This is a genomic window from Sulfitobacter sp. GN1-4, assembly GCF_055693825.1.
The window spans coordinates 56,794-169,641 of sequence record NZ_JBVFUQ010000003.1 but is presented as its reverse complement, the minus strand read 5'-3'; the positions used below and the strand labels follow the sequence as shown (position 1 = coordinate 169,641).

Genomic DNA, 112,848 nt, shown 5'->3' with positions numbered 1-112,848 from the left:
TGGACCAGGGGCTGCCCGCCAACCGCGAGATTGCAAGCGCAAAGCTCTACGCCTCAGAGGCGCTTGCCCGTGTGACCGACACCACGTTGCAAATCTTTGGCGGCATGGGCCTGATGGATGATTTCCCCATCGAACGCTTTTGGCGGGACGCGCGGGTAGAACGTATTTGGGATGGAACGTCAGAGATCCAGCGCCACATCATCTCTCGTGATCTGTTGCGCCCACTGGGGGCGTGATGCGCGATCTCTCACGTCTTTTGCGCCCGAAATCCATTGCCGTCGTCGGCGGCGGGACATGGTGCGCCAATGTGATTGAACAGTGCCAGAGGTTTGGCTTTTCCGGCCCAGTTTGGCCCGTTCACCCCACGCGCGACACGGTTGCGGGCCTGCCGGCCTTTGCCAGTATCAATGATCTGCCCGCCGTTCCCGATGCGACATTCATCGGCGTGAACCGCAACGCCACGATTGAGGTGGTGGCCGCATTGGCCACAGCGGGTGCAGGGGGTGCGGTGTGCTTTGCGTCGGGCTTTGCCGAAGCGGCGGCAGAGGATGCAGAGGCAGACAACCTGCAAGACACGCTGGTCCAGGCGGCGGGCGATATGCCCATCCTTGGGCCAAACTGCTATGGTTTTGTCAACGCGCTCGACACCTCAGTGATGTGGCCTGACCAGCATGGGTGCACACCTGTTGCGCGTGGCATCGCCCTGCTGACCCAAAGCTCTAACGTTGCCATCAACCTGACCATGCAGCAGCGCGGTTTGCCCATCGCCTACGCAGTGGCCTGCGGGAACATGGCGCAAACCAGTCAGGCACAGATCGCGCGCGCCCTTTTGGATGATGACCGTGTCACCGCGATCGGTTTGCATGTCGAAGGGTTCGGCAACGTAGCGGAGTGGGAGGCGCTCGCCCGCGACGCCCATGCCAAAGGCGTGCCTCTGGTCGTGCTCAAGGCGGGTGTGTCCGAACAGGCGCGTGCAGCCACAGTTTCGCATACCGCGTCCCTTGCAGGCTCTGACGCAGGCGCGCAGGCGCTGCTGGACCGGCTGGGCATTGCGCGCGTGGCCTCTCCCGCTGTGCTGTTGGAGACGCTCAAACTGTTGCATTGCAATGGTCCGCTGGCCGGCAACCGGCTGGCCTCCATCAGCTGTTCAGGCGGAGAGGCGAGTTTGGTCGCAGACCTCGCCACGGCCCGTGATCTGCACTTCCCACCGCTGGACGGCGGGCAACAAACCGGCCTGCGTGAGGCGCTTGGGCCCATGGTCGCGCTCAGCAACCCGTTGGACTACCACACCTATATCTGGGGCGACGTGCCCCGCATGACCCAAGCATGGTCCGCCATCAGCACCCCAAGCATCGACCTGACAATGAGCATCGTGGACTATCCCACCACGGATGATCGCGCCTGGCGGTGCACGGTCGATGCCGCGCTGGCCGTACGTGCGCAGACGGGCCGCCCCTTCGCCATTGTCTCCAGCCTGTTTGAGCTGATGCCACTGCACATCGCAGCGGAGCTTATGGCAGGCGGTGTCACGCCACTGAACGGCCTTGAAGAAGCGCTTGCCGCTGCCGAGGCTGCAACGTGCATTGGCGCGCCACATGACCTGCCTGTCGCCCCCGCTCCGGCCCTGCCCCATACGCGCACCTTGACCGAAGCGCAGGCCAAAACCCGCCTTGCCCGCTGTAACATCATGATCCCGTGGAACTGCCGTTTCCGTGTAACAGAGGACGGGTTCGATGCCCTCGCGGACCCGGACAATGACCATACCGGCGATGCATTCCATGCCGATACCTATGCCATCAAAGGCGAAGGCATGGCGCATAAATCTGAGGCAGGTGCCGTGCGCCTTGGGATCGCTAAGGACAATTGGGAGGAAACCGCACGCGACATCGGAACGCCAACCGTCCTGGTTGAGGCGATGGTAACAGGTGGCGCGGCCGAACTCCTTGTCGGGATCACACGTGACCCCGCCCATGGCTTTGCGCTGACCCTTGGCGCGGGCGGCATCATGACAGAGCTTTTGCGCGATACGGCCACCCGCCTTTTGCCAGTGTCAGAGCGTGATATCCACGACGCGCTAAAATCCTTGCGCATCTATCCCCTGCTCACTGGGTTCCGCGGCAAACCCGGCGCTGCGCTTAATCAGATCGAACAGACCATCCTTGCCCTTCAGGACTATGTCCTTGCAGGCCCCGACACAGTGGGCGAGGTTGAGATCAATCCGTTGATATGTACGCCCACACACGCCGTCGCCGCCGACGCGTTGATCACAGTGAAAGATGAACCATGACCGACAGCCCCATCAAAACCCACCGCGATGGCGCGGTCTTGCAAGTCACGCTGGACCGGCCCAAAGCAAACGCAATTGACCTCGCGACCTCGCGGATCATGGGGGATGTCTTTGCCGGGTTCCGCGATGATCCAGAACTGCGGGTGGCCATCATCACCGGTGGGGGGGACAAGTTCTTTTGCCCCGGTTGGGATCTAAAAGGCGCGGCAGATGGCGACGCGGTCGATGGCGATTATGGCGTTGGCGGATTTGGTGGGCTGCAAGAACTGCGCGACATGAACAAACCCGTGATCGCCGCCGTGAATGGCATCTGCTGCGGCGGTGGGCTTGAACTGGCCCTGTCTGCTGACATGATCCTTGCCGCAGATCACGCCACTTTCGCGCTGCCCGAAATCCGCTCTGGCACAGTGGCGGATGCAGCCTCGGTTAAGCTGCCCAAACGCATCCCCTATCACATCGCAATGGAATTGCTTTTGACAGGCCGATGGTTTGACGCAGAAGAGGCGAAGGGGTGGGGATTGATCAATGAGATCACGCCGCCAGATCAGCTGATGGACCGCGCCTGGGAACTGGCGCGATTGCTCGCCTCTGGACCGCCGCTGGTTTACGCCGCGATCAAAGAAATTGTGCGCGACGCCGAAGACAGCAAATTTCAGGATGCGATGAACCGTATCACCAAACGTCAGCTGCGCACCGTGGATGTGCTTTATGCCTCCGAAGATCAGCTGGAAGGTGCCAAAGCATTCGCCGAAAAACGCGACCCTGTGTGGAAAGGGCGCTGAAGAACAGCGCGCGCGGTCCCGGTTTAGGTGTTTGACGCTTTGGCTTCTTCCTTGGGGCCGTCCGCTTCGGCGTCTGACACAAGTTCCGCTTCTTCAATGTCTTCCACTGTGGCGGGCAACGGCTCATCCTCGGCTGGGCCGACAATCAGCGGCAACATCTGCGCGGTAGAAGTCATGCCCGCATCCCCATCCGGCGTGCGTTTCCACGTCAGTGTATCAAAGCCACCGTCTGTCACCGGCACCCACTCAGGATAGGCTTTGCCATCTACTTCGCAGATCCATTGCGGGCCACGTGGCGCCGTCACGGCGCGCGCCAGCCAGCCGCGCACAACGCGGTCCTCTGCGCCCTCGCCCCGTTCGATTGCGGCCATAATCGTAAGCGACCGCACAGTCGGATCCGTCTCCACCAGATCACCCAAAGCGCGCCGCGCGGCTGGAAAATCCTCATCCGCGATGTGCAGTTCGGCGTTCAGCATCTTGGTTTCGGGGTCATCGGGCTGTGATTTGGTCAGCGCACGGAACCGCTTGACCCGTTCGCTTGGCGTTTCATCTGGCGCGATGGCGGCAAAGGCCGCTGCAAGGTCGGGATGCGGCTGCGCCGTCCAGGCTTTGGTCAGGATCCGCGCGGCATAGCGTGGCTTGCCCTTATCAATATAACCCTGCGCTGCCATCACAGCCGCTGGGATCAGATCGGGAGACAGGCGGTTGGCCTCAATCGCCGCTTCGCGGGCTGTGATGTCATTGTCGTCGTCAATCACATCCTTGGCCTCAGACAGGGCCAGCACCGCATCGCGGCGGCGGTGGACATCACGCGGCAAATGGCCGTTCTTCAACTTAGCGCTCAGCGTTTTGCGCGCCCCGCTCCAGTCGCCTTTTTCGGCCTGAAGCTGCAACAGAACGTCACTTGTTTCTGCATGCTTGGGTTTCAGCGCAAAGGCTTTCTCGGCCAGCATCAACGCAGTTTCCGTATCCCCTGCGGCCAACTTTTGCTTCATGATCCCGCGCACGCCGACAAATCGTGTCGGCTCATGCTCAACCAACTTGCGGTAGGTGGCTTCCGCCGTCTGCTTATCCCCCGCCAGTTCAGCCGCCTGAGCCGTCAGCAGGTTGGTCAACGCAGGTTTGTTCAGGTATTTGTCCGCCTTCTGCGCCTTGGCCATCGCCACGCGCCCTTCGCCCGAGGCAAGCGCCATCAGACCGTCTGCCAACGCCTCATAGCCTTTGCGTTCACGGTTGCGGTCAAAATAACGCGACAGGGCCGTTTCATCCCCATTGAGGAACCGCCAGGTGGCCACCAGCAAGGTCATCAGCTTCAACAAAATCCAAAGGGCGACCACCAGAACGATGATGCCAATCACGGACTGGAGCGGTCCAAAGCTGTACTCTGTCCCCATCACAGTGACCTGAATGCCGCCTTCGCTTTCCAGCAGAAATCCCGCGCCCCAGGCAAGGGCCGCCACCGCAGCGACGAAAACGATAATCTTAATCAAGGACCACAACATAACTTCACATTCCTCAGTTTGCCGTCAGGCGTTGAGAGAGTTCTTCAACAGCCGCCTGGGCATCTGCCCGCGCTGCAGCCTGTGCCCGCCATGCCGCTGTGGCATCTTGAGCAACCTCTGGCAGAGCTTCCATTTCGCTAAGCGCCGTTGGGATATCCCCGCCGCGCACGGCAGCTTCGGCGCGTGACAGAACAGCATCTGGGTCATCCCCTTCGCGCGGCGCGACCGAGCGCGCGCCAAGTTGCCGTCGCAAGAACCCACCCAAGCCAGCCTCACCACCGTCTCCACCAACTGCGCGGGCGGCAGCAAGGGCATCGCGCGCCACATCCGGGAAATCAGATTGCAGCGTTTGCAAAGCCGCCACGCCGTCATCAGCAGAGGCCCCAAGCGCTGGTGGAAGATCCGCAACACCGCTGGCTTCCAACTCAGCCATCGCCGCCGCATAGCTGCTGCCATCGCTGATGGCTGCCGTGATTTTGGCCAGGGCTGTTTGCGCTGCCGCTGCACGGGCAGCACTTGCGGTGGCTTCTTCGACGGTTTGTGCATTCTCCAGCAGGCGCGCAATTTCAGCGCTTTGCGTGGCAACCGAACTTTCCAGCTTTGCCAGTTCCTCCGCATAGGATGCTGACGCGCCATCATCGGTGACAATAACAGGCCGGGCTTCCAACTCGGCCAGACGTGCCTCAAGCGCTGAAAGCGTGTCTTCAAACGCAGCCAAGGTGGTTTCGATGCCGCTAAGATCCACCTCAACTGGGGCTGGCTCTGCGCTTTCAAGTTCAGCCAGACGCGCCTCTTGCGCGGTCACCGCTTGTTCCAAGTCGGCCGTATTCTCACGGCTGTTGAGCAAGTTCATTTCTGAGGCCACGAACCCCAGCACCGCAGCCACAACGCCACCCAGAACCAACGGCCAGAAACCACTGCTTTTGGGCTCCGGTTGCACAGGCGCTGGCGCTGCAGCGGGTGTTGGCTGCGCGGCAGCTGGCTTTGGCTCCGGCTTTTCAGGCGTGGCCTTGCTGTCAGGGGTCGCCTTCACAGCGTCTGAGGCAGGCTTTGTCGCGCTGTCCTTGGATTTAGCATCCTTAGCGGTAGCCGCAGGCTTTGACGCAGCAGCGCTCGCCGCTGATTTCGCGGGTTCTGCCGCCGGTTTACTCTCAGCTTTTTCGGCTGTTTTCGACGCAGGTTTGGCAGATGTTGCCTTCGCGTCCGGCTTGGAATGGGACGCCTTTGCGCCCTTCGACTCCGCGCTTTTGTCAGAAGTGGCTGCAGCCTGAGAGGCAGAAGGCGACGCCTTCGATTTCTCGGGCGTTGAGGTGTCAGTTTCTTTTAACACCTTGTCGTCCGAAGGCGCGGATTTCTTCGCCGCAGTCCCAGGTTTAGTTGTTTTAGCCACTCCGCTGACCTTTCTGATTCTGGTTGCTGACCGGATCAACCCGTCAACCTTACCTGTCAACATGCCCGTCCTTCAAGGCAAGCTATGGCCACGCAACAGTATTTCAACGCCCTGACGCATCTGATCTGCCGTGGGTGCCTGCGCGACGTGCAGGGCCGCGGTTTGCACCTTGCCGAACGGTTCGGCCGCCGCTGCGCTGATGGCCAGGACGTGGGCAGACGACAGCTGCGGGGCCGTCTGCGCAAGATGCAGCGCCGTGCGGGGGGAAAACACGGGGATAATGACTGCTTTGCTCCCCTCCAACAGCGCGCAAGCCTCCTCCGAAAGGGGCAGGAGCGCCTGTTCATAGACCACCCTAAGGGACGCAGACAGCGCGGCTTGGGACAGGCGCTCTACAATGTCGCCCCGTCTATGCGCACCGGACAGATGCACCATGTGCTGATCGGGCCTCAGCCGCACAAGATGGCTCACCAACGCGTCTGCCGTCTCAGCGATATGTCCAATTTGCCAGCCTGCACCCCCGGCCGCAGCCGCCGTGCGCGCGCCCACGCAAAAGGCCACCCGCCCACGCCCTTTTTGTGCAAAAGGCACAGCACTTGCTGAGGTAAAGATCGCCGCGTCTTTGGGCCCAATCGCCGCCTCAGACTGCAAACTACGGATTTCAATCAACGGAGACAGGCAAACATCGCGCCCCTCCAAAAGCCTGGCATCCACTGCGCCCAAGAATGCCTCAGCGCTTTGGCGTGGACGGGTCAGCAGCAGCGCAGGCGTTTCATCAGAGGTCTCAGCATTGTTTGCCATGGGAGTTGGTGTTACCTGCGGATCAACACTCTGGCAATGGAAAGCACAATGCCGCAGCCGCGCCTTTTTCTGGGACTGGAAAGCAGTTGTGATGATACAGCTGCCGCCGTTGTGCGGGTGTCTGAGGATGGCCCGGCATCGGTCTTGTCCTCCATCGTCGCCGATCAGTCCGATCTGCATGCTGCTTTTGGTGGCGTCGTCCCTGAAATTGCGGCCCGCGCGCATGCTGAAAAGCTGGATACCGCCGTAAAACAGGCTCTAACTCAGGCAGATGTGGCGCTTTGCGACATTGATGCCATCGCCGTCACCGCTGGACCTGGGCTGATTGGTGGAGTGGTTTCAGGCGTTATGTGCGCCAAGGGTCTTTCCGCCGCGACGGGCAAGCCGCTTTACGGCGTTAACCACCTCGCAGGCCATGCGCTGACGCCTCGGCTGACGGATCAGGTGCCCTATCCCTATCTGATGCTGCTTGTCTCCGGTGGGCATTGCCAATTCTTGCGGGTGGAAGGGCCGGACAGGTTTCACCGGCTGGGCGGCACAATTGACGATGCCCCGGGTGAGGCGTTTGACAAAGTAGCCCGGCTGATTGGCCTGGGCCAACCCGGCGGGCCCGCAGTTGAAAAGGCCGCGAAGACGGGCGATCCCAAGCGATTTGCCTTTCCCAGACCGCTTTTGGATCGGGCAAGCTGTGACATGTCCTTTTCAGGTCTCAAAACAGCCGTGCTACGCGCCCGGGACGGGCTGGTGACGGCCCAAGGTGGTCTGACGGTACAAGACCAATCCGATCTGGCAGCCGGGTTTCAAATCGCCGTGGCAGATGTGCTGGCGGCCAAGACACGTCGGGCATTTGAAACATATCCCCCAGATGCCACGCGAACCCTGTGCGTGGCGGGGGGCGTTGCGGCAAATCAGACCATTCGCGGTCAGTTAGAGACTGTTTCCGCGCAGAATGACGCTGCATTTATCGCACCCCCTCTTGCGCTGTGTACCGACAACGCCGCCATGATTGCCTATGCCGCAGCAGAACAATCGCATGTGCGACCGCCCGATGATCTGACCCTTTCAGCCCGCCCGCGCTGGCCCTTGGACACGTCGCAGCCCAGCATGTTGGGCAGCGGCAAAAAGGGGGCCAAGGCATGAGCATCGCTGTTTTGGGCTCCGGTGCCTTTGGCACCGCCTTGGCGATTTCGCTGGGCCGCAAGGGGCCGGTCACGCTCTGGGCACGGAACGTTGGGGATATGGCCTCCGCACGGGAAAACAAGGCGCGTTTGCCGGGGTACCCGTTCCCGCAAGGCATCAGGGTCACCGCAGATCTGAGCCAAGCGGCGCAAAGCACGATCCTTCTGGTGGCGGTTCCGACACAGCAGCTTCGGGCGTTTCTGGCTGAAAATGTGGCTCTAATAAGCACAAAAACCCTTGTCGCCTGCTGCAAGGGGATCGAAATTGGAACCGGAAAAGGCCCTGTTTCCGTGATCGCTGAGACTGTGCCAGACGCCGTTCCGGCCATCTTGACCGGTCCCAGCTTTGCCGCCGACATCGCCAAAGGTCTGCCCACTGCGCTGACGCTTGCTTGCGGCCTGCCTGATCATGGTAAGGCACTGCAATCAGCGCTCACCACGGAAAACCTGCGGATTTATCGCACCACCGACACGATTGGCGCTGAGTTGGGTGGCGCGCTGAAGAACGTTGTGGCCATTGCCTGCGGCGCTGCCATGGGCGCGGGCCTGGGCGAAAGCGCGCGGGCGGCCGTTATGACGCGCGGATTTGCGGAGATGCAACGCCTTGCCAGCCATCTGAGCGCCGATCCACGCACCTTGGCCGGGCTGTCAGGGTTTGGCGATCTGACGCTGACCTGCACCTCGACCCAGTCCCGGAACTACCGGCTGGGTCTGGCGCTGGGCCAAGGCACTGACTTTGCCGACAGCATCACCGTCGAAGGTGCTGCAACCGCGCGCGCTGTGGACCAACTTGCCCAGCGCAGCGGCCTGGATTTGCCGATCACAGCAGCGGTTGCTGCGCTTTTGGATCACCGATTGGATGTGTCTGCCGCGATGCAGACGCTGCTTACCCGACCTCTAAAGGAAGAATGACATGTTTGTAGCATTGATGGCTCATGACAAACCCGGCGCGCTTGCGATCCGGCAGGAAAACCGCCCCGCGCATCTCGAATATCTCAAATCGACGACACAGGTGGCACAGGCCGGGCCGCTGCTGGATGCAGAGGGTGCGATGATCGGGTCTTTGATCATTCTGGAGGTCGAAGACATGGCGCAAGCCGAAACCTGGGCCGCAAATGACCCCTACGCCAAGGCGGGGGTTTTTGCGTCTGTTACGCTGACCCACTGGAACAGGGTCATTGGCTGATGGCGTATTGGTTGTTCAAATCTGAGCCCAACACCTGGGGCTGGGATGATCAGGTGGCCAAAGGTGCCGCTGGTGAAGAATGGGACGGCGTGCGCAATTACCAGGCCAGGAATTTCATGCGTCAGATGAAGAAAGGCGATCTTGGTTTCTTTTATCACTCGATGAAGGAAAAGTCCGTTGTCGGCATTGTTGAGGTTATCGCAGAGGCACACCCCGACAGCACCACAGAGGATCCGCGCTGGGAATGCGTGGATATTATGGCCAAGATCCCCTTTGTAGAGCCTGTTTCCCTGGATCAGATCAAAGCCGAACCAGCGCTGGCGGATATGGTGCTGGTTAAAAGTTCGCGCTTGTCTGTGCAGCCCGTAACAGAAGCGGAATGGCAGATCATCTGCGCCATGGGCAAAACCAAACCATAGCCAGAAAGCCGTTCCCGCGTCATACTTCCCCCGTAGCCAAATGGGAGGAAGATATGAGTTTCTTGGCTGTGATCGTCGCGGCAATTGCCGGGTTTGCCTTTGGCGCGGCGTGGTACATGACCTTGCAAAAACCATGGGTCGAAGCATCCGGCATCGAAGTAGATGAAAAGGGCCAACCGGTTAATCCATCCGTCACGCCCTTCCTGATGGCGGGGGTTGCGATGATCCTGGTGGCGGGCATGATGCGGCACACCTTTGTGCTGTCCGACATTGATACGCCGATGAAAGGTCTGATATCCGGGCTTGGCATCGGGCTGTTTTTCATCAGCCCCTGGATCATGATCAACAATGGATACGGACAGCGGCCGTTCAAGCTGACCGTGATTGACAGCGGCTATGCGACCTTTGGCTGTGGCGTGATCGGGTTGGTTCTGACACTTTTCTAAAGCGGGCGGTGGTCCCGCTTAGGGACCATCACGCAACTCAAGGCCGGCTTTGAATACAGGCCGGGGTTGCGACCGAAGGCGCGAACATCCTGCGGAAAAGCTCAAATAAAAAGAGGGTCCCGGCACCCGTGCCAGAACCCTCTTCACCCCGCGTGCTCCACATCCACCACACACGTTCGAAACCTGTTCTGGCCATCCTGGCCGCAAAGGTGGGGATAGCAGATCATGCCGCACGCCCCAAGCTTTTCATGCGCGCAAGTTATCTCAAAAGCAAAGCGCCCCTCTGAACATCAGACGGGCGCATCGCAACTTGCATGGCAAAGGATCAGCCGTAAACGGCTTCTTTGCCGAAGTGCTTTGTCAGCATGTAATAGACAACCGCACGGTACTTGTTCCGCTCGGATTTGCCGTATGTTTCGATCACAGAGTTGATCGCTTCCATCAACTCAGGCCCGTCAGCCAAGCCCAGCTTCTTGATCAGGAAGTTGTTCTTGACGGTCTCAAGCTCACTTTCCTGCCCTGCGGCAACGGTTTGTGCGTCTGCATTATAAATGGACGGACCGCAACCAATGGTCACCTTTGTCAAAAGGTCCATGTCTGGCGTCATGCCGCATTTGTTTGTCAGATCGTCCGCGTATTTGGCGATCCATTCATCTCTCTTGCCCATAAGCTTTCTCCCACCTGTTGGCTGATCAGAAGGTTCTGACCTCGGACCGGAGCCTACTGGCAATTTTACTGCCGACAAAGGGAAAATTTGGCGGGCCTTTCCCCCCAAGGCGACAAGGTGCCAACAGCGCAAAAACACCACCCCCTCCGCCGGGTTGCAGTTGTGCTGGGTGCACGGGAATGCAACATACCGGCAGATCATTTGCCCCACAGGACATCCCATGAAAATCGCGATCGGCACAGACCACGCAGGCTTTGCGTATAAGGAAAAAATCAAAGAGCTGCTCTCAGACCAAGGGCATGAGGTTGAGGATTTTGGCACATTCTCTGATGCGTCATGCGACTATCCTGACTTTATCTTTCCCGTCGCCCGCGCCGTGGCCGCAGGCACCTATGAGCGTGGCATTGTTCTGGGTGGCTCTGGGAACGGAGAGGCGATGGCCGCCAACCGCGTTGCTGGTGTACGATGCTCTTTGTGCTGGAATGTGCTGTCCGCAGAAATGGCGCGCCGGCACAACGATGCCAATGTGCTGTCCTTAGGCGAACGGATGATCCCAGAGGACACCCTGGCCGATATCGTCACAACTTGGCTGACCACCCCCTATGAAGGCGGGCGCCACCAACGACGGATTGAGAAAATCGACGGCCTTTAACGAGGCACCAGGGCCAACGTGCGCGCCGGTGATCTAGAAACGCTACGTCAGTTTGCCAAAACTGGTCCTGTTGCGGAATGTTGTTCCGGTCTGCGGTATTGGCAGCCCCAAGTGATCTGCCTAGTCTTGCCCAAAGGGCGACCCCGCTGGGGAGAGCGGGTGCCCGTTGGGAGGATTTATGCAATTTGACGTTAGTAAGCTGTGACGGCGATGACATCCGATGAGGCCGTCCGCCATGTGCTGGCAAACGATCCCACCTTCGCGGTGTCGGACGTTCAAGTGCGCGGTGTGACGGTCAAAGCGTTCCAGAACATCCCCACCAGCGTGCCTGGGCTTTTGACGGCAGGGTGGGCGCGTCACGGAGACGGCCAGCTTGAATACCTTGCTTTCGGCGCGGAAAGCCTGACTTACGCCGAATTCACAGCGGAAGTGTACCGCATGGCCCACGTCCTGCAGGATGACTTTGGCCTGAAGCCCGGCGCGCGGGTGGCCGTTGCGATGCGGAATTACCCTGAGCTTTTGGCGCTGGTTCTGGCCATCTCTGCGATGGGAGGGGTCGCTGTATTCCTGAACGCCTGGTGGACCACGGAAGAGCTGCGGTATGCCCTGGAAGATAGCAAAGCGGATGTGGTTTTTGCCGATGGCCCCCGTCTGGAACGACTGCTCCCCCTGCAGGCACCCCTTGGCCTTACCCTGATCGGTGTGCGCGACGGCGAAGGGACGGTTCAACACAGCTACGCTTCGCTGCGGGATGGTGCCAGATCAGACACCGCACCCGAGGTTGCCATTGAAACCGATGATGATTTTGCAGTGATGTATTCCTCAGGCACCACGGGCCATCCCAAAGGCGTGGTGCAAACCCACCGGGGGGCCGTAAATGCTGTGTTCTCCTGGTTGTTGCAGGCCGCCATCCAGCCGCTGGTAGATCCACCCGCCCCCGGCGCGCCCGAAGCCCCGCGCCCCTCGGCGCTGGTGGTGACACCGTTGTTTCATGTCACGGCGACACACCCTCTCTTTCTGCTCAGCTTGCCTGCCGGGGCCAAGCTGACGCTGATGGACAAATGGGATGCTGAGGTGGCTGTGCGTCTGATCAAAGATCACCAGATCACGCGCTTTCTTGGAGTGCCGACGCAATCTGCCGAACTGATGCAAGCGGCCAAGCGTCTGGGTGAGACCTTGCCCAGCCTTGATTATCTGGGCGCAGGCGGGGCCAAACGGCCCGCAGCCCAGGTTGAACAACTCGCAAAGGTGTTCCCCAATGCGGGCATTGCCACGGGCTGGGGCATGACGGAAACCAATGCGCTGGGTCTGGGTCTGATCGGCGATGAATACAAAGACCGCCCCGATACCGCAGGCAAGCTGCATCCCCCTGTGCAAGAGCTGGCGATCCTGGATGACGCCGGCCAAGCGCTGCCAAATGGCACCATGGGCGAGATTGCCGTCAAAGGTCCGCAGATCATGCGGTGCTACCTCAACAAACCCGAGGCCACCGCAGAGGTGTTGCAGGACGGCTGGCTGCGCACCGGTGATCTTGGGGTGCTGGATGACGACGGTTTTGTCACCATCCTTGATCGCAAAAAGAACATCATCATCCGGGGCGGTGAAAACATCGCCTGCTTGGATGTGGAAGGTGCGCTGCACCGACACCCCGATGTGCTGGAAGCAGCGGCTTTTTCGGTCCCCGATGAACGGCTGGGAGAGGCGGTCGGCGCCGCCGTCCAAATGCGCCCCGGCGCGACGGTGGATGCCACGGATATCACCACCTTTCTGTCCCAGCACATCGCCAGTTTCAAAATTCCCGCGCATCTTTGGATGCAGTCAGATCCTCTGACGCGCGGGGCAACGGATAAGATTGACCGCCGCGCAATCCGTGCGGCCTGTTTAGAAGATGAGAAGGCCAAAGCATGACAGCAACAACAGAAGAAATCGGTGCCTATATCGCAGCCGCGGGGGCTGCGGCCTGGGACGTGCCGAACTTGCCCGAAGGCTTGGCGCACCGACCTGTCAAAAGTGTCGGCATCATCGGCGCAGGCACCATGGGCGGCGGCATTGCGATGAACTTTGCAACCGCGGGCATCCCGGTGAAAATTGTCGACGCCACCCAAGAAGGTCTGGACCGAGGGCTGGCGGTTGTGCGTGGCAATTACCAACGTTCCGCTGACAAGGGCCGCTTTCCCCAGGATGAGGTTGAGGCCAGGATGGGCCGGTTTACCGGCACCTTGTCCATCGCAGATTTGGCCGATTGCGATCTGATCATTGAAGCCGTGTTTGAAAACATGGAGCTCAAGCGCAAGATCTTTTCTGAGCTGGACGAGGTCATGAAACCTGGTGCGATCCTGGCCACGAACACCTCTGCGCTGAATATCGACGAAATCGCCGCCATGACAAAACGCCCTGCGGATGTCATTGGCCTGCATTTCTTTTCCCCGGCCAACGTGATGAAGCTGTTGGAAATCGTCCGCGCCAAACATACCGCCGATGATGTTGTCGCAACCTGCATGGCGCTGGCCAAAGACATCAACAAAGTCGCCGCTTTGGTCGGGGTATGCCCCGGATTTGTGGGCAACCGCATGTTATTTGCCAGGCAGGATCAGGCGGGCAAACTGCTGCGGCAGGGGGTGATGCCTTGGGACGTGGACGCGGCCTTTAACGCTTTTGGTCACAAGATGGGGCCGTTCCAGATGATGGATCTGGCCGGGCTTGATATCGGTTGGTCAAAGGGCGCGAAAACGAACGATCCGGTTCGGGATGCGCTTTGCGAAATGGACCGGCGCGGGCAGAAGACCAAGGCGGGGTATTACGATTATGACGATGCCCGCAAACCGATCCCTTCAGACATAACCGCTGGCATCATCAAAGACATCACCGGTGCCAAACCTACGACGATGAGCGCGGATGAGATCATTGAGATCTGCATCTATCCCATGATCAACGAGGCGGTGAAAATCCTCGAAGAAAACAAGGCCCAGCGCCCCTCTGACGTCGATGTGGTCTGGCTGAACGGATACGGCTGGCCTGCCGACAAAGGCGGGCCGATGTTCTATGGCGATATGGTTGGCGCCAAGGCCGTGCTGAACCGGATGGAAAAACTGGGCGCAGAGGATGCCAAATTCGCGCCAGCTGACACCCTGCGGGCCCTGGCCGCGTCGGGTGGCAAATTCACTGAGATTGATACCGGAGGGCTGAAAGTATGAGCTACGAATTCATCACCGCAGAGAAAAAGGGCCACATCCTTGTGGTCACCATGAACCGGCCAGAGGTCTACAACGCGGTGCATGTGGATATGCACAACGAAATGTCCGATTGCTGGGATGACTTTGCCGCAGACCAGGACCTGTGGGTCGCGGTGCTGACGGGTGCGGGCGACAAGGCGTTCAGCGCGGGCAATGATCTCAAGGCAACGGCATCCGGCGCGACGCCCAAGCGCCCCATGCCAGAGACTGGTTTCGCGGGGCTGTCTTCCCGGTTTGACCTCAACAAACCCATCATTGCGGCGGTCAATGGATTTGCCATGGGCGGCGGGTTTGAAACCGCACTGTCCTGCGACATCATCCTGGCCTCTGAGAATGCAAAGTTTGCGCTGCCAGAGGTGAAGGTGGGCTTTTTCGCCGCCGCCTCAGGCGTGCAGCGCTTGTCGCGCTATATCGGGCGGTTGGCCGCCCAAGAGCTGATCTATACCGGACGCACGTTTTCAGCTGCAGAGGCGTTGGAGCTGGGCTGCGTCACATCCGTGCACCCGCATGACGCGCTGATGGACAAAGCAATGGCCAAGGCCGAAGAACTGTGCGCTGTGTCCCCTTCAGCGGTCAAAGCCTCCAAACGCGTGCTGAATGACATGTATCTGCGCGATGGCATGGCCGAAAGCGTGGGCTTTTCGCGCGAGGTTCTCGATGACCTGCGCAAAACCGAAGACTTTAGTGAGGGCGTGAACGCCTTTGTCGAAAAACGTGCGCCCCAATGGGTGAACAAGTAAAGGAAGCTGTAAAAGATGTCTGACATACAACCGCTCGAACTCAATAACCTTGAGATGTCGGAGAAGTCCAAGCCGCTTCTCAACGCCGTCATCAAACATGTCCGCGAAAACGTGGACCCAATCAGTGATGAATTCCACGCCCTGGGCGCGGCACAAGAAGACCGTTGGTCTTATCACCCGCGCCAGTTGGAATTGCTGGAAGGCGCCAAACAAAAGGCCCGCGAATCCGGTCTGTGGAACTTTTTCCTGCCCAATGCGGAAACGGGGGAGGGGCTTGCAAACCTCGATTACGCCTATATCGCCGCTGAGCTTGGCAAAAACCCCCTGGCATCTGAAACGCTGAACTGTTCCGCCCCGGACACCGGCAACATGGAGGTGCTGGAACGCATCGGCACCCCTGAGCAGAAAGAGCAATGGCTCAAACCCCTGCTGGCGGGTGAGATCCGCTCTGCCTTTGCCATGACAGAGCCTGACAAAGCCTCATCTGACGCCAAGAACATCGGCATGACAGCGGTGCTGGAAAACGGCGAATGGGTCATGAACGGTGAGAAATACTATATCTCAGGCGCGGGCGATCCGCGCTGCAAGATCATGATCGTCATGGTCAAAACCTCACCCGATGCCGAACCCTTCCGCCAGCAAAGCCAGATCCTGGTGCCGATGGACACCCCTGGCGTCGAAATCCTGGGGCCAATGCATGTCTTTGGCCATGATGATGCACCGCACGGGCATATGCACATCCGCTTCACAAACGTGCGCGTCCCTGAAAGCAACATCCTCTGGGGTGAGGGCAAAGGCTTTGAAATCAGCCAGGTGCGCCTGGGGCCTGGCCGCATCCACCACTGCATGCGCTCCATCGGGCAGGCGGAAAAGGCGCTTGATCTGATGATCGAACGCGGCCTGTCGCGCGTGGCCTTTGGCAAAAAGATCGTGGATCTGGGTAAGAACATGGAAACGATCAGCCGCGCCAAGATTGAGATTGAATCCATGCGTTTGCTGGTGCTCAAAGCGGCCAAGGCGATGGACGTGCTGGGCAACAAAGAAGCCCGCATTTGGGTGTCGATGATCAAGGCCAAGGTGCCAGAGCAGGTCTGCGACATCATCGATCAGGCCATGCAGGTCCATGGTGCCACAGGCATTTCGCAGTGGTCCCCGCTGTCTGGGATGTACGCCCAGCAACGCACCCTGCGCTATGCGGATGGCCCGGATGAGGTGCACCACCACGTCATCGCCCGCAATGAGGTCAACGTCTACAAAGCCAGCAATGAACGCCAGGCCGCAGCCAAGGCAGAGATCCTGACAAAGCCCGTTGGCGGGTTCATGGGGTAGCCACAAGATGGAGATCAAGGACAAGATCTGCGTCATCACGGGGGCGGCCAGTGGTATTGGCCGCGCCCTGTGCATTGCGTTTCATGATGCAGGGGCCAAACATGTCATCTGCGTTGACCGCAACGGCGAAGGTGCCTTTGCCACGGCGCAAACCGTGGGCGGGACGGCCTATGCGGTAGATGTCTCTAACGAAACGCAGATCACCGATATGATCGACAGCGTGGAGCAAACCATCGGTCCCATTGATCTGTTCTGGTCCAACGCCGGGATCGCCGTTGGCGGCGGCATGGAAACCCCAAACGACGATTGGCAGCGCGTCTGGGACGTCAATGTGATGTCCCATGTCTGGGCCGCCCGCCATCTGGTGCCGTTGATGGCGGCGCGGGGCGGTGGCTATCTGTTGAACACTGCGTCAGCGGCCGGATTGCTGAACCAGATCGGCTCTGCCTCTTATGGGGTCAGCAAACATGCCGCCGTGGGACTGGCGGAGTGGATCGCGATGACGCATGGGGATCAGGGCATCAAAGTATCCGTGCTTTGCCCTCAGGCCGTGCGCACCGAAATGACCCGCGGACACGAAGACCACGTGGCCGCCATTGACGGCATGTTAGAGCCTGAGCCCGTCGCCCAGATGTGCATCGACGCCATCCGCGAGGAAACGTTCCTGATCCTGCCCCACCCTCAGGTGCTGGATTACATGCGGCACAAAACAGCAGATTATGACCGCTGGATCGCTGGGATGCGCAAACTGAACCGCCAGTTTGACCCGCTACCGGACTGAACAAAGCCAAAGCGCCGCCGAAAAAGCGGCCTCAACCACACTTTGAAAGGGAGGAGCCAATTATGATCGGTTATGTGACCATCGGCACCAATGACATTGAGCGTTCCAAGGCGTTCTATACGGACCTGTTTGCAGAAAAAGGTGCCAAGATCATCACCGACCTGGGGCGCATCGCCTTTATCTCAGTTGCGCGGGATCAGCCCATGCTGGCCGTGTGCAAACCCTATGATGAAGGTGATCCGCATCCCGGCAACGGCACGATGATTGCCTTCACCGCCAAAAGCAAAGAAGACGCCGACACCATGCATGCCCGCGCGCTGGAACTTGGTGGATCAGACGAAGGGGCCCCCGGCCAGCGCATCCCGGATCGGTTTTATGGCGCATATGCGCGCGACCCGGATGGCAACAAGATCTGCTTTTTCGTCTTTGGATGATGCCTTGCGGTGGTGGCGCTAATCTGCGCAACTAGGCTCAGATATCGCTCCGCTCCCGCTGTTTCATGTACCGACTGACACTCATTCTGGTTGCCCTTATCGGCCTTATTGCCTGCACACCGCGGGGTGATATCGGCTATGCTCAGCCAGATGCCCAAAGCACGGTGCACGATATTTGGGTGGCAAAGTTTCGCGCCACCCAACCGCCGAGTGACGGTCAACGCCTGCCCCCACGGCCAGACAAAATAACCTTCGAACGCTACGATGTCGCTGTGCCGCCCACCCATCAAACCGGACAGATTGAATGGCCGGATGGTGCCGCTGTGGCGCGCACCGATTTTGTCACCGTGGGGTCCGATACCTTTGGCTCAGCGCAGCAGTTTGCGCGCCAGGTCGCGCGCGCCGATACGGCGCGGACCGGCACCACGATGCTTTTTGTGCACGGGTATAACTACACCCACGGCGAAGCGGTCTATCAGATGGCGCAAATCGCCCATGACTTTGATGTCCCTTCGCCCACTGTCTTGTTTTCATGGCCATCCGCCAGCACGCCGCAGGGATACCTTTATGATCGGGACAGCGTGCTGATCTCACGCGATCAATTGGAGCAGGTGATCATTGCCCTGACCCGTGAGCCTGGGCGCAAGATTGAGATTTTGGCCCATTCCATGGGCAGCTTTCTGGTGATGGAAACGCTCCGCCAGATCGAAATCTCAGGTTCAGTGGACGTCGGCCAAAAAATCGCGGGCCTTTTCATGGTCTCGCCCGACATAGATGGGGAGCTGTTTTATACCCAGGCTTCCCGGATCAAGACCTTGCCTACCAACACAGCAATCCTCGCAGCTGAGCAAGATCGCGCGCTGCGCCTTGCAGCGCTTTTGACGGGGCGCACCAACAGGTTAGGGTCTGAGACAGACCGCAAAGCGGTCAAAGATCTGCCCGTTATTGTGATAGATACCAGTGATCTGTCCACCGGCGGCAGCAGCCATAACGTGCCTTTCACCTCACCCGATGCGATTGCGATCCTGAAACGGCTTGGGCAAGGCCAAGGGCCGCCGCCCGGCGTGCGCCGCTTTGATGGTGTGGTCAATCTGGCTGGGTTCAGGTGAGCGCGGCCCGCTCAGCCCTTAGGCTTTAGGCTTTAGGCTTCAACGGCCGCATCAACCCTTCTTGCGCCACGCTGGCCACCAATTGGCCATCCTGCGCATAAATCGCGCCCCTGTTAAATCCGCGCGCGCCCCCGGTCCACGGGGCGTCCAGATCATAAAGATGCCAATCCGAAAACTCGATAGGCGCGTGAAACCACATCGCGTGATCAAGGCTTGCTGTCATGACCTTGCCCTGAAACCAGGTCAGCCCGTGTGGCCGCAACGATGAGCCCAGCAAGTTCATGTCAGACGCATAAGCCAGCAGACAATGCTGCATCTCGGGGCTTTGCCCCCGTGCGGCCTCCATGCGGAACCAAAGCTGGTTGTCGTCACTGGCCACCTCAGGATCAAAGAAATCACGCGGCGCAACTTCACGCAGCTCAATGGGGCGCTTACGCATGAAATCTGCGCGGTGCTTTTCGGGAAAACGATCGGCATGCTGGGCGCGCAGCTCTTCGCGGTTTGGCCACTCCTCAGGTTTGCCCACATCCTTCATCGGGTGCTGATATTCCCAGCCGTCCTCTTGCACATGAAACGACGCGGACATGTTGAAGATTTGTTTGCCATGCTGAATGGCCACAACGCGGCGGGTGGTGAAACTGCCCCCGTCTCGGGCGCGGTCGACCTGATAGATCACCGGGATGGCAGGATCACCGGGCCGGATGAAATAGGCATGCAGCGAATGGCACAGCCGCCCCTCAACCGTGCGGTAGGCGGCCATCAGCGCCTGGGCAATCACATGCCCCCCGAAAATCCGGGTTGAGGTTTCACCGCCGCCGCCCACGCCACGGAACAGATCCACTTCAAGTTGTTCAATATCGAGCAGGTTCAGCAGTTCTTCGGCAGGGGTCATTCCGATCCTCTTTCTTGAGGTTTAGGGCCACAGGCAGGTGGCTATGCGGCGTTCATCACATCAATGCGCCGTGCACAAGCGCCTTCAACTGCGGGCGCCCAGGATAGGATGAGCTGGGGGACAATTGGGTAAAAAACACCACGCTTAACGCTTGGGCAGGATCCACCCAGAAAAAGGTCGACGCCATGCCGCCCCATGAAAAATCGCCTACAGATCCGGGGCAGCGGGCCCGGCCCGGATCCAGCACCACCGCTCCGCCAATGCCGAACCCCATGCCTTCCATCGGTTGTTCGGCAAAGCTTTGCGGTCCCATTGAGGCGATGTCACCGGGCAGATGATTGCGCATCATGAAGCGCAGAGTTGCGGGCGACAGAAGGCCTTTGCCACCGGTGCGCAGCATCTCAGCAAACTTGGCGTAATCATCAATTGTACCCACAAGCCCGCCACCGCCTGAATGCATCGTCGCAGTCAGATAAGGCGACTGGGACGGATGATCTGCCAGGCGCAATGTCTCCCCGTCTTCTTTAGGCGCATTGAGGTTCATGGGGTCGCCATCCAGCGGAGTATAAAGCGTGGCAAAACGATCAACGGCCCAGGGCGGCACGGCAAAGCGCGTCTCAGACATGCCAAGCGGATCAAAGATTTCCGAGATCAGGAAGTTTTCCAGCGTCTGGCCCGATACAACCTCAATCACCCGGCCAATAACATCAATGCCGACCGAATATTCCCAACGCTGCCCCGGCTGAAAGGCAAGCGGCAAAGCGGCCAACTGATCGGTCATCGCGGCCAGGCTCGGGTCTTTGGGCCCGAACACCAATTCCGGCTTCTGCATCGCCTGGCCCAGCACACCGGGGTTGAACGGATAACTCAAGCCCGACGTATGGGTCAGCAGCTGATGCAAGTTTGGTGTCGGCGCGCGTTCCGTTTGCGAAATATCCGTGGCACCCGGGACCAACGCATGACAATCGGCAAAGGCGGGAATGAACTCTGACACCGGCGCTTCCAAATGAAACAGCCCTTTTTCGGCCAGCATCATCAGAGCGACAGAGGTAATTGGCTTGGTCATGGAGTAAATGCGCGCAACCGTATCCCGTTCCCATGACAGCCCTTCCGCTACATCCCGCAGGCCGTGCTGGCCGTAATACGCCTCAGCTCCGTCTTGCAAAATCAACGTGGAACAGCCAGCAAAGCGGCGCCGATCAACATAGCTTTGCATCCAGGTGTCGATGCGGGACAAACGTTCAGGATCTAGACGGGCCATGGCAGGGCTCCTGTAAGGGACTTGGTCAATGGAACGCGGGATCACTGATGAGGTCAAGCAATCCGGCAAAGCAGTCTTGGTAGCCCGCCTCAGCTGCGTGCGCTTAGGGCCTGCGCCGCCCTGATCAACATGGGGGCATAAACGGTTTCCAACTGCTTTTTCTTTACCTCAAACGCGGGTCCGCCCACGTTCAATCCGTAGACCATCCCGCCCGCGATGGAATGCACCGGCACTGCGATCCCGTTCACATCACTGCGCCAGGTCCCGTAGCCCGAGCAAAACCCTTTGCTCTGGAACTCAGCAAGTGCCTCGGCAAACTCGCGGCGGCCTTCCGCTTCGGTCTCTGTGCCCATATGGCGCGCGTTCTCAAAAACCTCTTCGCGCTGCGCCTCGGTCATGCCAACCAGAATTGCGCGTCCAACTGCTGAGGTAAAAAGCGGCAATCTGGATCCCACTTGGATGGCCAGCGTCACACCCTCACGGGAGGCCGATGTCGCCAGATACACCGCATCAAGCTGATGCCGCTCAGCCAGCGCAACTGTGATGTAGGAATTGGGTCCATCCCGAAGGCGCTGCATCTCAAGCTTGGCCCGTTCCCCAATATCCACGGATGCCAGCACCGAAAACCCAAGCTGCAGCACGCCCGCGCTCAGACGGTAGGTACTGCCCCGCGCATCGGTGGTGAGGTAATCCAGCTTCGACAGCGTGTAAGTCAGGCGGGAAACGGTCGCCTTGGGCAGGCCGGTACGCTCCGCAATCTCGCTGTTGCTGAGCGCGGGTTCGTTTTCCCCAAAACAGCGCAAGATATCCAGACCACGGGCCAGAGCCGTGACAAAGTTGCGGTCTTTGCCTTCGACCTCATCAGGGGCATGGTCATCCAACTGATCAACCCCTATTCAACGCATCCAGGCCATGCTGCGCAAAGACTGGGACAAACGCCCCCAGCTTCAACGCCCGTTCCGGGTTTGACGCATTGCCGTCCAAACCGCGCTTCAGCACGCCCTGCACGATGCCCGCCATGCGGAAAAAGCAAAAGCTGAGGTAGTAGCCGAAGTTGTCGATGCCCGGCAGGCCGCGCCGCTCACAATATTTGGCAATAAACGCCTCATCCGTTGGCAGGCCCAGCGCGGCCCGGTCCAACCCAGCCATGCCCCGCCCTTCGCGGCCTGAGGGCAATTGCCACTGCATGATCACCGCCGCCAGATCCGCAAAGGGATGGCCAATGGTGCTCAGCTCCCAATCCAGGATCGCGCGACAATCGGTTGTCTCCGCGTCGTAGATCATATTGTCGAGCCGGTAATCCCCGTGCACCAGCGTGCGCTGACCATCATCAGCGGGGCGTTCCTCCACAAGCCGTTCCATCAGCGCATTCATCGCTGGGATATCTTGCGTTTCAGAGGCTTTGTATTGCTTGGACCAGCGGCCAACCTGACGTTCGAAATAATCACCCGGCGGTCCATAATCGCTGAGACCCACGGTGTTGATGTCCACATCATGCATCGCTGCCAGAACGCGGCCCATCTCATCAATGATCTTCCCCCGATCGGCGGGTGCTACACCGTCCATGGACGGCTCATTAAAATTCCGACCCGGCACAAAATCCATTACATAAAACATGGAGCCGATGACCGCATCATCTTCGCAAAGCACATGCATCTTTGAGACAGGCACATCGGTATGCTCCAACGCCTTTTGCACCCGAAATTCCCGGTCCACAGCATGGGCTGATTTCAAAAGCTGCCCCGGCGGTTTGCGGCGCAAAACATAGGATTTGGCAGGCGTTTTCAAAAGGAACGTCGGGTTTGACTGGCCGGTCTGAAACTTGGTGACGTCAATGGGGCCTTCGAAACCTGGCAGGTGGTCATTGAGATAGGCGGTAACAGCCGCTTCATCCAAGGTTTGTGTATCCGCGCTCATTCCTGTCCCCTCAACTATAGCTCAGCAGTGCTGCACCTTGCGGTGTCATAAAATGCGGTGTGGCGTTGAACTCATGCAAGGACCAACGGTCCCCCTTGAACATGAAACGGGTCATCGCCGTGTTCTTGATCTGCAGGTTTAGTTCCATCATATGCCGATTGTCTGCGCCCAGGGCGCTGCGCGTCAACTGACCGATCACCCCGCCGGATGAAATCACCAGCACCCGCTTGGCATCCGTATCACAGGCAAAGGCGCGTGCGGCCTCAACCCGGGCTTCAAACGCGGCAAAGGTTTCTTTGGCACCGTCAAAGGCGGCGTCTTGCCAGTCAAAGACCGTTTCGCGCAGCGCGCGAAAGTGGGCTTTGCGATCCCCCTTGACCAGATCCGGCACCGCCCCTTTGAACCGGGCCTGCAACAGATCACCGAAATCATACTCGTTAAAGCCTGCATGCTGCTCAGCGGGTGCGTCAAAACCCATCGACCGCAGCGTATCAATCTGGCGTGTCAGCGTCCCGGTCACCAACCGGTCTGGCACCCAGTTCAGCGCGCGCAACACCGCACCAACGGCCTGGGACTGGCGGTGGCCCAGGTCGGACAGCACATCATAATTGTCCTGCCCAAAGGACGCCTGCCCATGCCGGATGACCAACAGCTCAGCCACTTAGGCCCCGCCCACCGGACGGTTGCCCCGGCTTGTAGCGCGCGCGCAGATCACGAAAACGCAGCCGCCAGTTTTTTGCCCGCAGCAAGGTATTCCGCTTCCATGCGGTCCACGATGTTCTGCGCCGGCCCCACCGATTTGATGGCACCAATACCTTGGCCTGATCCCCAGATGGTTTTCCAGGCCTTGGGCTTTTCCCGGTCCTGACCGAAATTCATGGAAGAGGCATCTGCGGTGGGCAGGTTATCAGGGTCCATGCCCGCAGCCTCAACCGAGCCTTTCAGGTAGTTGCCCCAGACCCCCGTAAAGAGTGAGGAGTAAACGATGTCCTCCGCGCCTGATCCCACGATCATGTCTTTGTAGGCCTGATCAGCGTTCGCCTCATCCGTGGCGATAAACGGCGATCCGGTATACCCCAGATCAGCCCCCATCGCCTGCGCTGCCAGCAGGCTTTCGCCCGTGGCAATGGCACCCGACAAGGCGATAGGCCCGTCAAACCATTCGCGAATTTCCCGCACCAGTGCAAAGGGCGATTGCTGTCCCGCATGCCCGCCCGCACCTGCGGCAACAGCAACCAGCCCATCTGCACCTTTTTCGACAGCCTTCTTGGCAAAGGTGTTGTTGATGATGTCGTGCAGCACCACACCCCCCACGGAATGCGCCGCCTCATTCACTTCAACCCGCGCGCCCAGAGAGGTGATCCAAATCGGCACCTCATGTTTGACGCAAATCTCCAGATCACGTTCCAACCGCCCGTTTGACCGGTGCACAATCTGGTTCACCGCATAGGGGGCTGCGGGCCGATCAGGGTTGGCCTGATTGTGACGATCCAGCTCTTCTTTGATCTCGGTCAGCCAGGTGTCCAGCAGCGGATGCTCGCCCTCACCTTCCCGGGCATTCAGCGCCGGGAAAGAGCCCACAATCCCGGCTTTGCACTGCGCAATGACCAACTTAGGGACTGAAATGATGAACAGCGGTGATGCAATCAGCGGAATGCGCAAACCCTGCAAGGCTTTGGGCAAATGTGAATCGTCGCGTGGCATGGTGCCTCCCATGTTAACTGTCAAAGGGCGGGAAAACCCGCCCCGTTTGTTCGCAAATCTCATGCCCTATGCAGGATCACAGAACCTCAAACAGGCCCGCAGCGCCCATGCCGCCGCCAACACACATGGTGCAGACAACATATTTGGCACCGCGGCGTTTGCCTTCGATCAGCGCATGGCCAACCATCCGCGCGCCTGACATGCCGTAAGGGTGGCCAACGGAAATGGCGCCGCCATTCACGTTCAGCAAATCGTTTGGAATGCCCAGAACATCGCGTGAATAAAGCACCTGCACCGCAAAGGCTTCGTTCAGCTCCCACAGACCGATGTCATCCATGCTCAGACCGTTCGCCTTCAACAGCTCTGGCACCGCATAGATCGGACCAATGCCCATCTCATCAGGCTCCAACCCCGAGGCCCAAACACCCACGTAGCGGCCCAGCGGCTCAAGCCCGGCTTTCTCCGCCGCTTTCGCTTCCATCACCACACTCGCCGACGCGCCGTCAGACAGCTGAGAGGCGTTGCCGGCGGTGATGAACTTGCCTTCCTTAATGACCTGGCCGTCTTTGAACACAGGCTGCAGCCCCGCAAGGCTCTCTGCGGTGGTGCCGGGACGGTTGCCCTCATCTTTTTCCAGCGTGACCTCATGTTCAGAGATCTCTTTGGTCTCTTTGTTCTGGATCAGCATCTTCGAGGTCAGCGGCACGATCTCATCGTCAAATTTACCCGCCTCCTGGGCCAAATGGGTCCGCTCTTGGGATTGTGCGGCATAGGCGTCTTGCACTTCGCGGCTCACGTTATAGCGGGCGGCAACCGTTTCGGCGGTTTCCAGCATGGTCATATAGACCTCTGGCTTGTTTTCCTTCAGCCAAGGATCGGCTTTGACGCGCATCTCAGGGGTCTGCACCATTGAGATACTCTCAACCCCGCCACCAACAACAACATCCATGCCATCCATCACCACCTGCTTAGCCGCTGTAGCAATCGCCATCATGCCAGAGGCACACTGCCGGTCCAGCGACATGCCCGCCACCGTCACCGGCAATCCGGCGCGCAACGCCGCCTGGCGTGCGATGTTGCCTGAGGTATGGCCCTGCTGCAAAGCGGAGCCAACGATCACGTCTTTTACCAATGCAGGGTCTACACCCGCGCGGCCCACGGCATGTTCAATGGCGTGCCCCATCAGGGTCTGAGGTGTCGTGTTGTTAAAAGCCCCCCGGTAAGCTTTGCCAATGGGGGTCCGGGCGGTGGATACGATGACGGCGTCACGCATGTGATTTCTCCTGAGTTATGACCACGACAGCTTTAGCCCACGGGCCTCGGCTGCATTGAATGTGTATTTCTTCGTCTGGCTAAAGGCGTCAGGCAGTTCTTCCTGCCCTTGGGTCGCCAGTATTTCATCAAAACGGGCGGCCACGGTTTCTGGCGACAGATCATCACCCGTCAACGTAATGCCTGGGGTTTCATGCACCTTGGTCACCGCAAAACTGCCTGCCCCGGCGCCCAGAATGGTGCGCGATGGTGCATCTTCGCTCACCAGATACAAAAGCCCCGGTGTGATGGTTTCAGGCGCCAAAAGCTCAGCCGCCTCCGCGGGCAACAGCTCTTCTGTCATGCGGGTGGCGGCCGTGGGGGCCAGCGTGTTGACGCGAATGTTGTCGCGCGCGCCTTCCATGTGCAGCACGTTCATTAGCCCCATCATGGCCGCCTTCGCCGCACCATAGTTGGACTGCCCGAAGTTGCCATAAAGGCCCGAGCCGGAGGCGGTAAAAACGATGCGCCCATACTTTTGTTCGCGCATGATGGGCCAGCAGGCATGGGCCACATTGGCCGACCCGATCAGATGCACATCAACCACCTTGCGAAAGTCTGCCATCGACATTTTGGCAAATGTCTTGTCGCGCAGAATGCCTGCGTTGTTCACCACGATGTCAACACGTCCCCAGGCGGCAATCGCCTGGCTGACCATGTCGATCACACCGTCTTCGTCGGACACATCACAGCCGTGGGCCATCGCCTCACCGCCCATGGCCTCAATCTCGGCCACGACAGCGGCAGCGGCCTCGGATGAGGCACCAGAACCGTCGCGCCCCACACCCAGATCGTTGATCACCACCTTCGCGCCACGCTGCGCCAGACCTAAGGCGTGCGCGCGGCCCAGCCCGGTGCCAGCGCCGGTGACAATGGCCACACGATCATCAAAACGGATCTCAGACATCAGTGCAGCGCCTGTTCAAAAATGTTGGGGCCGGACATCACGTTGATGCCGCCGCTGACCGGCACGATGGATCCGGTGACATAGGCACCGCCCTTGCCGCAAAGAAACAGCATGCAACCAGCGATGTCTTCATCCCGGCCCACACGCCCCAACGGCACGTCCTTGCCTACCTTGTCGCGGATGTTTTCATCCGCTGTCGCAAAGGCCGTCATCCGGGACACAAAAGGCCCAGGTGCCAAAGCGTTCACCGTCACATGTTTGCCCGCCAGCTCTTTGCCCAAGATCCGGGTCATGTGATGCACCGCGGCTTTCGACATGGAATAGGAATAAGCGCCATCGCCCATTTCCCGCTCGCCCATCACTGAACCTACGTTGACCACGCGCGCGGGATCATCTTCTGAGGTTGAGGCAATCAGCAGCGGCAACAGCTTTTGCGTCAGGTCAAACATCCCCGCCACATTCACGTTCATGACCTTTTCCCAGGCATGATGCGGAAATTTCCCCAAAGGCTCACCCCAGGTGATGCCTGCGTTGTTCATCAGGATGTGCAGGCTGTCCGTCCGCTCTTTTACCGCCGCGACCAGCGCATCAATGCCCGCCTCCGTGCCGACATCGCCGACAAAACCAATCGCCTTGCCGGGCGCGCCCAGCGCGTTCAGCTCTGCGGCAACGGCCTCGCAAGCGCCTTCCTTGCGCGAGGCCATCAGCACCGTGGCCCCCGCACGCACCAGCGCTTCGCAGGCCATGCGGCCAATCCCGGTGGCACCGCCCGTGACCAGCGCCACCTTGCCATTAAGCCCGAATAGAGACTGAATATCCATCTTAGAACCCTCTCGCTGCAGCGACCTTTTCGGCGTGATAGCTGTAATCACCCAGCCACTCCGCCCCGACGCGCGCACGTTTCATGTAAAAGCCCATGTCATAGGCATCGGTCATCCCGATACCGCCATGCATCTGCACGCCCTCAATCACCGCCAGCTTGGCGGTTGCGGTGGCTTTGGCCTTGGCCAGCGATACGGCAAGACCTGCGTTCTGAGGATCTTCATCCAGCATCCGGCCTGCATTGAGAATGGCAGAGGCGGTCACCTCCGTTTCGCACCACAAATGCGCCGCACGGTGTTGCAGTGCCTGAAAGCGGCCAATCTCAACCCCGAATTGCTTGCGCTCTTTCAGATAGCCCACGGTCATCTCAAACGCCCCTGCCGACAGCCCCGCCATTTCAGCGGCCAGGGCGGCCTGCCCGGCCTCTAGCGCGGGTTTCAGCACCGTCATTGCCTGATCCACGGTGCCCAAGACGTCATCGCCCGTGGCCTCTACATCGCTAAATTCGATCCGCGCGCTATCGCGGGCGTCGATCATCTGAGTGGCGGTGCGCTCAATCCCGGCACGATCTGCGGGGATGTCAAAAAGGGTCAGACCGTTTTCCGTCTTGGCCAGCACCAGCAGTCGGTCGGCCAGGGCACCATCCACCACGAACTGTTTTTTGCCCGTCAGCCGGAACCCGTTGCCTTCGGCCTTCGCCTCAAGCGCGGTCATTTCGGGATCAAACTTGATCCCCTCATCCACGGCCAAGGCATAGGTGGCCTCACCCGCTGCGATCCGGCCCAGCGCCTCTTTGGCGCGGGCGTCGCTGACCTGGCGCAGCGCCGTTGCGGCAATCACTGCTGTTGAGATGAAAGGCGATACCGCCAGCGTTTTGCCCATCTCGCCCGCGATCACATTCGCCGCCGCATAGCCCATGTCAGAGCCGCCATCGGCCTCGGGCACCAAAACACCGGCCCAGCCCATATCGGCCATCTCTTTCCACAAAGCGGCATCATGGGTCTGCCCCGCATCGCGCATTTCACGCAGTTTAGAGACGGGTGCGGCCCCATCCAGAAACCCCCGCGCCATATCGGCAAGCATGACTTCTTCTTCGGTTTTCACAAGTTTTGCCATCTCGCTTACCCCGGCAGCCCAAGCACACGGCGCGACACGATGGACAGCATCACCTCAGATGTGCCGCCTTCGATGGAGTTGGCCTTGGTCCGCAGCCAATCGCCCGCGCGGTTGCCCAGCGGCCCATCCCATTCCAAGGCATCCGACCCGCCCGCAGACATCATCAACTCATGGCGTTGCTTGTTCAGCTCTGTGCCCATGTATTTCAACATCGCTGAAGCATCGCCCGCCCCCTGACCTGCCTCGGCCTGGTCTTTGTACCGCTCCAGCGTCAGCCCGATGGCCAGCGTATCAATCTCGCAGGCCATGGCATCAGCACGCAGGGTTGCGTCCATCTCTGGCATCGTCTCACCCAGCACAGCACCCAGGGCACGGCCCGTTCCGGTCAAACCACCTGCCCCGCCCGAGATCATCTCACGCTCATGGGTCAGCAGGTATTTTGCAACGTCCCAGCCTTTGTTCTCTTCGCCCACGATCTGGTGCTTGGGGATCACCGCATCGGTAAAGAACGTCTCGCAGAAGGGCGAAATGCCTGAAATCATCTTGATCGGACGGGTCTCTACACCTGCCTGATCCATGTCGCACAACAGGAAGGAAATGCCCTTGTGCTTGGGCGCATCACGGTCGGTCCGCACCAGCGCAAAGATCCAATCAGCCTTATCGGCATAAGAGGTCCAGATCTTTTGCCCGTTCACCAGCCAATGATCGCCCTTATCCTCGCCCTTGGTCTGCACATTGGCCAGATCAGAGCCCGCCCCCGGTTCAGAATAGCCCTGACACCAGCGGATTTCGCCGCGCGCGATGGGCGGCAGATAATGCAGCTTTTGTTCATGAGAGCCAAAGTGCAGTAGGGCAGGCCCCAGCATCCAAATGCCAAAACTCTCTAGCGGAGAGCGCGCGTTGATGCGGTCCATTTCCTGCTTAAAAATCTTTTCCTGATCGCGGTTCAGCCCAGCCCCGCCATAGTCCACAGGCCAGGTCGGCACGGTGTATCCTTTGGCCGCGCAACGCTCCAACCAATCCTTCTGGGCCTGGCTTTGGAACACCCAGGTCTTACCCCCCAGCAAATGCCCTCTTCGGTCCGCAGACCATCACGCATCTCTTCGGGACAGTTTTCCTCAAGCCACGCGCGCAGCTCCGCGCGGAACGCTTCCAGTTCCTGCTCACTCATCTGCAATCCTCCCTAGCGACGTCGCGTCATTTTGCGGACATCCATTCCGCTGTGCAGAATGAGCACGGGAATCGCGATTGACAAGATGCGACGCCACGTCCCAACTGCACGAAATTTTATTTCAAAGAGGCCATCATGAAAGCAATGCTAAGCAACGACGTCGGTGGGCCAGAAACGCTTGAACTGACTGAAATGGAGGATCCGACCCCCGGCAAAAAGCAGGTGCGCATCCGCGTTCATGCCGCAGGCGTCAACTTTCCCGACACGCTGATCATCCGCGATATGTACCAGATGAAGCCACCCCGCCCCTTTGCGCCGGGCGGCGAAGTTGCAGGTGTCATCGACGCTGTTGGCGAAGGCGTTGAAGGGTTGCAAGAAGGCGACCGTGTCTTGGGCATGTGCGGCTTTGGTGGCTTTGCCACGCATCTGGTCATGGATGCCGCACGGGTGATGAAAATCCCCGACGCGATGCCCTTTGATGAAGCCGCTTGTTTCGTGCTGACCTACGGCACATCCCATCACGCGCTGAAAAACCGGGCTGAGATCAAGCCAGGTGAAAGCCTGCTGATCCTGGGCGCCGCTGGTGGCGTAGGCGTGGCCGCGATTGAACTGGGCAAGGCAGCAGGCGCCAAGGTGATTGCCGCTGTCTCTTCTGAGGAGAAGGCAGAGTTCTGTCGTGACCTGGGGGCGGATGAAACGCTGATTTACAGCCGGGACATGTCGGACCGGGCTGCGCAAAAAGACTTCTCCACCCAAATCAAAAAACTGTCAGGTGGCGAAGGCGTTGATGTGGTCTATGACGCAGTTGGCGGCGATTACGCCGAACCTGCGGTGCGGGCCTTGGCGTGGAAAGGCCGCTATCTGGTGGTTGGCTTTCCGGCGGGCATCCCGAAAATCCCCCTCAATCTGACCTTGCTGAAGGGCTGTCAGATTGTTGGCGTGTTCTGGGGCGCGCACACCATGCGTGAGCCGCAGATGCATATCGAAAACATGGGCGATCTGCTGGGGCTGTACGCCCAAGGCAAGATCAAGCCGCGCATCTCTGCCAACTATCCGCTTGAGCAGGCCGCCGATGCGCTGCACCTGCTCTCAGACCGCAAGGTCTTGGGCAAGGTTGTGGTCACGATGTAGGGTGCGCAGAGCTTGCGCATCCTCCCCACATCACATCGACCGGGGTTAAAGATGGCTCACGTCATTGAACGCCCGCAGCCGGATGAAATCCGGCCCCACCACCAACCGGCTGATGGATCCGTTGTCCGCGCCGATAAACGTGAAGGACGGCGCGCCCGTGGCCCGGGCCAGTGCGGCGGCAATCACGCCGCCATGTACCACCACCGCGACCAGCTCATCAGGATGCGCTGCAGCCACCCGTTGCAGCCCGCGCCACACCCGCGCCTCCAAGGCAGCGGTGGTCTCCGCCCCCGGCAGCTCACCCCACTCCTGGTTTTCCATCGCGCGTTTGATAGCCGGATCACCTTCGGCTTGGCGAAAGCGAAACTCGCCCCCGTCCCAGTCGCCCAGAAACACCTCACGCAGGTCCGGTTCCACCCGCGGCTGCATCCCCAGATGCGCAGCCAGCGGGGCCGCCGTCTGATGCGTACGCTGCATCGTGGTGACGTAAATCGCCTTGATAGGCTCTGTTTTCAGCCGCGCGCCCACGGCAAGCGCCTGTGCCTCACCTTCCGCGCGCAACGCCGGATCGCCCTGCCCGTCAACCATCGGAAAGCTCTCACCCCGAACAGCCGCCTGTGTTTCGCCGTGACGGATCAGCAAAAGATCTGCCGCGCCGGGCGGCAGCTGAAACCGATGTTGCCGTGCTTCTTTCATGCCCCATCTCCTTGATGAACCCTATAAGGACACAACCCATGCCAAACCGCCAGATCACCGTCGCCGAATTGCCCTCCGGGCCGCTCAACGCGGATACCTTCGCCCTGTCAGAGGCTGAGATGCCAGTGCCCGCTGCGGGCGAAGTGCTGTTGCGCGTGGTCTTGATGTCCATTGATGCGGCGAACCGGTCCTGGATGAAGGGCGCAACCTACCGTGCGGCGGTACAGGCGGGCGATCCCATGCCCACCTACGCCATCTGCGAAGTGATGGAGAGCCAAAGCCCCAAGCTGGCCCCCGGTGACATCGTCGCCGCTGAGGCGGTTTGGTCCGATTACATCACCGCACCGGCGCACAAAGTGCAGAAACTCCCCAAAGTAGAGACGCTTTCTCATCTCATGTCGGTCTACGGCATTGCCGGTAAAACGGCTTTTCACGGGCTGATGTCCATCGGCACACCCATGGCCGGCGAAACGGTGTTGGTGTCCGCCGCTGCGGGATCTGTTGGGGGATACGTCGGACAAATCGCCAAGGCGATCGGGTGCCATGTTGTCGGCATCGCTGGTGGGCCAGAGAAATGCAAATGGGTGGAAGATGAGTTGGGGTTTGACGCCTGCATCGACTACCGCGAAGCGGGGTTAAGCAAGCGCATCGCCGCAGCCTGCCCCAATGGCGTGGATGTCTATTTCGACAACGTCGGCGGCAAGATCCTGGAATCCGCCCTGAACTTCATGAACGAACGGGGTCGCATCGTCTGCTGCGGTGCCATCAGCCAATATGACACCGACGCCGTTATGGGCCCGCGCAATCTGCCGGGTGTGTTGGTGGTCAAGCGGCTGCGCATGGAAGGCTTTATCGTCATGGACTTTGCCCATAACGATGACAAATGCCTGCGCGCGATGCAGCATTGGGTCAGCACCGGCCAGATCAAAGTACACGAAGATATCGTCGACGGGCTGGAAAACGCACCCAAGGCCCTGATGGGCCTGTTGGCGGGCGATAACAAAGGCAAACGTCTGGTCCGTGTCGGCCCGGACCCAAGCTAAGGAGCGCAGATATGTCATCCCTCGCCAAAGCGATTGAAAACGCCAAACCCCTCATCGGCACCGAAGTGGGCGTGTCCAACTGGATCACCGTGGATCAGCAAATGATCGACGATTTCGCCAAAACTACCCATGACGAACAATGGATCCATGTCGATCCAGAACGCGCGGCGCGTGAAACGCCCTTTGGCGGTGCAATCGCGCATGGATTTTTGACGCTCTCGCTGGCCAGCCGCTTTGCCTATGACTGTTTTGACATGCTGCCGGGCCAGGTGATGGGCATCAACTATGGCATGAACAAAATGCGGTTTCTGATGCCGGTGAAAGCGGGGGCGCGGGTGCGGGGGCGCTTTACGCTCATGGCCGCTGATGCGCGCGACGCCACCAGCATGCTGCGCACCAACACCCTGACCATTGAGATTGAGGGCGAAGAAACGCCAGCGGTGGTTGCCGAATGGCTCGGCCTCGCCATCTTCTCAGACTAAGCTGCGAAAGGATCGCTGATGCACGCTGATTACCTGATTTCCGGTGCGGGGGCCTCTGCGCTGTCGTTTCTGGATGTTCTGCTTTCCGAAACGGACGCAACTGTGGTCATCGCAGACAGGCGCGACGCGCCAGGGGGGCATTGGAATGACGCCTACCCCTTTGTCCGGCTGCACCAATCGGCAAGCTTTTATGGTGTGAACTCCAAGCACCTCAGCGCCAAACGCACAAAAGAAGATGATCCAACGCACCCCACCTATGAGCTTTCCACCAAGGCTGAGATCCTGCACTACTTTCATGACCTGATGGAGAACACCTACCTGGCCACAGGCCGTGTCACCTATCTGCGCAACACAGAGCATCTTGGCAGGGGCAGGCTCAGGGATCTGATCACCGGCCAAGAAACCCAGGTTGAGGTCGGCAAAAAGATCGTCAACGCGGGCCTCTGGGGTGATCTCGGCAGCATCCCGGCCACCCATACGCCCAAGTTCAGCATTGCTGAAGGCGCAGTTTGCGTGCCGGTGAACGACCTGCCGCAACGGGCGAAAGATCACCGTCAGTATTGTGTCATCGGCGCAGGCAAAACCGGCATGGATGCCGCCGTCTGGCTGCGCGAAAAGGGCGTTGCGCCTGAAAACATCACTTGGGTGCGCCCAAATGACTATTGGCTCTTTAACCGCAACCAGATCCTGAACCATCCTGCCCGGTTCAGCAAAACCATCAGCTCATTTTTGACGGAGTTTGAGCTTTTAGGCTCTGTTGCGTCAGTTGATGCCTTCTGCGCAGGCATGGAGGCAGCAAAAACCTGGTGCCGGATAGACCCTGATGTCACGCCCACCAAGTTCCACGCGGCAACCTGTTCGCCCCGCGAATTAGATCTTTTGGCAAGCATCAAAAACGTGATCCGAAAGGGCCATGTCCAAGCCATTGAACCCGGGCGTCTGATCCTGGCGGAGGGCACGCAGAAGATGCCAGCGGATACCCTTTATGTTGATTGCTCCGCCTCTGCCGGGGTGGTCGCGCCCGCCGGCCTGCCGCCCGTCTTTGACGGAGACGAGATTAACCTACATATGATCCGCCCCTTCCAACCTTTGTTTGGGGCCGCCTTGATCGCGGTGCTGGAAGCGCATGTGCCAGACGCCGCCACGCGGGCCGCCTGCACGCATATCGTCAACTTCCACGACACGCCTGCGCAATACATCGCTGAAATGATGCCCGCCCTCATGAACCAGGGGGCCTGGTCAAAAGTGCCCCCCGTAAAGGCCTGGATGGACCGGACCCGACTGCAAGCGATGAACCACATCATGGCCGGGTTTGATCCCACGGATACCGAGAAGGTGGATTTGCTCAGCCGGTTTGGTCCGGCCACCAAAGCAGCGGTGCAAAACATTCCGGCCATTTTGAAAGCAGGTTAGCCCGGCTGGGGTTTCGCACCCCGCTAAGTTCAGTGCCCGTAGCAACGGTTGGATTGAAGTTATATTGGAAAGATGAAGCGAAACCGTCCCGCTTCATCTTTCCAATATAACTTTCCATCAGCGGCCCCAAGCGGCGGGCCTTGCGTTCAATCAGATCAGCGTTGCCAATTTGCTGACCGCTTTGGTTGCTGTGCGAAAATCACCACCCTCGGCGCGTTTTTGCGCCAGATCCCAGACCGCCGCGATCTTTGCAGCCTTGGGGTGGCCTGCGGCGGTGATCTCTTCAATTTGCTGGGCCATGGGCCCGCTCAGCGCCTCATAGCGTTCTTGGTCTGAGGGTGCCTCTGCGGCGGCGGGCGCTGCATTTTGCGCCTCCTCCTCTTCCTCAGCTTCATCGGGCAGGGGGGCCACTTCTTTGACCAGCTCCACCTTATAGCTCAGCCGCATCAATTTGAGGTACTTCTTGACCGCTTTGGTCAGACCCGACGGCACGCGCCCTTCGCAGGCCAGTTTGAGCGTGCGGTCTTGCATTTCCATCATGCCCTTGGCGACGCGCATTGTGGTGCCTTCGGCTTTCGCTTCGCGCGCGCAGGCGATGGGTTTGTTGCGGCGGTGCATGACCAGCACCGTCTCTTCGGGCTCTTCTCCGATGCAGACGCCAAAGTTCAGCGTGCGCTTTCCGGCGACTTTGATCAGCGCTCTGATCTCTTCCTTTTCGCCTTCTGAAATCATCTGGGATCCCCTTCAGCTCTGGTCCAAGCCTACGCTCAAGGGCCAATTCTGACAACTCTGCCGCCAATTCATTTGTCACAAGGCCCTATTGCTGGCATTATTGCCGTTGAAAAGGAGACAGATATGTTCCCTGCCGCCCGGCTGACCGATCCTTTGACGCACGACATGCTTGTCCCCAGCGGGCTGATCTCCATGCCGCAGCCTGGGCGCATTCCGACCGTGATGATTGAGATGATGCCAGCCGCCGTGATGGGTGATTTTGTCGCCTGCACCGGGGCCACCAGCGCGGGCCCTGCGCATCCGCCACAGCTTGGCCCGCCGCCCGCGTTCACGCCGCCCCTGCCGATGGTGCCCATCGTCAAAGGTTGCCCGACGGTGATGGTGCAAAACCGGCCACTGGGCCGCTGGATCATGGACAGTGCAGGCTGCGGCACGTTTCTGGGCGATCCCAAACTGATGGCCGCACGCACCGTCACGGTTGGCCCTTAGACGCGCATCCGCGCGATGACCCAAACCGTCGATGCGCCCACCGCCGCGCAAAGCGCCAGCTTGCTGATCCATTCCATCGTGCCATCGATCAACAGTGCATGACCAACGGTGCCTGTCACGGTGATGGCGGCCAGTCCGGCATGACAGATCCGCCAGACGCGTGGCCGCCAGCCCAAAGGGCGGCGCAGCAGGGCCATAAGGGCCGCGGCAATCACCGCCCACATCGCGATGACCCCCCAAAGCGCAAAGGGTGTGGGCGAGCGGAAGAGCAGAACGTCAATCACATCGGGGGGGCTGGTGATCCACAGGCCAACCACATGGCCCGCCACACAAAGCACCAGCGCCACCCCAACCGCCCTGTGGACCCGGCGCGATGGGGCAAGGCGCATCCCCGGCAACAGCCCGCCGGCCAACAACGGCTGCAGTAACATCAAGGCCAGGCCCAGAACACCAGCAAACCCCGCCGCGATATAGACAGGCTCACGCCAGGCCAACAGCGGCGACAGACCCGCCGCGATCAGGGGCACCAGACGAACCAGTCCCACCGCAGCCCAGATCATGCCCTGCCGCATGCCAGACGCCCTCAGACGGGGACCAGGACGAAATCGACGTGCAACCGCGTATCTGACGGGCTGGCCATCAAGGGGCGCAGGAACACCGTTTCAAACGCATCACTGTCATAGGCCAAATGCCCGTGTGCCTGCCCAAAGGCTGGCACGATCTGCGGCATGTCCATCGTGAAAACACCATTGGCGTTCGTGAGCGTGGCACCGTGGCTTTCGGGGTCGCGCTCATGTCCTTCGGTGGTATGTGCCCAGATCTGAATGCGTTGGCCGGGCAAGGGCATCCCATCGCCTGCACGGCGCACCGTGCCTGTCATGGTAAATCCACCGCCGCCGATCCGGTCCACAATCGGCGCGCCGGGACGATAGTTATTGGCCCCACCGCGCATCGTCGGCGTGGGGGCCAGCCCTTGGGCGCGCGCGGGCGTTGTCATTTTGCCCAGCCCCACCGCGCTCACCAATCCGGCACCACCGGCCAACATCAAACGGCGGGACATCAATTTGGTCTGTTTCATGGATCATCTCCTGTCGTTGCACGGGGTGGGGTCATGGTCGTGCCTGTTAATATAGCCCCTCTGCCCGGTTTATTCAGGGACATATCCCCGCATCTGCACATCGCTGCGGTCACGCCTGCGTGAAGGCGCGCACTTAACCCGCCGCCAAAGGTGCCAGCAACCGGCAGTCTTTTGCACCCGAACCCATATTTCTGTGGCAGGCCTCCGGACTGCCCCCATATGATGAAAGAGTTGCAGTCTGCGTTCAAACCTGTTGAAGGATCCTGATGGCGCGCATCCCCAAATCCACCACCCCCTCTGCTATCGCAGATTCTTTGCGATCCGAAGAGCTGGCGGCGCAGAAAATCGCCACCATCGCGCGCACCATCGCGCTGGCCTCTGTGGTGCCCTTGGTCACCTATGTCACGCCCTGGCCCTCGCCGCTGATGATCTACTTTTATTTGCTGCTGTTTGCTGCGTTGGGGTGGGGATCCTATTTGGTGGCCAAATCCTCATGGCGCAGAAAATGGCACCTCTATGCTTTCGTTTCAGCCGATGCTGCGCTGATGGCGCTGATCATTCTGCTGCCCAATCCGCTGTCGCCCTTTACGCTTCCCGTGCAGTTCGCCTTTCGGTTTGAAACCTTCATCTACTTCTTCATTCTCATCGGCGGGTTGGCCTATGCCTATCAGCCACGGCTGGTGCTTTGGGGCGGGTTTTCTGCCGCCGTCGCCTGGACAGTCGGGGTGATCGCTATTTTGCGGTTGCCCGACACCATCTGGGGCCGTCCCGGGCCAAATGATGACTTCATCGATTTCGCGCTACAGCCTACCTACGTCGATGTGGACGTGCGCGCACAAGAAGTTGTCGTGATCCTAATCGTCTCGGGGCTGCTGGCGCTTTCTGTGCGCAGATCGCGCAAAATGGTAGAGCGGCAAGCCCGTCTGGCACAGGAGCGTGAAAACCTGGGCCGCTATTTCCCGCGTAAAACCGCGCAGATGCTGGCAGAGCGGTCGGATCCGTTCTCCGACCCGGCTGAGCATAAAGCGGCCGTGATGTTTGCCGATTTAGTGGCCTTCACCAGTTGGTCTGAACGGCATTCCGCCCGCGAAACCATTGCGCTGTTGCGCGATGTACATGGCACCCTGGCGCGGGTTGTCTTTGATCACCGTGGTACCTTGGACAAATTCATCGGCGATGGGATCATGGCCACGTTTGGCACGCCCGAGCCATCCCAAACCGATGCCTCAGATGCGCTGGCCTGCATGATTGAAATGCAAAAGGCCTTCGACAGTTGGAAAGCCAAGCAATCTGACGAAAGCGTGCGCGCGCTGAAGCTTGCTATTGGGGTGCATTACGGCCCTGTGGTGATCGGCAACGTGGGCTCAGATCAACGGCTTGAATTTGCGGTGCTGGGCGACAGCGTGAATATCGCCAGCCGACTTGAAACCGCAACCCGAGAAGTGGGATGCAGTTGCCTGGCCAGCGCTGAGTTGATCGAGGCCGCTCAGGCCGAAGGCCAGGACGGCACCGCGCATTATCTTGACCAGCTGCGCGAAGAAGGCGCCCTGACGCTCAAGGGGCGCAACGGCAAAATCCAGATCTTCGCCCATTAAAGAGCGCAGACCGCTGCCCGTTTTTTGGGCAGGCTTACTTTCTTTGCCGAAACGCTATGCTATGTCACGCTCCAGAATAAAGGAGTTCACATGCGCGATTTTCACCTGCCAGGCCGGTCCCCGATTTATGCCGCGAACGCCGCTCTTGCCACCTCCCATCCGATGGCAACTGAGGCCGGGCTTGCCGTTCTCAAATCAGGAGGCAATGCGGTGGATGCCGGTGTCACCGCCGCGGCGGTCCTGGCCGTGGTTGAACCCGCAATGACAGCCATTGGCGGCGATTGCTTTGCGCTGATCTCAAAACCGGGCGCGGCGCTTTACGGCTTGAACGCCTCTGGCCGGGCCGCCGCCGCCCTCAGCACGGAAATGCTGCTGGCCGAAGGCTGGAGCGCGATGGATCTGCTCAGCCCCCATTCCGTGACTGTGCCGGGCGTTGTGAAAGGCTGGGAAAGCCTGCTGGCCTCGCACGGGACCTATGATCTGGGCAAAGCGCTGCAACCGGCAATCGCCGCCGCCGAGGATGGTTTTGTGGTCTATCCCAAGGTCTGGGCAGACTGGACCGACAGCGCCAACAAACTCGCCAGCCAAGGGGCGGGCGGACGGCACTATCTTGTGAACGGGGCCGCGCCCACCTGTGGCCGCATCCACAAACTGCCCGCACTTGCCGAAACTCTCAAAGTGATTGCGCGCCAAGGGGCCAAAGGATTCTACGAAGGTCCCGTTGCCGCCGATATCGTTGCAGAACTGCACGCCCGTGGTGGGGTGATGACAGAAGAAGACATGGCCGGCATGACCGCTGACCCTTGTACCCCCATCACCTCAGGTTACCGCGACATTGATCTGGCCGAACTGCCGCCAAACGGCGTCGGCCTGACCGCCCAGATCATCCTCAATATCCTCGAACGCTTTGATCTGGCAGGCCTCGATCCCCATGGGGTGGACCGCTACCACCTGGAAATCGAAGCCGCGCGCATTGGCTATGCCATCCGCGACGCGCATATCGGTGATCCGGATACGATGGGCCACGCCGCCGAGGCGTTGATCGACAAAGCCTGGGCCAAAGGCACTGGCCACCACCATTGATCCCAACACGCGCAATGCCGATCTGCCCAGCCCGGACCCGAACTTCCAAAGCGATACGGTTTATCTTAGCGTGGTGGACCGCGATGGCATGGCCGTTTCGCTGATCAACTCAGTTTTCAAAAGCTTTGGCTCCGGTATCGTCACCGACAAGACCGGCATCATCTTGCAAAACCGCGGCGCAGGCTTTCGGGTGTTGCCCGGTCATCCCAACACCATCGAAGGCGGCAAACGCCCGCTGCACACCATCATCCCCGCGATGGCCCTGCAAAACGACAAACCCAAATACTGTTTCGGCGTGATGGGCGGGCAATACCAACCCGTGGGCCACACCCATGTCATCACCAACGTGCGCGATTTCGGCATGGACCCCCAAGAGGCGCTGGACAGCCCCCGCGTTTTCTGGAGCGACGACAACGTGCTGGAACTGGAACCCCCCTGGGCCAAGCGCTCAGCGATGGCATGGCCGCCAAGGGCCACCCCGTCAGCTGGTCCAAAGAGGCGATTGGCGGCGGGCAAATCATCGAAATTGACCATGACGCCGGTGTACTGATCGCAGGCTCTGATCCGCGCAAAGATGGCTGCGCGATGGGGTATTAAGGTGCAATGCGCAGGGGATAAGGCCGGTTAAACGGCCCCCCTGGGGTGCCTTTGGTTTCAGGCATTAAACCGCCTGAAAATCATCCTCCAGATACACTGAGATGATCTCATCAAAGCTGCTTTCGGCCTCAAACCCCAAGGCAATCGCCCGTGCGGGCGCGAAATCCATGGGCCAGCCGTCAACAATGCGCTGGATGTCGGCATCTGGCTGGGGCCGAATGCGGTCCACCGCAGCCTGTCCCGCCGCACGGCGCAACGCGTCAATCTGTTCAGCCACCGTGCAACTGATCCCCGGCAGGTTCATCGCCCGCCGCCCTTCCAGCCGCGCGGTATCAATGCCCGCTGCATGCACCAGAAACCCTGCCGCAGCCCGTGGGCTTGCGCACCAGAACCGCACCGTATCGGGCACCGGCAAAATCGCTTGGGCCCCGTTCAGGGGTTCACGAATGATGCCAGAGAAAAACGAAGACGCCGCCGCATTCGCAACACCCGGGCGCACCGTGATCGTCGGCAAACGCAGGGAAAATCCGTCAATGAAACCTTTGCGGCTGAAATCGGCGACCATCTGCTCACAAGCGGCCTTTTGCGCGCCATAGCTTGTTTGCGGGGCGGTCAGGAAATCATCATCAATCTGATCGGGATACGGCCCCCCAAACACCGCAATCGATGAGGTAAAGATCACCCGGGGCCGGTACACCCCGCCTGATGCGTCATGCTCCGCCTTTAGTGCGGACAACAGATGCCAGGTCGCCATCATGTTCACGTCCCAGCCCAGCTCAAACTCCGCCTCGGCCTGGCCAGACACGATGGCAGCCAAATGATAGATCACATCAGGTCGCCGCCCTGCCAATGCCTTGGCCGTTGCCGGATCTGCGATGTTGCCCGTGATCTCATCAAATGCCTCTATGCTCTGGGCAAAGCCACGGTCAAAAAGCGCAATCTGCGCGTCTGCATAACTCGGGTCTGCCGCCAACCGCCGGGCCAGTTTTTGCCCGATCATGCCACCTCCCCCAAAATCAAGATTTTGGTCATCCGCTTCGCCTCCCCACACTGCCAGCTTCGCGCCCAACCCTAAGCGAGAGGGGTTGCAGGCGAAAGTCTATCTCTGTCATACGCTAACATGTATCCCCGACCCCAAGTTAAAGGCTGCTTGGCCATGACCAAAAAGATCACCACCCAGGACCTACGCTCACGCCAATGGTTCATGAACCCTGACAATCTGGAAATGACCGCCCTCTATCTGGAACGGTATCTCAACTACGGGCTCACCCGGGAAGAGCTGCAATCAGGCAAACCCATCATCGGGATTGCGCAAACCGGCAGTGATCTGTCGCCCTGCAACCGCCACCACCTGGAACTGGCCAAACGGGTGCGGGACGGCGTGATCGCCGCGGGCGGCACCTGCATTGAAATCCCGGTGCACCCGATACAGGAAACCGGCAAACGCCCCACCGCGTCTTTGGACCGTAACCTGGCCTATTTGTCCTTGGTAGAGACGCTTTATGGCTATCCGCTGGACGGTGTCGTGCTGACCATCGGCTGTGACAAAACCACGCCCGCTTTGCTGATGGCTGCCGCCACCGTGAACATCCCCGCCATCGCGCTTAGCGTCGGTCCCATGCTCAACGGGTGGTGGAAAGGCGAGCGTGCGGGTTCTGGCACCGTGATCTGGAAGGCACGTGAACAGCTGGCCGCGGGCGAGATTGACACAGATGAGTTCATGGAAATCGCCGCCGCCTCTGCCCCGTCCGTGGGCTATTGCAACACCATGGGCACGGCCACCACGATGAACTCCCTGGCCGAAGCGCTGGGGATGCAGCTGCCCGGCTCCGCCGCCATTCCGGCCCCTTACCGCGAACGCGGGCAAATCTCATATGAGACCGGCAAGCGCATTGTCGATATGGTCTGGGAAGATCTGCGGCCCTCCGACATCATGACGCGCGAAGCGTTTGAAAACGCGATTGTCATCAATTCCGCCATCGGCGGCTCCACGAATGCACCGATCCACTTGAACGGCGTGGCGCGTCACCTTGGCGTGCCGCTTGATAATGACGATTGGCAGGCGCTGGGGCATCAGATCCCGCTTTTGGTCAACCTGCAACCGGCGGGCAAATACCTGGGCGAGGATTATCAGCATGCCGGTGGCGTGCCCGCTGTGGTGGGCGAATTGATCGCAGAAGGCCTGCTGCCCCACCCGGATGCGCTTACCGCAAATGGGCGGACCATGGCGGAAAACTGTGGCCATTTGCGCAGCAAGAACGCCGATGTGATCCTGCCTGCGGCCGCCCCGCTCAAGGCTGAGGCGGGCTTTCTCAATCTTAAGGGCAACCTTTTTGACAGCGCGATCATGAAAACCTCAGTGATCTCGCCGGCCTTCCGCGCGGCCTATCTTTCAAACCCCGAAGACCCCGACGCTTTCGAAGGCCGTGCCGTTGTCTTCGACGGGCCAGAGGATTTTCACCACCGCATTGATGACCCGGCTGAAAACATTGACGCGGGCTGCATCCTCTTCATGCGCGGCGCAGGCCCCAAAGGATATCCCGGTGCGGCCGAAGTGGTGAACATGCGCCCGCCCGCCTACCTGATCAAACAAGGGGTCGAGGCGCTGCCGTGCATCGGTGACGGTCGCCAATCCGGCACCTCTGGCTCTCCCTCGATCCTGAATGCCTCACCTGAGGCGGCGGATGGCGGCGGGCTGGCGCTTTTGAAAACCGGGGATCGGGTGCGCATTGATCTGGGCAAAGGCACCGCTGACATGCTCATCTCTGCCGAAGAGCTGACCGCCCGCTCCATCGCCCTGCAAGAGGCAGGCGGGTATGCCATCCCAGAAAGCCAATCCCCTTGGCAGGCTCTATTCCGCGAAAAAGTGGGCCGCCTGGATCACGGAATGACCCTTAAGGGCGCTGCTGAGTTTCGGGATATCGCCCGCAAATCCCTGCCCCGCGACAACCACTAAAACAGGCTGCGTTCCAACGCGGATACCACTGGGCAACTGGCCCCTTCTCACCCCAAAAGACCGCGCTGAGGGAAAGCGCGGTCTTGAAAAAACTTGGGATCAAATAAGGAGGGATCGGCCCCGCATCAGGGTGGGATCAGCGTTGCGGGCCCAAAAGGGGCCCCGCCCGGCATGAATGTGCGACCATATGTGCCGGACGGGGCGGTCTTGAATTGGTCCCGATTAGCGGAACAGGCTCAGAATGTTCTGAGGACCCTGGTTTGCAATCGCAAGCGACTGTGTCGCCAGCTGTTGCTGCACCTGATAGGCCTGCAGACGGGCTGCTTCTTCTTCCATATCGGCGTCAACAAGCGCACCGATGCCGGAATCGAAGGTGTCCGTCAGACTGTCGAGAAACTCCATCTGGTTTTCCAGAGTGTTCTCGGCCACGCCCATGTCGGTGGCAGCTGAGATTGCGTTTTGCAACTGGCCTTCGGCAGTTACCAGATCCGCTGCGAGGTCTGTTGACGTTGTCAGGTTGATGCCGTCCAGGGCAGTTTGGATGGCCTGCAAATCAACAGAATCGAAGGAGATGGTTGTTGTGGCAAATGTACCGCCCGCACGGGAGATACCGGACACAACAGTCTGGGTTGCCGCAGCACCGCCAACCAGATCGTCCCCGTTAAAGGTCGCCTGATCAATGGCAGATTGCATGTTTACGACCAGCGCATCGATTTCGGACTGAACGTCAGCTTTGTCGACACCATCGCTTTGGGCAAACGCGATGCGCTCCACCACTTGCTGTGCCAGATCGCTCACTGTTTCAGCACCAAGACGGGCGGTGGCGACGGAATTCTTTGTCGCTGTCATGCCCTCATTGATGGCTTTCAACATGCCACTATCGCCTTTCATCGTTTCCGAGATTGCGAAATAGGCTGCGTTTTCCTTGCCGGACCGCACTTGCAGACCCGAGGAAACACGGCTTTGAGTTTCGGTAAGACCTTTGTTGATCGACTTGAGTGTCGCCAGAGCATTGGTCGCGGAGTTATTGGTGAGAATGGATGACATTGTCGGTCTCCTTGTTTCTCATCTATGTCGAGTCTTCTGACTGACGTGGCTATGCGCCGGGGTCCGAGGTACGGGCGGAATAAGGAAAATTTGGGGCAAAGGTCTGACAACTCAGAGGTAATGAAACGGTATCATTGTGATGCCAGTGCGGGCTGAACGGCATTCAACGGCCCAATGGGCCGCTGAACGAGGCGCGCGCATCCGCCGCATATTGGCTTTCGCCCGCTCTGCCAGCCGCGGGGCATTACACCCCCCGGCAAAAGTGCTGCGTCAAGACGCCAGCGCCGTCGTCTCTGACAGGCTCAGCAACTCACCCGTTGTTTTGAATTGCGCGGTGGTTTGCTTCAGCCCCGCCGCCTCGTTTGACAGCAGCCCGCTGGCGGCGGTCACCTCCTCAAAGGAAGCCGCCTGTTTCTGCGTGCTGTGGTCAATCCGGGACACGGCTGCATTGATCTCACCCACGACAGCCACCTGTTCGTTCACGGCGTTCGAAATCTCATCAATGCTTTCTGAAACACCCACCGCACGTTCGGAGATTTTTTCAAGCGACGCCTGCGCCTCAGCCACCTTTGTCACACCGTCGGAAACGGCCACATCACTGCGCGTTATCACATCGGCGATTTCCTTGGCGGCTTCACTGGCACGTTGTGACAGCTGGCGGACCTCAGAGGCCACAACTGAGAACCCGCGCCCAGATTCGCCCGCGCGCGCGGCTTCAACCCCGGCGTTCAGCGCCAGCAGGTTGATCTGGAAAGCGATGTCATTGATGACCGTCACCACAGAGGAAATCTCTTTTGACGCATCAGATATCTGCGACATCGCATCAGCCGCCGCAGAGGCCACTGTCCCACTGGATTGCGCGGTGCTGCGGGCCTGCTGCGCATTGGTGCTGGCGGCGGCAATGTTGTCGCTCATCTGTTTGATGCTCGCGGTCAGCTCTTCCAACGCGGCAGAGGTTTCTTCCAGCGAAGCTGCGTTCTGCTCCGCCTGGTTGGAGAGTGTTTTCGACGTATCGCGCAGCTCACTAGAGGAATCCGCCACCGTCGCACTGCTTGAGGTGATGCTTCCCACCAGCTCCCGCAGGCCTTTGATCATCTGGTTGGTGCTGTCCTGCAGTTCCTTAAAGGCCCCTTGGAACGCGCCTTCCATCTCACTGGTCAAGTTGCCGTCGGCCACCCGCGACATCACCATGCTGACAGCATTGATACTTGCCTCCGTATCCTCAACCAGGGTGTTTACAGCCTGCGCCAGATCCACGAACTCTTTCTCTTCGAAATCCGCGACCACCCGTTGTGAGAAATCGCCCCGCGACGCGGCTTGCAGCACTTTGCCAACCGACGCCCCCAGGGATTGCACCATTTCCTGACGGGCCTGTGCGGCTTTGGCTTCGGCGGCGGCGCGTTGTTCTTCTTGTTCCCGCTTGCGTGCTTCAGCCTCTTGGCGGCGGGTATCTTCGGCCCGCTTTTCCCGCTCAGCCGCCGCAATCACGTCTTTGCTGTTTTGCTTGAACACCTCCAGGGCGCGGGCCATGCGCCCCAGCTCGTTATCAACCTCGAGATTGGGCACTTCGGTGTCCAGATCGCCACCGGCAATCTGCGTCAACGCCGTCACAGAGGTTTCGATGTCCTGAGAGACCTTCTGCGACAGTTTCCGCGATGTTCTCAGACCGTAGCCGCCAATCACCGTCGCCGCCAAGGCCAGCGCAACCGTGGCCCAGAAGGTCAGCAGTTGCGTCCGTTGACCCAAATCAGATTGTACCTGGATCGCGGCATCAAGGTCCGTTTCGACCGCATGAACAACTTCCGGGCCAATCCGGTCCATGATGTTACGTGCCGCGATCTGGGTTTTGATCAGGACCGCCAGTTCGTTCTTGTGGCTGATGAAATCCTCCAACGCGCTCAGCGCCGTCATCGCTATATCTTGGCGGGTTGGGTTGTTCACCTGACGAATGATGGTTTTCAGCTGCTCTTCTGATGTTTCCATCTCAACAATTGCGCGGTCCAGATCAACTTGCTGCTCTGAATGGCGATAGCGTTCCAGGTAATACCGCCCCAACATCAACGCCTCTTGCGCCCGGCCTGCATAGAACACCGAGGATAAATCACCAGCGATATGCGCACTCGACATCAGCTCGGTGATGGATTCGCGCGCGGCAATCCCCGACACTGACATCTGCTCTTCAACCGCTTGGTATTCGGCATTTGCATCCACCATATGCCCGAACTCATCTGCGTAGGTCTGCAGCTGGGCCGCTGAATTGCGCAAGGTCTGGGTCAGCTGCGAGATCCTCGTTCAGAATCTCTTCGGCATCTGCGCGCGCTTCGTCAATCTCGGTCAGGTTGCCCAACAGGCTGCTGATCTGTTCTTCGCTTGGCTCAATCCGCCACTTTAACGCGTCGATGCGTGCCTCCAGGATGTCTTCCAAAACGGTGTTGGCGATAAGGGTTGTGTCGCTGGTTTCCCGAAAGTCCGAGAAAAATAGACGCATCAGCAAGGTTATCGCGACGGCAAACACCGAAAGCGCAAGCAGCCCCAGGATCAAAGAACTGCTGATTGATGAAATTTGTTTTGAGATTGGGCGTGCGTCCGACATGTCACATCCTTACGGGCTAAGGGGTATTTTGAGTGACACAGCCATAAGACAGCAGCAGTTGAAAAAATCTGAATGCCGTCGCATACGACGACAGATTTTTCTGCGCCAACAGGCCCAAAGCCCGGATAGACAGGTTAGCGCAGCGCGCCCATGAACATTTTACGCATTTTCTCAGGGCTAAGCGGCACCCCAAACAGGGATTGCTGCAGGATGAACCGAAAAACACCGTCGATCTGCGCATAAAGCAGATGCACTTCGTCTGCGTCGTCTGGATCGGTGCAGAAATCCTTCATCAAACCGGCCATCGACGCTTCAAGATCTGAGACCACCGGTTTGAAAGAAGGATCAAACATGGATTGTGAGCGGATGTCGTACCACAGCCGGTGAATTTCGGAATCCTGCTCAATGGTCTGGATCAGCGCGCTCACAAACGCCTCCGCCGGCCCCTCTTGCGGAGAGGCCCCCGCGACAGCGGCCTGCAGGTTGGCCACAAACTCCTCTTTATAAAGCCTGACGCAATAGATCAGCAGCTCTTCTTTGCTGTCGAAATAATAATGCATCATGCCCAGGGACATGACGGACTGATCGGCGATATCGCGCAACGTGGTTTGGGCATAGCCAAACACCTTGAGCGCAGAGATCGCGCTGTTGGCGATCTCTGTCTTCTTGCCTTCACGCTTGCGCTGTTTGGCTTCTTCGCGATCCGCCTTGCGCTCAGCGCCTCTGTGAATGTTCATGCTTGCCTGGCCTCCTTCACGGCCCAAGGGTCAACCCAGCAAAGCGTGCAGGAAAATGCGGGGCAATTTGAACCAGCTTGGCTTGTATTGGAACCGGGTCAGCAGCTTGCCGACAACATGCTGTTGCTTGTTGGTGATAAACCACGGCGGACGCGGCAAAAGGGTGATCCGGCCAGACAGCAGGTTGCGCGGGAACGGGGCCCAGGGGGCCTCAACCACCACACGTTCTGTCGTCTCCAGCATGAAGGAATTATGCACCGTGCCAATGCCCGATTGCACGTCTTGCAATGTCGCACCGGCAAAGCCGCCCCAGGGCACAGGCGCCAAAAGAAAGCCAAGGCCGGTCCAGGCGTTGATAGCGATGGTGCCGTATTTGAACTCTGCCAAGATCTCTTCGAACCGTTTGCGCCCGATCTTTCGAATGGTGCGCGGATGGATCAGGATGTTCCCACCCAAGGTGCCGTAAAGCGTGTCATTGGCCCAGGCGATCGCCTCGCGCAGAAAGGTTTCAGGATCATCACCGTCCAGATGTTTCACACCCATGGCGGGGGTGAAAATCTCATTCTGGGCCAGCCACTCAGGATCACCGCGCTCCATATCCGCCAGGATACAGGGCGGCACCCCTGCACCGCGGGAAAGCGCGTCTTCGCTGGCGGAGCGGTCTTTGAAATCCGCATGGCGGTCAGCGGCACCGGGGTAATACGCCTCACGTTGGCCGGCACGGGCCATCACATCGCGCAAGGCAGCAATCAAGGCGTCTGACTTGCTCCAGTTGCTGGGCAGGATCAGGCTTTGCACGGCCACACAATTGAAGCCGGAGTTATGCAGTTTCATCGTGGCGATGTTTTCCGCCTGAAACTTGATGTCCGCGCTGGACCAGGGACCCGGCACCACAATCGTGGGACAGACAGCGCCCAGCTCAGATGTCACAGGCCGTGGGTTTTTCGGCGTGCCCGCTGCACGGTTGCGCGCACCCTCTTCGCCGGTGCCCCAGACAATTGCATCATGGGTCGCACGCGCGCCTGTGATATGGATCTCTTCGACCAAAGGGTGCTCTGTCAGATACGCACCGCTTTCCCCGTCGCCCCGCACAATACGCAGCGCATCGACGTCAATCAGCGGCTTGAGAGCGGCCTGCAAATATTCGGTCAGATAGTCATTGACCGGGTTCATCTTCAGCAACACCACCTGGTTTTCCAAGAACAGCTTCTGGAAGGCATCCAAAGGCGAGATGGCAGCGATATTGCCCGCCCCCAACACCAGCGCCACCTTGCCAACCCGCTTTTCCGGCGGAATGTCATAGGCCGTTGCCGCATGGTTCTTCAGGTTCGCAGGCGTTACGCCCCGCTGCATCCAGACGTCAGCTTTGACCCCGGACAGCAACAAGCGGTCCCAAATCGAATGCGGCACCACGCGCACGGCTGTCTGCCCATTGGCAAGCTCGCGGGTGGGCAGATGCTTCAGAAAGGCTTTGCCCTCCATCTGGGACAGGGTTTCCATCAAGCCGTTGCACCCAGCCATCAAGGCATAGGGGCCGCTGATCCACTCTTCGCCCGCCAGCGCAGACCCCTGCGGGATGCGCTTTTTGCGTGCCGCCATGGTGGCCCAGCCTTCGGCCACAGGCATCAGCGCATCTTTGACCGCTTGCAACAGGGCGATCCGCTGATCAACCGGGGTCTGCGCCCAGGTGTGTTTTGCCGCATCCAGTGCTGCCAGATCAGCGTCATAGGTGCCTTGAAGCTCAGGTGTGAAGGTGCTGACATGTTTCATGATGCGCCTTCCTCCAACAGCACGTCGCCGTAAGCTTCGCGCAGCTTCACTTTCACGACCTTACCGGTGGCCCCCAACGGCAGCTCATCGACAAAGATCACCTTGTCGGGCACCTGCCAGCTCGGCACCCGACCCTTGTAGCTTTCAATAAGCTCTGCTTCGCTCACCTCACCGGCCTTTACCGCGATGATCACCGGGCGTTCGTCCCATTTGACGTGGCGCGCCGCAATCGCGGCGGCATTGGCAACGGCGGGATGGGCGATGGCGATATTTTCCAGCTCAACGGTGGAAATCCACTCCCCTCCAGACTTGATAATGTCCTTGGAACGGTCGCGGATCACCATATAGCCGTCGGCATCAATCGTGGCGACATCGCCGGTGTCAAACCAACCATCCTCTGTCAGGGCAGAGGTTTCTTTGCCGAAATAGGTATCGACAATCCAATACCCTTTGATCTGCAAATCACCCTGCGCTTCACCGTCATGGGGCAACGCGTTGCCGTCCTCGTCCAGAATGCGCAGCTCCACCCCAAATGGCGGACGCCCCTGACCAAGCCGGATTGTCGCCTGCGCGTCGGCATCCAGATCCTCATGCTTCTGCAACAGCTGGTTCAACGTGCCCAGCGGGCTTGTCTCCGTCATGCCCCAGGCATGGATCAACTCAACGTTATATTTCTCGCGGAAAATCGGGATCATGGAGGGCGGCAAGGCCGACCCGCCCACAACGGTGCGTGTCATGCTTTCCGCTTTGGATCCCGTTGCCTCCAACGCTTGCAGCAGGCCCATCCAGATGGTGGGCACGCCCAGCGCAATCGTGACCTTGTGACCATCAATCAACTTAACCAGGCTTTCCCCGTCCAAACCCGGCCCTGGCAGGATCAGCTTGGCCCCCACGCCCGCCGCGATATAAGGCACGCCCCAGGCGTTCACATGGAACATGGGCACAACCGGCAACACCGTGTCTTTTGCCGAAATGGCCAGCCCGTCCGGCTGGTTGCCCGCAACCGAATGCAGCAGCGTGGAGCGGTGGTTATAAAGAACACCCTTCGGGTTTCCCGTGGTCCCAGAGGTGTAGCACAACGAAGACGCGCGCGTTTCTTCGAACTGCGGCCACTCGAAATCAGCATCTGCTGTTTCAATCAGCTCATCGTAGAAGACCAGCCCGTCGATCATGGCGGCGGCTTCGTCATCGCGCGGACCCATCAGAACAATGTGTTCCACGGTTTTCAGATGCTCTTTCAGCTTAGCAACCGCCGGCAAAAAGGTCTGGTCAATGAACAGCACCTTATCGGCGGCGTCATTTGCCACAAAGATCAACTGCTCAGGGGCCAGGCGCGGGTTGATCGTGTGACACACAAACCCGCCTCCCGACACACCAAAGTAGATCTCCAGATGGCGCCGGTTGTTCCACGCGATGGTGGCGCAACGGTCTTCGGCAGACAGGCCCAGCTTGGCCAAAGCACCTGCCAGATGACGCGCGTTGCGTTCAATGGTGGACCAGCTGGTCTGCTCCTGCCCGCCTGTTGTTTCGACCGACACCACAGTGGTGGCCCCGTGATAACGGGCCGCATGTTTGATCAAGGCAGAGATCAGCAATGGCTGATCCATCATTTTTCCAAGCATCTTCGTTTTCTCCCTATTCCGCAGCGATCGACATGCCTGCATCCGCGCGGATCATGTCAGCTGCTTTTTCCGCAATCATAATGGTCGGGGCATTGGTGTTGCCGCCAATAAGCGTTGGCATCACAGACGCATCGACCACGCGCAAGCCTTCCACGCCATGCACCCGCAGCTCCGGGTCTACCACGGCCATGTCGTCGGTGCCCATTTTGCAGGTCCCAACCGGGTGATAAATCGTATCCGCCCGCGCGCGGATGTGTTTTTCCCAATCCGCGTCTGTCTCAGCGGTGTCCGTCCCAAAGAGCTCCTTGTGGCGGTACTTTGCCATCGGCTCTTGCATCAGGATGTCGCGGGTCATGCGTGTGCCCTTGATCAGGGTTTTCAGATCACGCTCATCTGCCAGGAACTGCGGATCAATCCCCGGATCCGCGTTGGGATCACCAGATTGCAAGAACACCTCGCCCCGCGAATAGGGACGCAGCGCGCAGACATGGCAGGAAAAGCCATAGCCCGGATGCAGTTTGCGCGCATGGTCATCCACAATCGAAATCACGAAATGCAGCTGCACGTCCGGACGGCTTAGGCTTGGATCCGTTTTCAGGAAACCCGCCCCTTCGGCAAAGGGCGTGGCGATCATCCCGGAACCGGTTTTGCGCCAGTTCAGGATGTGCTTGGTCAGATTGACAGTGCCTGCCAGTCCGATGCCAAAGTTATCCGTATCCTTGGATTTGAACGCCAGAATGAAATCCAGGTGGTCCTGCAGGTTCTGACCAACGCCCGGCAGCTCATGCACCATCTCAATGCCGTGATGGGTGATGCCATCGGCCCGGCCCACACCAGACAGCTGCAACAGCTGCGGTGATCCAAAGGCCCCGCCGCACAGGATAACTTCGCGCTTGGCTTTGACCGATTTGCTCTGCTTGCCCTGATTGTACTGCACGCCAACGGCGCGCTTGCCGTCAAACAACACGCGCTCTGCCCGGACCTTTGTCAGCACTGTCAGGTTGGAGCGTTCCTCCATCACCGGATGCAGATAGGCCGCCGCTGCTGAACACCGCTCACCCACACGCGCAGGATCGTGGAACTGCGTGACCTGATAATGCCCCACACCTTCGTTATCGCCGGTGTTGAAATCATCCCTGCGCCGATGCTGCAGCTGTTCGGCTGCCTGCAAAAACGCCTCCGTGATCGGGCGCGGCGCTTGCTGGTCGTTCACCTGCAGCGGGCCGCTGCCGCCATGAAAGTCGTCCGCACCATGCACGTTGTTTTCTGAGCGCAGGAAATAGGGCAGCACACTGTCCCAATCCCATCCATCGCATCCCAGGTTGGCCCAATCGTCGTAATCGCTCTTGTGCCCCCGGACATACAACATCGCGTTGATCGCCGAAGACCCGCCCAAGGCGCGGCCACGCGGCTGGTATCCCTGGCGTCCATTCAGGCCCGCTTGGGGTGCGGTTTTAAACGCCCAGTTGTTGATTTTGCCATGCCCCGGCAGCATCGCGACCACCGCCGCAGGCGCGCGCACCAGAATACCGTCGCCTCTGCCTCCGGCTTCCAACAGGCAAACCGAGGTGTTCGGATCCTCCGTCAACCGCGCGGCAAGTGTCGATCCAGCAGAGCCGCCCCCGACGATGACATAATCAAATTCCATACTATTCCCCCCGGTTACCCCGCATCACATCTATGCGGTTGTCGCGCTGATCCGCGACAGTTGTTCTTGTGTATGGGTAGAGAAACGTTGTGTCCTTTGGGCAAACCCGCGGTGACCGCGGCTTGGATCAAAGGCCTCCCCCTCTGATCACACCCTGCACATGCACATTTCCTCCCAACAGCGTTCCCGCTGCTCGAAAACAGAAACAAAAAACTGGACAAATGTACAGAACAGAATTTGAAAAGAAATTAATAACGTATTTCAATGCGTTACTGGCGTTTGACGCCCAAACCCAACAAAAGCGCCGCCCAGACGGCCCGCCACATTCGGATTCGTCTGCACACGATCACACCAACGCGCAGGCAAAAACAAAGGCCCAGCACGGCAACATGCTGGGCCCCAATGGCACGTAAATTGAAACCTGTATCCGCTTAGTAGCGGTAGTGCTCTGGCTTGAACGGGCCCTCAGGTTTCACACCGATATAGGCGGCCTGCTCTGGGTCCATCTGGGTCAGCTTCACACCGATCCGGTCCAGGTGCAGACGGGCAACTTTCTCATCCAGATGCTTAGGCAGGATGTAGACGTCATTGGTATAGGCATCGCCATTCGTCCACAGCTCCATCTGCGCCAAAACCTGGTTGGTAAAGGACGCGGACATCACGAAAGACGGGTGGCCCGTCGCGTTGCCCAGGTTCAGCAACCGGCCCTCGGACAGCAGGATCAAGCGGTTGCCGTTTGGCATCTCGATCATGTCCACCTGTTCTTTGATGTTGGTCCATTTGTGGTTGCGCAGGTTGGCCACCTGGATCTCATTGTCGAAGTGGCCAATGTTGCCCACAATCGCCATGTCCTTCATCTCGCGCATATGCTCGATGCGGATCACATCCTTGTTGCCGGTGGTGGTGATAAAGATGTCGGCGCTGTCTACCACGTCTTCCAGCAGGACAACTTCAAACCCGTCCATCGCCGCTTGCAACGCGCAGATCGGGTCGACTTCGGTCACTTTCACACGCGCGCCAGCACCGGCCAGGGACGCGGCAGAGCCTTTGCCCACATCGCCGTACCCCATCACAACCGCAACCTTGCCCGCCATCATCGTGTCGGTGGCGCGGCGGATGCCGTCCACGAGGGATTCTTTGCAGCCGTACTTGTTGTCGAACTTCGACTTGGTGACAGAATCGTTCACGTTGATCGCTGGGAACGGCAGCTGGCCGTCGCGCTGCAGCTCATAAAGACGGTGGACACCGGTGGTGGTTTCCTCAGACACGCCTACGATCTGATCGCGCATCTTGGTGAACCAACCAGGGGTCTCACCCATACGCTTTTGGATCTGCGCCTTGATCACCGCTTCTTCTTCTGAGGCAGGAACAGGGATGATCTCTTCACCCGCTTCAGCGCGCGCGCCCAGCAGGATGTAGAGGGTCGCGTCACCGCCATCATCCAGGATCAGGTTGGGGCCTTCGGCAAACTGGAACGATTTGTCCAGGTAATCCCAATGCTCCTCAAGGGACTGACCCTTAATCGCAAAGACCGGGATGCCCGCCTCGGCGATCACCGCCGCCGCATGGTCTTGGGTTGAGAAGATGTTGCAAGACGCCCAGCGCACATCCGCGCCAAGTGCCACCAGCGTTTCAATCAGAACCGCTGTCTGGATGGTCATATGAAGCGAGCCCACGATGCGCGCGCCTTTCAGCGGCTTGCTCTCACCATACTCGGCCCGCAAGGCCATCAGGCCAGGCATTTCGGTCTCAGCAATATCCAGTTCCTTGCGGCCAAAAGCGGCAAGGGAAATGTCTTTCACGGTATAGTCTTCGGCCATGTGGCACCTCACTCAAACAGCGTTTGAGCGCGCCTAACATCTCTGTCCTGAATTCTCAACGTCTGTTGCTGAATGCGGACAATAAGACGCTAACACTCGGCCTTTCTACTGGCACCGTTACTGGCGTTCAGACGGCTATCCTGCCTGACCCGCTGGCGCAATCTGTGGCGTATCGGCAAAGAAATCCGTGCCGGTTGCCACGATGCAGGACACACCATGCGCGTTCGTCACCATAACGGTAAACGTACCCGTTTCCGGCGATGACCAGACCTCCAGCACGGTTGTCGCACTGCGCGAGGCTTGCAATCCGCCTGCCGTCAACTGCTCTGCGTATTTGCCCTGCAACCTGTCGATCACAAGATCCCGTTTGGCGCAGTTGGCCGCATCTGCCGGTGCGGTCGTGCCGATCAAAGCGCCAAAAATGCCTGTATAGATCAGATGTTTCACCATCTTCTTCTCCTTCATTTTTAGTCTTAATTTTGAGAAGGACGCGCGAGAGGGACACACGTCCCCCCAACGTCGAGCAAGATCCGAGTTGCAGTGCTTATGACGGCAATACTATTGTAGCGCACTGCTACGTGTTGATTGATCTTACGATGACGATGCGCGCATAGGTGGAAAAAATCAAGTGAGCGCAAAAGAGGCTGTGTAAAATGGCAACACAACGAAAAGCGCCGCCACGGGCGTGGCAGCGAATGCTCTCAGGGCGGCGTCTGGATCTGCTGGATCCGACACCTGTTGATATCGAAATCGAAGACATCGCCCATGGCTTGGCCTTTGTGGCCCGCTGGAACGGTCAGACGCAGGGGGACTATGCCTATTCCGTGGCCGAACATTCGCTCTTGGTAGAAACGCTTTTTGGTCGCCTGAACCCCAAAGCGCCCGCCAAATGGCAGTTGGCCGCGTTGCTGCATGATGCACCGGAATATGTGATCGGCGACATGATCTCACCCGTGAAAGCCGCCGTTGGTCCGGGCTATGGCGCGCTGGATGACCGGCTGACAGCGGCGATCCATCTTAGGTTCGGCCTGCCTGCGACCTTGCCGGTTGCGGTCAAAAAGCAAATCAAGAAGGCCGATAAAATCAGCGCCTGGATGGAAGCCACTCAGATCGCTGGTTTCTCACGGGATGAGGCCAGCAAGTTCTTTGGCGCCCCCGATGCCGACCTGATCGACGGGTTGCACATTGTCCTGCGCCCCCCAGTTGAGACACGTGCCGATTTCACCGCACGCCACCGCGTCTTGTTGGAGCAATTATGACCCTGTCCGTACGTCGCCCCATTTCACTGGATCTGCCGCACATGGCGCAGCTTCTCAATGACATCATTGCCGAAGGCGGGACAACCGCATTGGCGCGCCCTGTCACGGGCGAGGACCTAGGCGAATGGATGGCCTTCGCCCCTGATCAAAGTGCCTGGCATGTGGCGGTGGATGCCAAAGAAAACGTTGTCGGATTTCAGTGGATCGAACCCAAAGAGGGTCTGCCCGCAGACGCGGCAGACATCGCAACATTTGTGCAGATTGGTCAGACCGGCCTGGGCATCGGATCGGCACTTTTTGAGGCAACAAAGGCGGCGGCAAAATCCCTGGGCTATGTTTGGATCAACGCCAACATTCGGGCCGACAATGAAGGCGGGCTGATCTATTATCAAAGCCGCGGGTTTCAGGATTACGACGTGATCCACGGATACGAAATGGCCAACGGCCAAATCGTTAACAAACGCCTAAAACGCTACGATCTGTGACCCGGTGTATGCCGCTTTGGTGTACAGTCTGTGCACAGGGTGTGACTCCGGTTTAACGCGGTGAGCGTTTGGCCAAAATCCGCTGCAATGTCCGCCGGTGCATGCTCAACCGCCGCGCCGTTTCAGACACGTTCCGGTCGCACAGTTCATAGACCCGCTGGATATGTTCCCACCGCACGCGGTCCGCACTCATCGGGTTTTCGGGGGTGCTGGCATGTCATCCCCGGTGGCCAAAAGCGCGTTGGTGATGTCATTGGCATCCGCCGGTTTGGACAGGTAATCCGTCGCCCCAATCTTGACCGCCGCCACGGCTGTTGCAATCGCCCCGTAGCCGGTCAGCACCACAACGCGCGCGTCTTCCCGCTTTTCCCGCAGGGCTTCTACCACGTCCAGACCGTTGCCGTCTTCAAGCCGCAGATCGATCACCGCATAGGCCGGTGGCCGCGCCATGGCGATGGCCCGTCCCCCCGCAACGCTGTCTGCGGTTTCGACCTCAAAACCCCTTTTTTCCATGGCCTTTGCCAGGCGCCGCAGAAACGGTTCATCGTCATCTACCAACAGCAAGGATTTGTCGGGGCCAATGTTCAGATCTTCTTGTGTCACAGCTTTACGCTCTTCCTTGTGCTTCACCGCATATATGGCGTGTAAGTCGAGAGCGTCAAATCGCTCAGGCCTGATCGACAAAACAGCTTAGCCGTTCTGCCATCTGCTCGGGCGATAACTCTCTTCGAAAATAATCGACAAAGCCAACCTCTGGCATGACCAGATAGCTAAAGGTCGAATGATCCACCAGGTATTCGCCATCCACATCCGGGTGCGCGCGGTAATAGCTTTTGTAGGCCTGGCTGGCGGCCTTTACCTGCTCGGGCGATCCGGTCAGCCCGATCATGCGCGGGTGCATCACCTCAGCAAACTCACCCACCACCTCAGGCGTGTCCCGCTTGGGGTCAATGGTGATGAAAATAGGCGTGACGATCTTGCCCTTCTCTTCCAACATCTCAACCGCCAGTGCATTGCGATCCACATCCAGCGGGCAGACATCTGGGCAGAAGGTATAGCCGAAATAGATCAACGATGGCTCGGTGATGACGTCCTGATCGGTCACTGTTTCGCCCGCTGCATTGACCAGCTCAAAGGGGCCGCCAATGTCACCCGCAACAGCACCACCGCGGCACTGGGCGAACTGATCCTCTTCACCGCCCTGCACAGCAAACCAGACGGTCCCTGCCAGAAAAACGCTTGCTACGACAACGGCGACAATTGCGAAAGTTCGGTTCATTTGCAGTCTCCTGCGCCAATGGGCGCGCTTGAACGTGATTACGGTGACCCGTACGCTATCTGCCTGATACCGCAACAGCGAATAAACAAAAGGTGTGCAGATGACGCAGGCGAACATTCGCCCCCTTTCGGGGCGCACCCGCGCAAACTGGATCAGGCTGCGCACCATGATCGTGCTGCGGTGGGTGGCGCTGACCGGTCAGCTGATCGCCATCACGGTGGCGCAGGTGGTCTACGGGCTGCAACTGGAGCTTGGGCTTTGCTATTTGGCCATCGGCGCGTCTGTGATCGCGAACCTCTTTGCCGGGTTTGTCTTTCCCGAAAACAAACGCCTGAGCGAGCAGGAAAATCTGTGGATGATCATGTTCGATCTCTTGCAGATTGCGTTCCTGCTGTATCTGACAGGCGGTCTGAACAATCCTTTTGCCCTGCTGCTTTTGGGGCCCGTCACCATCTCAGCCACAGCGCTAAGCCTGCGCTCCACGCTTGTGTTGTGCTCCACCGCGATTGTCATTGTCACTGCTTTGGCGGTCTTTCATCTGCCCCTGACCACCCAATCTGGTGAGCTGCTGGCCATCCCGAGCCTATTCATTTTTGGCCAGTGGACAGCGCTTGTCATCGCTATCCTCTTTACCAGCGCCTATTCCCGTCGCGTCACCACTGAGGTGCATTCGATGGGGGACGCGCTGGCGGCGACGCAAATGGCCCTGGCGCGCGAGCAGAAGTTGACCGATCTGGGCGGTGTCATCGCCGCCGCCGCACATGAGCTGGGCACGCCCTTGGCCACCATTAAACTGGCCAGCGCTGAGCTTCACAGTGATCTCAAAGACCATCCCAGCCTGGCAGAAGACGCCCAACTGATCCGGGATCAGGCTGATCGGTGTCGGGAAATTCTGCACAATATGGGCCGTGCGGGTAAGGACGATCTGCATCTGCGGCAAGCCCCGCTTGAGGCGGTGATTGAGGAATCAGCTGAGCCGCATATGGACCGAGGCAAGGCGGTGATCCTTACCCAGCTGCCCAACGCCGATGAGCGTCGCAGCCAGCCCACCATTGCCCGCAAACCTGAGATCATCCACGGCCTGCGCAATCTGGTGCAGAACGCCGTCGATTTCGCGGATGACACAGTGTGGGTTGAGGCAAGCTGGTCTGAGAAAGAGGTCACGATCCGCATTATGGATGATGGACCGGGGTTTTCGGTGCACATCCTGGGCCGGCTTGGCGATCCTTTCATGCGCGCCCGCACCCGCGCGCAAACCGGTGTGTCCCGTCCTGAATACGAAGGCATGGGGCTGGGCCTGTTCATTGCGAAAACGCTGCTAGAACGGTCGGGGGCGCAGCTGCGATTTGCCAATGCATCCGACGGGGCGGATACCCGGCGCAAAGGGGCAGTGGTTGAGGTCACCTGGCAGCGGTCAGATCTGGAGGCGGAGGTTAAATCGGCCAGTGGGCCTTTGGGCGCCAATCAACCCATCTCAGCCTAAGGCGATCTTTGAAGCGCTGCACCCCCACACCCCGGCAGGTCCGCCGGTCGCGGTTAACGCTTCATTAACCTCGCTGCCGCTTACTTGGTCCTTTCAGATAGAGGCGGCGGATGGTGATGTTTTCAGATGTGTTACTGGTGGGCGGCGTATCGCTGGCAACGGCGTTGACGCTTTTGCTGCTGTTGCGGCTGAGCAGCGCCAAACCCGCGCCCCACCCTGCCCCGGCTGAGGAAGACGTCAGTCTGCTGTTTGAAGACGGGATATTGCACCAAGGATCGGCGGCGGCGCTAACGCTTTTTGGGTTTCGTCCAGGCCTGCACTTTTGGGACGATCTGCGCGCGGCATTGGAACCCCGCTTTCCTGACCTGCCAGATCAAGCCAATCAAAGCGCCACCGGCACGATGGCCTTTGCGACAGATGATCCGAACGATCCCGCACAGATCAAGATGCGGTGGGAAAACCGGCTGTGCTGGGTGGACCTGTCGGGCTTTGCACCCCACCAGCCTGCGACCCATCCACATTTGCCAGCCTTGCAGACCTGCGCCGATACGCTGGACCACGCGGTCTGGGAGGTTGCCCGCGACGGCACGATCACCTGGCACAACCCCGCCTATGCAGCGCTGCGCAACAGTTTTGCAGAAGAGCCCGCCAAACTGCTAAGCCTGCCTGCCGCAGAAGAGCGCAAGCGCATCGCGCTTTCTACCGATGAAACCGGCACCAGCTGGTTTGACGTGCACCGCCATCCCTTAGGCGACGGCCATCTGTTTCACGCGGCCTGCATCACACCGCTTGTCACGGCTGAGGAAACGCAGCACCGGTTTGTGCAAACGCTGGCCAAGACCTTTGCGCATCTGTCTGTGGGGCTTGCGATTTTTGGCAAGGATGGTCGATTGAACATCTTCAATCCCGCTTTGGTCGATCTGACACATCTCGATCCCAAGTTCCTGGTCAGTCAGCCCAGCATGCAGTCCTTTTTCGACCAGCTGCGCGAAACCCGGCAAATGCCCGAGCCGCGCACCTACAGTGCCTGGCGCCAAGAGATTGCCGCCATGATCTCGGCTGCGGCGGACGGCAATTATCACGAACGGTGGACGTTAGAAGACGGCCGCACCTATATCATCCAAGGACGCCCGCACCCGGATGGGGCGATTGCCTTTATGATCGAAGACATCAGTTTTGAGGTCACGCTGACCCACAGCTTTCGGACCGAAGTGGCACAGTTTGAGGCGCTGCTGGATGCCGTCGAAGACCCGCTTGCCGTCTTCTCCATCTCAGGCGTTTTGACCTTTTGCAACGCAGCCTACCGAGACTATTGGAAGCAAAACCCAGAAAGCGCCTTTGCGGATATCACGCTGCAAGATGCCATCGACGTTTGGCAAGAACGTGCCGCGGCAGAAGTAGATTGGCAGTGGATGATTTCGGGCACCGCAACCCTGGGCAAGCGTGAAAGCCAAAGCGAAAGCTGGGCGCAAACGGATGGCAGTCAGGTTACCTGCACGCTGCAACCCGTGGCGCCTGACGCAACCGCTGTTCGGTTTCGCATTACCGCGCCGCAACCTGCGAAAGCGGCCATTGCACCGGCTTGACGGTTTCTACTTGCAGCCATCCATTGGCCCCGCCACGATGGGCCATGGCCACGTCGCAAACACATTCCATTTCCCTTGCCAGCCCCGGTGAAACTGCTGATTTTGCGGTGACAATTGGCGCGGCCCTCACCCCCGGTGACACGCTGTTGCTGGAGGGGTCGGTTGGCGCGGGCAAGACGCATTTCGCGCGCTCTTTGATCCAGTCGTTGCTGCCCTTGCCCGAGGATGTCCCATCGCCCACCTTCACCTTGGTGCAAACCTACGAAGTGCCGGCGGGTGATATTTGGCACGCCGATCTTTACCGCCTGACCGCCACCTCTGAGATTGAGGAGCTGGGCCTTGTGGCCGCGTTTGAGACGGATATCTGCCTGATCGAATGGCCTGATAGGCTGGGTGATCTGGCACCGCCGCATGCCCTTTCGGTGCGCATTGAGGCCGGAGAGGGTGAAGACAGGCGCCTGATGACGCTGTCCTGGACAGACCCAAAGTGGCAGGCGAAATTGCAAGCTGTGATGTCATGAGCGACCGGGACGCGGATATCGCTGCCTTTGTGCAGGCCCACGGCTGGCAAGAAGCGCAACGCGTGACGATCGCGGGCGATGCCTCAAACCGGCGGTATGAAAGGCTGACCCACGCGGATGGGCGCCAGGTTGTGCTGATGGATGCCCCGCCCGACAAGGGTGAGGATACCGGGCCCTTCGTGCAGATTGCGGGGTGGCTGCGGGACGCGGGGCTGAGCGCGCCGCAGATCTATGCGCAGGATGCGCAAAAGGGGCTGCTGCTGCTTGAGGATTTTGGCGATGCGCTGTTCGCCAATCTTATGGCGCAGGACAGCACGCAGACCGCGCCGCTTTATCAAATTGCCACGGATGTTCTGCTGCACCTGCGACAGGCGACGCCGCCACCCTCTTTGCCCGTCTGCGATGCCGCATGGTTGGTGGATATGCTGGCCCCGCTTTTTGACTGGTACGCCCCAAATACTGCGCCCGCCCAGCGCACCGCAATTGAGGCCGCCTTCGCCCCGCTTGCAGCGCAGGTTGATGCGCAGGGCAAGGTTCTCATGCTGCGGGACTATCACGTTGAGAACCTTCTTTTGTTACCCGACCGGTCTGGCGTGGCGCAAGCGGGCCTTTTGGATTTTCAGGACGCCATGTTGGGCCATCCTGCCTATGACCTTGTCTCAATCCTCCAGGACGCGCGCCGCGATGTTGCCCCTGAGATTGAGGCGCAGTTCATCCGCTATTATCTGGACAACGCCCCGCTGGAGGCCCGGCAAGAGACGGAGCGTTTTCGCCGGGACTATGCCGTTTTGGGGCTACAAAGAAACTTGCGGATTGTTGGGATTTTTGCCCGTTTGTCGCGGCGGGATGGCAAGCCGCATTACGTTGACATGATCCCCCGCGTCTGGGGCTATGCGATGCGCAACTTGCGCCACCCTGAGCTGGCTGATCTTGAGGCGCTGATCACTGCCGCCCTGCCCCAGCCGACGCCAACCCTTTTGACTGAATTGAAGATCCCATGCCCGACATAGCCCCTGCCTGTATGATCTTTGCCGCAGGCTTTGGCACGCGGATGAAACCGCTCACACAGTCCACGCCCAAGCCGCTGATCACGGTGGCGGGCAAGCCGTTGGTCGATCACGCGCTTGAGCTGGTGTTTGACGCAGGCTGCGCGCCGGTGGTGGCCAACCTGCACTACCTCGCTGAGCAGCTGGAGCAGCATCTGGCAGACACGCCCGTACAGACGATCATCGAAACACCGCAGATTTTGGACACCGGTGGCGGGCTGCGCAATGCGCTGCCGCTTTTGGGCACGGCACCTGTTGTGACGATGAACACAGACGCCGTCTGGGCCGGGCCGAACCCCATCACCGCCCTGCGGGCAGCATGGCAACCCCAAAGCATGGACGCGTTGCTGATGTGCATTCCGCCTTCCCAAGCGGTGGGCCACAAGGGCAAGGGTGATTTCCTGTTGGGTGAAGGCGGTCAGCTGGAACGCGGGCCGGGGCATATCTATGCCGGGGTGCAGATTATCAAAACCGATCTGCTGGCCACAATCGAGGCTGAGGTGTTTTCCCTGAATGAGCTCTGGGAACGGATGCTGAAAAGCAAACGCCTGTTCGGCCTGCCGTATCCCGGTCACTGGTGTGATGTGGGCCACCCGCAGGGCATCGCCCTGGCCGAAGACATGTTGGATGCCCATGATGTTTGAGCCTTCTGACACGCCGCGGGTCTTTGGCGTAGCGCCGGGTGTTGATTTTCCCGCGGCCCTGATTGCGGGGCTGCGCGACAGGCTGGCGGACCAGCCCCCCGATGCCATGGCGCGGGTTGAGGTGATTGTGAACACCCGGCGCATGGCGCGGCGCATTCGCGCGCTTTTTGATCAAGGGCCAGCAGGCTTTCTGCCACGCATCCGGCTTTTGACCGATCTTGAGGGGCTGGCCCCCGATTTGCACCTGCCCCCCGCCACACCCGGATTGCGCCGACGGCTTGAGCTTATCCAACTGGTGTCGCGCCTGTTAGATGCGCCTGACACCCACACGCCCCGCGCCTCGCTTTATGCGCTGTCCGATAGTCTGGCCGCGCTGATTGATGAGATGCAGGGCGAAGGTGTCTCACCAGATGCGATCACCAACCTTGATGTGAGCGATCAGTCGGGCCATTGGGAAAACGCAAAGCGGTTTATTGAGATTGCAAATGCCTATCTGGCGCAGATGGACAGCCAGCCCGATACCGAGGCCCGCCAGCGGATGCTGGTCGAAGGCATCGCGGCAACCTGGGAAGGGGCACCGCCCACCCATCCGGTAATCCTTGCAGGGTCCACCGGGTCACGCGGCACCACATCGTTGCTGATGCAGGCCATCGCGCGGCTGCCGCAGGGGGCGGTTGTGTTGCCCGGTTTTGATTTCGACATGCCCGACGACGTTTGGGATGTCTTGGGCGGGAAGACCCCGGCGGAGGATCATCCGCAGTACCGTTTCTATGATCTGATCCAGCGTTTGGATCTGAAGATCGGGGATGTCTTGGAATGGACCGCATCTGGCCCTGCCTCACCCCACCGCAACAGGCTGGTATCCTTGGCCCTGCGCCCCGCGCCTGTCACCGATGCCTGGCTGATGGAAGGGCCAAAGCTGACCGACCTTGACGCAGCCACGGGCGACGTGACGCTGGTTGAGGCAGCCACACCGCGCATTGAAGCGCTCGCCATTGCGATGCGGCTGCGCAAGGCGGTGGCAGAAGGCAAAACCGCGGCGCTGATCACGCCGGACCGGATGCTGACCCGTCAGGTCACCTCTGCCCTGGATCGTTGGCATATCCTGCCCGATGACAGTGCAGGCATGCCTTTGCAGCTGTCCCCGCCGGGACGTTTTTTGCGCCATGTCGCCGGGCTTTTTGTGCGCAAGCTGGATGCTGAGGCGCTGTTGACCCTGCTCAAACACCCGCTGACCCACTCCGGCGCTGGTCGGAACGAACACCAGCTGAACACCCAACGGCTAGAGGCGCAGATCAGAAAGGATGGCCTGCCCTATCCAGATCCCGCTGGCCTGCAAAAGATCGGCGGTACGGCCGCCAACAAAATGGGCACCGCTGAGGGGTTTGGGGAGTGGGTGACATGGGTGGCCCAGACCTTTCCAAACCATGAGGTATCAGGCCAACGCCCGTTAGAAAGCTGGGTTGCCGCGCTGACCTCTCTGGCTGAGCGGATTGCCGCAGGTGCCTCTGACGATCCTGAACATGAGCTATGGAAAAAGACGGCAGGACAAAAGGCCAGGGCGGTGATGGACAGCTTGGCGGAACATGCCGTGCATGGCGGGCCGATGTCAGCGCGTGATTTTGCCGATCTGCTGGGGGCGCTTTTGTCAGCCGAAGAGATCCGCGACCGCGATGCGCCCCGCCCGGACGTGATGATTTGGGGCACGCTTGAGGCACGGGTGCAGGGTGCGGATTTGGTCATCCTGGGTGGGCTGAACGACGGCACCTGGCCCGAAGCACCGCCGCCTGATCCCTGGTTAAACCGCAAGATGCGCAGCGACGCTGGCCTGTTGTTGCCGGAACGGCGGATTGGCCTGTCAGCGCATGACTTTCAGCAAGCGATTGCCGCGCCTGAGGTGTGGCTGACCCGCTCTGTCCGGTCAGATGAGGCGGAAACCGTGGCGTCTCGCTGGGTCAGCCGGTTGACCAATTTGCTGGATGGCCTTGGCGACGCCGGTGGCAAAGACGCGCTGCAACAGATGCGGGCGCGCGGGCAGGGCTGGCTGGCGCAGGTCAAGGCGCTGGAAGAAGTGGATCGCGTCGCCCCGGCCCATCGCCCATCGCCCCGCCCTCCCGTTGCCGCGCGGCCAAGCGCCTTGTCAGTGACTGAGATCAAACGGCTGATCCGCGATCCATACGCCATCTATGCCAAACACGTCCTGCGCCTGCGCCGGATCAACGCCCTGGTGCAATCGCCCGATGCGCCGATGCGGGGGATTGTGCTGCACAAGATCATGGAGACATTTATTCGCAGTGTTCAAGCTGATCCCTCAGCCCTGAACAAAGCCAACCTGCTGCAGATTACCGAAGCGGTCCTGGCAGAGGATGCGCCCTGGCCTTCGGCGCGGCTGATGTGGCGCGCGCGGATTGCGCGGATCGCGGATTGGTTTATCGCGGCTGAGGAACGCAGGCAAAGTACCGCCTCTCCTGCGGTGTTTGAGGACGACGCGCGGGGCAAACTCCATCTGGATGACATCAACTTTACCCTGACGGCAACAGCTGACCGCATTGATCTGACCAAGATGGGGACGGCCGTGATCTTTGATTACAAAACAGGTGCACCCCCAGCGCGCGGGAACAGACCTTTTTTGACAAACAGCTCTTGCTGGAGGCTGCGATGATCGAAGAGGGCGGGTTCAAGGCTTTGGGGCCGACTGAGGTGGGCGATGCGATCTATATCGGGCTGGGGTCGACCCCCAAAGAGGTTCACGCGCCTTTGACCGAAGAACCGCCAGAAAAGGTCCTGGCAGGCCTGCGCGAATTGATTGCGCAGTATCAGTCACTGACACAGGGATTTACGGCCCGGCGACTGGTGAAAACGGATGCGTCAGCCGGGGATTATGACCAGCTTGCCCGGTTTGGTGAATGGGATGGCACGGTGCTGCCAGTGCCGGAGGATCTGACATGATCTTTGATGACGCCACGCGCGCCCAAATTACCGCCGCGCGCCCGACCGTTTCCACCTGGCTTGCGGCGAATGCAGGCTCGGGCAAAACCCGGGTGCTGACGGACCGAGTGGCGCGGTTGTTGCTGGAAGAGGTGGAGCCGCAGCGCATTTTGTGTCTGACCTACACCAAAGCCGCCGCGTCTGAGATGCAAAACCGGCTGTTCAAGCGGCTGGGCGCCTGGGCGATGCTGGAGGATGAGGCGCTGCGCCAGGAAATGGTGGAGTTGGGGATTGAAGGCACGCTGGATGCGCAGCGGTTGCGCAAGGCGCGCACGCTTTTTGCGCTGGCGATTGAAACGCCCGGCGGGCTGAAGATCCAGACCATCCATTCCTTCTGCGCAGCCCTTCTGCGGCGCTTCCCACTAGAGGCGGAGGTCAGCCCACAGTTCACTGAGATCGAAGATCGTGCGGCGGATCTGCTCCGCGCTGATATTTTGGACGGAATGTCTGAGGGGGCGGACGCGGAATGTGTCTCTAACCTGGCGGATTTTTACACTGGTGAGGATTTTCCAAAGCTCACCAAGCATATCGTCAGCCAACGCGAGGCTTTTGCTGACCCTTTGACATGGGGCGATGCGATGGACCTGTTTGGCCAACCGGCTGACCTGACGGTCGAGGGCCTTGAAGCATCTGTTTTCTTGGGGTCCGAAAGAGAATTGATTGCGGGCATCCTCCCGCATCTTGTTGCCAAGGGCGGCGTGGATGAGAAAGCGGCGCGAACGTTAAAGACTGTGACCGCTTGGGACATCACCGCTTTGCCCACCCTCGAACAGGTGTTTCTGACGGGAAGCGGTGCAGCGGAGCCCTTTACCGCGAAGATCGGCAAGTTCCCCACCAAACCGACGCAGCAGAAAATAACCGACAGCATGCCCGCGCTTGATGATCTGATGCGCCGGGTTGAGGGCGCGCGTGAGGCGCGGTTAGCTTTGGCCGCTGCGCAGAAAACCCTGGCGCTCCATGACTTTGCCCGTACCTTTTTGAACCGGTATGCGACCGCAAAACAACAACGCGGGTGGCTGGATTTTGATGATCTGATCCTCAAAGCGCGCGCGCTTTTGCGAGACAAAGCTGTGGCGGCCTGGGTTCTTTACCGGATTGACGGCGGCATTGATCATATTCTGGTGGACGAAGCGCAAGACACCTCACCGCGCCAATGGGACGTGATTGAAGCGCTGACAGATGAGTTTTACAGCGGCGAAGGGGCGCGCAGTGATGTCGACCGGACGCTGTTTGTGGTGGGCGACAAAAAACAGTCGATCTATTCCTTCCAGGGCGCAGACCCGCGCGAATTTGGCCGCAAGAGCACCTTGTTTGACGAAAAGATCACCACCGCGGGGCAACGGTTTGAACATCACAGTCTGGACTATTCGTTCCGGTCCTCTCCGGCGATTCTCCGACTGGTAGACACTGTATTTGATCCGCGACGGCGTGAGAATTTCGGCGCAGAATCGATGCATATCGCGTTCAAAGATGCCTTGCCTGGCCGGGTTGATCTGTGGCCGTTGATTGAGCAAACCAAAGACAATGATGATCAACCCTGGACCGATCCGCTGGACCGGTTGAGCGATACGCATGAAGATGTCCAGCTGGCCAACAAAATCGCCCAAGAGATCAAGGCACTGACCGATCCCACCGCCCCCAGCTATCTTCCTGAGGACAGCGGCACGTCCGGCACCTTTGTCAAACGGCCCATCCGCGCAGGCGATTTTCTGATCCTTGTCCAGCGGCGGGGCAAGCTGTTTTCCGAGATCATTCGCGCCTGCAAAGCGGCTGATCTGCCGATTGCGGGTGCGGATCGGCTGAAGGTGGGTGCAGAGCTTGCGGTGCGGGATTTGGCGGCACTTTTATCGTTTCTGGCCACGGCGGATGACAGTCTGTCCTTGGCGACCGCGCTTAGATCGCCGCTTTTTGGTTGGTCTGAGCAGGAGCTTTATACCCTTGCGCATGGCAGGACGGAAACACACCTGTGGCAGGCGCTGCGCAATGCTGGTGACCAAGCGGAAACCCTTAGCATTCTGCATGATATGCGCGATCAGGTGGATTTTCTGCGCCCTTACGACCTGATCGAACGGATCCTGACGCGCCATGACGGACGTAAACGATTGCTCGCGCGGTTGGGGCCTGAAGCGGAGGACGGCATCAACGCCATGCTGACCCAGGCGCTGGCTTATGAACGGACAGCGGTGCCAAGCCTGACGGGATTTATCGAATGGATGCAGACCGATGATCTGGAGATCAAACGCCAGATCGACAGTGCGTCAAACCAGATCAGGGTGATGACCGTGCATGGGGCCAAGGGGCTCGAGGCGCCTATCGTCATTCTGCCCGATACCGCCAAACGGGAGATCAGGATCACCGATCAGGTGATTTCAACAGCGGATCGTCCGGTGTGGAAACCCGGTTCAGCCGAGTTGCCCCATGCCCTGCGGACCACCTTGGATCAGATGAAAGAAGCGCAGCAAGCTGAACGGATGCGGCTGCTGTATGTGGCTCTAACACGGGCGGAGAAGTGGCTGATCGTAGCGGCTGCGGGTAAGCTTTCGACCGATAACACCGATTGGTATCAGATCACTGCAGAGGCGATGGACCATCTGAACGCCACGACAATCGACAAGGCTGGCACCCGGCGATTTGAGATTGGCGATTGGGATGGGTTGGAGGCTGTGGAAACGGCTAAAACTATGGACCAAACCGTCGCGTTAGAGCCGGTTTTTACTGAGATTGCCGCTGAAACGCAGGTGCCCGACACCGTGCTGTCGCCCAGTGATCTGGATGGCGCCAAGGCACTGCCTGGCGAAAGGGGTGAGGATACGGAAACCGCGATGGCCTTTGGGTCTTATGTGCATGCGCTGCTTGAGGGCCGCAGACCGGACACAGAAACACCATTGCCATCAGAGTCCATCGCCTTGGCAGAGGAAGAAGCGGCAGCCGTGCTAAATGCGCCCGGCTTTTCGCATCTCTTTGAACCTGGATCATTGATGGAGGTGCCGGTGACTGCTGAGGTCGGGGGGGTCCGTCTGCACGGCGTGATTGACCGGTTGATCCTCTCAGAGGATCGCGTTCTGATCGTGGATTACAAAACCAACCGCCATATCCCCGCCACGCCTGACGTCTGTCCCGAAGGGATCCTGGCGCAAATGGGCGCTTATGCCCTGATGCTGGCCGATATCTATCCGCATCACGTCATTGAAACGGCCATCCTTTGGACAGCCGTGCCAGAGTTGATGTATCTGCCCCACGAAACCGTGACATCTGCGTTCTGGCGCAGCCCCCGCCTTGACGCCGGTACGGCGCATTCCTAGGTTCCATTCAACGCAAGCTGTCAGGAGAGCAAAATGGCGACGGTAGCAGTCACAGACGATACCTTTGATGCTGAAGTGAAGAATTCCGACATCCCCGTTGTGGTGGATTTCTGGGCCGAATGGTGTGGCCCGTGCAAACAGATCGGTCCGTCCCTTGAGGAACTTTCCTCAGAAATGGACGGCAAAGTGAAGATTGTAAAAGTGAACGTGGACGAAAACCCGAATTCGCCAGCCCAGATGGGTGTGCGCGGCATTCCGGCGCTTTTCATGTTCAAAGACGGTCAGGTCGTGTCCAACATGGCGGGGGCGAAACCAAAAGCGGCCCTGCAAAGCTGGATCGAAGACTCCCTTTAATCCTGACCGAAATTTAGATTAAAGGCGCTCAACCCTGAGCGCCTTTTTTCATGCCGTCACACTGGCCAGCCGAAACGCCGGAACCGCGCGGCGATTTTCTCTTTTGCGTCGGGACGGCCAGCGTTGATGGATTGATCTTGCCAAAACCACCACACGTAGGCTGCAAAGGGGGGATCATCCGCCGCGACAGCGGCAAAGCAGTCGCCCAGCGCGGCCATATCTGCGCGCAGAGAGATATGATGAAAATCAATCTCACCAAACAGCAGTACGGGTTTCCCAAAGAAAAAGCCCGAAAAGGCCACGCCTGAGTTCTGTGTGACGACAAAATCGCAAGCCTGCAGGTGCTTTTCCATATTGCCGGTATCAATCGTGAGGTTGGGGTGTGCGGCAGCCATTTTGCGCAGCTGGATTTGTACATTTTGGCTGTAGGTTTCAGAAGGATGCAAAGCCGCCACCACAGGCCGGCCCTCCCCATGGGTGAGACAATGGGCGATCATCTCCAACGGTGAACAAGACTGGAAAATCCGCTGCTGATCCAGCTTTCCTTGGAGTGGCACATAGATATAGCCATCGCGCCGCGCCTCTTGTGCCGCTGACCCGAACAACCGCTTTTGCCAATACTGATAGAAACGGGGCGCATCGCCGCCCGCTTGGGTCGGATCAAAGCGGGCTTTTGCAATGTCCCAATGCCAACGCTGCGCCAAAGCCTCAATCCGCCAAAAAGGGTAGTGATAGGCCCGGCGGAACACGAGGCCTTTGTCATTGGGGGGCTGCGCAAGATGGGTAAGGCTAAGGCCGCCAGTCGGTTTGCCACGATGGGGCAATTCATCAAAAACAGGCTCTAATTGGGCGCCTTTTAGAACATCGACGACCAGATTGATAAAATTATGCTCCCCCGCAGCGGCACTTTTGCGCAAGGTATCTTCGAGATAGAAATGGACGGTCTGAGGGTGCGCCATGACCAAACGCTAGCCCTTAGGCAGGACCATCACAAGCCAGCAACCCTTGTTCCCGCCAGCGCGCAAGGCCATATAGCGAGAACGCGTAAGGAGACCCGCAATGGCGCAAGACGAATTCCCCGGTTGGCATGGCACAACGATCATTGGTGTCAAAAAAGGCGATGAAGTTGTGATCGCTGGCGACGGCCAGGTCAGCCTGGGCCAGACCGTGATCAAAGGCACCGCCCGCAAGGTGCGCAAACTGTCACCCGGCGGGTTTGACGTGGTGGCCGGATTTGCCGGATCAACCGCTGATGCCTTTACACTGCTGGAACGATTGGAAGCCAAGCTGGAAGCAACGCCCGGCCAACTTGCCCGCGCCTCAGTTGAGCTGGCCAAGGATTGGCGGACGGACAAATATCTGCAAAAGCTTGAGGCGATGCTGATTGTCACGGACGGCAGCGATCTGTTGGTGATCACCGGGGCCGGGGATGTGCTGGAGCCAGAACACAACGTCGCGGCCATCGGGTCAGGCGGGAATTTTGCGCTGGCGGCGGCGCGGGGCATGATGGATAGCGACAAATCCGCAGAACAGGTTGCGCGTGATGCGATGGCCATTGCGGCAGATATTTGCGTCTACACCAACGGTAATCTGACGGTGGAAACTATTTCCAAATGATTGAACAGGCGGATCTGAAAGCCGCCGTCGGGGCAGGCATTCTGACAGAAGCGCAAGCCGCCTCTTTGATGGGGCTTGCCCACAGCCGCAATGGGGCGCGTGAAAACCTCGCGCCGGGCGATGAGCCGTTTGAGCTGTTCCGCGGGTTCAATGAAATTTTCATTGTTGTTGGGCTGGGCATTTTGACGGCGGGTTGGTTGGCGTTGATTGGCATCTCTGCGGCGTCCTCCATCACCAATCCACAAAGTGTCGCCATCACCTATGGGCCGATCGGTGCCGTGATCCTGTGGCTTTTGTCAGAGTATTTCATTCGCAAACGCCGGATGGTGGCCCCGGCCATTGCGCTGTCGGTGCTGTTTGCAGGAAACGCGGCGATCTCCATTGTGCTTTATATGGCCGAGCCCTTTATGGTGGCGCAGAACAATTATGGCAGCCTGCCATTGCCCTTTGCCTTGGGCACCTTGGCGCTTGCCGTCTACTGGTGGCGGTTCCGGGTGCCCTTTGCGATGGCGATGATTGCTGTTGGGCTGTTCATCGTGGCGATTTTGCAAGCGGCGACCAGCGAAGGATCGCCAAACGACATCTCAGATTTGTTCCTGCTGTCGGCAGGCGGGCCCTTTGCCTGGATCACATTGGTTTTGGGCTTGTTGGTGTTTGCCGTTGCTATGGCCTTTGACATGTCTGATCCGCACCGCGTCACAAGGCGCAGCGCGAATGGTTTTTGGCTGCACGTTGTGGCCGCACCCGCATTGGTCAACACCGTCGCGCTGAGCCTGTTGGAGACCCAAACCGCCACCGCAAACCTGGTGCTTTTGGCGATCCTGGGACTGTTCGCGGCAGTCGCCATTATCATTGACCGCCGCTCCTTTCTTATCGCTGCCATTGGGTACATCGTTGTTTTGGCGATGACCGTCTTTGATGGTGAAGGCGCCGCGACAACCACACTTGCCCTGGGCATCGTACTGCTGACGCTGGGCGCCTATTGGGAACGGATCCGCGCGCGGCTGATGGCCGCTTTGCCCTTCCTTCCCGCACACAGGCTGCCCCCTTATTCGCTTAACAAGGATTGATATGACCGATCTTACCCCCCGTGAAATCGTATCGGAACTGGACCGTTTCATCATTGGCCAAAAGGACGCCAAACGCGCCGTGGCCGTGGCCCTGCGCAACCGGTGGCGGCGCAAGCAGCTGAGCGATGATTTGCGCGATGAGGTCTATCCCAAGAACATCCTGATGATCGGCCCCACCGGCGTTGGTAAAACAGAGATCAGCCGCCGTTTGGCCAAACTGGCCCGTGCACCGTTTCTCAAGGTGGAGGCCACGAAGTTCACCGAAGTCGGCTATGTCGGGCGGGATGTGGAACAAATCATCCGCGATCTGGTGGACGCCTCCATCGCGATGACCCGCGACCATATGCGCGAAGACGTGAAAGCCAAGGCGCATAAAGCCGCCGAAGAACGTGTGATTGACGCGATTGCTGGTGAAGAAGCCCGCGAAGGCACGCGTGAGATGTTTCGCAAAAAGCTCAAGGATGGGCTGCTTGACGATACGATGATTGATCTGGAGGTGACCGATACCTCGAACCCGTTCCAGATGATGGATATTCCCGGTCAGCCTGGCATGGGCGCTGGGATGATGAACCTGGGCGATCTTTTTGGCAAAGCCATGGGCGGGCGAAGCACGAAAAAGCGCATGACCGTTGCGGAAAGCTATGAGATTTTGATCGGGGAAGAAGCCGATAAGCTTTTGGATGATGAAACCGTAACGCGTAACGCGATCGAAGCGGTGGAGCAAAACGGCATCGTGTTTCTGGATGAGATCGACAAGGTTTGCGCCCGTTCAGATGCGCGCGGTGGCGATGTCAGCCGCGAAGGCGTGCAGCGCGATTTGCTGCCCCTGATCGAGGGCACCACCGTCAGCACCAAACATGGGCCGGTTAAAACCGATCATGTGCTCTTTATCGCGTCGGGGGCCTTTCACATCGCAAAACCCTCTGATCTGTTGCCTGAACTGCAAGGGCGGCTGCCCATCCGGGTGGAATTGCGCGCGCTGACCGAAGAGGATTTCGTGCGCATTCTGACAGAGACTGACAATGCGCTGACGCTGCAATATACCGCCCTCATGGGTACCGAAGAGGTCACCGTCAGCTTTACCGAAGACGGCATTGCGGCCCTGGCCAAGATTGCAGCGGATGTGAACCAAAGCGTTGAGAATATAGGCGCGCGCAGGCTTTATACCGTGATGGAGCGGGTGTTTGAGGAGTTGTCGTTCTCAGCCCCGGACCGCGCGGGTGACGAGATTGAAGTGAACGCAGCCTTCGTAGATAAGAACCTGGGCGAACTGACAAAATCTGCCGACCTCAGCCGCTACGTTCTGTAACAGGGGCACGATCCCAAAACTCTGATGGTGTCTGAGGGGCGTCTGTGGTTTGCATGGATTTGCAGCCACGAAAGCCGCTTTGCCATGTCGTACTTCGCCTTCATTCGAACAAACTGGCTGTTTCTGCTGGCAGGATTTCTGCTGACCTTCACATCGTCTTATGGCCAGACCTATTTCATCTCGCTTTTCGCGGGTGAGATTAAGGCCGACTTTGATCTCACCGATGGGCAGTGGGGCGGGATTTATACCATAGGCACCACTGTCTCGGCTGTTGCGATGCTTTGGGCCGGGGTTTTGACAGATCAGTTTCGTGTGCGCGCGCTTGCTGTTGTGATCATGGTGGGGCTTGCGGTGGCGTGTGTGGCGATGGCCGCCAACAGCTCTTGGATCTTGTTGATCGTGATCATTTTTGCGCTGCGTTTTACTGGGCAGGGGATGATGTCGCAGTTGGGCTCTGTTGCGATGGTCCGTTGGTTTGAGCGTACACGCGGCAAAGCGCTGTCGCTGGCATCCATGGGGTTCGCGGCGGGGCAGGCAATTTTGCCGGTCGTTTTTGTGGCTCTTTTCGCTGTCGCGCATTGGCGCAGTCTTTGGGTGCTGGCCGCAGTACTGATCCTGATGACAATTCCCCTTCTCTGGCAGCTTTTGCGCCAGGAACGCACGCCGCAAGCCATGGCGGAAGAAGCACAAATCGCCGGGATGCAAGGCAGGCATTGGACCCGGGCCGAAATGCTACGCTCTGGCCTGTTTTTCCTGATGATCCCCATGGTTCTTGGCCCGTCTGCCTGGGGCACGGCGCTGTTTTTCCAACAGGTCCATCTGACGGAAGTGAAGGGTTGGGATTTGATCGCTTACGTGGCACTGATGCCGCTTTATACGGTGGCCACAATTGTTGCGACCTTTGGATCTGGATGGGCCATCGACCGCTTTGGGGTCAGCCGGATTGTACCGGTGCAAATGCTGCCCTTTGCCCTTTCGTTTGTGGTTTTGGCCTATGCCGATACGATCTTTGCTGCTGGGATTGGCCTGATGATCTTTGGCGTGGGCCAAGGCCTGCAAGCAACAGGATCGGCAACATTTTGGGCGGAGTATTATGGCACCCGGCACATTGGTGCGATCAAATCAGTGGCGGCAGCACTGATGGTGTTCGGATCAGCCATCGGTCCCGGGGTCAGCGGCGCGCTGATTGATTGGGGCGTGAATTTTCCGCAGCAGATGTTGCCCTATGCGGCCTTTTACGTCGCGGCAGCTGGCATGGCGAGCTATGGCATCTGGCGGTATCGCCCGACCCTGCGCCGTTAGCGTTGCTTGCGCAGATAGACGTAATAGGCGCCGCCACCGCCATGGCTAACGTGGGCTTGTGTGATCTGCAACACAACTGAAGAGAGCGGCGGCATCGCCAACCACTGTGGCACCTGATGGCGCAACACCCCGTGGCGCACGGGGATCGGCCCGCCTTCGTCACGTTGCTTGCCCTTACCGGTAATGACCAACACCAGCCGCTTGCCACTGCGATGCGCGGACATAATGAAACGGCTAAGCGCAGGGTGCGCACGGTCAAGGGTCATGCCATGCAGGTCGATCCGCCCCTCAGGTTTCAGTTTGCCGCGCTTCATTTTGCCAAACGCCTTGCGGTCCATCTGGACGGGGGCGGCGCCAAGCTGATCCGGCAAAGAGGGCACCAGATCATGCGTCGCACGTCGGGGTTTTGGTTTGGGGTCGCCTATCACGATGGAACGCGCTTTTTTCAGCGCGCTGACCGATGGGGCAGGGGCGTCAATTTCCGGGGTGAAGAGACTGTTGAGATCCAGTTTCTCAGTTCGTTCGGTGACTTTGCGCCAAAGCTCAAGATCATCGGGGTTGAGCCTGCCGCCTTTTGACCCTTTGCTCATAACGCGCTTTCCGGCAACAGGGCATAGGCCCGCTGGATCGGCATCAACACAACCATGCGTCCGGGATCGCGCAGTTTGCCTGCCGCTTTGCCAGCGTCATCGCCTGTTCCGAAAAAGACATCCGCCCGCTGCGCACCTTTGATCGCCGATCCGGTGTCTTGGGCGATCATCAAACGGCGCAGAGGGTTTGCGCCGTCTTTTTCAACCCAAACAGGCGCGCCCAGTTTCACAAAAGACGGATCGACAGCGATGCTGCGCATTTCGGTGACGGATCTGTTCATCGCACCCAGCGGGCCTTTGTCGGCAGGCACCTGGCTTACCTCACGGAAAAACACATATGAGGGGCTGTGATACAGCAGTTCGCGCCCTGCTTCGGGGTTGCGGCGGACCCAGTTTTTGATCACCTCCGCGCTCACCTGATGCGCTTCATAGACGCCGCGCCGGACCAGCTCCACCCCGATGGAGCGATAGGGATGACCGTTGGAGCCGCGATAGCCCACGCGAATACGTTCACCATTGGGCAGCTTGATCCGACCAGAACCCTGGATCTGTAGAAAAAACAGCTCAACCGGGTCATCCACCCAAGCAATTTCCAAGCCGCGGCCGGACATAACGCCGGAATTCAGGATTTCACGCCGGGTGAGCCATGGGTTTGATTGCAAGGCTTCGGGCGGCATTTTGTAGACCGGATAGCGGAAACGCGCAGAGCGGTAGAGATCGCCCTCAAGCTCAGGTTCGAAATAGCCGGTGAAAAGCGCGTCTTTGCCATCGTCGATCACCACGGGGCGAAAGAAAAGTTCAAAGAACTGGCGCGCGTCCGGTTCTGCCTTGGCGAATTGGCACAGCGCCGTCCAATCTGGGTCTTTCATGTCGCGGCATGTGTTCAGGAATACATCCAGCGCTGCGGCATGATCATCGGCAGCCCAGCCATCGAGCTGGTCAAAATCCAAAACCTCATAGGACACATCGGCCCCGTCAGCGGGTGTCATTGCCAGACCTCCCACCAGGACCGATGCTGCAATGGCATGGCTTAGCCGTCTGTAGAAACCAACAGCCAATTCGGATCATCCGAGCCCATGATGCGGGCAAAGACCCAAGTATCTTTCTGACGTTTCACTTCTGTCGGGCTGCCTTCAACGATATCGCCTGCTTCGTCGCGGACGGTTGATGTCAGCTCACCCACAAAGCGGATGGTCATCTCAGCCTCATTGGTGTCGGGATCAAGCGTGGCGTTCACCAACTCTGTCTCTCGGACACCGATGAAATCGGCCTCAATGGTCAGACCTTGGTCTTCTCTTGCGGCCACACCATCTACGAAGCTTTCGTAAATCTCTTCTGAAAGAAATGGTTGGATGTCGGCCAGATCACCACGTTCATACCCCATGACGATCATCTCATAGGCACCGCGCGCGCCGCCCAGAAAATCACTGACGCCGAAAGACGGCTCAATGCGTTTCATATCAGCAAGCGCTTTGCCCTCGGGGCTGTCTGCGGGCACGTGATCGGTGATGTCGAGGTCAGGACCCCCTTCAATCACTTCAAAAGCCGGTCCAGAGCTGCGACGCTGGCTGGGTTGTTCGGTGACGGGCGGCTTCTCAAACCCTTCCCGCGTGCCCAGAACATTTTTCAGGCGCAGGATCAAAAAGACGGCGATACCAGCCAACACAAGAAGCTGTATCATGGGTGAGTTCATCGGATCCTCGTGGGGTCAAAAGATGGAAAGACGTAGCTTGAAGCCTTATGTAGGTCTTGAACTGGTGTGAGTCCACTGCACGCCCCCTAAAAGGATTGCTGAACCATGTGGCTTTTGATCGCATTTATTGCGGTTCCGTTGATTGAGATCGCGCTTTTCATCCAGGTCGGAGACGCAATCGGGCTGTGGCCGACGCTGGCGGTTGTTCTGATCACCGCCTTTTTGGGCACTTGGTTGGTAAGAACACAGGGGCGTATGGCGCTGGGTCGGCTGCAGTCTTCCTTTTCTGAGCTTCAAGACCCGACAGAGCCTTTGGCCCATGGTGCAATGATCCTGTTTGCCGGCGCATTGTTGCTGACGCCGGGGTTTTTCACCGATGCGGTGGGCTTTTCCCTGCTGATCCCCAGCATTCGAAGCGCTGCTTTTCATGCCATCAAGTCGCGGGTGAAGGTGCAGACCTTTGGCACACCCGGCGGCGGCCATCCCCCGCGTGGTGGTCAGCGGCAGACTCACCCCAATGGCGATGTCATCGAAGGCGAATTTGTCGAAATTGATGAAAGAGCGCCCAGTGATCCCGGAAGCTCGGGTTGGACTAAGCATTGAGAGCGTTTGCCCCATCTGCTAAGCCCGCGTGAATCTTATTTTACGGAGACCTCAATGGCCGAAGAAGCAGCACAACCCCCACAGCCGCAAATGCGCGTGCTGGGACAATTTATTCGTGACATGTCCTTTGAAAATATCATGGCTCAGCAGGGCGTTGGCGGCGACATCCAGCCTGACGTTCAGGTTCAGGTAAATCTGGACGCGAAAAAGCGCGCCGCAGAAAACCAGTATGAAAGTGCGATCAAGCTGAACGTGACGTCCAAGGATAAGGCCGGGGACAAGACGCTTTTCGTGATGGAAATCGACTATGTCGGTATTTTCCAGATTGAGAACATCCCAGATGATCAAATTCATCCGTTCCTGCTGATCGAATGCCCGCGGATGATCTTTCCCTTCCTGCGCCGCGTGGTCAGCGATGTGACACGTGACGGTGGTTTCCCGCCGCTGAACCTGGAAAACATTGATTTCGTTCAGCTTTACCGCACGGAACTGGCCCGCCGTCAGGCTGAGGCCGCGCCAAAAGCGGACGCATAACGCGCAACAGTACGGACCCGTATCAGGCCCTATGCCATTTGCGAGACGTTAGAGTTTCAACCACAATGCGCCGTCGCCCAGTTTGCTGACAAAATCAGCATGGGCGGCGGCTTCTTTTCTGAGACGCGGGCGGGCAGGGGTGCCTGGCGTGGCTTCGCAACCCAGGCTGTCTCAGCGCCGCCAGATGAGGTTTGCGCATTTTGGGACAAAGCAAAATCCGGCTGACGGCCACCGATAAGCTCCAGGTACACTTCGGCCAGAATTTCACTGTCGAGCAAAGCGCCGTGCAGTGTACGGGATGAGTTATCAATGCCAAACCGACGGCAAAGCGCATCCAGTGACGCGGGTGAGCCGGGGAATTTTTGCCGGGCGATGGCCAAGGTATCAATCGCCTGATCCCAAGGGATCTGGGGCAGGTTCATCCATTTCAGCTCAGCGTTGAGGAATTTGACGTCAAAGGCGGCGTTGTGGATGACCAGTTTGGCATCGCCAATGAAATCCAGAAACGCTTGGCCGATTTGCGCAAACTTTGGCTTGTCGGCCAGAAAATCGTCGCCCAGCCCGTGCACTTCGAACGCTTCCTGGGGCATCGCGCGCTCAGGATTAATGTATTGGTGATAGGTGCGGCCCGTTGCGACGTGACCCATCAGCTCCACGGCTCCGATCTCAACAATGCGGTCGCCTGTTTCAGGATCAAACCCTGTGGTTTCGGTGTCGAGCACGACCTCACGCATTCGCCAATTTCCCCCGTATGTCAGCAACAACAGAGTGCACCTGTTGGCGCGCAGCTTCAATCGTGTCTGTCTGGATCACGTAATCAGATTGCGCCGCTTTTTCAGCCGCAGGCATCTGTTTGGCTTTGATGGCCTCAAACTGTTCTTCGCTCATGGTGCCGCGCGCCAAAACGCGGGCGCGCTGGGTGGCATCATCGGTGATCACGCAGACCACGGCATTCATCCGCGCGTTCCCGCCTGTTTCAAACAACAGCGGAATATCCAGAACAACGATGTCAGCATCCGCGCTGGCGATGAAATCGGATCGGTCTGCGCCGACAAGCGGATGCACGATTGCCTCAATCTGTTTGAGCGCAGTGGGGTCACGACCGATGATCTCTTTCAAACGTTCCCGCGACACGGCGCCTTCAACGATGGCTTCTGGGAAAGCGTCGCCCATCGGGGCAACAGCCGCGCCACCCTGCGCATAAAGCCGGTGCACAGCGGCGTCCGCATCCCAAAGCGCGCAGCCTTCTTGGACGAACATCGCCGCCGTGGTGGATTTACCCATGCCAATCGACCCGGTGAGCCCCAGAAGAAACATCAGCGCAGAGCTGCCGCGCGGGTGGCGCGATCCACTTCTGGGCGTTGGCCAAACCACCGCTCAAACGCTGGCACCGCCTGATGCAACAACATGCCAAGGCCGTCGACCGTCACACATCCGACCGCCTCTGCCTCAGCCAGAAGGGCGGTTTTCAGCGGTGCATAGACCAGATCGGTCACCACGCTTTCTTTGCGCAGACCGTCCAATGGCACGCGCAGCTCGGTTTTGCCAATCATACCAAGCGACGTGGTGTTGACCACCAGTGCGGCACTGTCGAACATGTTTCCTGCCTGAACCCAATCAAAGATCCGCAACCGGCTGCCGAAATCCGACTTTAGCTTTTCAGCGCGCACGCGGGTGCGGTTGGAAATCATGATCTCGGGCACGCCCGCATCAAGCAAGGATGCGACAACCGCGCGGGCGGCACCCCCTGCGCCCAGAACGGCGGCGGGGCCCTGTTTCGCGTTCCAGTTTGGCGCGCCAGTTTTGAGGTTTTCGATAAACCCATAGCCATCCGTGTTATCGGCGTGGATTTTCCCGTCTTTCCTGAAGATCAGCGTATTCGCAGCCCCGATCAAAATGGCGCGGTCGGTCACCAGATCGGCAATCTCGAGGATCGCCTCTTTGTGCGGGATTGTGACGTTGACCCCGACAAATCCCATCTTGGGTAGCATGCGCACAACGGCTTCGAGGTTCTGGGGGGCCACATCCATCGGGATGTAGTGGCCTTCAATGCCGTAGGTGTTCAGCCAATGGCGATGCAGTTGCGGTGACTTGGAATGAGCGATGGGCGAACCAATGACTCCGGCCAGCGGTATTTTTGGCAGCGTCATGAGGAAAGATCTCCACGTAAGGTCAAATAATTAAACAGCTCAAGAAGTGGCATACCCAGCACGTGAAAGTAATCCCCCTGGATGTTGGAGAACAGCCGCACACCTTCTTCTTCAAGCTTATAACACCCAACCGCATGTTGGATGCTGTCCCAGTTGCGCGCCACATAGTCAGATATGTAGGCGGCGGTCAAAGGACGCATACGCAAGCGGACAACGCCAACGTGACGCCAAAGGGGTTCACCATTTTCGTATAGCACCGCCGCTGACAGCAAAGCATGGCGATCATTTTGCATCGCCAAAAGCTGCGCCTCGGCATCGGTGGGATCGGTGGGTTTGTGAAGCAGTTTGCCCTGAAAATCCAAGACCTGATCACAGCCCAGAACCAAGGCACCGGGGTTCTTCTCACTCACTTTGCGGGCCTTCATCTCAGCCAGAGCATCGGCAATGTCACGGGGAGTTGCCTGTTCTGCTAAGAGGGCTTGGGTTATGCTTTCCTCATCCACGCGGGGCTTTTGAACGTCGAACGCAACATTGGCTTGCCGCAGAAGCTGCGCCCGGATTTCAGAACCAGAGGCCAGAATAAAGGGGACAGACATGGGGATAACCTTGTGCGTTTGATGATCACAGTTTCGGGAGGAGTTCGTGAAACATCACACCGACAAGTGCAAGGCCCCTGGTGGTGTGGACATATCGGGTAGTTGTCCGAAATTGCCCCCGAGGGGAAAAGAAGAAGTCGGGTGCGTGTAGGAATCGGATGAGATGGGAATTGCCATTGATTTACACACAGCTTCACATGGTGAAACTCATCGTAAATATATGATGCAGAACAATATTTTTTTGAATTTTTAGTATTTATCCTCAGACGGCGGATAACTTTTATCCCTTGTGGAGAACTGGCCGGACAACTCAATAATCCACAGAACCCGGCCTCCCTACATACATCATCATTCTTTCTTCTTTTCTTAATTATTATAAGAAGGGCTTAGAAAACGGAGCATGACATGTCAGACCTTCTTGCCCTCGCCTATCCATGGGTGAAATCCCTGCACATCGTCTCAGTGATCTCTTGGATGGCGGCGTTGTTCTATCTGCCTAGATTGTTTGTTCACCACGCAGAACGGGCAGGGCTGGAAGGTGAGATGCATGACACCTTTGCGATGATGGAGTTCAAACTGGCTAGGGTGATCATGCGCCCCGGGATGCACGCCACCTGGGTGTTCGGACTTTTGTTGGTGTTTACCCCTGGCATCGTCGATTGGTCTGAGATCTGGCCATGGACAAAAGCGGTGTCCGTCATTGCGATGACAGTGTTCCACACGTTCCTGATGATCCGCATGAAAGCGTTTCAGCGGGGTGAAAACACGCTGACGGGCAAACAGTACCGGATCATGAATGAAGTCCCCACCGTACTGATGTTTGTCATCGTCTTCTCAGTTGTGGTGCGCTTCTGAAGATTGACAGCTTTGCTGCGGGTTTCTATACGCGAGGCACCGCCACGTCCGTGGTGCGTATCAGCACGCTAAATTTTTATACCATCCGCCCAGCCACGGCTTGGGCTGTTTAGGGTTATCTCATGACAGTTGAAAAGCTTAACCTTGCCGATCTAAAGGCGCAGACCCCAAAGAACCTCTTGGCGATGGCCGAAGAGCTGGAGATCGAAAACGCCTCCACCATGCGCAAGGGTGAGATGATGTTCCAGATCCTGCGTGAACGCGCGGATGAGGGATGGCAAATCTCGGGCGATGGTGTGTTGGAAGTGCTGCAAGACGGCTTTGGCTTTTTGCGCTCTCCTGAGGCGAATTACCTGCCGGGCCCGGATGACATCTATGTCTCGCCTGAAATGATCCGCCAATGGTCTTTGCGGACGGGTGACACGATTGAGGGGCTGATCAAAGCGCCTGACGATAGTGAACGCTATTTTGCGATGACCGAAGTGACCAAGATCAACTTCGAAGAACCTGAGAAGGCGCGCCACAAGGTAGCTTTTGAAAACCTCACACCGCTTTATCCCGAAGAACGGCTGACGATGGAAGTGGATGATCCCACCATCAAGGATAAGTCTGCGCGCGTGATTGATTTGGTCTCTCCCATCGGGAAAGGCCAGCGTTCCTTGATCACCGCCCCGCCGCGGACAGGTAAAACGGTGATTTTGCAAAACATCGCCAGCTCCATCGAAAAGAACCATCCTGAGTGTTATCTGATCGTGCTGCTGATCGACGAACGCCCAGAAGAGGTGACGGACATGCAGCGCTCCGTGAAGGGTGAGGTTATCTCCTCCACCTTTGATGAGCCTGCAACGCGTCACGTCGCGGTGTCCGAAATGGTCATCGAAAAGGCCAAGCGTCTGGTGGAACATAAGCGCGACGTGGTGATCTTGCTCGATTCCATCACGCGCCTGGGTCGGGCGTTCAACACCGTTGTGCCTTCCTCTGGTAAGGTTCTGACCGGTGGTGTGGACGCCAACGCCCTGCAGCGCCCCAAACGTTTCTTTGGTGCCGCGCGGAACATCGAAGAGGGCGGATCGCTGACCATCATCGCCACGGCGTTGATTGATACCGGCAGCCGGATGGACGAAGTGATCTTTGAAGAATTCAAAGGCACGGGTAACTCTGAAATCGTGCTGGACCGCAAGATTGCGGACAAACGTGTGTTCCCAGCCATCGACATCCTCAAGTCCGGTACGCGGAAAGAGGACCTGTTGGTCGACAAGATCGATCTGCAAAAGACCTTTGTCTTGCGCCGTATCTTGAACCCGATGGGGACAACGGACGCGATCGAGTTCTTGCTTGGGAAGCTGAAGCAGACCAAGACAAACTCAGACTTCTTTGATTCCATGAACACCTGATCAGTCCTTTGTCCCGCCGCTGGGCGGGTGATGGGGCTGCGGCAAAGGGATACGCTTGATGAGCACGATCTTTGCACAGGCAACCGGTGTGGGGCGCGCGGGCGTCGCTGTGGTGCGCGTCTCAGGCCCGCAGGCGTTCGCGGGGGTCTGCGTGCTGTGTCGGTCTCTCCCCGCCTCTCACCAGGCTGCTGTCCGTGTGTTGCGGTCGCCTCAGGGGGAGGTGTTGGACCATGCGTTGGTTTTGCCCTTTGAGGGCCCAAACAGTTTCACCGGCGAAGACGTGGTGGAATTGCACCTGCATGGCAGTATCGCGGTGGTAAAGGCCGTGATGGGGGCGTTGTCTGAGCTGCCAGAGTTCCGGCCGGCTGACGCGGGGGAGTTCACGCGCCGCGCGTTGGAAAACCAAAAACTGGACCTTGCGCAGGTCGAAGGCCTCGCTGAGTTGATTGACGCTGAGACGGAGGTGCAACGCAAACAAGCGCAGCGGGTCTTTTCCGGGCGGCTTGGCAGCTTGGTAGAAGGCTGGCGGAAGGATTTGATCCGTGCGGCAGCCTTGTTGGAGGCGACGATAGACTTCGCCGATGAAGAGGTGCCTGTGGATGTCTCCCCTGAGGTGAGCACGCTTTTGGACGGGGTGCTGGTGGCTTTGAAGTCTGAAAGTGATGGCACAAAGATTGCTGAGCGTATTCGCGAAGGCTTTGAGGTTGCAATCGTCGGGCCGCCGAACGCGGGGAAATCTACGTTGCTGAATGCACTGGCTGGACGTGACGCAGCGCTCACCTCTGAGATTGCAGGGACGACGCGGGACGTTGTTGAAGTGCGGATGGACATCGAAGGCCTTGCTGTAACTTTGCTGGATACGGCTGGGTTGCGCGACAGCACGGATGTAGTGGAAAGCATGGGGATCGCCAAAGCGCTTGAACGGGCGGCGGAGGCCGATTTGCGGGTGTTTTTGCGGTTCCCAGATGAGCCCTTGCCGCTGGATCCTTTGGCCGGTGACATCGTGATGCATCCCAAGGCGGATTTGTTCCCGAACGCGGAAAACGCAATTTCCGGGGTGACAGGTGAGGGTGTTCAACAGCTTGTCTCAATGGTAGGGGACAGCTTGAAAGAGCGTGCAGCCGGTGTTGGTATCGCCACCCATGAGCGTCATAGGGTTGCGATGGTGCAGGCGAGCGAAAGCTTGGTGCGCGCACAATATATAGTGGTTCAGGGATCTGACTTATACGACATAGCGGCAGAAGAGCTGCGCTCAGCCATTCGCACGCTTGAAGGGTTGGTTGGTCGGATCGATGTTGAATCCTTGCTGGATGAGATTTTCTCCAGCTTTTGTATAGGTAAGTGATGGAGTGTTTCACGTGAAACATTTTGAGGTCATTGTCATAGGAGGTGGCCACGCGGGCGCTGAAGCGGCCCATGCCGCTGCCCGTATGGGTGCCGAGACGGCTTTGGTCACCATGACGATTGACGGCATTGGTGTGATGTCGTGCAATCCGGCAATTGGGGGCCTGGGTAAAGGCCATTTGGTCCGGGAAATTGATGCGCTTGATGGTGTGATGGGCCGTGTCGCTGATAAGGCGGGAATCCAGTTCCGCCTGTTGAACCGCCGCAAGGGGCCTGCTGTGCAAGGACCGCGGGCGCAAGCGGACCGGTCGATTTATCGCAAAGAAATGTTGGCAGAGACCCAAGCCCGCACCAATCTTGATATCATCGAAGGCGAAGTCACCGATCTGATCATGAAGGATGGTGTGGTCTGCGGTGTTGAGATCAACGGATCAGAACAGGTTTTCGCCAAGGCTGTCATCCTGACTACCGGGACTTTCCTGCGGGGCGTCATCCACATCGGCGATGTTTCCCGGTCAGGTGGCCGTATGGGCGACAAAGCGTCAACTCGGTTGGCGGAACGGTTGGATGGGTTCGATTTACCGATGGGTCGCCTCAAGACAGGAACGCCCCCGCGGTTGGATGGAAAGACCATCAATTGGGATATTCTCGAAAACCAGCCGGGGGATGAGAACCCAACGCTGTTTTCCTTTCTGTCCCCCGGCGTCTATGCGCCGCAGATCACCTGCGGGATTACCCATACCAATAGCCGCACGCATGACATTATCCGTGCCAACCTTGATCTTTCAGCGATGTATGGCGGGCATATCGATGGTATTGGCCCCCGTTATTGTCCGTCTATTGAGGATAAGATCGTGCGGTTCGCGGACAAAGAGAGCCACCAGATTTTCCTTGAGCCTGAAGGTGTGGACGATAGTACCGTCTACCCGAATGGGATTTCCACGTCTTTGCCGGAGGATGTGCAGGACGATTATGTGCACTCCATCCTTGGTCTGGAGGAAGCTGTGATTTTGCAGCCAGGCTATGCGATTGAGTATGACTACATCGATCCGCGCGCGCTGACCTCAACGTTGGAGCTGCGTTCCGTCCCAGGCCTCTATCTTGCAGGCCAAATCAACGGGACCACAGGGTATGAGGAGGCTGCGGCCCAGGGGCTGGTGGCTGGATTGAATGCAGCTTTGGCGGTGCAGGGCAGGGATGCTGCGACATTCAGCCGGGCTGAAAGTTATATCGGCGTGATGATTGATGACCTGACGACGCGCGGGGTGACTGAGCCTTACAGGATGTTTACCTCTCGGGCGGAGTTCCGGCTTTCTTTGCGTGCGGATAATGCGGATCAGCGCTTGACCCCCATAGGGTTGGCGCTTGGTTGTGTTGAGGGGCCGCGCCGCGCTGCGTTTGAGGCAAAGAAGAAAGCGCTGGATGCTGCGAAGGCTGGGTTGACGTCTGTGGCCTTTACACCTTCGCAAGCTGTGGCCGCTGGTTTGACGGTCAGTCAGGATGGGACACGTCGGACAGCGTTTCAGCTGTTGTCCTTTCCAAATGTCAGTTTCGAAGATGTTCTGCCCCTTGTGCCGAACTTGAGTGAAACAGCTGAGGAGATCCGCGCACAGGTCTCTCGGGACGCACTGTATGCGAATTACCTCTCCCGGCAGGAGAGTGAGATCGCCGCGTTGAAGCGGGATGAGGCGCATAAGATTCCTAGTGATTTCGACTATGCTGCGGTCGAAGGGCTATCTAACGAATTGAAAACAAAGCTTTTGGCGGCACGCCCTGAAACTCTGGCGCAAGCGGCACGCATAGACGGGATCACTCCTGCTGCGTTGACCTTAATCCTGACGTGGTTGCGTCGGGGTGGCGATAAGAAATCCGCCTGATGTCTGGGCACGACCTGAATGTTTCACGTGAAACATTAGACCGCCTCCATGCCTTAGAGGGTCTGGTGACGCGCTGGACGGCCAAGATAAACCTGGTCTCCAAGCCCTCCGTACCCGAGATTTGGGAACGGCACATCGTGGATTCCGCACAACTCTATGGGTTGGTGGACACCTGGCACCATTGGGTTGATTTGGGCAGTGGGGGAGGTTTCCCCGGTTTGGTGATTGCATGTATGGCCTGCGATACTGCAGATGAAAGACAGATTACATTGGTGGAAAGCGATCAGAGGAAAGCCACTTTCCTGCGCACTGCTGTGCGTGAATTGGTGTTGCCGGCGCGGGTGATTGCCGCACGCATTGAGGCGATTGATCCGTTAAACGCCGATATTTTGTCGGCGCGGGCACTGACTGATCTTGAAGGTTTGCTCGGATTTGCCGATCTTCATATGAAACCTGAAGGCACAGCGTTGTTCCCAAAGGGCGCAAACTGGAAATCTGAGGACACGGAGGCGCGCAAACGGTGGTCTTATGGTTGCGAGGCGATTACAAGTACCACAAACCCTGATGCCGCTGTGCTAAAAATCAAGGAAATCGAACGTGTCTGACCTGTCCCGTCCAGATGGCCCCAAGATCATCGCCGTCGCCAACCAGAAAGGCGGCGTGGGCAAGACCACCACCACCATCAACCTTGCTGCGGCTTTGGCGGAGCATGGCAAGCGCGTGTTGGTTGTGGATTTGGACCCTCAGGGGAATGCGTCAACGGGTCTGGGTATTGATGTCGAAGATCGGACATACACAACCTATGATCTTTTGCTCGAAGAAGTTGAGCTTGAAGAGGTTGTGCAGACAACGGCATTTGAGGGGCTGTCGATTGTTCCGGCGACGGTTGACCTGAGTTCCGCTGATATTGAGCTGCTTTCAAGCGAAAAACGCAGCTTTCTCCTGCATGACGCCCTGCGGCAGATACCCATGGATGCCTTTGGGTTTGAGTATATTTTGATTGATTGCCCGCCTTCGCTGAACCTGCTTACGGTAAACGCGATGATTGCTGCGCATTCCGTGCTGGTCCCGCTGCAAAGTGAATTCTTCGCGTTGGAGGGATTGAGCCAGCTGATGATGACAATTCGCGAAGTGCGCCAGACCGGGAACAAGGATTTGCGGATCGAAGGTGTTGTGCTGACGATGTATGATCGTCGCAACAATTTGTCTCAGCAGGTTGAGCAAGATGCGCGTGATAATCTGGGTGCGCTGGTGTTTGAAACCGTCATTCCCCGAAATGTCCGGGTGAGCGAGGCACCGAGTTTTGCGATGCCGGTCTTGGCCTATGATACCATGTCGCGGGGGGCAGTTGCCTACCGCGCGTTGGCCGGTGAAGTGATTGAAAACAATAAGGCTTAGGGGGTTTCATGGCAGATAAACCAGAACGCAAGCGCGGCTTGGGGCGCGGACTTTCCGCGCTGATGGCTGATGTGGCAGAGACGGAAGCGGTTGCAGCAACGGGTGCCGCAGCGGCTGAGGCGATGGTGCCGATTGAAAAAATCCTGCCAAATCCGGATCAGCCCCGGAAGCGATTTGCCAAGGAAGACCTTGATGATCTCGCGGCCTCCATCCGTGAAAAGGGTGTTATCCAGCCGTTGATTGTGCGGGCCGCTACAAGGGGCACGTTCACAATTGTTGCGGGCGAACGTCGCTGGCGTGCGGCGCAGATGGCGCAATTGCACGAACTTCCGGTGATTGTGCGGGAATTTTCAGACGCTGAAGTCCTTGAGATTGCGATTATTGAAAATATCCAACGTGCGGACCTGAACGCGATTGAAGAAGCGGCGGGCTATCGTCAGTTGATGGATCGGTTTGGGCATACGCAGGAAAAGATGGCAGACGCTTTGGGAAAAAGCCGAAGCCATATCGCTAACCTATTGAGGTTATTGAACCTTCCTGATGCTGTGATTGAAATGGTGCGTGGTGGCGATCTGAGCGCTGGACACGCACGCGCATTGCTTAGCGCAAGTGACCCGCTCGCGCTGGCCCGACATGTGATCAAGGGCGGACTGTCAGTTCGGGCGACAGAGGCATTGGTTAAGAAAGAGGCGGCCGGTACGCCATCCAAATCTTCTACCAGCGCATCAAAGACTGAAAAGGATGCTGATACCAAGGCGTTAGAGGGCGATCTTTCTGCGACATTGGGGATGCGTGTGGCGATTGACCATAAGCCGGGTGATGACGGTGGGCGGTTGACGGTGACTTACAAGTCGCTTGATGACCTGGATGCGCTTTGCCGGATGCTGAGCAATTCTTAGTCGGGAATCAACGCTTCGATCACTGCGTTTAGAACTATAAACCCTTGATCTGTAACAATTAATTTCCCATCTGACACGCTGATCATACCCATATCGGTTAGATCTGCGATCGCATCGGGTGTAGGCGGTTGACCGGCGAGCGCAGTATAGCGGTCAACCGAAATGCCTTCGCGCAGGCGAAGCCCCATCAGAAGGAACTCTGTGGCCTGCTCATGCTTGGGCAAACGGTCGCGTGGTTTCTCAGTCGTTCCCGCCGCTGCATTTTCCAGCCACTTCCGGGGGTTGCTGAAGCATTCCGTGCCAAAACGGTGTCCTGCGACGGTCAATCTGCCATGTGCGCCAGGGCCGACCCCTATGTAATCGCCATACCGCCAGTAAATCAGGTTGTGACGCGAATGTGCGCCGTCGCGGGCGTGGTTTGATACCTCATAAGACGGCATTCCCATCTCGTTACAGATCTCTTGTGTGGCCAGATACATCTCTGCGCCCAAGTCCTCATCGGGCAATCCCTTCAGCTTGCCGCGCGCATATCTGTCGCCAAATGCGGTGCCCGCCTCAATCGTGAGCTGATACAGAGAGATATGATCTATTGCGAGCGATAGAGCCTGTTTCAGCTCTGATTTCCAGGCATCAAGGGTTTGATCCTGGCGACCATACATCAGATCGAAACTGACACGGTCGAAGGTGGTGCGTGCGATGTCAAAGGCGGCCAAAGCCTCTTGCGTGTTGTGCAACCTGCCCAAACGCTTCAAGTCCGCGTCGTTCAGCGCCTGGATCCCCATCGACACACGGTTGATGCCCGCCTGTCTGAAATCTGCAAACCGACCAGCCTCAACTGAGCTGGGATTTGCCTCAAGCGTGATCTCCAGGTCGTTTGCGGTGGGCCATAGTGCGCGAATCTCTGCAATGATGTCTGCGACGACGGCGGGCTGCATCAGGCTGGGCGTGCCCCCGCCGAAGAAAACGGAATGCAGCGTTCTGCCCTGTGTTTCGCTTGCGTACCTTCTGAGTTCTGCAAGATAGGCGCGGCACCATGCGGCATGATCAATATGCTGCACAACATGGCTGTTGAAATCGCAATAGGGGCACTTTGCCTCGCAATAGGGCCAGTGGATATAGAGCCCAAAGCCCCCTTGTTCCCAATCGTCAGCCAAAACAGCCCGTCATCAGCTTGGCAAAGGCATCTGCGCGGTGGCTGATCTTGTTTTTCTCAGCCGGGTCCATTTCGGCAAAGGTGATCAGGTGCCCATTGGGCTGGAACATCGGATCATAGCCATGGCCCAGCTTGCCGCGAATGGGCCAGACAAGGGTGCCTTCAACCGTGCCCGCAAAAACCTCATCATGCCCATCAGGCCAGGCCAGAACCAAGGTGGCGCAAAACCGGGCGGTTCGGGGATGCGGGGCGTTGCGCTCTTCAAGCAGGGTGTGGGTTTTCGTCATTGCCATCAGGAAATCACGACCGTTCTCTGTCTCGGCCCAATCCGCCGTATAGACGCCGGGGGCACCATCCAGGCCATCAACCTCAATCCCGGAATCGTCGGCAAGCGCGGGAAGGCCAGTGGCCTTTGAAGCCGCATGGGCCTTGATCCGGGCGTTGCCGACAAAAGTTGTCTCTGTTTCCTCAGGCTCGGGCAGGTTCATCTCTGCAGCACCCACAACCTCAATCCCATGAGGCGCAAAGAGCTGCTGCATTTCCTCCAGCTTGCCTGCGTTATGGGTCGCAATAAGGATGCTTTTTTCGGTGAAGGCCCGTGTCACGCAGTGACATCTTTCTGAACGGCAACCAGTTCAGACACGCCTTTTTCGGCAAGGTCCATCAGCTCATTCATCTGAGCACGGGAATAGGTGGAGCCTTCAGCGCTCATCTGTACTTCGATCAGTTGGCCGGAACCGGTCATGATAAAGTTGCCGTCTACACCGGCCTCAGAATCCTCAGGGTAGTCCAGATCAAGCACGGGTTGGCCTGCATAAATCCCGCAACTTACCGCCGCGACCGGATCAAGAAGCGGATCGCTGATGACATCGCCCGCTTTCATCAAGGCATTCACGGCCAGACGCAGGGCAATCCAACCCCCGGTGATGGAGGCACAACGCGTCCCGCCATCGGCCTGCAAAACATCGCAGTCCACGGTGATCTGGCGTTCGCCCAAGGCAACGCGGTCAACACCTGCGCGCAGCGAGCGGCCGATCAAGCGCTGAATTTCAACCGTCCGACCGCCTTGTTTTCCAGCAGAGGCTTCGCGTCGCATCCGGGTGTTGGTCGCGCGGGGCAGCATGCCGTATTCTGCGGTAACCCACCCAAGACCTGAGCCCTTGATGAACGGTGGCACGCGGTCTTCGACCGTTGCGGTGCAGAGCACATGCGTATCGCCCACCTTGATCAAGGCAGAGCCTTCGGCGTGTTTGGTAAAACCCACCTCAACAGAGACAGCGCGCATTTCGTCGAGTTTCCGGCCAGAAGGACGCATGTTTATTTCCTTTTTGTTGATTGCGCTGGGATACCTCTTGGGCGTCGTGGGATGCAACCCCGATTGACCTTTGCGCCTGCGTTACCTTTATTGCTTTATCATGAGCCCACATCCATCTGCCCCCGCTGATCTACTGCAAGATATGAACGATCGCTCCCGCGAGGTGTTTCGCCGCGTGGTCGAGGGGTATCTGGCAAGTGGTGATCCCGTAGGCTCGCGTACATTAACGCGTGAGTTCAGCGAAAAGGTCAGCGCCGCCACGATCCGCAATGTAATGCAAGATCTGGAGTATATGGGCGTGTTGGGCAGCCCGCATATCAGCGCGGGGCGCATTCCAACGGAGCTGGGGTTGCGGATGTTTGTGGATGGGATGATCGAATTGGGTGATCCCACAGAGATTGACCGTGAACAGATTGATGCGACGCTGGGCAGCAATGCTTCAGATGTGGGGAACCTTTTGGATCGTGTTGGCTCTGCCTTATCTGGGGTCACGCAAGGGGCCTCTTTGGTGCTTACGCCAAAGCATGAGGCCCCGATCAAACACATTGAATTCGTGTCACTTTCTGCTGACCGTGCCTTGGTGGTGTTGGTGTTCTCAGATGGTCATGTTGAGAACCGTCTGTTCAACCCACCCCCCGGACAAACGCCCAGCTCCATGCGAGAGGCTGCGAATTTCCTAAATGCGATTGTTGAGGGTAAAACCATCAGCGAAGTGCAGCGCAGCATTGCCACGGAAATCGCCGCTCGCCGGCAGGAGATTGATGCACTGGCGCAGCAACTGGTTGAGAGCGGTCTGGCGCTTTGGCAAGGCGGTGATGAGAATTCGGAGCGGTTGATTGTGCGGGGGCGGTCGAATCTCTTGGCGGGAGAGGCCGAAGAGGAGGATTTGAACCGCATAAAAACCCTCTTTGACGATCTAGAACGCAAGCGTGACATCGCTGAATTCCTGGAATTGGCCGAAGACGGCGAAGGCGTGCGCATTTTTATCGGCTCAGAGAACAAACTTTTCTCACTTTCGGGTTCCTCTCTGGTGGTTTCTCCTTATATGAACGCTGACCGTAAGGTGATCGGTGCGGTTGGGGTCATTGGGCCAACGCGCCTGAACTATGGGCGCATCGTTCCGATCGTGAATTATACAGCACAGCTGGTTGGCAAACTGGTGTCCGACCGCAGCTAGAGGTGATGCATGGCAGAGGCAAAAGAGAACAACGAATTTCTGGATAGCCTGGAAGACGCAATGGCGGAAGAATTCGCCGCGCAGGACGCTGAAATTGATGATGAGGCGCTGGAGTTAGACCAGCTACGCGCAGAGCGTGATGAATTGCGCGACCGTTTCATGCGTGCCTTGGCAGATGCCGAAAACGCCCGCAAACGATCAGACAAAGATCGGCGCGAGGCAGAGAATTATGGCGGCTCAAAACTGGCCCGCGACATGCTGCCCGTCTACGACAACATGAAACGCGCGCTCGAAGCTGTGACGGATGAGCAAAAAGAGCAGACAGCCGCCTTGCTGGAAGGTGTTGAGCTGACCATGCGCGAGCTGCTTAATGTGTTCAAAAAGCACGGGATTGAAGTGATCGCGCCAGAGGTTGGCGACCGGTTTGACCCGCAGCATCATCAAGCGATGTTTGAAGCGCCGGTACCGGGCACAAAGGCAGGCGACATTATTCAGGTCGCTGCTGAAGGGTTCATGCTGCATGACCGGTTGTTGCGTCCAGCGCAGGTTGGGGTGTCTTCTCAGCCTGCTGGGTAAGCGCCGCTGGCTTTAAGGACTTCCTGTCCCGCAAGTGTTGTGCGTTTGGCTGGCCGGATATTTGAGTTTTATTGGAAAGATGAAGCGCGGTGTGGTGGTCTACTGCAACGTCGCGTGTGCCTTTAGGGGGCTTTGGCGGTTTCTTTGAGTTTGTAGATGATGTTCAGCGCCTCTTTTGGGGTGAGCTCATCTGGGATGATCTCTGCCAATTGTGCCTCCACTGCGGATGTTTTCGCTGGCGGCGGTGGGGGTGCGGGCGTTGCAGAGAAAAGGGGCAGATCATCGATCAGGGTTTTTTGCGTGGCCCCGCCTTCTCGTTCGCCTTTTTCCAGCGCATCCAAGACCACACGCGCGCGGGCAATGACGCTTGCTGGCAGCCCGGCAAGCTGTGCGACCTGCACGCCATAAGAACGGTCTGCTGCACCTTGGCGTACTTCGTGCAGGAAAATAACCTCCCCCTCCCACTCCTTTACGGCGACAGTGGCGTTTTCCACGCCTGAAAGTTTGCCAGAGAGGGCCGTCATTTCGTGGTAGTGCGTGGCAAAGAGCGCCCGCGCCTTGTTGACATCATGCAGGTGTTCAAGCGTGGCCCAGGCGATGGAAAGCCCGTCGTAAGTTGCTGTTCCGCGCCCGATTTCATCAAGGATCACCAGCGCACGGTCGTCTGCCTGGTTCAGGATCGCGGCGGTTTCGACCATTTCGACCATGAAGGTTGACCGCCCGCGCGCCAGGTCATCTGAGGCCCCCACGCGGCTGAAGAGCTGGCTGATCACCCCGATATGGGCTTTTGTGGCGGGAACAAAGCTGCCTGCTTGCGCCATTAATGCGATTAGCGCGTTTTGGCGCAGAAAGGTTGATTTACCTGCCATGTTGGGGCCGGTGAGCAGCCGGATATTGGCGTCATCCGCCTCAGCGCTGAGGTTGCAGTCATTGGCGACAAAGGGCTCACCCGATTGATCGCGCAGCGCGCGTTCGACGACCGGGTGACGCCCGCCCACAATGTCGAAAGCGCGGCTGTTATCCACCTTGGGGCGCACCCAATTTTCCGCGGCAGCGATGTGAGCAAGTGCAAAGCTGAGATCAAGCTGAGCAATGGCCCTGGCGGTTTGGTTGATCACGGCGGCCTCGGACAAGATGGCCTGACGCAGTTCTTCGAAAATGCGTTTTTCAATCTCAATAGCCCGGCCCCCTGCGTTGAGGATTTTCGTCTCTAACGCGCTGAGTTCCACGGTTGTAAAACGCACCTGGTTGGCGGTGGTCTGCCGGTGGATGAACATGTCTGAGAGGGGCGGCGATAGCATCTTTTCCGCGTGGGTCGCGGTTGTCTCAATAAAGTATCCAAGGACGTTGTTGTGTCTGATCTTCAGAGACGAAATGCCTGTATCAGAGACGAATTGCTGCTGCATGCGCGCGATCACACCGCGCCCTTCATCGCGAAGCTGGCGGACCTCATCCAATTCCGTATCGTGATCGGGGGCTACGAAACCGCCGTCTCTGGCCAGCAAGGGGGGATCCGCAACCAAAGCTTGATCCAGCTGATCCAAAAGCGTGTCGTGACCAATCAGATCATCCACGGCGGATTTGATGAGATGAGGCAGTTCCATGCCAGCCAGATCACGATGCAACAGGTCCGCTTCGGCCAGGGCGTTACGAATGCTGCCCAGATCCCTCGGTCCGCCCCGGTCAAGCGAGAGGCGAGACAAGGCACGGTCCAGATCGGGAATTTTGCGCAGCTTGTCGCGCACATCCTGGCGGGTTTTGGCATCGTCGTGGCCAAAAGACACAGCTTCCAGTCGTGCGGTAATCTCATCCAGGTTTCTTGACGGGCTTGAAATGCGCCGCTCCAGCAGACGCGCGCCGACGGCCGTACAGGTTTGATCCATCAACGACAACAAAGACCCCGCGCGCCCACCGTTCAGCGCATGGGTCAGTTCCAGATTACGCCGGGTGGCGGCGTCAATCTGGACGGCTCTGTCTTCGCTTTCTTTCTGGGGTGGGCGCAGCAGGGGCAGTTTACCTTTCTGCGTCAAATCCAGGTAGTCGATGAGGGCGCCCATCGCCGAAACCTCAGCCCGTTCGAAGCTGCCAAAGGCATCGAGCGTCGCAATGTGGAAAAGATCACAAAGACGTTTTTCCGCCCCGGTGCTGTCAAAGGCGGATCGAGCCAGCGGTGTCAGTGCGATGCTAAAATCAGAGACTAATTCGTAGAGATCCGGCTCTTTTGCCTCTGACACGATCAGCTCTGAGGGGGCTAATCTGGCCAGCTCAGGGCCAAGCCGAACGGCCGCAATTGGCATGACGTGAAACGCACCGGTAGAGATATCGACCCAGGCAAGTGCAGCGCTGTCGCGCACTTCTGCATAGGCGGCGAGAAAGTTGTGGCGACGTGCCTCAAGCAACGCGTCTTCGGTGAGGGTGCCGGGTGTGACCAGCCGGACAACATCACGTTTGACGACAGCCTTATAGCCGCGCTTCTTTGCCTCTGCCGGACTTTCCATTTGTTCGCAGACAGCAACGCGAAAACCTTTGCGAATGAGCGTCAGAAGATAGCCTTCGGCGGCATGAACCGGGACGCCACACATCGGGATGTCGGCACCGTCGTGTTTGCCGCGTTTGGTCAGCGCGATGTCCAACGCCTCAGCCGCGGCGACGGCGTCTTCGAAAAACATCTCGTAGAAATCGCCCATCCTGTAGAACAAAAGCGCGCCTTCATGGGCGGCCTTAATCTCAAGATACTGCGCCATCATCGGCGTCGTTTTTGTATCGCTCACCCGGTTCCCCCTGTCCTTGTCAATCTCTACAAAACCACAGGACGGGGGGAAAGGGGCCTCAGCCCTAGACGGGGTGGTCGGGAGCTTGTTAATTAGCGTTAAACCCGAGCAATGAAACAGGCCCAGACCGGTGCGCAACAAGATCGACTTTACGTTGGCCCCTGACGCCCTGTTTATGAATCCCTGGCAGGATCCTGGGTTTGCGCTGCTTTATGAACCCGCATTTCTGTGGCGCGCCACCCCAGCTGCGCAGATCAACGGCTTTGCCGCCAGCGCCCATGGGCAGATCAACGACAAGATCAACCGCCTGCTGCGTGGCACCGCCAAGTCAAAGGCGTTTTCAAAACCGATTGAGGTGCAATCGGTTCCGGTACTGCTTGAGAATGCGAGTTTTCGAAAAGCCTTTGTGATGGTCAACGAAAAGCTGCTGCTGACGGGTGCGGCGGGCAGCCGTGCGATTAATACCTATCGGTGGGAACATCAGGGCACAGATTTCAATGCGGATGCGGGGGTGGCTGCGTTTTTTGAAGGCTGTCGGGATGCGAACGCCGGACATATTTTTCCGGTCCATTCCGGCGCAATAGAGCCTGATATCGACATTGCGATCGCCTGCCGGAACACTTTCAACTTCTATCACTTCGTCACGGAATCCCTGTCGCAGTTGACGGCGCTGGATGGGTTGGATTTTCAGGGCAACATCTATTTTCACTTTCCCAACCCAGAAGACCGGCAGGGGGCCTTTGCCGCGGGTTTTGTTGAGGCCTTGTTTCCAGAGTTTGCGGGCCGCGTTTTCTTTGAGCGGGCACCCAAAGAGTATGATCGCGTTGTTTCTGTCTACGAATTTGTGGGCGGATACCACCAAGCCCCGCTTGAGGCGCATTTGGGCATGGAAGAGGTGTTTCCCGCTGACCTGAAATCTCAGAACGTGGAGGCCAGTGGCGTGTCGCGGGCGGTTTTGTCGGCCAATGCGGTCAGCACGAATTTGCTCGCTCTGCGGGACCGGGCAATGGCTGCGATTGAAGGGCATGATTTCAGCCATTTGCCGCGGCGTTTTTACGTCGGCCGCGATGATACGGCCAGCCGCGCCCGTCATATGGAAAACGAAGAGCTGCTGTTTGAAAACCTCGCGCTCTTTGATTTTGAATATGTGGCGTTTGAGAACCTAAAGCCGTTGGAGCAAATCGCCTTGATGGCCAATGCCGAGATGATGATCTCATACCATGGGGCTGGGTTTACCAATATGCTGTGGGCCAATCCCGAAGCCTATGTGATTGAGTTGGGCACGCTGCAAACCGCGCAACATCGCTGGTCGGACTTCTGGCCGCTGGCCCATGCGGCGCAGTGCAACTACATCAACTTCTTTGCGGACTTTAGGACCGATACCCCCTTAGTAGAGCCGAATTTTGCCAAGGATGGCATCGTTCCGGTGTCTTTGTCCGAACAGGCCGTGGCGCAGGTGATGGCCTTTGTCGTTACCGTTTTGGGCAAGCCCCCAGTGCTGCGATCGCCCGCGACTGTTTTGCGCCTGACCCAGGAGGTGTTCCAGGTGGGCGCGATTGATCAGGCGCTTGCGCTTTTGGAGGCGCACAAGGAAATGATGGCGCGTTCGGCTGAGCTGGCGCTTCTTAAGGCTGATTGCCACAAGGAGCTGGATGAGCCGAAATCTGAACTGGTGGCGCTGGATCTGGCGTACAAAGCTGATTCGAAACGTTGGCAGACTTTGATTAGGATCGTCTGGTGCGCAAACCGGTGTGAGCGCCCTCAGGTCATCCGCTGGGCGCTGTCGCGGCTCAAAGCCGACTTTCCTGAACGCCATGACGCATTTGTCAGAAACCATCAGTGGGTGCGATACGTCGCCTGATACCGCGATTTGTTGTGTGTCTGACCTATCAAAGCTATGAGTTGCGAAACATCAGAGAGACCGATTTCGTGACAAAAACCCGTATCACCTCAGAAGAGGCGCTTGCCTTTCATCTTGAACCGACGCCAGGCAAGTTTGAGATCACCGCCACAGTACCGATGACGACCCAGAGGGATCTGTCGCTGGCCTATTCCCCTGGCGTGGCCGTGCCATGTGAGGCAATCGCCGAAAACCCTGAAACGGCGTATGATTATACGAACAAGGGCAACCTTGTGGCCGTGATTTCAAACGGGACGGCTGTGCTGGGCTTGGGCAACCTGGGGGCCTTGGCGTCCAAGCCGGTGATGGAAGGGAAATCTGTTCTCTTCAAGCGGTTCGCGGACGTGAACTCCATCGATATTGAGCTGGATACCGAAGACACGGACGCCTTTATCAATGCGTGTAAATTGATGGGGCCCACCTTTGGCGGGATCAATCTGGAAGACATCAAAGCGCCAGGATGTTTCATCATCGAACAGCGCCTGAAAGAAGAGATGGACATCCCGGTCTTTCATGATGACCAGCATGGCACTGCGGTGATCTGTGCAGCGGGCTTGATCAATGCGCTGCATCTGTCGGGCAAAAAAATCGAAGATGTGAAGATCGTTCTGAATGGTGCGGGCGCTGCGGGGATCGCCTGTTTGGAGCTGCTCAAGGCGATGGGCGCGCGGCACGACAACTGCATCATGTGCGACACCAAGGGTGTAATCTACCAAGGTCGGACGGAGGGGATGAACCAATGGAAATCCGCCCATGCCGCCAACACAAAGCTGCGCACGTTGGACGATGCGATGAAAGACGCGGATGTCTTTTTGGGCGTATCGGTCAAAGGGGCGGTCACACCTGATATGGTTGCCAGCATGGCTGATAATCCGGTGATCTTTGCCATGGCAAACCCCGATCCTGAGATTACGCCAGAACAGGCGCATGAGGTTCGCATGGATGCGATTGTGGCCACAGGGCGGTCAGATTACCCCAACCAGGTCAACAACGTGCTTGGGTTTCCGTACCTCTTCCGTGGCGCGCTGGATATCAACGCCCGTGCCATCAACGATGAGATGAAGATCGCCTGTGCCCATGCGCTGGCAAACCTCGCCCGCGAAGATGTGCCGGATGAGGTGGCTGTCGCCTATGGCAAAACGCTGAGCTTTGGGCGGGATTACATCATTCCAACGCCGTTTGATCCGCGTTTGATCCACCGCATCCCGCCTGCTGTTGCCAAGGCGGGGATGGATACGGGCGCTGCGCGCCGTCCGATCATTGATATGGAAGCCTATGAGCTGACGTTGAAATCGCGGATGGACCCAACGGCGAACATCCTGCGTGGCATCAATGCACGCGCGCGCGCAAATCAGGCGCGGATGATCTTTGCCGAAGGCGATGACCCCCGCGTATTGCGCGCAGCGGTGACCTATCAGCGCTCCGGCTTGGGCAAAGCGATTGTTGTGGGGCGGCCCGATGATGTGAAGCAAAAGCTGGAAGAGGCCGGGATGGCCGATGCCGTGCGTGAGCTGGAGGTGATCAACGCGGCCAAAACGGATCACCTGGAGACCTACAAAGACTTTCTCTACGGCAAGCTTCAGCGCCGTGGCTTTGATGCAAAAGACATCCACCGTCTTGCCGCGCGGGACCGGCATGTGTTTGGCGCGTTGATGTTGCAGCATGGGCATGGCGATGGGCTGGTTACTGGTGCTACGCGCAAATCGGCGCATGTGCTGGAACGGCTGAACCACGTGTTTGAGGCAAATGCTGAGCATGGCGCGGCGGGCTTTACCGCGTTGATGCACAAAGGGCGGATCGTCTTTATTGCCGACACTTTGGTGCATGAATGGCCGGATGAGAATGATCTGGCAAACATCGCTGAAAGCGGTGCCGCCGTGGCGCGGCATCTGGGGCTGGAACCTCGGGTCGCTTTTGTGAGCTTTTCCACCTTTGGCTATCCGGTGTCTGAGCGTGCCGAAAAGATGCATCTCGCCCCCAGCGTGTTGGACACGCGCGGGGTGGATTTTGAATATGAGGGCGAGATGACCGTTGACGTGGCATTGAATGCGGCGGCTCAGGCGGCCTATCCGTTCTCGCGTTTGACGGGGCCTGCAAATATCCTTGTCGTGCCGGCGCGCCACTCGGCCAGTATTTCTGTGAAGTTGATGCAGGAAATGGCAGGGGCGACGGTAATTGGCCCGATCCTGACAGGGTTGGATAAGAGCATCCAGATTTGCTCAACCAATTCGACGGCGAATGACATCCTGAACATGGCTATCCTGGCGGCCTGTAAGGTTGGCGAATGATTTGGAACCTCGGATCGATCAATGCGGATAACTTCTATCGCTTGAGCCATTTGCCCGGTCCGGGGAAACACTTGCCGCCAAAGGATTTCAGCAAGGTCTGGGCGGAAAGGGCGCCAATATGTCTGTGGCCGCTGCGCGCGGCGCGGCGCGTATCAGTCACATTGGCGCGGTGGGCGCTGACGGGCGCTGGGCCAAAGACCGGTTGTTGGAATACGGGGTAGAGACGCAGCACATCCACACCGTAGATGTCGCAACAGGGCATGCCAATATCAACGTGGATGCGGAAGGGGAGAACAACATCGTTCTTTTCCCCGGCGCAAATCATGCCATCACGGACCGGATGATCGGAGCTGCCCTGGCCGAGGCCAGCCCAAAAGACATCCTGTTGATGCAGAACGAAACCGGCGGTCAGATCTATGCGGCAGAAACGGCGAAAACGCTTGGCTTGACGGTTGTCTATGCGGCAGCTCCGTTTTCTGCGGCGGCGGTGCAGGCGGTGTTGCCTTACGTCGATTTGCTTGTCGTGAATGAGGTTGAAGCATCCCAACTTGAGGCGGCAATGGGCACATCTGTTGAAGCGCTGGACGTGGCGGATGTGGTGATCACTTTGGGTGGTGAGGGTTGCAAATGGGTCTCTAACAAGGCCAAAGCGACAGAAAGCTTCCCGGCCTATGCTGTTGAGGTCGTGGACACCACAGGGGCGGGCGACACCTTTACCGGATATCTGGTCGCGGGTCTGGACCGGGGGATGCCGATGCAAGAGGCGGTGCAGCTTGCTATGCAGGCCGGTGCCTTGATGGTGTCACGGCAAGGCACCGCTGATGTGATCCCGGATCTAAAAGACATTCAGGATGCCGGGTTTGAGTGAGACTGGCGCGCAGGGTTCTTAGTTCAAGAACGCCGCCCCGCCGCCCCAAAGCTGTTTGACCCGTGCATCGCGTCCACATCCCTTGCGATAGCGTTTGTAGGCCGTCGATTTTTTGACGCCGATGCCAACAGACGTCACGGCAAGGCGTTCGCTGCTTTTGTAATAATCCTGGTGATAGGCGCTTGCGGGATAAAACGGGGCAGGCGGCAGGATCGGCGTGACCACCTTTTGTCCAAGTGCTGCCTGTGCATCCGCCTTTGCCTTTTCAGCTGCCGCCTTTTGGGCGGCGTTGCTGGGGAAGATCGCAGAGCGATAGCTTGCCCCCCGGTCACAAAACTGGCCGCCTGCATCTGTGGGATCGATAGAACGGAAGAACATGTTGAGCAGCGCGTCGCGGCTGACCACGCCGGGGTCGAAGGTGATCTGAACAGCTTCATAATGCCCCGTGCCGCCGCCGGTCACTTGCTTGTAGGTCGGATTGGCCGTTTTGCCCCCAGCAAAGCCGGATACTGCTTCTTTCACACCGCGGACGGATTCAAAATCTGCTTCGACGCACCAGAAACATCCGCCCGCAACGGTCAGTGTTTCGGTTCCTGCCGCTTTCGCGGCTTTGGATTGCGCCATCAGGCCAATGGCGATCAGCCCGGCCAAGGCAAAGGTCTTGAAGGTCGATAGATGTGTCATCGCATGTCTCCTTTGATCTGACGCTGCCATTGGCGGGAGTTTTGAGCAAGCTGCCGAAACGTCATGTCACGCAGTGGTGAGCGTTCTTTACCGCGAGGGCAGAAATGGTAACAATTTCATGAAAAGAGGAGAGCCGCGATGCGCATCGCCATGTGGTCCGGGCCACGCAATCTGAGCACGGCCATGATGTACAGTTTTGCCGCGCGCCCCGATTTCGCTGTGATGGATGAGCCGTTTTATGCGGCCTACCTGCAGGCCACGGGGATGGATCATCCGATGGGCCGTGAAATTATGGCCGCCCATGAAACGGATCCGGCGCAGGTAGATATCATGTGCAGGGCGGCGGGGCGGCCGCATCTTTATATGAAACATATGCCGCATCACATGGTAGCGGGGTTTCCGATGGGGTGGGCCGAGGATTGTGTGCATGTGCATCTGATCCGCCATCCCGCGCGGGTGATCGCCAGCTATGCGGCGAAACGTGAGGCACCGACGCTGGAGGACATCGGTTTTGCCCAGCAAGCGGCCCTTTATGACGCGCTGGGCGGAGTGGTCATTGACGGGACCGACATCCGCGCCGATCCCGAAGGGATGTTGCGCAAGTTATGTGAGGCGATTGGGCTGTCCTTTGATCCAGCAATGCTGCACTGGCCCGCAGGGCCGCGCCCTGAGGATGGGATCTGGGCCAAACACTGGTACGGCGCGGTGCATCAGAGCACTGGGTTTGCGGGGGCAGAAGGGACGTTGCCCCTGTTAGAGCCTGATATGAGGCAGCTTTGTGATATCGCGCTGCCCTTTTACGAAAAGATGGCAGCGCGCAAAGTTTAGATACAATCAGCGGTGCGCTTGCGGGGGCTGTTGCGCCGAAGTTGTATTGGAAAGATGAAGCGCGGGACGCCTAGCCCTTCATCCGTTTGTCGCGTGCGGCAAGCAATTTCAGGCGCAGGGCGTTGAGTTGGATAAAGCCAGCGGCGTCTTTCTGGTCGTAGGCGCCTGCGTCGTCTTCGAAGGTGACGTGGGCCTCTGAGTAGAGCGAGTGATCGGACCAGCGGCCCACACACTGTGCGCTGCCTTTGTAGAGTTTCAGGCGCACGGTGCCGGTGACATGGGCCTGGCTTGCGTCGATGGCGGCTTGCAGCATTGTGCGTTCGGGCGAGAACCAGAAGCCATTGTAGATCAGCTCAGCATAGCGGGGCATCAGCTCATCTTTGAGGTGCATCGCGCCGCGGTCGAGGGTGATGGATTCGATACCGCGGTGCGCTTCGAGAAGAAGGGTGCCACCGGGGGTTTCATAGATGCCGCGCGACTTCATGCCAACAAAGCGGCCCTCCACCAGGTCAAGCCGGCCGCAGCCGTGTTTGCCGCCCAGCTCATTGAGTTTGGTCAGGAGAGTGGCGGGCGACAAGGCTTCGCCGTTGATGGAGACAGCATCGCCTTTTTCAAACCCGATCTCGATGTATTCGGGGGTATTGGGGGCCTCTTCGGGGTGCACGGTGCGTTGATAGACGTAATCGGGGGCTTCAACAGCGGGATCTTCGAGGACTTTACCCTCAGAGGAGGTGTGCAGCAGGTTCGCATCGACGCTGAAAGGTGCCTCACCGCGTTTGTCCTTGGCGATGGGGATCTGGTTCTTTTCGGCAAAGTCGATGAGCTTGGTGCGGCTGGTCAGATCCCATTCACGCCAGGGCGCGATGACCTTGATGTCGGGGTTGAGAGCATAGGCCGCCAGTTCAAAGCGCACCTGGTCGTTGCCCTTGCCCGTGGCACCGTGGGCCACGGCATCAGCGCCGGTTTCCTCAGCGATTTCGACCAGACGTTTGGAGATCAGCGGGCGGGCGATGGAGGTGCCCAGCAGGTAGAGCCCTTCGTAGACCGCATTGGCCCGGAACATCGGGAAGACGAAGTCGCGCACGAATTCTTCGCGGATGTCTTCGATATAGATGGCGGAGGCGCCCATCAGTTCAGCCTTGGCGCGGGCGGGCTCAAGCTCTTCTCCCTGGCCGAGGTCGGCGGTGAAAGTCACCACCTCGCAGCCATATTCGGTCTGCAACCATTTCAGGATGATGGAGGTATCGAGACCACCGGAATAAGCGAGCACAACTTTCTTAGGCGCGGACATGGGATTCCCTTTCTGATCTGCGCGCGGGGTAGCGGGTTTTCAGCGTGTGGGCAAGACGGGCGCGTTGACGGGGCGGGTGGACGGGCCTACCAACGCGGGATGCAACCGGAGGCGCGCAATGACTGAGAATTTTGAGGCAATGGCAACCCTGGCGGCTGCCAAGATGCGCCCGGTCTTTTCTGCGACCCCTTTGTTGAAGAACGAATTGCTGTCTGAGAGGTTTGACGCTGAGATTTGGCTCAAGCGCGAAGATCTGACGCCGGTACGGTCCTACAAACTGCGCGGGGCGTTCAATGCGATGCGCAAGGTTATCCCGGATCAGTCGCTGTTTGTCTGTGCCTCGGCGGGCAATCACGCCCAGGGCGTTGCTTTCATGTGCAAGCATTTTGGAGTGCAGGGTGTGATTTTCATGCCAGTGACCACGCCAGAGCAAAAGATCCTGAAGACACGTATGTTTGGCGGGGATCATGCGGAGGTCAGGCTGGTTGGCGATTATTTCGACGCAACGCTTGTGGCCGCGCAGGAATTTTGCGCGGCGGAGGGCGGGCATTTTCTGTCGCCGTTTGATGATGTTGACGTGATTGAAGGTCAGGCTTCCGTTGCTGTTGAGATTGAGCAAGATCTGGGCAAAGCGCCAGATCACATCGTGATGCCGGTTGGCGGCGGGGGGCTGTCGGCAGGGGTGGTTGGGTATTTCGGATCGTCCTGTGGCTATACCTTTGTTGAGCCAACCGGTGCGATGAGCTTGGCAGCGGCCATTGAGGCCGGTGCACCGGTTGATGTTTCGCCCATTGATTCCTTTGTCGATGGTGCAGCGGTGGCCAAATTGGGCGCGCGCCCTTTTGAAGTGCTGAAATCCGTACCCCGTGCGGACATCATCAACCTGGATGAAGACCGCATTTGTCAGACCATCGTTGAGATGCTGAACGTCGAAGGGATCGTGCTGGAGCCCGCAGGTGCCATGTCGATTGAGGCGCTGGGCGAATTGCGTGATCAGATCAAAGGCAAAAAGGTGGTTTGCGTGGTCACGGGCGGCAACTTTGATTTTGAACGTCTGCCCGAGGTGAAAGAGCGCGCGCAGCGCTACGCTGGTTTGAAGAAGTATTTTATTCTGCGGTTGCCGCAACGTCCCGGCGCGCTGAGGGATTTTTTGGATATGCTGGGCCCCAACGATAACATCACGCGGTTTGAGTATATGAAAAAGTCTGCGCGCAACTTTGGGTCGGTTTTGATCGGGATCGAAACTGACAGGCCTGAGAATTTTGACGGGCTGTTTCAAAGGATTGAGGACAGCGGATTTGCCTATACCGACATCACCAATGATGAAACGCTGGCGCAGTTTGTGATCTGAGGAGGATCGGTCATGCAGTTTGAGGGCAGTTCAGTTGTGATCACCGGCGCAGGCAGCGGGATTGGCGCTGCCTTGGCGCGGCGTGTGGCGAAAATGGGGGCACGGGTTTGTGTGTCTGATCTGGATGGCGACAAAGCGGCGGCAGTTGCGCAAGAGATTGGCGGCATGTCGGTAGCATGCGATGTGCGCCATGAGGACCAGATCCAGGGCCTGATCCAGCAGGCGAGTGACACGCAGGGCGCTGTTGATATCTATGTCTCCAACGCCGGATTGGGCGGGGGGAACCCAGCCATGCGGCCTCGCAAAGCAATGAGATGTGGCAGCTCAATTGGGAGGTCCATGTGATGAGCCATGTCTATGCCTCCCGCGCTTTATTGCCGGGGATGCTTGCGCGGGGGTCTGGGCATTTGGTGAACGTTGCATCAGCGGCGGGGTTGCTGAACCAGATCGGGGATGCGGCCTATTCCGCGACGAAACATGCCGCTGTGAGCTTTGCTGAGTCCCTGGCTATCACCCATGGCAAGGATGGCATCGGTGTTTCTGTTGTATGCCCGCAGTATGTGGCCACCCCGTTGATTGGCAAGACTGAGGCGGATGCCGATAGCAAGGCATCGCTGTTGACCGCAGATGAAGTTGCGCAAGCGATCACAGCGGGTGTGGAAGCGGGCGATTTTTTGATCCTGTCGCATCCGGCTGTGCGCAGTTTTACGCAGCACCGTGCGGCGGATCACGACCGGTGGATCAGCAACATGCAGATGTTGCGGGCCAAGGCGCTGGAAACCTTTGGCAAAATCGACATCGAAGAGTTTTACAAGCTTATCTGACCGGCAACGCCATCTGGCAGCACGCCTTCGGGATCTTTCAAAAAGGCAGCGCGGGACTGTGCGAAACAAGTCAGAAGCGGGGCCATGTCCAAGTGGTTTGGCAGCTGTTTTTCATACTCCAGGCAAAGCGCCACGAAATCAGAAAAGCCCAGATTGGCTGCGCCGCCTTTCAAAAAGTGTAGTTTTTCGGGGATGGATCCTGTGGCTCCAGCCTCTGACAGGGCGTCCAATACCGCGGCCAGTTCAGAAAAGAACAGCAGGATGACTTCTTCAAAAGCGTCTTCGCCGACGTCTTCGTTTAGGTCGCGTACCCGATCCCAATCTATCATCAAAGCACCTATTGTTTTCAGACCCCACAGTCCCGCAAATTTCTTACCTAAATGAAAACAGCGCCCCGGCTTGGCCATGGCGCTCTTAAGCCGGCTTTAAGCCGGGATGTGTCACAGCGGTCGCGTACCTCATAAAAGCAAACGGTATCGATGAACGCTGAACACTTGCAGCAGGGGTATCCGCCCCCCCAAGAAGACGCTGCGCAGGCGTTTCGTGTGCTTGTGGTCGATGACAGCCGTCTGCAACGCCGCATCCTTTGTGCGATCCTGCGCAAATGGGGCTATCTGGTGGAAGAAGCCGATGGGGCAGAGAGCGCTTTGAAGATCTGTGCGCATTCTTTGCCGGATATGGTGATCAGCGATTGGATGATGCCCGGCACATCCGGGATCGAATTCTGCCACCAGTTTAGAGAGCTTTCTGGTGAGGATTATCGCTATTTCATCTTGCTGACGTCCAAGGGCGAAAAATCTGAGATTGCTCAGGGACTGGATTCTGGCGCTGATGATTTTCTGGTCAAGCCGGTGGACACAAGCGAATTGCGCGCGCGCATCACAGCAGGTGAGCGGATTGTCAGGATGCAGCGCGATCTGTCGGAAAAGAACCGGCTGGTCACCAAGACGTTAGAGGAACTGCAGCGGGTTTATGATCTGTTGGACCGCGATCTGATGGATGCCAAAAAGCTGCAAGAATCCCTGATGCGCGACAAATACCGGGAATTGCCCGAAGGCACGCTATCGCTGCTGTTGCGGTCTGCCGGGCATGTGGGTGGCGATTTGGTGGGTTATTTCCCGACCGATGATCACAAGTTGGGGATGTTTGCGGTGGATGTATCTGGCCACGGTGTCAGTTCGGCGCTGTTGACCGCCCGTCTGGCGGGCAACCTTTCAGCGGCGGCACCCGATCACAACATGGCGCTGGAGCGTCAGCCAGACGGCCGCTACTTTGCGCGTCCCCCAAAGGATGTGGTGGCAGATCTGAACACGCTGGCGCAAAGCGGTGTGGTGAATGATCACTATTTTACCCTGCTGCTTGCCTTTGTTGATCTTAAGACGGGAACGGTATGCATCACTCAGGCCGGTCATCCGCACCCCTTGGTGCAACGGGCAAACGGCTGTGTTGAACCGGTGGGGTGGGGCGGCTTTCCCGTGGGTCTGGTGCAGGACATCACCTATGATCAATTTCAGGTTCAGCTGATGCCCGGAGACCGGTTTTTGGTTTTGTCAGACGGGGTAACAGAATGCCCAGATCAACAGGGCAACTTGCTGGGCGAAGATGGGATTGAACGGATGGTTGAGCGTTTCAGCGATATTTCCGGTTTGGCCCTGTTTGAGGCGATCATCTGGGATCTGACAAAGTTTGCGGGGACCGAAGACTTTCCTGACGATGTGTCAGGCATGTTGTCTGAATACCGGGGACCGGCCTGAGGTTGACTTAGGTCACACTGCACAGAACGGGATCGGGCCGGGTTATTAGCGTCAGGCTGTTCCGCTTTGGGCCAGATATCGGGCCAACATGCTTCGATCCCCATCATTGCCAAGCTGCGCCATCGCCTCAGCCTGGGACAGAACCAATGTGACGTGATCCGGCTCAACCGGCTCAGTGATTTGGCGCACGGGGTGGGCGACATAAACAGTGCAGAGTTTTTCTGCCCACAGGTCATACTCAGGCATGAAAACAAAGCGGCGGAATGCGCCAAGCCGTCTTGGCCGCGCGATGCGCCATCCGATTTCTTCCAAAACTTCGCGGTGCAACGCTTGCAACGGTGACTCACCAGGATCAATGCCGCCGCCGGGCAGCTGGATGTCCAGCTCTGGCGTGATCTGCGCGGTGACAAGGAACCGGTTTTGCAAAGGCAGCACCGCATAGGCGCCCGGCCGCAAACGGTATGAGATGTCAGCCCTTGGTGGTTCGCCCAAACGTCGGATCATGGCACCCCCTTTTGCAGCACCTTGCTGCGCCTATATAGACGCGGTATGCCAAGCGGCCCGAGATAAGGAAACCCCCGATGACAGCAGATCTTTCGCATGGCGCGCAGATCGCCTGGGACGACAGTGTGTTGCCCTTCCAGCTGGACAACAGCGACATCCGTGGCCGCGTGGCGCGGCTTGATGGTGTGTTGGAAGGCATTCTGAAACAGCATGACTATCCGCCTGTTGTAGAAGCATTGGTCGCGGAGATGGCTTTGCTGACGGCCTTGATTGGGCAAACGATCAAGCTGCGGTGGAAGCTATCCTTGCAGGTACAGTCAAAGGGGGCTGTGCGCATGATCGCCACGGATTATTACGGCCCAGAAAATGAAGGGGAACCGGCCCGCATTCGCGCCTACGCCAGCTTTGATCGCGATAAACTGACTGAGGGCGCGCCGTTTGATCAGGTGGGCGATGGGTATTTCGCCATCATTATCGACCAAGGCGAGGGGATGAGCCCGTATCAGGGCATCACCCCGCTGGCAGGTGGCTCCCTTTCCGCCTGTGCTGAGGCGTATTTTGCGCAGTCTGAACAATTGCCAACCCGGTTTTCGCTGAGCTTTGGGCGGTCCTCTGAGCCGCAAAAGGCAGAGCATTGGCGCGCAGGGGGCGTGATGCTGCAGCATATGCCCAAAGCGTCCCCCTTTGCGGCCACCGGTGAGGGCACGGGCGATTTGCTTGCTGCGTCTGATTTGGTGTCAGGCAGCGAGGAAGAGAATTGGAACCGCGTGAACATCCTGCTTGATACGGTTGAAGATTTGGAACTGATCGGGCCTTCTGTGCCGCCGACGGATTTGCTGTTGCGTCTGTTTCACGAAGAACAACCGCGCGTGTTTGATGCGCAGGCCGTGCGTTTCGGCTGTACCTGTTCGGAAGACCGCGTGCGTCAAAGCCTGTCGATCTATTCGGCCAAGGACATCGAAAAGATGACCACCGATGAGGGTCGCGTGACAGCAGATTGCCAGTTCTGCGGGGCCCATTACGATCTGGACCCGGCCACTGTTGGTTTCGAAGCGGAAGCCGCGCCGGGTGGTTGACCAGATTGATGTCATTCGCGCAGCGCTTGCACGGGATGGGACAGAAACATCTGATTTTGATCTCAACCCGGATGTGAAGCTGCCAGAGGGGCGCATTTTGCGGCCCGCTGGTGTTTTGGCACCGATTATCGAACGGGATGGTGTTCTGCATCTGTTGCTGACCAAACGGTCCTCTGCGCTCAAACACCACCCCGGACAGATCGCCTTTCCCGGTGGCAAACAGGATGAGGGCGATGCCGATGTCATTGCCGCGGCCCTGCGCGAAGCCCGCGAAGAGATTGGGTTGCCCAGTGATCTTGTAGATGTGCTGGGCACGCTGTCTTCCCATGAAACGGTGACGGGGTTCACAGTTACACCTGTTTTTGCCTTTGTGAGAGACGGATTTGAGATCATCCCGGAGCCGGGCGAAGTGGAAGAGGTGTTCTCAGTCCCGCTTGAGCATGTGCTGAACCCACAGAACTACCTGATTGAATCCCGGCGCTGGCGTGGCACACGGCGCCATTATTTTGCGGTGCCTTACGGCCCCTATTACATCTGGGGCGCAACCGCGCGTATGTTGCGGGCATGGACCGAACGCATGACATCGTAATCCCGGCCGGCACCGCCTGGTTAAAGGATCAAGCGGCGCAAGCTGTTTGTGCTGCGATTGCGGCGGGCGGGTTTGATGTGTTTTTTGTGGGCGGCTGTGTGCGCAATGCGCTTTTGGATTTGCCCGATAGTGATGTTGATCTGGCCACCAGCGCGCGCCCTGCGGATGTCACCCGTCTGGCAGAGGCCGCTGGGCTGCGCGCGGTTCCGACTGGGATTGATCATGGCACGATCACCGTTGTTGCCCAGGGTGCCGCCTTTGAAGTCACCACCTTTAGAAAGGACGTTGCAACAGATGGCCGAAGGGCCGTTGTGGCGTTTTCAGAAGACATCAACGACGATGCGCGCCGCCGCGATTTCACGATGAATGCGCTTTATGCGGATGCAACGGGGGCTGTTCTGGATCCCTTGGGCGGACTGCCCGATCTTGTGGCGCGGCGCGTGCGCTTTATCGAAGACCCGGATGCCCGCATCAAAGAGGACTACCTGCGCATATTGCGGTTTTTTCGGTTTTCCGCCTGGTATGCGGATAGCGGGCAGGGGTTTGATGCCGATACCCTGGATGCCGTTGCCCGAAATACCGATGGCCTGGCACAGCTTTCGGCTGAGCGGATTGGCCAAGAGATGGCCAAGCTGCTTGCCGCTCCTGATCCGGCCCCTGCGCTTGGCGTGATGGATCAGACAGGGGTGTTGTCATCCCTTTTGCCCGGATCGGACATGCGGTTCCTGGCCCCTTTGATCCACATTGAGGGCCTTCTGGGCCTGTCGCCTGATTGGATCACCCGACTTGCCGCCTTGGGCGGTGCGGATGCCGCAGACCGGTTGCGGATGAGCAAGGCGGACAGCAAGGCGTTGGGCCTCTTGCAGGAGGTGGGGTTTGCCGGACCTGGGTTGGCTGAGGTTGCGTATCGTCACGGTGAAAGGTGCGCGACAAGTGCTGCTGCCTTGCGCGCCGTGTTGTCGGAGGCTGCACCACCCCACGACGTGTTAGAGACGATTTCAAAGGCCGCGGCTGAGACATTCCCCATCCAGGCCGCCGATCTGATGCCTGCCTATCAGGGCCGTGCGCTGGGCCAAAAACTCTCAGCGCTCGAAGCGGTTTGGATTGCCTCAGGTTTTTCAATGACCAAGGCCGATCTGCTGGCTTTGCCCTGAACGCTCGACTCGCTCAGGGTTTTGGCGTATCCAGCTGGCAGAATATGGAGGGTAGCAAAATGTTTCGCGGGATCTGGCTAGGCTAAACGCCTTTTCACCACATCTCTTATCGGGTCTGCGCTGGGCGCGGCGTCGATCATTTTGCACATACCGTCAAAGGCCTTCGCCCCATGTTCCGCTTTTTCGAAAACCTCATTGATCCTTACGTTCCGTATCAAGAGACGGATACCCCGCCGCGCAAGCTTTGGCCGTTCTTGCGGGATTATTGTTTGCCTTTCAAACGGGTGTTTGTTGTGACCGGCCTCATGTCGATTGTGGTCGCAGCTGTTGAGATTTGGCTGATCTACTACATGGGTCGGGTGGTCGATCTGTTGGGCACGGACCCCTCAAAGATGTGGGAAACCTACGGCACGGAGCTGTTGTGGGTCGGGTTGTTCATCCTATTCTTGCGGCCCATCCTGCAGGCCGCTGATGTGGCGTTGATCAACAACACAATCCTGCCAAATGTCGGCACGTTGATCCGCTGGCGGGCGCACCGTCAGGTGCTGCGCCAATCCGTTGGTTGGTTTGAGAATGATTTCGCCGGGCGTATCGCGAACCGGATCATGCAAACACCACCCGCCGCCGGTGAGGTGGTGTTTCAGACCTTTGATGCGATTTCCTATTCGCTGGCATATGTCATCGGCGCGGCCATCTTGCTGAGCACGGGTGACTGGCGGCTGATGCTGCCGATGCTGATTTGGTTGGTGCTCTATGCTGTGCTTGTACAGTGGACGGTGACACGGGTTGGCCCTGCGTCGCAGGCGGCTTCTGATGCGCGGTCGCAGGTGACGGGGCGCGTTGTGGATGCTTATACCAACATCCATTCGGTCAAGATGTTCGCCCATCATGATCTGGAAGTGGATCACGCCAAAGAAGCCATCGAATACGCCCGTCAGACGTTTCAAAAAGAGATGCGGATTTTTACCGTGATGGACGTTTGGCTGACTGTGCTGAATGGGTTGCTGATCCTTGGGGTTGTCGGTTGGGCGCTTGCGCTTTGGACCTGGGGCGAAGCCACCGTTGGTGTTGTCGCGGCTGCGGCTGCGCTGACCTTGCGGCTCAATGCCATGACCGGCTGGATCATGTGGGCGCTGTCGTCCTTTTTTCGTGAACTGGGTGTTGTTGCCGAAGGCATGGAAACCATCGCGCAGCCGATCACCTTGGTCGATAAACCAGATGCAAAGCCGCTTGACCTGACCGATGGCCGGATTGAACTTCAGGGCCTGACCCATCATTACGGCCGGTCTCAGGGCGGGCTGCAAAAGGTCAGCCTTGATATTCAAGCGGGTGAGCGGATTGGTATTGTCGGGCGGTCTGGTGCAGGTAAATCGACGCTCGTTAAGCTGCTGCTTCGCTTTTATGACGCAGAAGGCGGGCGGATCCTGATTGATGGTCAGGATATCGCAGAGGTGACCCAGGACAGCTTGCGCCGCAACATTGGGATGGTTCAGCAAGACAGCTCTTTGTTGCACCGTTCGGTGCGTGAAAACATCCTTTATGGTCGCCCTGATGCCACAGAGGAAGAGATGATTGCCGCAGCAAAGCAAGCGCAGGCGCATGATTTCATCCTGGATCTGGCCGATCCCGAAGGGCGCAGCGGGTATGATGCCCGCGTGGGTGAGCGTGGAGTGAAGCTCTCAGGTGGTCAGCGGCAGCGCATCACCCTGGCGCGCGTGATTTTGAAAGACGCGCCGATCCTGGTGTTGGATGAAGCAACATCTGCCCTGGATAGTGAGGTGGAGGCGATGATCCAGCAGACGCTTTACGGCATGATGACGGGCAAAACCGTGATCGCGATTGCGCACCGTTTGTCGACCATTGCTGAAATGGACCGGATCGTGGTGCTGGACGATGGCCGCATTGTTGAAGATGGTCGCCATGACGCGCTTTTGGCCCAAGGCGGACTATATGCAGATTTCTGGGAGCGGCAGTCAGGCGGCTTTTTGAAACTGGATG

The 112,848-nt window shown here is 58.4% G+C and carries 105 protein-coding genes and 5 pseudogenes (2 of these 110 cut by a window edge); 63 read left to right on the top strand and 47 right to left on the bottom strand.

The window, feature by feature from the left end; genetic code table 11:
* The 3 genes in view from ACZ1HM_RS01475 to ACZ1HM_RS01465 are tightly spaced (each overlapping or abutting the next) and all read left to right on the top strand, a layout consistent with a single transcriptional unit that may run on beyond the window.
* Nucleotides 1-236: the end of an acyl-CoA dehydrogenase family protein gene (locus tag ACZ1HM_RS01475; protein WP_472740806.1), read on the top strand. It extends 925 nt beyond the left edge of the window; the window shows 236 of its 1,161 coding nt (coding positions 926-1,161); its start codon lies beyond the left edge, outside the window; the stop codon is at nucleotides 234-236.
* Nucleotides 236-2,287: an acetate--CoA ligase family protein gene (locus ACZ1HM_RS01470; protein ID WP_472740804.1), complete on the top strand. Its 2,052-nt coding sequence runs from the start codon at nucleotides 236-238 to the stop codon at nucleotides 2,285-2,287. The genes ACZ1HM_RS01475 and ACZ1HM_RS01470 overlap by 1 nt, the downstream gene beginning before the upstream one ends.
* Nucleotides 2,284-3,069 carry a carnitinyl-CoA dehydratase gene (locus ACZ1HM_RS01465; RefSeq protein ID WP_472740802.1) on the top strand — a complete coding sequence of 262 codons (786 nt, stop codon included), beginning with the start codon at nucleotides 2,284-2,286 and terminating at the stop codon, nucleotides 3,067-3,069. Before ACZ1HM_RS01470 ends, ACZ1HM_RS01465 begins: the two co-directional genes overlap by 4 nt.
* A gap of 23 nt (nucleotides 3,070-3,092) precedes the next feature.
* On the opposite strand, the gene ACZ1HM_RS01460 is transcribed toward ACZ1HM_RS01465, so the two are convergent.
* Together ACZ1HM_RS01460 and ACZ1HM_RS01455 are read right to left on the bottom strand one after the other, a co-directional pair.
* The gene (locus ACZ1HM_RS01460; protein ID WP_472740801.1) at nucleotides 3,093-4,571 is read right to left on the bottom strand and encodes a heme biosynthesis HemY N-terminal domain-containing protein; all 1,479 of its coding nucleotides are present in this window, start codon (nucleotides 4,569-4,571) and stop codon (nucleotides 3,093-3,095) included.
* Between the two features lie 13 nt (nucleotides 4,572-4,584).
* The gene (locus ACZ1HM_RS01455; protein ID WP_472740799.1) at nucleotides 4,585-5,424 is read right to left on the bottom strand and encodes a COG4223 family protein; all 840 of its coding nucleotides are present in this window, start codon (nucleotides 5,422-5,424) and stop codon (nucleotides 4,585-4,587) included.
* On the opposite strand from ACZ1HM_RS01455, the gene ACZ1HM_RS01450 reads away from it, so the two are divergent.
* On the top strand, nucleotides 5,411-5,842 hold the full coding sequence (locus ACZ1HM_RS01450) for a hypothetical protein (protein WP_472740798.1): 432 nt from the start codon (nucleotides 5,411-5,413) through the stop codon (nucleotides 5,840-5,842). The two genes, ACZ1HM_RS01455 and ACZ1HM_RS01450, sit on opposite strands and share 14 nt — an antisense overlap.
* 191 nt (nucleotides 5,843-6,033) lie before the next feature.
* Here the strand turns inward: ACZ1HM_RS01450 and ACZ1HM_RS01445 are convergent, their stop codons facing one another.
* A complete protein-coding gene (locus tag ACZ1HM_RS01445; protein WP_472740797.1) occupies nucleotides 6,034-6,762 on the bottom strand; it encodes a uroporphyrinogen-III synthase in 729 nt (242 codons plus the stop codon).
* Between the two features lie 48 nt (nucleotides 6,763-6,810).
* Here ACZ1HM_RS01445 and tsaD point away from each other — a divergent pair, with 48 nt between their 5' ends.
* Genes tsaD through ACZ1HM_RS01420 form a run of 5 tightly spaced genes read left to right on the top strand, consistent with a single transcriptional unit; the run spans nucleotide 6,811 to nucleotide 9,991 of the window.
* A complete protein-coding gene (gene tsaD / locus ACZ1HM_RS01440; protein WP_472740796.1) occupies nucleotides 6,811-7,902 on the top strand; it encodes a tRNA (adenosine(37)-N6)-threonylcarbamoyltransferase complex transferase subunit TsaD in 1,092 nt (363 codons plus the stop codon).
* Nucleotides 7,899-8,852 (top strand): NAD(P)H-dependent glycerol-3-phosphate dehydrogenase, encoded by a 954-nt coding sequence (locus tag ACZ1HM_RS01435; RefSeq protein WP_472740794.1) that lies wholly within the window; start codon nucleotides 7,899-7,901, stop codon nucleotides 8,850-8,852. The genes tsaD and ACZ1HM_RS01435 overlap by 4 nt, the downstream gene beginning before the upstream one ends.
* 1 nt (nucleotide 8,853) lies before the next feature.
* A complete protein-coding gene (locus ACZ1HM_RS01430) occupies nucleotides 8,854-9,126 on the top strand; it encodes a YciI family protein (RefSeq protein WP_472740793.1) in 273 nt (90 codons plus the stop codon).
* A complete protein-coding gene (locus ACZ1HM_RS01425) occupies nucleotides 9,126-9,545 on the top strand; it encodes an EVE domain-containing protein (RefSeq protein ID WP_472740791.1) in 420 nt (139 codons plus the stop codon). Before ACZ1HM_RS01430 ends, ACZ1HM_RS01425 begins: the two co-directional genes overlap by 1 nt.
* Before the next feature lie 53 nt (nucleotides 9,546-9,598).
* Nucleotides 9,599-9,991, top strand: a complete 393-nt coding sequence (locus tag ACZ1HM_RS01420) for a DUF1761 domain-containing protein (RefSeq protein ID WP_472740789.1) — start codon at nucleotides 9,599-9,601, stop codon at nucleotides 9,989-9,991.
* Between the two features lie 325 nt (nucleotides 9,992-10,316).
* Here ACZ1HM_RS01420 and ACZ1HM_RS01415 read toward each other — a convergent pair whose 3' ends face one another.
* Complete coding sequence (locus tag ACZ1HM_RS01415) at nucleotides 10,317-10,658, bottom strand: DUF2853 family protein (RefSeq protein WP_472740787.1); 342 nt, start codon at nucleotides 10,656-10,658, stop codon at nucleotides 10,317-10,319.
* Nucleotides 10,659-10,878: 220 nt separating this feature from the next.
* Here ACZ1HM_RS01415 and rpiB point away from each other — a divergent pair, with 220 nt between their 5' ends.
* From rpiB to ACZ1HM_RS01375, 8 genes are all read left to right on the top strand, one after another.
* Nucleotides 10,879-11,310, top strand: coding sequence for a ribose 5-phosphate isomerase B (gene rpiB / locus ACZ1HM_RS01410; RefSeq protein WP_472740785.1), 432 nt, complete (start codon nucleotides 10,879-10,881; stop codon nucleotides 11,308-11,310).
* Nucleotides 11,311-11,520: 210 nt separating this feature from the next.
* The gene (locus ACZ1HM_RS01405; RefSeq protein ID WP_472740783.1) at nucleotides 11,521-13,218 is read left to right on the top strand and encodes a class I adenylate-forming enzyme family protein; all 1,698 of its coding nucleotides are present in this window, start codon (nucleotides 11,521-11,523) and stop codon (nucleotides 13,216-13,218) included.
* A complete protein-coding gene (locus ACZ1HM_RS01400) occupies nucleotides 13,215-14,504 on the top strand; it encodes a 3-hydroxyacyl-CoA dehydrogenase (RefSeq protein WP_472740781.1) in 1,290 nt (429 codons plus the stop codon). The genes ACZ1HM_RS01405 and ACZ1HM_RS01400 overlap by 4 nt, the downstream gene beginning before the upstream one ends.
* Nucleotides 14,501-15,283: an enoyl-CoA hydratase-related protein gene (locus ACZ1HM_RS01395; protein WP_472740779.1), complete on the top strand. Its 783-nt coding sequence runs from the start codon at nucleotides 14,501-14,503 to the stop codon at nucleotides 15,281-15,283. Before ACZ1HM_RS01400 ends, ACZ1HM_RS01395 begins: the two co-directional genes overlap by 4 nt.
* Before the next feature lie 15 nt (nucleotides 15,284-15,298).
* Nucleotides 15,299-16,612: an acyl-CoA dehydrogenase family protein gene (locus tag ACZ1HM_RS01390; RefSeq protein WP_472740777.1), complete on the top strand. Its 1,314-nt coding sequence runs from the start codon at nucleotides 15,299-15,301 to the stop codon at nucleotides 16,610-16,612.
* Between the two features lie 7 nt (nucleotides 16,613-16,619).
* Nucleotides 16,620-17,393, top strand: a complete 774-nt coding sequence (locus ACZ1HM_RS01385; protein WP_472740776.1) for an SDR family oxidoreductase — start codon at nucleotides 16,620-16,622, stop codon at nucleotides 17,391-17,393.
* 62 nt (nucleotides 17,394-17,455) lie between these two features.
* Complete coding sequence (locus ACZ1HM_RS01380; RefSeq protein WP_472740774.1) at nucleotides 17,456-17,827, top strand: VOC family protein; 372 nt, start codon at nucleotides 17,456-17,458, stop codon at nucleotides 17,825-17,827.
* Nucleotides 17,828-17,892: 65 nt separating this feature from the next.
* The gene (locus ACZ1HM_RS01375; protein ID WP_472740772.1) at nucleotides 17,893-18,936 is read left to right on the top strand and encodes an alpha/beta hydrolase; all 1,044 of its coding nucleotides are present in this window, start codon (nucleotides 17,893-17,895) and stop codon (nucleotides 18,934-18,936) included.
* A gap of 25 nt (nucleotides 18,937-18,961) precedes the next feature.
* On the opposite strand, the gene ACZ1HM_RS01370 is transcribed toward ACZ1HM_RS01375, so the two are convergent.
* The 11 genes and pseudogenes from ACZ1HM_RS01370 to ACZ1HM_RS01320 all read right to left on the bottom strand — a co-directional run bounded on the left by ACZ1HM_RS01370 (nucleotide 18,962) and on the right by ACZ1HM_RS01320 (nucleotide 30,037).
* Nucleotides 18,962-19,828 carry an acyl-CoA thioesterase gene (locus ACZ1HM_RS01370; protein WP_472740771.1) on the bottom strand — a complete coding sequence of 289 codons (867 nt, stop codon included), beginning with the start codon at nucleotides 19,826-19,828 and terminating at the stop codon, nucleotides 18,962-18,964.
* A gap of 55 nt (nucleotides 19,829-19,883) precedes the next feature.
* On the bottom strand, nucleotides 19,884-21,089 hold the full coding sequence (locus ACZ1HM_RS01365) for a serine hydrolase domain-containing protein (RefSeq protein ID WP_472740769.1): 1,206 nt from the start codon (nucleotides 21,087-21,089) through the stop codon (nucleotides 19,884-19,886).
* An 89-nt stretch (nucleotides 21,090-21,178) separates the two neighbouring features.
* The gene (locus ACZ1HM_RS01360) at nucleotides 21,179-21,970 is read right to left on the bottom strand and encodes an IclR family transcriptional regulator (RefSeq protein ID WP_472740767.1); all 792 of its coding nucleotides are present in this window, start codon (nucleotides 21,968-21,970) and stop codon (nucleotides 21,179-21,181) included.
* 4 nt (nucleotides 21,971-21,974) lie between these two features.
* Entirely contained in the window at nucleotides 21,975-23,006 is a 1,032-nt protein-coding gene (locus ACZ1HM_RS01355; RefSeq protein WP_472740765.1) for a phosphotransferase family protein, read from the bottom strand.
* 10 nt (nucleotides 23,007-23,016) lie between these two features.
* Nucleotides 23,017-23,667, bottom strand: a complete 651-nt coding sequence (locus ACZ1HM_RS01350; RefSeq protein WP_472740763.1) for a histidine phosphatase family protein — start codon at nucleotides 23,665-23,667, stop codon at nucleotides 23,017-23,019.
* Between the two features lie 50 nt (nucleotides 23,668-23,717).
* The gene (locus ACZ1HM_RS01345) at nucleotides 23,718-24,710 is read right to left on the bottom strand and encodes an NAD(P)H-dependent flavin oxidoreductase (protein ID WP_472740761.1); all 993 of its coding nucleotides are present in this window, start codon (nucleotides 24,708-24,710) and stop codon (nucleotides 23,718-23,720) included.
* 76 nt (nucleotides 24,711-24,786) lie between these two features.
* Entirely contained in the window at nucleotides 24,787-25,983 is a 1,197-nt protein-coding gene (locus ACZ1HM_RS01340) for an acetyl-CoA C-acyltransferase (RefSeq protein ID WP_472740759.1), read from the bottom strand.
* Between the two features lie 15 nt (nucleotides 25,984-25,998).
* Nucleotides 25,999-26,928, bottom strand: coding sequence for an SDR family NAD(P)-dependent oxidoreductase (locus tag ACZ1HM_RS01335; protein WP_472740757.1), 930 nt, complete (start codon nucleotides 26,926-26,928; stop codon nucleotides 25,999-26,001).
* Nucleotides 26,928-27,749: an SDR family NAD(P)-dependent oxidoreductase gene (locus tag ACZ1HM_RS01330; protein ID WP_472740756.1), complete on the bottom strand. Its 822-nt coding sequence runs from the start codon at nucleotides 27,747-27,749 to the stop codon at nucleotides 26,928-26,930. Before ACZ1HM_RS01330 ends, ACZ1HM_RS01335 begins: the two co-directional genes overlap by 1 nt.
* Before the next feature lies 1 nt (nucleotide 27,750).
* Nucleotides 27,751-28,866, bottom strand: a complete 1,116-nt coding sequence (locus ACZ1HM_RS01325; RefSeq protein WP_472740754.1) for an acyl-CoA dehydrogenase family protein — start codon at nucleotides 28,864-28,866, stop codon at nucleotides 27,751-27,753.
* A 5-nt stretch (nucleotides 28,867-28,871) separates the two neighbouring features.
* Nucleotides 28,872-30,037, bottom strand: a pseudogene (locus ACZ1HM_RS01320) (acyl-CoA dehydrogenase family protein).
* Nucleotides 30,038-30,172: 135 nt separating this feature from the next.
* Here ACZ1HM_RS01320 and ACZ1HM_RS01315 point away from each other — a divergent pair.
* A complete protein-coding gene (locus tag ACZ1HM_RS01315; protein ID WP_472740753.1) occupies nucleotides 30,173-31,168 on the top strand; it encodes an NADPH:quinone oxidoreductase family protein in 996 nt (331 codons plus the stop codon).
* Nucleotides 31,169-31,213: 45 nt separating this feature from the next.
* On the opposite strand, the gene ACZ1HM_RS01310 is transcribed toward ACZ1HM_RS01315, so the two are convergent.
* Nucleotides 31,214-31,864 (bottom strand): histidine phosphatase family protein, encoded by a 651-nt coding sequence (locus ACZ1HM_RS01310; RefSeq protein WP_472740752.1) that lies wholly within the window; start codon nucleotides 31,862-31,864, stop codon nucleotides 31,214-31,216.
* Between the two features lie 38 nt (nucleotides 31,865-31,902).
* Between ACZ1HM_RS01310 and ACZ1HM_RS01305 the strand changes: the two genes are divergently transcribed.
* The 3 genes from ACZ1HM_RS01305 to ACZ1HM_RS01295 are packed head-to-tail and all read left to right on the top strand — an operon-like array spanning nucleotide 31,903 to nucleotide 34,802.
* Complete coding sequence (locus ACZ1HM_RS01305) at nucleotides 31,903-32,907, top strand: NADP-dependent oxidoreductase (protein WP_472740750.1); 1,005 nt, start codon at nucleotides 31,903-31,905, stop codon at nucleotides 32,905-32,907.
* An 11-nt stretch (nucleotides 32,908-32,918) separates the two neighbouring features.
* The gene (locus tag ACZ1HM_RS01300) at nucleotides 32,919-33,389 is read left to right on the top strand and encodes a MaoC family dehydratase (RefSeq protein WP_472740749.1); all 471 of its coding nucleotides are present in this window, start codon (nucleotides 32,919-32,921) and stop codon (nucleotides 33,387-33,389) included.
* Between the two features lie 18 nt (nucleotides 33,390-33,407).
* Nucleotides 33,408-34,802: a hypothetical protein gene (locus ACZ1HM_RS01295; protein ID WP_472740747.1), complete on the top strand. Its 1,395-nt coding sequence runs from the start codon at nucleotides 33,408-33,410 to the stop codon at nucleotides 34,800-34,802.
* 150 nt (nucleotides 34,803-34,952) lie between these two features.
* Here ACZ1HM_RS01295 and ACZ1HM_RS01290 read toward each other — a convergent pair whose 3' ends face one another.
* Entirely contained in the window at nucleotides 34,953-35,534 is a 582-nt protein-coding gene (locus ACZ1HM_RS01290; protein ID WP_472740745.1) for a hypothetical protein, read from the bottom strand.
* A 123-nt stretch (nucleotides 35,535-35,657) separates the two neighbouring features.
* On the opposite strand from ACZ1HM_RS01290, the gene ACZ1HM_RS01285 reads away from it, so the two are divergent.
* The gene (locus tag ACZ1HM_RS01285; protein ID WP_472740744.1) at nucleotides 35,658-36,023 is read left to right on the top strand and encodes a hypothetical protein; all 366 of its coding nucleotides are present in this window, start codon (nucleotides 35,658-35,660) and stop codon (nucleotides 36,021-36,023) included.
* Here ACZ1HM_RS01285 and ACZ1HM_RS01280 read toward each other — a convergent pair.
* A complete protein-coding gene (locus ACZ1HM_RS01280; protein ID WP_472740743.1) occupies nucleotides 36,020-36,595 on the bottom strand; it encodes a ferric reductase-like transmembrane domain-containing protein in 576 nt (191 codons plus the stop codon). The two genes, ACZ1HM_RS01285 and ACZ1HM_RS01280, sit on opposite strands and share 4 nt — an antisense overlap.
* Nucleotides 36,596-36,606: 11 nt before the next feature.
* Complete coding sequence (locus tag ACZ1HM_RS01275; RefSeq protein WP_472744540.1) at nucleotides 36,607-37,068, bottom strand: twin-arginine translocation pathway signal; 462 nt, start codon at nucleotides 37,066-37,068, stop codon at nucleotides 36,607-36,609.
* Nucleotides 37,069-37,367: 299 nt separating this feature from the next.
* Here ACZ1HM_RS01275 and ACZ1HM_RS01270 point away from each other — a divergent pair, with 299 nt between their 5' ends.
* From ACZ1HM_RS01270 to ACZ1HM_RS01260, 3 genes are all read left to right on the top strand, one after another.
* On the top strand, nucleotides 37,368-38,696 hold the full coding sequence (locus ACZ1HM_RS01270) for an adenylate/guanylate cyclase domain-containing protein (protein WP_472740741.1): 1,329 nt from the start codon (nucleotides 37,368-37,370) through the stop codon (nucleotides 38,694-38,696).
* A gap of 90 nt (nucleotides 38,697-38,786) precedes the next feature.
* Nucleotides 38,787-39,779 (top strand): gamma-glutamyltransferase, encoded by a 993-nt coding sequence (locus ACZ1HM_RS01265; RefSeq protein ID WP_472740739.1) that lies wholly within the window; start codon nucleotides 38,787-38,789, stop codon nucleotides 39,777-39,779.
* Nucleotides 39,763-40,329, top strand: a complete 567-nt coding sequence (locus ACZ1HM_RS01260) for a gamma-glutamyltransferase (protein ID WP_472744539.1) — start codon at nucleotides 39,763-39,765, stop codon at nucleotides 40,327-40,329. The genes ACZ1HM_RS01265 and ACZ1HM_RS01260 overlap by 17 nt, the downstream gene beginning before the upstream one ends.
* 111 nt (nucleotides 40,330-40,440) lie before the next feature.
* Here ACZ1HM_RS01260 and denD read toward each other — a convergent pair whose 3' ends face one another.
* Nucleotides 40,441-41,376, bottom strand: a complete 936-nt coding sequence (gene denD / locus ACZ1HM_RS01255) for a D-erythronate dehydrogenase (RefSeq protein WP_472740737.1) — start codon at nucleotides 41,374-41,376, stop codon at nucleotides 40,441-40,443.
* 156 nt (nucleotides 41,377-41,532) lie between these two features.
* Here denD and ACZ1HM_RS01250 point away from each other — a divergent pair, with 156 nt between their 5' ends.
* Complete coding sequence (locus ACZ1HM_RS01250) at nucleotides 41,533-43,332, top strand: IlvD/Edd family dehydratase (protein ID WP_472740735.1); 1,800 nt, start codon at nucleotides 41,533-41,535, stop codon at nucleotides 43,330-43,332.
* A gap of 222 nt (nucleotides 43,333-43,554) precedes the next feature.
* On the opposite strand, the gene ACZ1HM_RS01245 is transcribed toward ACZ1HM_RS01250, so the two are convergent.
* From ACZ1HM_RS01245 to ACZ1HM_RS01205, 9 genes are all read right to left on the bottom strand, one after another.
* Nucleotides 43,555-44,379, bottom strand: coding sequence for a flagellin N-terminal helical domain-containing protein (locus tag ACZ1HM_RS01245; protein ID WP_472740734.1), 825 nt, complete (start codon nucleotides 44,377-44,379; stop codon nucleotides 43,555-43,557).
* A 270-nt stretch (nucleotides 44,380-44,649) separates the two neighbouring features.
* Nucleotides 44,650-46,644, bottom strand: a complete 1,995-nt coding sequence (locus tag ACZ1HM_RS01240) for a methyl-accepting chemotaxis protein (protein WP_472740732.1) — start codon at nucleotides 46,642-46,644, stop codon at nucleotides 44,650-44,652.
* Complete coding sequence (locus ACZ1HM_RS01235; RefSeq protein WP_472740730.1) at nucleotides 46,604-46,972, bottom strand: hypothetical protein; 369 nt, start codon at nucleotides 46,970-46,972, stop codon at nucleotides 46,604-46,606. Before ACZ1HM_RS01235 ends, ACZ1HM_RS01240 begins: the two co-directional genes overlap by 41 nt.
* A gap of 134 nt (nucleotides 46,973-47,106) precedes the next feature.
* The gene (locus ACZ1HM_RS01230; protein WP_472740729.1) at nucleotides 47,107-47,709 is read right to left on the bottom strand and encodes a TetR/AcrR family transcriptional regulator; all 603 of its coding nucleotides are present in this window, start codon (nucleotides 47,707-47,709) and stop codon (nucleotides 47,107-47,109) included.
* 30 nt (nucleotides 47,710-47,739) lie between these two features.
* Entirely contained in the window at nucleotides 47,740-49,479 is a 1,740-nt protein-coding gene (locus ACZ1HM_RS01225; RefSeq protein ID WP_472740727.1) for an aldehyde dehydrogenase family protein, read from the bottom strand.
* Entirely contained in the window at nucleotides 49,476-51,101 is a 1,626-nt protein-coding gene (locus tag ACZ1HM_RS01220; protein WP_472740725.1) for a long-chain-fatty-acid--CoA ligase, read from the bottom strand. The genes ACZ1HM_RS01225 and ACZ1HM_RS01220 overlap by 4 nt, the downstream gene beginning before the upstream one ends.
* A gap of 13 nt (nucleotides 51,102-51,114) precedes the next feature.
* A complete protein-coding gene (locus ACZ1HM_RS01215; protein WP_472740723.1) occupies nucleotides 51,115-52,749 on the bottom strand; it encodes a GMC family oxidoreductase in 1,635 nt (544 codons plus the stop codon).
* A 431-nt stretch (nucleotides 52,750-53,180) separates the two neighbouring features.
* On the bottom strand, nucleotides 53,181-54,569 hold the full coding sequence (gene ahcY, locus ACZ1HM_RS01210; protein WP_472740722.1) for an adenosylhomocysteinase: 1,389 nt from the start codon (nucleotides 54,567-54,569) through the stop codon (nucleotides 53,181-53,183).
* 135 nt (nucleotides 54,570-54,704) lie between these two features.
* On the bottom strand, nucleotides 54,705-55,019 hold the full coding sequence (locus tag ACZ1HM_RS01205) for a hypothetical protein (protein ID WP_472740720.1): 315 nt from the start codon (nucleotides 55,017-55,019) through the stop codon (nucleotides 54,705-54,707).
* Nucleotides 55,020-55,222: 203 nt separating this feature from the next.
* Here ACZ1HM_RS01205 and ACZ1HM_RS01200 point away from each other — a divergent pair, with 203 nt between their 5' ends.
* Together ACZ1HM_RS01200 and ACZ1HM_RS01195 are read left to right on the top strand one after the other, a co-directional pair.
* Complete coding sequence (locus ACZ1HM_RS01200; protein ID WP_472740718.1) at nucleotides 55,223-55,828, top strand: HD domain-containing protein; 606 nt, start codon at nucleotides 55,223-55,225, stop codon at nucleotides 55,826-55,828.
* Nucleotides 55,825-56,313: a GNAT family N-acetyltransferase gene (locus ACZ1HM_RS01195; RefSeq protein WP_472740717.1), complete on the top strand. Its 489-nt coding sequence runs from the start codon at nucleotides 55,825-55,827 to the stop codon at nucleotides 56,311-56,313. Before ACZ1HM_RS01200 ends, ACZ1HM_RS01195 begins: the two co-directional genes overlap by 4 nt.
* A gap of 52 nt (nucleotides 56,314-56,365) precedes the next feature.
* Here the strand turns inward: ACZ1HM_RS01195 and ACZ1HM_RS01190 are convergent.
* Together ACZ1HM_RS01190 and ACZ1HM_RS01185 are read right to left on the bottom strand one after the other, a co-directional pair.
* Nucleotides 56,366-56,916 (bottom strand): annotated as a pseudogene (locus ACZ1HM_RS01190) (ActR/PrrA/RegA family redox response regulator transcription factor).
* 64 nt (nucleotides 56,917-56,980) lie between these two features.
* On the bottom strand, nucleotides 56,981-57,592 hold the full coding sequence (locus ACZ1HM_RS01185) for an SCO family protein (RefSeq protein ID WP_472740715.1): 612 nt from the start codon (nucleotides 57,590-57,592) through the stop codon (nucleotides 56,981-56,983).
* Between the two features lie 100 nt (nucleotides 57,593-57,692).
* On the opposite strand from ACZ1HM_RS01185, the gene regB reads away from it, so the two are divergent.
* From regB to trxA, 8 genes and pseudogenes are all read left to right on the top strand, one after another.
* The gene (gene regB / locus ACZ1HM_RS01180; protein ID WP_472740713.1) at nucleotides 57,693-59,075 is read left to right on the top strand and encodes a sensor histidine kinase RegB; all 1,383 of its coding nucleotides are present in this window, start codon (nucleotides 57,693-57,695) and stop codon (nucleotides 59,073-59,075) included.
* A 110-nt stretch (nucleotides 59,076-59,185) separates the two neighbouring features.
* The gene (locus tag ACZ1HM_RS01175) at nucleotides 59,186-60,661 is read left to right on the top strand and encodes a PAS-domain containing protein (protein WP_472740710.1); all 1,476 of its coding nucleotides are present in this window, start codon (nucleotides 59,186-59,188) and stop codon (nucleotides 60,659-60,661) included.
* A 44-nt stretch (nucleotides 60,662-60,705) separates the two neighbouring features.
* Entirely contained in the window at nucleotides 60,706-61,182 is a 477-nt protein-coding gene (gene tsaE, locus ACZ1HM_RS01170; RefSeq protein ID WP_472740708.1) for a tRNA (adenosine(37)-N6)-threonylcarbamoyltransferase complex ATPase subunit type 1 TsaE, read from the top strand.
* Nucleotides 61,179-62,192 carry an aminoglycoside phosphotransferase family protein gene (locus ACZ1HM_RS01165; RefSeq protein ID WP_472740706.1) on the top strand — a complete coding sequence of 338 codons (1,014 nt, stop codon included), beginning with the start codon at nucleotides 61,179-61,181 and terminating at the stop codon, nucleotides 62,190-62,192. Before tsaE ends, ACZ1HM_RS01165 begins: the two co-directional genes overlap by 4 nt.
* Nucleotides 62,180-62,872, top strand: a complete 693-nt coding sequence (locus ACZ1HM_RS01160; RefSeq protein ID WP_472740704.1) for a nucleotidyltransferase family protein — start codon at nucleotides 62,180-62,182, stop codon at nucleotides 62,870-62,872. Before ACZ1HM_RS01165 ends, ACZ1HM_RS01160 begins: the two co-directional genes overlap by 13 nt.
* Nucleotides 62,865-65,821, top strand: a pseudogene (addB, locus tag ACZ1HM_RS01155) (double-strand break repair protein AddB). Before ACZ1HM_RS01160 ends, addB begins: the two are co-directional and overlap by 8 nt.
* The gene (gene addA, locus ACZ1HM_RS01150) at nucleotides 65,818-69,162 is read left to right on the top strand and encodes a double-strand break repair helicase AddA (protein WP_472740703.1); all 3,345 of its coding nucleotides are present in this window, start codon (nucleotides 65,818-65,820) and stop codon (nucleotides 69,160-69,162) included. The pseudogene addB and the gene addA overlap by 4 nt, the downstream one beginning before the upstream one ends.
* Nucleotides 69,163-69,195: 33 nt before the next feature.
* Entirely contained in the window at nucleotides 69,196-69,516 is a 321-nt protein-coding gene (gene trxA / locus ACZ1HM_RS01145; RefSeq protein ID WP_472740702.1) for a thioredoxin, read from the top strand.
* 56 nt (nucleotides 69,517-69,572) lie between these two features.
* Here trxA and ACZ1HM_RS01140 read toward each other — a convergent pair whose 3' ends face one another.
* The gene (locus tag ACZ1HM_RS01140) at nucleotides 69,573-70,475 is read right to left on the bottom strand and encodes a hypothetical protein (protein ID WP_472740700.1); all 903 of its coding nucleotides are present in this window, start codon (nucleotides 70,473-70,475) and stop codon (nucleotides 69,573-69,575) included.
* 100 nt (nucleotides 70,476-70,575) lie between these two features.
* On the opposite strand from ACZ1HM_RS01140, the gene hslV reads away from it, so the two are divergent.
* The 4 genes from hslV (at nucleotide 70,576) to ACZ1HM_RS01120 (ending at nucleotide 74,814) form a co-directional block, all read left to right on the top strand.
* Nucleotides 70,576-71,133 (top strand): ATP-dependent protease subunit HslV, encoded by a 558-nt coding sequence (gene hslV / locus ACZ1HM_RS01135; RefSeq protein WP_472740699.1) that lies wholly within the window; start codon nucleotides 70,576-70,578, stop codon nucleotides 71,131-71,133.
* Nucleotides 71,130-72,203: a hypothetical protein gene (locus tag ACZ1HM_RS01130; RefSeq protein WP_472740697.1), complete on the top strand. Its 1,074-nt coding sequence runs from the start codon at nucleotides 71,130-71,132 to the stop codon at nucleotides 72,201-72,203. The genes hslV and ACZ1HM_RS01130 overlap by 4 nt, the downstream gene beginning before the upstream one ends.
* 1 nt (nucleotide 72,204) lies before the next feature.
* Complete coding sequence (hslU, locus tag ACZ1HM_RS01125) at nucleotides 72,205-73,512, top strand: ATP-dependent protease ATPase subunit HslU (protein ID WP_472740695.1); 1,308 nt, start codon at nucleotides 72,205-72,207, stop codon at nucleotides 73,510-73,512.
* 84 nt (nucleotides 73,513-73,596) lie between these two features.
* Nucleotides 73,597-74,814, top strand: coding sequence for an MFS transporter (locus ACZ1HM_RS01120; RefSeq protein ID WP_472740693.1), 1,218 nt, complete (start codon nucleotides 73,597-73,599; stop codon nucleotides 74,812-74,814).
* On the opposite strand, the gene ACZ1HM_RS01115 is transcribed toward ACZ1HM_RS01120, so the two are convergent.
* Genes ACZ1HM_RS01115 through ACZ1HM_RS01105 form a run of 3 tightly spaced genes read right to left on the bottom strand, consistent with a single transcriptional unit; the run spans nucleotide 74,811 to nucleotide 77,097 of the window.
* The gene (locus tag ACZ1HM_RS01115) at nucleotides 74,811-75,404 is read right to left on the bottom strand and encodes a Smr/MutS family protein (protein WP_472740691.1); all 594 of its coding nucleotides are present in this window, start codon (nucleotides 75,402-75,404) and stop codon (nucleotides 74,811-74,813) included. The genes ACZ1HM_RS01120 and ACZ1HM_RS01115 overlap by 4 nt on opposite strands.
* The gene (gene mltA / locus ACZ1HM_RS01110) at nucleotides 75,401-76,393 is read right to left on the bottom strand and encodes a murein transglycosylase A (RefSeq protein WP_472740689.1); all 993 of its coding nucleotides are present in this window, start codon (nucleotides 76,391-76,393) and stop codon (nucleotides 75,401-75,403) included. The genes ACZ1HM_RS01115 and mltA overlap by 4 nt, the downstream gene beginning before the upstream one ends.
* A gap of 41 nt (nucleotides 76,394-76,434) precedes the next feature.
* Nucleotides 76,435-77,097, bottom strand: a complete 663-nt coding sequence (locus ACZ1HM_RS01105; protein WP_472740687.1) for a Tim44/TimA family putative adaptor protein — start codon at nucleotides 77,095-77,097, stop codon at nucleotides 76,435-76,437.
* Between the two features lie 105 nt (nucleotides 77,098-77,202).
* Between ACZ1HM_RS01105 and ACZ1HM_RS01100 the strand changes: the two genes are divergently transcribed.
* Nucleotides 77,203-77,700, top strand: a complete 498-nt coding sequence (locus ACZ1HM_RS01100; RefSeq protein WP_472740686.1) for an FxsA family protein — start codon at nucleotides 77,203-77,205, stop codon at nucleotides 77,698-77,700.
* A gap of 54 nt (nucleotides 77,701-77,754) precedes the next feature.
* Nucleotides 77,755-78,234: a protein-export chaperone SecB gene (gene secB / locus ACZ1HM_RS01095; protein ID WP_472740684.1), complete on the top strand. Its 480-nt coding sequence runs from the start codon at nucleotides 77,755-77,757 to the stop codon at nucleotides 78,232-78,234.
* Nucleotides 78,235-78,282: 48 nt separating this feature from the next.
* Here the strand turns inward: secB and dnaQ are convergent.
* From dnaQ to ACZ1HM_RS01075, 4 genes and pseudogenes are all read right to left on the bottom strand, one after another.
* Nucleotides 78,283-78,968: pseudogene (dnaQ, locus tag ACZ1HM_RS01090) on the bottom strand (DNA polymerase III subunit epsilon).
* On the bottom strand, nucleotides 78,961-79,554 hold the full coding sequence (gene coaE / locus ACZ1HM_RS01085; RefSeq protein WP_472744538.1) for a dephospho-CoA kinase: 594 nt from the start codon (nucleotides 79,552-79,554) through the stop codon (nucleotides 78,961-78,963). Before coaE ends, dnaQ begins: the two are co-directional and overlap by 8 nt.
* The gene (locus tag ACZ1HM_RS01080) at nucleotides 79,551-80,384 is read right to left on the bottom strand and encodes a shikimate dehydrogenase (RefSeq protein ID WP_472740682.1); all 834 of its coding nucleotides are present in this window, start codon (nucleotides 80,382-80,384) and stop codon (nucleotides 79,551-79,553) included. The genes coaE and ACZ1HM_RS01080 overlap by 4 nt, the downstream gene beginning before the upstream one ends.
* Nucleotides 80,381-80,980 (bottom strand): Maf family protein, encoded by a 600-nt coding sequence (locus ACZ1HM_RS01075; protein ID WP_472740680.1) that lies wholly within the window; start codon nucleotides 80,978-80,980, stop codon nucleotides 80,381-80,383. Before ACZ1HM_RS01075 ends, ACZ1HM_RS01080 begins: the two co-directional genes overlap by 4 nt.
* A 405-nt stretch (nucleotides 80,981-81,385) precedes the next feature.
* Between ACZ1HM_RS01075 and ACZ1HM_RS01070 the strand changes: the two genes are divergently transcribed.
* From ACZ1HM_RS01070 to ACZ1HM_RS01040, 7 genes are all read left to right on the top strand, one after another.
* Nucleotides 81,386-81,835 (top strand): CopD family protein, encoded by a 450-nt coding sequence (locus tag ACZ1HM_RS01070; RefSeq protein ID WP_472740678.1) that lies wholly within the window; start codon nucleotides 81,386-81,388, stop codon nucleotides 81,833-81,835.
* Nucleotides 81,836-81,957: 122 nt separating this feature from the next.
* Entirely contained in the window at nucleotides 81,958-83,229 is a 1,272-nt protein-coding gene (rho, locus tag ACZ1HM_RS01065) for a transcription termination factor Rho (RefSeq protein ID WP_472740677.1), read from the top strand.
* A 58-nt stretch (nucleotides 83,230-83,287) separates the two neighbouring features.
* Nucleotides 83,288-84,574 carry a tRNA uridine-5-carboxymethylaminomethyl(34) synthesis GTPase MnmE gene (gene mnmE, locus ACZ1HM_RS01060; RefSeq protein WP_472740675.1) on the top strand — a complete coding sequence of 429 codons (1,287 nt, stop codon included), beginning with the start codon at nucleotides 83,288-83,290 and terminating at the stop codon, nucleotides 84,572-84,574.
* A gap of 13 nt (nucleotides 84,575-84,587) precedes the next feature.
* On the top strand, nucleotides 84,588-86,450 hold the full coding sequence (gene mnmG / locus ACZ1HM_RS01055; protein ID WP_472740673.1) for a tRNA uridine-5-carboxymethylaminomethyl(34) synthesis enzyme MnmG: 1,863 nt from the start codon (nucleotides 84,588-84,590) through the stop codon (nucleotides 86,448-86,450).
* Nucleotides 86,450-87,055 carry a 16S rRNA (guanine(527)-N(7))-methyltransferase RsmG gene (gene rsmG, locus ACZ1HM_RS01050; RefSeq protein ID WP_472740671.1) on the top strand — a complete coding sequence of 202 codons (606 nt, stop codon included), beginning with the start codon at nucleotides 86,450-86,452 and terminating at the stop codon, nucleotides 87,053-87,055. The genes mnmG and rsmG overlap by 1 nt, the downstream gene beginning before the upstream one ends.
* Nucleotides 87,048-87,848, top strand: coding sequence for a ParA family protein (locus ACZ1HM_RS01045; RefSeq protein WP_472740669.1), 801 nt, complete (start codon nucleotides 87,048-87,050; stop codon nucleotides 87,846-87,848). Before rsmG ends, ACZ1HM_RS01045 begins: the two co-directional genes overlap by 8 nt.
* 8 nt (nucleotides 87,849-87,856) lie before the next feature.
* Nucleotides 87,857-88,747, top strand: coding sequence for a ParB/RepB/Spo0J family partition protein (locus ACZ1HM_RS01040; RefSeq protein ID WP_472740667.1), 891 nt, complete (start codon nucleotides 87,857-87,859; stop codon nucleotides 88,745-88,747).
* Here the strand turns inward: ACZ1HM_RS01040 and hemW are convergent.
* The 3 genes from hemW to rph are packed head-to-tail and all read right to left on the bottom strand — an operon-like array spanning nucleotide 88,744 to nucleotide 91,215.
* On the bottom strand, nucleotides 88,744-89,901 hold the full coding sequence (gene hemW / locus ACZ1HM_RS01035; RefSeq protein WP_472740665.1) for a radical SAM family heme chaperone HemW: 1,158 nt from the start codon (nucleotides 89,899-89,901) through the stop codon (nucleotides 88,744-88,746). The two genes, ACZ1HM_RS01040 and hemW, sit on opposite strands and share 4 nt — an antisense overlap.
* The gene (gene rdgB, locus ACZ1HM_RS01030; RefSeq protein ID WP_472740662.1) at nucleotides 89,894-90,505 is read right to left on the bottom strand and encodes an RdgB/HAM1 family non-canonical purine NTP pyrophosphatase; all 612 of its coding nucleotides are present in this window, start codon (nucleotides 90,503-90,505) and stop codon (nucleotides 89,894-89,896) included. Before rdgB ends, hemW begins: the two co-directional genes overlap by 8 nt.
* The gene (gene rph / locus ACZ1HM_RS01025; protein ID WP_472740660.1) at nucleotides 90,502-91,215 is read right to left on the bottom strand and encodes a ribonuclease PH; all 714 of its coding nucleotides are present in this window, start codon (nucleotides 91,213-91,215) and stop codon (nucleotides 90,502-90,504) included. The genes rdgB and rph overlap by 4 nt, the downstream gene beginning before the upstream one ends.
* Before the next feature lie 142 nt (nucleotides 91,216-91,357).
* On the opposite strand from rph, the gene hrcA reads away from it, so the two are divergent.
* Together hrcA and ACZ1HM_RS01015 are read left to right on the top strand one after the other, a co-directional pair.
* On the top strand, nucleotides 91,358-92,392 hold the full coding sequence (gene hrcA / locus ACZ1HM_RS01020) for a heat-inducible transcriptional repressor HrcA (RefSeq protein ID WP_472740658.1): 1,035 nt from the start codon (nucleotides 91,358-91,360) through the stop codon (nucleotides 92,390-92,392).
* 9 nt (nucleotides 92,393-92,401) lie between these two features.
* The gene (locus ACZ1HM_RS01015) at nucleotides 92,402-92,968 is read left to right on the top strand and encodes a nucleotide exchange factor GrpE (protein ID WP_472740655.1); all 567 of its coding nucleotides are present in this window, start codon (nucleotides 92,402-92,404) and stop codon (nucleotides 92,966-92,968) included.
* Nucleotides 92,969-93,090: 122 nt separating this feature from the next.
* Here the strand turns inward: ACZ1HM_RS01015 and mutS are convergent, their stop codons facing one another.
* Nucleotides 93,091-95,715 carry a DNA mismatch repair protein MutS gene (mutS, locus tag ACZ1HM_RS01010; protein WP_472744537.1) on the bottom strand — a complete coding sequence of 875 codons (2,625 nt, stop codon included), beginning with the start codon at nucleotides 95,713-95,715 and terminating at the stop codon, nucleotides 93,091-93,093.
* Nucleotides 95,716-95,869: 154 nt separating this feature from the next.
* Here mutS and ACZ1HM_RS01005 point away from each other — a divergent pair, with 154 nt between their 5' ends.
* The 3 genes and pseudogenes from ACZ1HM_RS01005 to ACZ1HM_RS00995 all read left to right on the top strand — a co-directional run bounded on the left by ACZ1HM_RS01005 (nucleotide 95,870) and on the right by ACZ1HM_RS00995 (nucleotide 100,795).
* Nucleotides 95,870-97,600, top strand: a complete 1,731-nt coding sequence (locus ACZ1HM_RS01005) for a glycosyltransferase 61 family protein (RefSeq protein WP_472740652.1) — start codon at nucleotides 95,870-95,872, stop codon at nucleotides 97,598-97,600.
* A 68-nt stretch (nucleotides 97,601-97,668) separates the two neighbouring features.
* On the top strand, nucleotides 97,669-99,927 hold the full coding sequence (locus tag ACZ1HM_RS01000; protein WP_472740650.1) for an NADP-dependent malic enzyme: 2,259 nt from the start codon (nucleotides 97,669-97,671) through the stop codon (nucleotides 99,925-99,927).
* Nucleotides 99,924-100,795, top strand: a pseudogene (locus ACZ1HM_RS00995) (ribokinase). Before ACZ1HM_RS01000 ends, ACZ1HM_RS00995 begins: the two are co-directional and overlap by 4 nt.
* A gap of 18 nt (nucleotides 100,796-100,813) precedes the next feature.
* Here ACZ1HM_RS00995 and msrA read toward each other — a convergent pair.
* On the bottom strand, nucleotides 100,814-101,479 hold the full coding sequence (gene msrA, locus ACZ1HM_RS00990; RefSeq protein ID WP_472740648.1) for a peptide-methionine (S)-S-oxide reductase MsrA: 666 nt from the start codon (nucleotides 101,477-101,479) through the stop codon (nucleotides 100,814-100,816).
* A 138-nt stretch (nucleotides 101,480-101,617) separates the two neighbouring features.
* Here msrA and ACZ1HM_RS00985 point away from each other — a divergent pair, with 138 nt between their 5' ends.
* Nucleotides 101,618-102,307 carry a sulfotransferase-like domain-containing protein gene (locus ACZ1HM_RS00985; RefSeq protein WP_472740646.1) on the top strand — a complete coding sequence of 230 codons (690 nt, stop codon included), beginning with the start codon at nucleotides 101,618-101,620 and terminating at the stop codon, nucleotides 102,305-102,307.
* Nucleotides 102,308-102,377: 70 nt separating this feature from the next.
* Here the strand turns inward: ACZ1HM_RS00985 and ACZ1HM_RS00980 are convergent, their stop codons facing one another.
* Entirely contained in the window at nucleotides 102,378-103,598 is a 1,221-nt protein-coding gene (locus ACZ1HM_RS00980; RefSeq protein ID WP_472740644.1) for an argininosuccinate synthase, read from the bottom strand.
* Between the two features lie 118 nt (nucleotides 103,599-103,716).
* Between ACZ1HM_RS00980 and ilvA the strand changes: the two genes are divergently transcribed.
* Genes ilvA through ACZ1HM_RS00965 form a run of 3 tightly spaced genes read left to right on the top strand, consistent with a single transcriptional unit; the run spans nucleotide 103,717 to nucleotide 105,773 of the window.
* Nucleotides 103,717-104,949 carry a threonine ammonia-lyase IlvA gene (gene ilvA, locus ACZ1HM_RS00975; protein WP_472740642.1) on the top strand — a complete coding sequence of 411 codons (1,233 nt, stop codon included), beginning with the start codon at nucleotides 103,717-103,719 and terminating at the stop codon, nucleotides 104,947-104,949.
* A gap of 12 nt (nucleotides 104,950-104,961) precedes the next feature.
* Nucleotides 104,962-105,294 (top strand): SDR family oxidoreductase, encoded by a 333-nt coding sequence (locus tag ACZ1HM_RS00970; RefSeq protein WP_472740640.1) that lies wholly within the window; start codon nucleotides 104,962-104,964, stop codon nucleotides 105,292-105,294.
* Complete coding sequence (locus ACZ1HM_RS00965; RefSeq protein ID WP_472740638.1) at nucleotides 105,294-105,773, top strand: SDR family NAD(P)-dependent oxidoreductase; 480 nt, start codon at nucleotides 105,294-105,296, stop codon at nucleotides 105,771-105,773. The genes ACZ1HM_RS00970 and ACZ1HM_RS00965 overlap by 1 nt, the downstream gene beginning before the upstream one ends.
* Here ACZ1HM_RS00965 and ACZ1HM_RS00960 read toward each other — a convergent pair.
* A complete protein-coding gene (locus ACZ1HM_RS00960; RefSeq protein WP_472740636.1) occupies nucleotides 105,758-106,102 on the bottom strand; it encodes an Hpt domain-containing protein in 345 nt (114 codons plus the stop codon). The genes ACZ1HM_RS00965 and ACZ1HM_RS00960 overlap by 16 nt on opposite strands.
* A gap of 150 nt (nucleotides 106,103-106,252) precedes the next feature.
* Here ACZ1HM_RS00960 and ACZ1HM_RS00955 point away from each other — a divergent pair, with 150 nt between their 5' ends.
* Nucleotides 106,253-107,527: a PP2C family protein-serine/threonine phosphatase gene (locus ACZ1HM_RS00955; RefSeq protein WP_472740634.1), complete on the top strand. Its 1,275-nt coding sequence runs from the start codon at nucleotides 106,253-106,255 to the stop codon at nucleotides 107,525-107,527.
* Between the two features lie 51 nt (nucleotides 107,528-107,578).
* Here the strand turns inward: ACZ1HM_RS00955 and ACZ1HM_RS00950 are convergent, their stop codons facing one another.
* Nucleotides 107,579-108,031: an NUDIX domain-containing protein gene (locus ACZ1HM_RS00950; protein WP_472740632.1), complete on the bottom strand. Its 453-nt coding sequence runs from the start codon at nucleotides 108,029-108,031 to the stop codon at nucleotides 107,579-107,581.
* 77 nt (nucleotides 108,032-108,108) lie between these two features.
* On the opposite strand from ACZ1HM_RS00950, the gene hslO reads away from it, so the two are divergent.
* The 4 genes from hslO to ACZ1HM_RS00930 form a co-directional block, all read left to right on the top strand.
* On the top strand, nucleotides 108,109-109,107 hold the full coding sequence (gene hslO, locus ACZ1HM_RS00945; protein ID WP_472740630.1) for an Hsp33 family molecular chaperone HslO: 999 nt from the start codon (nucleotides 108,109-108,111) through the stop codon (nucleotides 109,105-109,107).
* Entirely contained in the window at nucleotides 109,100-109,696 is a 597-nt protein-coding gene (locus ACZ1HM_RS00940) for a CoA pyrophosphatase (protein WP_472740628.1), read from the top strand. The genes hslO and ACZ1HM_RS00940 overlap by 8 nt, the downstream gene beginning before the upstream one ends.
* A complete protein-coding gene (locus ACZ1HM_RS00935; RefSeq protein WP_472740626.1) occupies nucleotides 109,672-110,850 on the top strand; it encodes a CCA tRNA nucleotidyltransferase in 1,179 nt (392 codons plus the stop codon). The genes ACZ1HM_RS00940 and ACZ1HM_RS00935 overlap by 25 nt, the downstream gene beginning before the upstream one ends.
* Before the next feature lie 170 nt (nucleotides 110,851-111,020).
* A protein-coding gene (locus ACZ1HM_RS00930; protein WP_472740624.1) for an ABC transporter ATP-binding protein crosses the window boundary here: on the top strand, nucleotides 111,021-112,848 show its 5' portion. The gene runs 17 nt beyond the window's last position; 1,828 of the gene's 1,845 nt are visible here — the first part of the coding sequence; its start codon is at nucleotides 111,021-111,023; its stop codon lies off the right edge, out of view.

Coding starts and splice junctions, on each gene's coding strand:
- ACZ1HM_RS00935 (WP_472740626.1), top strand. CDS start 109,672: ATGGACCGAACGCATGACATCGTAATCCCGGCCGGCACCGCCTGGTTA.
- ACZ1HM_RS01275 (WP_472744540.1), bottom strand. CDS start 37,068: ATGTTGGCCGGTGGTGCCGGATTGGTGAGCGCGGTGGGGCTGGGCAAA.
- ACZ1HM_RS01330 (WP_472740756.1), bottom strand. CDS start 27,749: ATGGATATTCAGTCTCTATTCGGGCTTAATGGCAAGGTGGCGCTGGTC.
- ACZ1HM_RS01370 (WP_472740771.1), bottom strand. CDS start 19,828: ATGACCCCTGCCGAAGAACTGCTGAACCTGCTCGATATTGAACAACTT.
- rsmG (WP_472740671.1), top strand. CDS start 86,450: ATGTCTGGGCACGACCTGAATGTTTCACGTGAAACATTAGACCGCCTC.
- secB (WP_472740684.1), top strand. CDS start 77,755: ATGGCCGAAGAAGCAGCACAACCCCCACAGCCGCAAATGCGCGTGCTG.
- ACZ1HM_RS01290 (WP_472740745.1), bottom strand. CDS start 35,534: ATGATTTCAGAAGGCGAAAAGGAAGAGATCAGAGCGCTGATCAAAGTC.
- ACZ1HM_RS01215 (WP_472740723.1), bottom strand. CDS start 52,749: ATGGAATTTGATTATGTCATCGTCGGGGGCGGCTCTGCTGGATCGACA.
- ACZ1HM_RS01400 (WP_472740781.1), top strand. CDS start 13,215: ATGACAGCAACAACAGAAGAAATCGGTGCCTATATCGCAGCCGCGGGG.
- ahcY (WP_472740722.1), bottom strand. CDS start 54,569: ATGGCCGAAGACTATACCGTGAAAGACATTTCCCTTGCCGCTTTTGGC.
- ACZ1HM_RS00965 (WP_472740638.1), top strand. CDS start 105,294: ATGAGCCATGTCTATGCCTCCCGCGCTTTATTGCCGGGGATGCTTGCG.
- ACZ1HM_RS01465 (WP_472740802.1), top strand. CDS start 2,284: ATGACCGACAGCCCCATCAAAACCCACCGCGATGGCGCGGTCTTGCAA.
- ACZ1HM_RS01040 (WP_472740667.1), top strand. CDS start 87,857: ATGGCAGATAAACCAGAACGCAAGCGCGGCTTGGGGCGCGGACTTTCC.
- ACZ1HM_RS01460 (WP_472740801.1), bottom strand. CDS start 4,571: ATGTTGTGGTCCTTGATTAAGATTATCGTTTTCGTCGCTGCGGTGGCG.
- ACZ1HM_RS01390 (WP_472740777.1), top strand. CDS start 15,299: ATGTCTGACATACAACCGCTCGAACTCAATAACCTTGAGATGTCGGAG.
- ACZ1HM_RS01470 (WP_472740804.1), top strand. CDS start 236: ATGCGCGATCTCTCACGTCTTTTGCGCCCGAAATCCATTGCCGTCGTC.
- hslU (WP_472740695.1), top strand. CDS start 72,205: ATGACCGATCTTACCCCCCGTGAAATCGTATCGGAACTGGACCGTTTC.
- ACZ1HM_RS01355 (WP_472740765.1), bottom strand. CDS start 23,006: ATGAGCGCGGATACACAAACCTTGGATGAAGCGGCTGTTACCGCCTAT.
- mltA (WP_472740689.1), bottom strand. CDS start 76,393: ATGACACCCGCTGACGGGGCCGATGTGTCCTATGAGGTTTTGGATTTT.
- ACZ1HM_RS01070 (WP_472740678.1), top strand. CDS start 81,386: ATGTCAGACCTTCTTGCCCTCGCCTATCCATGGGTGAAATCCCTGCAC.
- ACZ1HM_RS01315 (WP_472740753.1), top strand. CDS start 30,173: ATGAAAGCAATGCTAAGCAACGACGTCGGTGGGCCAGAAACGCTTGAA.
- hslO (WP_472740630.1), top strand. CDS start 108,109: ATGACAGCAGATCTTTCGCATGGCGCGCAGATCGCCTGGGACGACAGT.
- ACZ1HM_RS01205 (WP_472740720.1), bottom strand. CDS start 55,019: ATGGTGAAACATCTGATCTATACAGGCATTTTTGGCGCTTTGATCGGC.
- ACZ1HM_RS01130 (WP_472740697.1), top strand. CDS start 71,130: ATGATTGAACAGGCGGATCTGAAAGCCGCCGTCGGGGCAGGCATTCTG.
- ACZ1HM_RS01405 (WP_472740783.1), top strand. CDS start 11,521: ATGACATCCGATGAGGCCGTCCGCCATGTGCTGGCAAACGATCCCACC.
- ACZ1HM_RS01445 (WP_472740797.1), bottom strand. CDS start 6,762: ATGGCAAACAATGCTGAGACCTCTGATGAAACGCCTGCGCTGCTGCTG.
- ACZ1HM_RS01305 (WP_472740750.1), top strand. CDS start 31,903: ATGCCAAACCGCCAGATCACCGTCGCCGAATTGCCCTCCGGGCCGCTC.
- ACZ1HM_RS01100 (WP_472740686.1), top strand. CDS start 77,203: ATGTGGCTTTTGATCGCATTTATTGCGGTTCCGTTGATTGAGATCGCG.
- ACZ1HM_RS01105 (WP_472740687.1), bottom strand. CDS start 77,097: ATGAACTCACCCATGATACAGCTTCTTGTGTTGGCTGGTATCGCCGTC.
- ACZ1HM_RS01250 (WP_472740735.1), top strand. CDS start 41,533: ATGACCAAAAAGATCACCACCCAGGACCTACGCTCACGCCAATGGTTC.
- ACZ1HM_RS00960 (WP_472740636.1), bottom strand. CDS start 106,102: ATGATAGATTGGGATCGGGTACGCGACCTAAACGAAGACGTCGGCGAA.
- tsaD (WP_472740796.1), top strand. CDS start 6,811: ATGCCGCAGCCGCGCCTTTTTCTGGGACTGGAAAGCAGTTGTGATGAT.
- trxA (WP_472740702.1), top strand. CDS start 69,196: ATGGCGACGGTAGCAGTCACAGACGATACCTTTGATGCTGAAGTGAAG.
- hslV (WP_472740699.1), top strand. CDS start 70,576: ATGGCGCAAGACGAATTCCCCGGTTGGCATGGCACAACGATCATTGGT.
- ACZ1HM_RS01345 (WP_472740761.1), bottom strand. CDS start 24,710: ATGCCACGCGACGATTCACATTTGCCCAAAGCCTTGCAGGGTTTGCGC.
- rpiB (WP_472740785.1), top strand. CDS start 10,879: ATGAAAATCGCGATCGGCACAGACCACGCAGGCTTTGCGTATAAGGAA.
- ACZ1HM_RS01015 (WP_472740655.1), top strand. CDS start 92,402: ATGGCAGAGGCAAAAGAGAACAACGAATTTCTGGATAGCCTGGAAGAC.
- ACZ1HM_RS01455 (WP_472740799.1), bottom strand. CDS start 5,424: ATGAACTTGCTCAACAGCCGTGAGAATACGGCCGACTTGGAACAAGCG.
- ilvA (WP_472740642.1), top strand. CDS start 103,717: ATGACTGAGAATTTTGAGGCAATGGCAACCCTGGCGGCTGCCAAGATG.
- ACZ1HM_RS01235 (WP_472740730.1), bottom strand. CDS start 46,972: ATGTCGGACGCACGCCCAATCTCAAAACAAATTTCATCAATCAGCAGT.
- ACZ1HM_RS00980 (WP_472740644.1), bottom strand. CDS start 103,598: ATGTCCGCGCCTAAGAAAGTTGTGCTCGCTTATTCCGGTGGTCTCGAT.
- ACZ1HM_RS00955 (WP_472740634.1), top strand. CDS start 106,253: ATGAACGCTGAACACTTGCAGCAGGGGTATCCGCCCCCCCAAGAAGAC.
- mutS (WP_472744537.1), bottom strand. CDS start 95,715: ATGATGGCGCAGTATCTTGAGATTAAGGCCGCCCATGAAGGCGCGCTT.
- hrcA (WP_472740658.1), top strand. CDS start 91,358: ATGAACGATCGCTCCCGCGAGGTGTTTCGCCGCGTGGTCGAGGGGTAT.
- ACZ1HM_RS01395 (WP_472740779.1), top strand. CDS start 14,501: ATGAGCTACGAATTCATCACCGCAGAGAAAAAGGGCCACATCCTTGTG.
- ACZ1HM_RS01365 (WP_472740769.1), bottom strand. CDS start 21,089: ATGGCCCGTCTAGATCCTGAACGTTTGTCCCGCATCGACACCTGGATG.
- ACZ1HM_RS01230 (WP_472740729.1), bottom strand. CDS start 47,709: ATGAACATTCACAGAGGCGCTGAGCGCAAGGCGGATCGCGAAGAAGCC.
- ACZ1HM_RS01295 (WP_472740747.1), top strand. CDS start 33,408: ATGCACGCTGATTACCTGATTTCCGGTGCGGGGGCCTCTGCGCTGTCG.
- ACZ1HM_RS01300 (WP_472740749.1), top strand. CDS start 32,919: ATGTCATCCCTCGCCAAAGCGATTGAAAACGCCAAACCCCTCATCGGC.
- ACZ1HM_RS01270 (WP_472740741.1), top strand. CDS start 37,368: ATGGCGCGCATCCCCAAATCCACCACCCCCTCTGCTATCGCAGATTCT.
- ACZ1HM_RS01200 (WP_472740718.1), top strand. CDS start 55,223: ATGGCAACACAACGAAAAGCGCCGCCACGGGCGTGGCAGCGAATGCTC.
- mnmE (WP_472740675.1), top strand. CDS start 83,288: ATGAGCACGATCTTTGCACAGGCAACCGGTGTGGGGCGCGCGGGCGTC.
- ACZ1HM_RS01435 (WP_472740794.1), top strand. CDS start 7,899: ATGAGCATCGCTGTTTTGGGCTCCGGTGCCTTTGGCACCGCCTTGGCG.
- rho (WP_472740677.1), top strand. CDS start 81,958: ATGACAGTTGAAAAGCTTAACCTTGCCGATCTAAAGGCGCAGACCCCA.
- ACZ1HM_RS01140 (WP_472740700.1), bottom strand. CDS start 70,475: ATGGCGCACCCTCAGACCGTCCATTTCTATCTCGAAGATACCTTGCGC.
- ACZ1HM_RS01225 (WP_472740727.1), bottom strand. CDS start 49,479: ATGAAACATGTCAGCACCTTCACACCTGAGCTTCAAGGCACCTATGAC.
- regB (WP_472740713.1), top strand. CDS start 57,693: ATGACGCAGGCGAACATTCGCCCCCTTTCGGGGCGCACCCGCGCAAAC.
- ACZ1HM_RS01340 (WP_472740759.1), bottom strand. CDS start 25,983: ATGCGTGACGCCGTCATCGTATCCACCGCCCGGACCCCCATTGGCAAA.
- tsaE (WP_472740708.1), top strand. CDS start 60,706: ATGGCCACGTCGCAAACACATTCCATTTCCCTTGCCAGCCCCGGTGAA.
- ACZ1HM_RS01280 (WP_472740743.1), bottom strand. CDS start 36,595: ATGCGGCAGGGCATGATCTGGGCTGCGGTGGGACTGGTTCGTCTGGTG.
- ACZ1HM_RS01430 (WP_472740793.1), top strand. CDS start 8,854: ATGTTTGTAGCATTGATGGCTCATGACAAACCCGGCGCGCTTGCGATC.
- ACZ1HM_RS01165 (WP_472740706.1), top strand. CDS start 61,179: ATGAGCGACCGGGACGCGGATATCGCTGCCTTTGTGCAGGCCCACGGC.
- ACZ1HM_RS01175 (WP_472740710.1), top strand. CDS start 59,186: ATGGTGATGTTTTCAGATGTGTTACTGGTGGGCGGCGTATCGCTGGCA.
- ACZ1HM_RS01080 (WP_472740682.1), bottom strand. CDS start 80,384: ATGACGCTGCCAAAAATACCGCTGGCCGGAGTCATTGGTTCGCCCATC.
- rph (WP_472740660.1), bottom strand. CDS start 91,215: ATGCGTCCTTCTGGCCGGAAACTCGACGAAATGCGCGCTGTCTCTGTT.
- ACZ1HM_RS01115 (WP_472740691.1), bottom strand. CDS start 75,404: ATGAGCAAAGGGTCAAAAGGCGGCAGGCTCAACCCCGATGATCTTGAG.
- ACZ1HM_RS01245 (WP_472740734.1), bottom strand. CDS start 44,379: ATGTCATCCATTCTCACCAATAACTCCGCGACCAATGCTCTGGCGACA.
- ACZ1HM_RS01120 (WP_472740693.1), top strand. CDS start 73,597: ATGTCGTACTTCGCCTTCATTCGAACAAACTGGCTGTTTCTGCTGGCA.
- ACZ1HM_RS00985 (WP_472740646.1), top strand. CDS start 101,618: ATGCGCATCGCCATGTGGTCCGGGCCACGCAATCTGAGCACGGCCATG.
- ACZ1HM_RS01325 (WP_472740754.1), bottom strand. CDS start 28,866: ATGGCAAAACTTGTGAAAACCGAAGAAGAAGTCATGCTTGCCGATATG.
- ACZ1HM_RS01420 (WP_472740789.1), top strand. CDS start 9,599: ATGAGTTTCTTGGCTGTGATCGTCGCGGCAATTGCCGGGTTTGCCTTT.
- ACZ1HM_RS01195 (WP_472740717.1), top strand. CDS start 55,825: ATGACCCTGTCCGTACGTCGCCCCATTTCACTGGATCTGCCGCACATG.
- ACZ1HM_RS01310 (WP_472740752.1), bottom strand. CDS start 31,864: ATGAAAGAAGCACGGCAACATCGGTTTCAGCTGCCGCCCGGCGCGGCA.
- ACZ1HM_RS01220 (WP_472740725.1), bottom strand. CDS start 51,101: ATGCTTGGAAAAATGATGGATCAGCCATTGCTGATCTCTGCCTTGATC.
- ACZ1HM_RS01375 (WP_472740772.1), top strand. CDS start 17,893: ATGTACCGACTGACACTCATTCTGGTTGCCCTTATCGGCCTTATTGCC.
- ACZ1HM_RS01160 (WP_472740704.1), top strand. CDS start 62,180: ATGCCCGACATAGCCCCTGCCTGTATGATCTTTGCCGCAGGCTTTGGC.
- ACZ1HM_RS01265 (WP_472740739.1), top strand. CDS start 38,787: ATGCGCGATTTTCACCTGCCAGGCCGGTCCCCGATTTATGCCGCGAAC.
- ACZ1HM_RS00950 (WP_472740632.1), bottom strand. CDS start 108,031: ATGATCCGACGTTTGGGCGAACCACCAAGGGCTGACATCTCATACCGT.
- ACZ1HM_RS01185 (WP_472740715.1), bottom strand. CDS start 57,592: ATGAACCGAACTTTCGCAATTGTCGCCGTTGTCGTAGCAAGCGTTTTT.
- ACZ1HM_RS01380 (WP_472740774.1), top strand. CDS start 17,456: ATGATCGGTTATGTGACCATCGGCACCAATGACATTGAGCGTTCCAAG.
- ACZ1HM_RS01285 (WP_472740744.1), top strand. CDS start 35,658: ATGTTCCCTGCCGCCCGGCTGACCGATCCTTTGACGCACGACATGCTT.
- ACZ1HM_RS01385 (WP_472740776.1), top strand. CDS start 16,620: ATGGAGATCAAGGACAAGATCTGCGTCATCACGGGGGCGGCCAGTGGT.
- ACZ1HM_RS01335 (WP_472740757.1), bottom strand. CDS start 26,928: ATGTCTGAGATCCGTTTTGATGATCGTGTGGCCATTGTCACCGGCGCT.
- ACZ1HM_RS00970 (WP_472740640.1), top strand. CDS start 104,962: ATGCAGTTTGAGGGCAGTTCAGTTGTGATCACCGGCGCAGGCAGCGGG.
- ACZ1HM_RS01425 (WP_472740791.1), top strand. CDS start 9,126: ATGGCGTATTGGTTGTTCAAATCTGAGCCCAACACCTGGGGCTGGGAT.
- denD (WP_472740737.1), bottom strand. CDS start 41,376: ATGATCGGGCAAAAACTGGCCCGGCGGTTGGCGGCAGACCCGAGTTAT.
- msrA (WP_472740648.1), bottom strand. CDS start 101,479: ATGACACATCTATCGACCTTCAAGACCTTTGCCTTGGCCGGGCTGATC.
- ACZ1HM_RS01415 (WP_472740787.1), bottom strand. CDS start 10,658: ATGGGCAAGAGAGATGAATGGATCGCCAAATACGCGGACGATCTGACA.
- ACZ1HM_RS01075 (WP_472740680.1), bottom strand. CDS start 80,980: ATGTCTGTCCCCTTTATTCTGGCCTCTGGTTCTGAAATCCGGGCGCAG.
- addA (WP_472740703.1), top strand. CDS start 65,818: ATGATCTTTGATGACGCCACGCGCGCCCAAATTACCGCCGCGCGCCCG.